At 58.3% G+C, this 115343-nt stretch carries 105 protein-coding genes (1 of these 105 running past the window's edge); 37 read left to right on the top strand and 68 right to left on the bottom strand.

Annotated elements, in window-relative coordinates; translation table 11 throughout:
• Together phoR and F2S13_RS15615 are read left to right on the top strand one after the other, a co-directional pair.
• Positions 1 to 667, top strand: partial view of a phosphate regulon sensor histidine kinase PhoR gene (gene phoR / locus F2S13_RS15620; RefSeq protein WP_246237909.1) — the 3' portion only. Its footprint begins 620 nt before the window's first position; only the last 667 of its 1287 coding nucleotides appear in the window; its start codon lies off the left edge, out of view; it ends in the stop codon at positions 665 to 667.
• 125 nt (positions 668 to 792) lie between these two features.
• Positions 793 to 2133 carry a hemolysin family protein gene (locus tag F2S13_RS15615; protein ID WP_166362321.1) on the top strand — a complete coding sequence of 447 codons (1341 nt, stop codon included), beginning with the start codon at positions 793 to 795 and terminating at the stop codon, positions 2131 to 2133.
• A gap of 174 nt (positions 2134 to 2307) precedes the next feature.
• On the opposite strand, the gene F2S13_RS15610 is transcribed toward F2S13_RS15615, so the two are convergent.
• The 7 genes from F2S13_RS15610 to F2S13_RS15580 all read right to left on the bottom strand — a co-directional run bounded on the left by F2S13_RS15610 (position 2308) and on the right by F2S13_RS15580 (position 11725).
• Positions 2308 to 3198, bottom strand: a complete 891-nt coding sequence (locus F2S13_RS15610; RefSeq protein ID WP_166362319.1) for a response regulator — start codon at positions 3196 to 3198, stop codon at positions 2308 to 2310.
• Between the two features lie 164 nt (positions 3199 to 3362).
• Positions 3363 to 4121: a phosphate signaling complex protein PhoU gene (gene phoU, locus F2S13_RS15605; RefSeq protein ID WP_166362316.1), complete on the bottom strand. Its 759-nt coding sequence runs from the start codon at positions 4119 to 4121 to the stop codon at positions 3363 to 3365.
• Positions 4122 to 4187: 66 nt separating this feature from the next.
• The gene (pstB, locus tag F2S13_RS15600; RefSeq protein ID WP_166362314.1) at positions 4188 to 5021 is read right to left on the bottom strand and encodes a phosphate ABC transporter ATP-binding protein PstB; all 834 of its coding nucleotides are present in this window, start codon (positions 5019 to 5021) and stop codon (positions 4188 to 4190) included.
• Positions 5022 to 5075: 54 nt separating this feature from the next.
• A complete protein-coding gene (gene pstA / locus F2S13_RS15595) occupies positions 5076 to 6746 on the bottom strand; it encodes a phosphate ABC transporter permease PstA (RefSeq protein WP_166362312.1) in 1671 nt (556 codons plus the stop codon).
• A gap of 15 nt (positions 6747 to 6761) precedes the next feature.
• Complete coding sequence (locus tag F2S13_RS15590) at positions 6762 to 8795, bottom strand: ABC transporter permease subunit (protein ID WP_178119020.1); 2034 nt, start codon at positions 8793 to 8795, stop codon at positions 6762 to 6764.
• Positions 8796 to 9271: 476 nt separating this feature from the next.
• Positions 9272 to 10273, bottom strand: a complete 1002-nt coding sequence (locus F2S13_RS15585; protein ID WP_166362308.1) for a phosphate ABC transporter substrate-binding protein PstS family protein — start codon at positions 10271 to 10273, stop codon at positions 9272 to 9274.
• Positions 10274 to 10435: 162 nt separating this feature from the next.
• The gene (locus tag F2S13_RS15580) at positions 10436 to 11725 is read right to left on the bottom strand and encodes an MFS transporter (RefSeq protein ID WP_166362306.1); all 1290 of its coding nucleotides are present in this window, start codon (positions 11723 to 11725) and stop codon (positions 10436 to 10438) included.
• Positions 11726 to 12105: 380 nt separating this feature from the next.
• Between F2S13_RS15580 and F2S13_RS15575 the strand changes: the two genes are divergently transcribed.
• Together F2S13_RS15575 and F2S13_RS15570 are read left to right on the top strand one after the other, a co-directional pair.
• Complete coding sequence (locus F2S13_RS15575) at positions 12106 to 12507, top strand: acyl-CoA thioesterase (RefSeq protein ID WP_166362304.1); 402 nt, start codon at positions 12106 to 12108, stop codon at positions 12505 to 12507.
• A 72-nt stretch (positions 12508 to 12579) separates the two neighbouring features.
• Positions 12580 to 13479, top strand: coding sequence for a D-hexose-6-phosphate mutarotase (locus F2S13_RS15570; protein WP_166362302.1), 900 nt, complete (start codon positions 12580 to 12582; stop codon positions 13477 to 13479).
• 99 nt (positions 13480 to 13578) lie between these two features.
• On the opposite strand, the gene F2S13_RS15565 is transcribed toward F2S13_RS15570, so the two are convergent.
• From F2S13_RS15565 to purE, 4 genes are all read right to left on the bottom strand, one after another.
• Complete coding sequence (locus F2S13_RS15565) at positions 13579 to 14112, bottom strand: DUF3299 domain-containing protein (RefSeq protein ID WP_166362369.1); 534 nt, start codon at positions 14110 to 14112, stop codon at positions 13579 to 13581.
• 85 nt (positions 14113 to 14197) lie between these two features.
• Positions 14198 to 14443 carry a GlsB/YeaQ/YmgE family stress response membrane protein gene (locus F2S13_RS15560; RefSeq protein ID WP_166362300.1) on the bottom strand — a complete coding sequence of 82 codons (246 nt, stop codon included), beginning with the start codon at positions 14441 to 14443 and terminating at the stop codon, positions 14198 to 14200.
• An 89-nt stretch (positions 14444 to 14532) separates the two neighbouring features.
• Positions 14533 to 15615, bottom strand: coding sequence for a 5-(carboxyamino)imidazole ribonucleotide synthase (locus tag F2S13_RS15555; RefSeq protein WP_166362298.1), 1083 nt, complete (start codon positions 15613 to 15615; stop codon positions 14533 to 14535).
• Positions 15616 to 15625: 10 nt separating this feature from the next.
• A complete protein-coding gene (gene purE, locus F2S13_RS15550) occupies positions 15626 to 16117 on the bottom strand; it encodes a 5-(carboxyamino)imidazole ribonucleotide mutase (protein WP_166362296.1) in 492 nt (163 codons plus the stop codon).
• 803 nt (positions 16118 to 16920) lie between these two features.
• Between purE and F2S13_RS15545 the strand changes: the two genes are divergently transcribed.
• From F2S13_RS15545 to F2S13_RS15535, 3 genes are all read left to right on the top strand, one after another.
• On the top strand, positions 16921 to 17895 hold the full coding sequence (locus tag F2S13_RS15545; RefSeq protein ID WP_166362294.1) for a TauD/TfdA family dioxygenase: 975 nt from the start codon (positions 16921 to 16923) through the stop codon (positions 17893 to 17895).
• Between the two features lie 12 nt (positions 17896 to 17907).
• A complete protein-coding gene (gene murI / locus F2S13_RS15540; protein WP_166362292.1) occupies positions 17908 to 18816 on the top strand; it encodes a glutamate racemase in 909 nt (302 codons plus the stop codon).
• 107 nt (positions 18817 to 18923) lie between these two features.
• Positions 18924 to 20153 (top strand): MFS transporter, encoded by a 1230-nt coding sequence (locus F2S13_RS15535; RefSeq protein WP_166362290.1) that lies wholly within the window; start codon positions 18924 to 18926, stop codon positions 20151 to 20153.
• 257 nt (positions 20154 to 20410) lie between these two features.
• Here the strand turns inward: F2S13_RS15535 and F2S13_RS15530 are convergent, their stop codons facing one another.
• Positions 20411 to 21322 (bottom strand): LysR substrate-binding domain-containing protein, encoded by a 912-nt coding sequence (locus F2S13_RS15530; RefSeq protein WP_166362288.1) that lies wholly within the window; start codon positions 21320 to 21322, stop codon positions 20411 to 20413.
• A 179-nt stretch (positions 21323 to 21501) separates the two neighbouring features.
• Between F2S13_RS15530 and aspA the strand changes: the two genes are divergently transcribed.
• The 5 genes from aspA (at position 21502) to F2S13_RS15505 (ending at position 27453) form a co-directional block, all read left to right on the top strand.
• Positions 21502 to 22926 (top strand): aspartate ammonia-lyase, encoded by a 1425-nt coding sequence (gene aspA / locus F2S13_RS15525; RefSeq protein WP_166362286.1) that lies wholly within the window; start codon positions 21502 to 21504, stop codon positions 22924 to 22926.
• Between the two features lie 158 nt (positions 22927 to 23084).
• Positions 23085 to 24086, top strand: a complete 1002-nt coding sequence (locus F2S13_RS15520; RefSeq protein ID WP_166362284.1) for an asparaginase — start codon at positions 23085 to 23087, stop codon at positions 24084 to 24086.
• A gap of 87 nt (positions 24087 to 24173) precedes the next feature.
• On the top strand, positions 24174 to 25166 hold the full coding sequence (locus F2S13_RS15515; protein ID WP_166362282.1) for an AraC family transcriptional regulator: 993 nt from the start codon (positions 24174 to 24176) through the stop codon (positions 25164 to 25166).
• 143 nt (positions 25167 to 25309) lie between these two features.
• Complete coding sequence (locus F2S13_RS15510; protein WP_166362280.1) at positions 25310 to 26356, top strand: histone deacetylase family protein; 1047 nt, start codon at positions 25310 to 25312, stop codon at positions 26354 to 26356.
• Positions 26353 to 27453, top strand: coding sequence for a polyamine ABC transporter substrate-binding protein (locus F2S13_RS15505; RefSeq protein WP_166362278.1), 1101 nt, complete (start codon positions 26353 to 26355; stop codon positions 27451 to 27453). Before F2S13_RS15510 ends, F2S13_RS15505 begins: the two co-directional genes overlap by 4 nt.
• Before the next feature lie 117 nt (positions 27454 to 27570).
• Here F2S13_RS15505 and pdxR read toward each other — a convergent pair whose 3' ends face one another.
• On the bottom strand, positions 27571 to 29121 hold the full coding sequence (gene pdxR / locus F2S13_RS15500; RefSeq protein ID WP_166362276.1) for a MocR-like pyridoxine biosynthesis transcription factor PdxR: 1551 nt from the start codon (positions 29119 to 29121) through the stop codon (positions 27571 to 27573).
• Between the two features lie 91 nt (positions 29122 to 29212).
• Here pdxR and F2S13_RS15495 point away from each other — a divergent pair, with 91 nt between their 5' ends.
• The 3 genes from F2S13_RS15495 to F2S13_RS15485 are packed head-to-tail and all read left to right on the top strand — an operon-like array spanning position 29213 to position 30996.
• Positions 29213 to 29842 carry an FMN-binding negative transcriptional regulator gene (locus F2S13_RS15495; protein ID WP_166362274.1) on the top strand — a complete coding sequence of 210 codons (630 nt, stop codon included), beginning with the start codon at positions 29213 to 29215 and terminating at the stop codon, positions 29840 to 29842.
• A 12-nt stretch (positions 29843 to 29854) separates the two neighbouring features.
• A complete protein-coding gene (locus F2S13_RS15490) occupies positions 29855 to 30301 on the top strand; it encodes a GNAT family N-acetyltransferase (RefSeq protein ID WP_166362272.1) in 447 nt (148 codons plus the stop codon).
• A gap of 17 nt (positions 30302 to 30318) precedes the next feature.
• On the top strand, positions 30319 to 30996 hold the full coding sequence (locus F2S13_RS15485; RefSeq protein WP_166362270.1) for a GNAT family N-acetyltransferase: 678 nt from the start codon (positions 30319 to 30321) through the stop codon (positions 30994 to 30996).
• Between the two features lie 89 nt (positions 30997 to 31085).
• Here the strand turns inward: F2S13_RS15485 and oadA are convergent, their stop codons facing one another.
• Together oadA and F2S13_RS15475 are read right to left on the bottom strand one after the other, a co-directional pair.
• The gene (gene oadA / locus F2S13_RS15480; RefSeq protein ID WP_166362268.1) at positions 31086 to 32894 is read right to left on the bottom strand and encodes a sodium-extruding oxaloacetate decarboxylase subunit alpha; all 1809 of its coding nucleotides are present in this window, start codon (positions 32892 to 32894) and stop codon (positions 31086 to 31088) included.
• An 11-nt stretch (positions 32895 to 32905) separates the two neighbouring features.
• Positions 32906 to 34321 carry an acetyl-CoA carboxylase biotin carboxylase subunit gene (locus tag F2S13_RS15475; protein WP_166362266.1) on the bottom strand — a complete coding sequence of 472 codons (1416 nt, stop codon included), beginning with the start codon at positions 34319 to 34321 and terminating at the stop codon, positions 32906 to 32908.
• Positions 34322 to 34507: 186 nt separating this feature from the next.
• Here F2S13_RS15475 and F2S13_RS15470 point away from each other — a divergent pair, with 186 nt between their 5' ends.
• Complete coding sequence (locus F2S13_RS15470) at positions 34508 to 35470, top strand: LysR family transcriptional regulator (RefSeq protein ID WP_166362264.1); 963 nt, start codon at positions 34508 to 34510, stop codon at positions 35468 to 35470.
• On the opposite strand, the gene F2S13_RS29435 is transcribed toward F2S13_RS15470, so the two are convergent.
• Positions 35412 to 35627 (bottom strand): PA3496 family putative envelope integrity protein, encoded by a 216-nt coding sequence (locus F2S13_RS29435; protein ID WP_246237904.1) that lies wholly within the window; start codon positions 35625 to 35627, stop codon positions 35412 to 35414. The genes F2S13_RS15470 and F2S13_RS29435 overlap by 59 nt on opposite strands.
• Positions 35628 to 35746: 119 nt before the next feature.
• Positions 35747 to 36613, bottom strand: a complete 867-nt coding sequence (gene hexR / locus F2S13_RS15465; protein WP_166362262.1) for a transcriptional regulator HexR — start codon at positions 36611 to 36613, stop codon at positions 35747 to 35749.
• 105 nt (positions 36614 to 36718) lie between these two features.
• Between hexR and zwf the strand changes: the two genes are divergently transcribed.
• Entirely contained in the window at positions 36719 to 38161 is a 1443-nt protein-coding gene (gene zwf, locus F2S13_RS15460; RefSeq protein WP_166362260.1) for a glucose-6-phosphate dehydrogenase, read from the top strand.
• A 10-nt stretch (positions 38162 to 38171) separates the two neighbouring features.
• On the opposite strand, the gene F2S13_RS15455 is transcribed toward zwf, so the two are convergent.
• Positions 38172 to 41024 (bottom strand): putative bifunctional diguanylate cyclase/phosphodiesterase, encoded by a 2853-nt coding sequence (locus F2S13_RS15455; RefSeq protein WP_166362258.1) that lies wholly within the window; start codon positions 41022 to 41024, stop codon positions 38172 to 38174.
• Between the two features lie 246 nt (positions 41025 to 41270).
• On the opposite strand from F2S13_RS15455, the gene uvrD reads away from it, so the two are divergent.
• From uvrD to F2S13_RS15435, 4 genes are all read left to right on the top strand, one after another.
• Positions 41271 to 43451 carry a DNA helicase II gene (uvrD, locus tag F2S13_RS15450; RefSeq protein ID WP_166362256.1) on the top strand — a complete coding sequence of 727 codons (2181 nt, stop codon included), beginning with the start codon at positions 41271 to 41273 and terminating at the stop codon, positions 43449 to 43451.
• A 28-nt stretch (positions 43452 to 43479) separates the two neighbouring features.
• The gene (locus tag F2S13_RS15445; RefSeq protein ID WP_166362254.1) at positions 43480 to 43920 is read left to right on the top strand and encodes an EamA family transporter; all 441 of its coding nucleotides are present in this window, start codon (positions 43480 to 43482) and stop codon (positions 43918 to 43920) included.
• Positions 43921 to 44097: 177 nt separating this feature from the next.
• A complete protein-coding gene (locus F2S13_RS15440; RefSeq protein WP_166362252.1) occupies positions 44098 to 44961 on the top strand; it encodes a Tim44 domain-containing protein in 864 nt (287 codons plus the stop codon).
• 118 nt (positions 44962 to 45079) lie between these two features.
• Complete coding sequence (locus F2S13_RS15435; RefSeq protein WP_166362250.1) at positions 45080 to 45487, top strand: SMI1/KNR4 family protein; 408 nt, start codon at positions 45080 to 45082, stop codon at positions 45485 to 45487.
• A gap of 12 nt (positions 45488 to 45499) precedes the next feature.
• Here F2S13_RS15435 and F2S13_RS15430 read toward each other — a convergent pair whose 3' ends face one another.
• Positions 45500 to 47257: a cation:proton antiporter domain-containing protein gene (locus F2S13_RS15430; protein ID WP_166362248.1), complete on the bottom strand. Its 1758-nt coding sequence runs from the start codon at positions 47255 to 47257 to the stop codon at positions 45500 to 45502.
• A 317-nt stretch (positions 47258 to 47574) separates the two neighbouring features.
• On the opposite strand from F2S13_RS15430, the gene F2S13_RS15425 reads away from it, so the two are divergent.
• Positions 47575 to 48060: an acyl-CoA thioesterase gene (locus tag F2S13_RS15425; RefSeq protein ID WP_166362246.1), complete on the top strand. Its 486-nt coding sequence runs from the start codon at positions 47575 to 47577 to the stop codon at positions 48058 to 48060.
• Here the strand turns inward: F2S13_RS15425 and pdxY are convergent.
• Positions 48057 to 48929, bottom strand: a complete 873-nt coding sequence (gene pdxY / locus F2S13_RS15420) for a pyridoxal kinase PdxY (RefSeq protein ID WP_166362244.1) — start codon at positions 48927 to 48929, stop codon at positions 48057 to 48059. The two genes, F2S13_RS15425 and pdxY, sit on opposite strands and share 4 nt — an antisense overlap.
• Before the next feature lie 115 nt (positions 48930 to 49044).
• Between pdxY and F2S13_RS15415 the strand changes: the two genes are divergently transcribed.
• Positions 49045 to 49437 (top strand): DUF3301 domain-containing protein, encoded by a 393-nt coding sequence (locus F2S13_RS15415; protein ID WP_166362242.1) that lies wholly within the window; start codon positions 49045 to 49047, stop codon positions 49435 to 49437.
• 18 nt (positions 49438 to 49455) lie between these two features.
• On the opposite strand, the gene F2S13_RS15410 is transcribed toward F2S13_RS15415, so the two are convergent.
• Positions 49456 to 50430, bottom strand: a complete 975-nt coding sequence (locus F2S13_RS15410; protein ID WP_166362240.1) for a CobW family GTP-binding protein — start codon at positions 50428 to 50430, stop codon at positions 49456 to 49458.
• A 67-nt stretch (positions 50431 to 50497) separates the two neighbouring features.
• Positions 50498 to 51706 (bottom strand): zinc metallochaperone GTPase ZigA, encoded by a 1209-nt coding sequence (gene zigA, locus F2S13_RS15405; protein ID WP_166362238.1) that lies wholly within the window; start codon positions 51704 to 51706, stop codon positions 50498 to 50500.
• Positions 51707 to 51811: 105 nt separating this feature from the next.
• On the opposite strand from zigA, the gene folE2 reads away from it, so the two are divergent.
• On the top strand, positions 51812 to 52699 hold the full coding sequence (gene folE2, locus F2S13_RS15400) for a GTP cyclohydrolase FolE2 (protein WP_166362236.1): 888 nt from the start codon (positions 51812 to 51814) through the stop codon (positions 52697 to 52699).
• Positions 52700 to 52779: 80 nt separating this feature from the next.
• Here the strand turns inward: folE2 and F2S13_RS15395 are convergent, their stop codons facing one another.
• Positions 52780 to 53310, bottom strand: a complete 531-nt coding sequence (locus F2S13_RS15395) for a DUF3617 domain-containing protein (protein WP_166362367.1) — start codon at positions 53308 to 53310, stop codon at positions 52780 to 52782.
• A gap of 144 nt (positions 53311 to 53454) precedes the next feature.
• Between F2S13_RS15395 and cls the strand changes: the two genes are divergently transcribed.
• Positions 53455 to 54894 carry a cardiolipin synthase gene (gene cls / locus F2S13_RS15390; protein WP_166362234.1) on the top strand — a complete coding sequence of 480 codons (1440 nt, stop codon included), beginning with the start codon at positions 53455 to 53457 and terminating at the stop codon, positions 54892 to 54894.
• Positions 54895 to 54914: 20 nt separating this feature from the next.
• Here cls and cfaB read toward each other — a convergent pair whose 3' ends face one another.
• The 5 genes from cfaB to F2S13_RS15365 all read right to left on the bottom strand — a co-directional run bounded on the left by cfaB (position 54915) and on the right by F2S13_RS15365 (position 58731).
• On the bottom strand, positions 54915 to 56099 hold the full coding sequence (gene cfaB / locus F2S13_RS15385; protein WP_166362232.1) for a C17 cyclopropane fatty acid synthase CfaB: 1185 nt from the start codon (positions 56097 to 56099) through the stop codon (positions 54915 to 54917).
• Positions 56100 to 56184: 85 nt separating this feature from the next.
• Positions 56185 to 56955: an HvfC/BufC N-terminal domain-containing protein gene (locus F2S13_RS15380; protein WP_166362230.1), complete on the bottom strand. Its 771-nt coding sequence runs from the start codon at positions 56953 to 56955 to the stop codon at positions 56185 to 56187.
• The gene (gene bufB / locus F2S13_RS15375) at positions 56952 to 57794 is read right to left on the bottom strand and encodes an MNIO family bufferin maturase (protein WP_166362228.1); all 843 of its coding nucleotides are present in this window, start codon (positions 57792 to 57794) and stop codon (positions 56952 to 56954) included. Before bufB ends, F2S13_RS15380 begins: the two co-directional genes overlap by 4 nt.
• Before the next feature lie 69 nt (positions 57795 to 57863).
• The gene (bufA2, locus tag F2S13_RS15370) at positions 57864 to 58121 is read right to left on the bottom strand and encodes a BufA2 family periplasmic bufferin-type metallophore (RefSeq protein ID WP_166362226.1); all 258 of its coding nucleotides are present in this window, start codon (positions 58119 to 58121) and stop codon (positions 57864 to 57866) included.
• 136 nt (positions 58122 to 58257) lie between these two features.
• Complete coding sequence (locus F2S13_RS15365) at positions 58258 to 58731, bottom strand: Lrp/AsnC ligand binding domain-containing protein (protein ID WP_166362365.1); 474 nt, start codon at positions 58729 to 58731, stop codon at positions 58258 to 58260.
• A 143-nt stretch (positions 58732 to 58874) separates the two neighbouring features.
• On the opposite strand from F2S13_RS15365, the gene F2S13_RS15360 reads away from it, so the two are divergent.
• Positions 58875 to 59501, top strand: coding sequence for a LysE family translocator (locus tag F2S13_RS15360; protein WP_166362224.1), 627 nt, complete (start codon positions 58875 to 58877; stop codon positions 59499 to 59501).
• A gap of 49 nt (positions 59502 to 59550) precedes the next feature.
• On the opposite strand, the gene F2S13_RS15355 is transcribed toward F2S13_RS15360, so the two are convergent.
• A complete protein-coding gene (locus F2S13_RS15355) occupies positions 59551 to 60075 on the bottom strand; it encodes a hypothetical protein (RefSeq protein WP_166362222.1) in 525 nt (174 codons plus the stop codon).
• Between the two features lie 14 nt (positions 60076 to 60089).
• Complete coding sequence (locus F2S13_RS15350) at positions 60090 to 62078, bottom strand: alkyl/aryl-sulfatase (RefSeq protein ID WP_166362220.1); 1989 nt, start codon at positions 62076 to 62078, stop codon at positions 60090 to 60092.
• A 167-nt stretch (positions 62079 to 62245) separates the two neighbouring features.
• Between F2S13_RS15350 and F2S13_RS15345 the strand changes: the two genes are divergently transcribed.
• Positions 62246 to 63250 carry an AraC family transcriptional regulator gene (locus F2S13_RS15345; protein WP_166362218.1) on the top strand — a complete coding sequence of 335 codons (1005 nt, stop codon included), beginning with the start codon at positions 62246 to 62248 and terminating at the stop codon, positions 63248 to 63250.
• A 141-nt stretch (positions 63251 to 63391) separates the two neighbouring features.
• On the opposite strand, the gene glmS is transcribed toward F2S13_RS15345, so the two are convergent.
• The 21 genes from glmS to rpmH form a co-directional block, all read right to left on the bottom strand.
• The gene (glmS, locus tag F2S13_RS15340; protein ID WP_166362216.1) at positions 63392 to 65227 is read right to left on the bottom strand and encodes a glutamine--fructose-6-phosphate transaminase (isomerizing); all 1836 of its coding nucleotides are present in this window, start codon (positions 65225 to 65227) and stop codon (positions 63392 to 63394) included.
• Positions 65228 to 65236: 9 nt separating this feature from the next.
• Entirely contained in the window at positions 65237 to 66004 is a 768-nt protein-coding gene (locus tag F2S13_RS15335) for a DeoR family transcriptional regulator (protein ID WP_166362214.1), read from the bottom strand.
• A gap of 217 nt (positions 66005 to 66221) precedes the next feature.
• Complete coding sequence (gene glmU, locus F2S13_RS15330; RefSeq protein ID WP_166362212.1) at positions 66222 to 67589, bottom strand: bifunctional UDP-N-acetylglucosamine diphosphorylase/glucosamine-1-phosphate N-acetyltransferase GlmU; 1368 nt, start codon at positions 67587 to 67589, stop codon at positions 66222 to 66224.
• 117 nt (positions 67590 to 67706) lie between these two features.
• On the bottom strand, positions 67707 to 68132 hold the full coding sequence (locus tag F2S13_RS15325) for a F0F1 ATP synthase subunit epsilon (protein WP_166362210.1): 426 nt from the start codon (positions 68130 to 68132) through the stop codon (positions 67707 to 67709).
• Positions 68133 to 68176: 44 nt separating this feature from the next.
• Complete coding sequence (atpD, locus tag F2S13_RS15320) at positions 68177 to 69553, bottom strand: F0F1 ATP synthase subunit beta (RefSeq protein ID WP_166362208.1); 1377 nt, start codon at positions 69551 to 69553, stop codon at positions 68177 to 68179.
• 27 nt (positions 69554 to 69580) lie between these two features.
• Positions 69581 to 70441, bottom strand: a complete 861-nt coding sequence (gene atpG, locus F2S13_RS15315; RefSeq protein ID WP_166362206.1) for a F0F1 ATP synthase subunit gamma — start codon at positions 70439 to 70441, stop codon at positions 69581 to 69583.
• Positions 70442 to 70491: 50 nt separating this feature from the next.
• Complete coding sequence (gene atpA, locus F2S13_RS15310; RefSeq protein WP_166362204.1) at positions 70492 to 72036, bottom strand: F0F1 ATP synthase subunit alpha; 1545 nt, start codon at positions 72034 to 72036, stop codon at positions 70492 to 70494.
• Between the two features lie 21 nt (positions 72037 to 72057).
• A complete protein-coding gene (locus F2S13_RS15305; RefSeq protein WP_166362202.1) occupies positions 72058 to 72594 on the bottom strand; it encodes a F0F1 ATP synthase subunit delta in 537 nt (178 codons plus the stop codon).
• Between the two features lie 12 nt (positions 72595 to 72606).
• Positions 72607 to 73077: a F0F1 ATP synthase subunit B gene (locus tag F2S13_RS15300; RefSeq protein WP_166362200.1), complete on the bottom strand. Its 471-nt coding sequence runs from the start codon at positions 73075 to 73077 to the stop codon at positions 72607 to 72609.
• A 57-nt stretch (positions 73078 to 73134) separates the two neighbouring features.
• Entirely contained in the window at positions 73135 to 73392 is a 258-nt protein-coding gene (gene atpE / locus F2S13_RS15295) for a F0F1 ATP synthase subunit C (RefSeq protein ID WP_166362198.1), read from the bottom strand.
• A 146-nt stretch (positions 73393 to 73538) separates the two neighbouring features.
• The gene (atpB, locus tag F2S13_RS15290) at positions 73539 to 74408 is read right to left on the bottom strand and encodes a F0F1 ATP synthase subunit A (RefSeq protein ID WP_166362196.1); all 870 of its coding nucleotides are present in this window, start codon (positions 74406 to 74408) and stop codon (positions 73539 to 73541) included.
• 16 nt (positions 74409 to 74424) lie between these two features.
• Positions 74425 to 74832, bottom strand: coding sequence for a F0F1 ATP synthase subunit I (locus tag F2S13_RS15285; protein ID WP_166362194.1), 408 nt, complete (start codon positions 74830 to 74832; stop codon positions 74425 to 74427).
• A gap of 148 nt (positions 74833 to 74980) precedes the next feature.
• On the bottom strand, positions 74981 to 75853 hold the full coding sequence (locus tag F2S13_RS15280) for a ParB/RepB/Spo0J family partition protein (protein ID WP_166362192.1): 873 nt from the start codon (positions 75851 to 75853) through the stop codon (positions 74981 to 74983).
• Positions 75854 to 75862: 9 nt separating this feature from the next.
• The gene (locus F2S13_RS15275; RefSeq protein WP_166362190.1) at positions 75863 to 76654 is read right to left on the bottom strand and encodes a ParA family protein; all 792 of its coding nucleotides are present in this window, start codon (positions 76652 to 76654) and stop codon (positions 75863 to 75865) included.
• An 18-nt stretch (positions 76655 to 76672) separates the two neighbouring features.
• On the bottom strand, positions 76673 to 77311 hold the full coding sequence (rsmG, locus tag F2S13_RS15270) for a 16S rRNA (guanine(527)-N(7))-methyltransferase RsmG (protein WP_178119019.1): 639 nt from the start codon (positions 77309 to 77311) through the stop codon (positions 76673 to 76675).
• A gap of 5 nt (positions 77312 to 77316) precedes the next feature.
• Complete coding sequence (gene mnmG / locus F2S13_RS15265) at positions 77317 to 79209, bottom strand: tRNA uridine-5-carboxymethylaminomethyl(34) synthesis enzyme MnmG (RefSeq protein WP_166362186.1); 1893 nt, start codon at positions 79207 to 79209, stop codon at positions 77317 to 77319.
• Between the two features lie 544 nt (positions 79210 to 79753).
• On the bottom strand, positions 79754 to 81124 hold the full coding sequence (gene mnmE / locus F2S13_RS15260) for a tRNA uridine-5-carboxymethylaminomethyl(34) synthesis GTPase MnmE (RefSeq protein ID WP_166362184.1): 1371 nt from the start codon (positions 81122 to 81124) through the stop codon (positions 79754 to 79756).
• A gap of 82 nt (positions 81125 to 81206) precedes the next feature.
• Complete coding sequence (gene yidC, locus F2S13_RS15255) at positions 81207 to 82889, bottom strand: membrane protein insertase YidC (RefSeq protein WP_166362182.1); 1683 nt, start codon at positions 82887 to 82889, stop codon at positions 81207 to 81209.
• Between the two features lie 2 nt (positions 82890 to 82891).
• Positions 82892 to 83137 (bottom strand): membrane protein insertion efficiency factor YidD, encoded by a 246-nt coding sequence (gene yidD, locus F2S13_RS15250; RefSeq protein ID WP_166362180.1) that lies wholly within the window; start codon positions 83135 to 83137, stop codon positions 82892 to 82894.
• The gene (rnpA, locus tag F2S13_RS15245) at positions 83130 to 83534 is read right to left on the bottom strand and encodes a ribonuclease P protein component (protein WP_166362363.1); all 405 of its coding nucleotides are present in this window, start codon (positions 83532 to 83534) and stop codon (positions 83130 to 83132) included. The genes yidD and rnpA overlap by 8 nt, the downstream gene beginning before the upstream one ends.
• A gap of 13 nt (positions 83535 to 83547) precedes the next feature.
• Entirely contained in the window at positions 83548 to 83682 is a 135-nt protein-coding gene (gene rpmH / locus F2S13_RS15240) for a 50S ribosomal protein L34 (RefSeq protein ID WP_003213577.1), read from the bottom strand.
• 581 nt (positions 83683 to 84263) lie between these two features.
• Here rpmH and dnaA point away from each other — a divergent pair.
• From dnaA to gyrB, 4 genes are read left to right on the top strand one after another with little or no spacing between them, the layout of a single operon-like run.
• Positions 84264 to 85775 (top strand): chromosomal replication initiator protein DnaA, encoded by a 1512-nt coding sequence (gene dnaA / locus F2S13_RS15235; RefSeq protein WP_166362178.1) that lies wholly within the window; start codon positions 84264 to 84266, stop codon positions 85773 to 85775.
• Between the two features lie 39 nt (positions 85776 to 85814).
• Positions 85815 to 86918 carry a DNA polymerase III subunit beta gene (gene dnaN / locus F2S13_RS15230; protein WP_166362176.1) on the top strand — a complete coding sequence of 368 codons (1104 nt, stop codon included), beginning with the start codon at positions 85815 to 85817 and terminating at the stop codon, positions 86916 to 86918.
• A gap of 18 nt (positions 86919 to 86936) precedes the next feature.
• Positions 86937 to 88040, top strand: coding sequence for a DNA replication/repair protein RecF (gene recF / locus F2S13_RS15225; protein ID WP_166362174.1), 1104 nt, complete (start codon positions 86937 to 86939; stop codon positions 88038 to 88040).
• Positions 88041 to 88044: 4 nt separating this feature from the next.
• Positions 88045 to 90462 (top strand): DNA topoisomerase (ATP-hydrolyzing) subunit B, encoded by a 2418-nt coding sequence (gene gyrB / locus F2S13_RS15220; protein WP_166362172.1) that lies wholly within the window; start codon positions 88045 to 88047, stop codon positions 90460 to 90462.
• Between the two features lie 73 nt (positions 90463 to 90535).
• Here the strand turns inward: gyrB and F2S13_RS15215 are convergent, their stop codons facing one another.
• The 7 genes from F2S13_RS15215 to F2S13_RS15185 form a co-directional block, all read right to left on the bottom strand.
• Positions 90536 to 91177 (bottom strand): acyl-homoserine-lactone synthase, encoded by a 642-nt coding sequence (locus F2S13_RS15215; protein ID WP_166362170.1) that lies wholly within the window; start codon positions 91175 to 91177, stop codon positions 90536 to 90538.
• A 160-nt stretch (positions 91178 to 91337) separates the two neighbouring features.
• Positions 91338 to 92432 (bottom strand): PAS domain-containing protein, encoded by a 1095-nt coding sequence (locus F2S13_RS15210; protein ID WP_166362168.1) that lies wholly within the window; start codon positions 92430 to 92432, stop codon positions 91338 to 91340.
• 96 nt (positions 92433 to 92528) lie between these two features.
• Positions 92529 to 93500, bottom strand: coding sequence for a PDR/VanB family oxidoreductase (locus tag F2S13_RS15205; protein WP_166362166.1), 972 nt, complete (start codon positions 93498 to 93500; stop codon positions 92529 to 92531).
• A 70-nt stretch (positions 93501 to 93570) separates the two neighbouring features.
• Entirely contained in the window at positions 93571 to 95019 is a 1449-nt protein-coding gene (locus tag F2S13_RS15200) for a succinate-semialdehyde dehydrogenase (RefSeq protein ID WP_166362164.1), read from the bottom strand.
• 64 nt (positions 95020 to 95083) lie between these two features.
• Positions 95084 to 96205, bottom strand: a complete 1122-nt coding sequence (locus tag F2S13_RS15195) for an aromatic ring-hydroxylating oxygenase subunit alpha (protein WP_166362162.1) — start codon at positions 96203 to 96205, stop codon at positions 95084 to 95086.
• 169 nt (positions 96206 to 96374) lie between these two features.
• Positions 96375 to 97997 carry a BCCT family transporter gene (locus F2S13_RS15190; RefSeq protein WP_166362160.1) on the bottom strand — a complete coding sequence of 541 codons (1623 nt, stop codon included), beginning with the start codon at positions 97995 to 97997 and terminating at the stop codon, positions 96375 to 96377.
• Positions 97998 to 98256: 259 nt separating this feature from the next.
• Positions 98257 to 99336: a tartrate dehydrogenase gene (locus F2S13_RS15185; RefSeq protein ID WP_166362159.1), complete on the bottom strand. Its 1080-nt coding sequence runs from the start codon at positions 99334 to 99336 to the stop codon at positions 98257 to 98259.
• Between the two features lie 101 nt (positions 99337 to 99437).
• On the opposite strand from F2S13_RS15185, the gene F2S13_RS15180 reads away from it, so the two are divergent.
• A complete protein-coding gene (locus F2S13_RS15180; RefSeq protein WP_166362158.1) occupies positions 99438 to 100340 on the top strand; it encodes a LysR substrate-binding domain-containing protein in 903 nt (300 codons plus the stop codon).
• A 49-nt stretch (positions 100341 to 100389) separates the two neighbouring features.
• Here the strand turns inward: F2S13_RS15180 and F2S13_RS15175 are convergent, their stop codons facing one another.
• The 5 genes from F2S13_RS15175 to glyQ all read right to left on the bottom strand — a co-directional run bounded on the left by F2S13_RS15175 (position 100390) and on the right by glyQ (position 106202).
• Positions 100390 to 101466 carry a hypothetical protein gene (locus tag F2S13_RS15175; RefSeq protein ID WP_166362157.1) on the bottom strand — a complete coding sequence of 359 codons (1077 nt, stop codon included), beginning with the start codon at positions 101464 to 101466 and terminating at the stop codon, positions 100390 to 100392.
• Between the two features lie 300 nt (positions 101467 to 101766).
• Positions 101767 to 102537, bottom strand: coding sequence for a lysophospholipid acyltransferase family protein (locus F2S13_RS15170; protein WP_166362156.1), 771 nt, complete (start codon positions 102535 to 102537; stop codon positions 101767 to 101769).
• A gap of 114 nt (positions 102538 to 102651) precedes the next feature.
• A complete protein-coding gene (gmhB, locus tag F2S13_RS15165) occupies positions 102652 to 103185 on the bottom strand; it encodes a D-glycero-beta-D-manno-heptose 1,7-bisphosphate 7-phosphatase (RefSeq protein WP_166362155.1) in 534 nt (177 codons plus the stop codon).
• A gap of 18 nt (positions 103186 to 103203) precedes the next feature.
• Positions 103204 to 105258, bottom strand: a complete 2055-nt coding sequence (glyS, locus tag F2S13_RS15160) for a glycine--tRNA ligase subunit beta (RefSeq protein WP_166362154.1) — start codon at positions 105256 to 105258, stop codon at positions 103204 to 103206.
• Positions 105255 to 106202 (bottom strand): glycine--tRNA ligase subunit alpha, encoded by a 948-nt coding sequence (gene glyQ, locus F2S13_RS15155; protein WP_166362153.1) that lies wholly within the window; start codon positions 106200 to 106202, stop codon positions 105255 to 105257. The genes glyS and glyQ overlap by 4 nt, the downstream gene beginning before the upstream one ends.
• Positions 106203 to 106282: 80 nt before the next feature.
• Between glyQ and F2S13_RS15150 the strand changes: the two genes are divergently transcribed.
• Positions 106283 to 106834 (top strand): DNA-3-methyladenine glycosylase I, encoded by a 552-nt coding sequence (locus F2S13_RS15150; RefSeq protein WP_166362152.1) that lies wholly within the window; start codon positions 106283 to 106285, stop codon positions 106832 to 106834.
• 37 nt (positions 106835 to 106871) lie between these two features.
• Positions 106872 to 107759 (top strand): lysophospholipid acyltransferase, encoded by an 888-nt coding sequence (locus tag F2S13_RS15145; protein ID WP_166362151.1) that lies wholly within the window; start codon positions 106872 to 106874, stop codon positions 107757 to 107759.
• A 139-nt stretch (positions 107760 to 107898) separates the two neighbouring features.
• On the opposite strand, the gene F2S13_RS15140 is transcribed toward F2S13_RS15145, so the two are convergent.
• Genes F2S13_RS15140 through def form a run of 5 tightly spaced genes read right to left on the bottom strand, consistent with a single transcriptional unit; the run spans position 107899 to position 112430 of the window.
• On the bottom strand, positions 107899 to 108219 hold the full coding sequence (locus tag F2S13_RS15140; RefSeq protein WP_166362150.1) for a tetratricopeptide repeat protein: 321 nt from the start codon (positions 108217 to 108219) through the stop codon (positions 107899 to 107901).
• A gap of 18 nt (positions 108220 to 108237) precedes the next feature.
• Positions 108238 to 109611, bottom strand: coding sequence for a Trk system potassium transporter TrkA (gene trkA, locus F2S13_RS15135; RefSeq protein WP_166362149.1), 1374 nt, complete (start codon positions 109609 to 109611; stop codon positions 108238 to 108240).
• A gap of 12 nt (positions 109612 to 109623) precedes the next feature.
• A complete protein-coding gene (gene rsmB / locus F2S13_RS15130; protein WP_166362148.1) occupies positions 109624 to 110937 on the bottom strand; it encodes a 16S rRNA (cytosine(967)-C(5))-methyltransferase RsmB in 1314 nt (437 codons plus the stop codon).
• Positions 110934 to 111866 (bottom strand): methionyl-tRNA formyltransferase, encoded by a 933-nt coding sequence (fmt, locus tag F2S13_RS15125; RefSeq protein ID WP_166362147.1) that lies wholly within the window; start codon positions 111864 to 111866, stop codon positions 110934 to 110936. Before fmt ends, rsmB begins: the two co-directional genes overlap by 4 nt.
• A gap of 57 nt (positions 111867 to 111923) precedes the next feature.
• A complete protein-coding gene (def, locus tag F2S13_RS15120; RefSeq protein ID WP_166362146.1) occupies positions 111924 to 112430 on the bottom strand; it encodes a peptide deformylase in 507 nt (168 codons plus the stop codon).
• A gap of 149 nt (positions 112431 to 112579) precedes the next feature.
• Between def and F2S13_RS15115 the strand changes: the two genes are divergently transcribed.
• The 3 genes from F2S13_RS15115 to tsaC all read left to right on the top strand — a co-directional run bounded on the left by F2S13_RS15115 (position 112580) and on the right by tsaC (position 115239).
• Positions 112580 to 113440, top strand: coding sequence for a peptidoglycan-binding protein (locus F2S13_RS15115; RefSeq protein ID WP_166362145.1), 861 nt, complete (start codon positions 112580 to 112582; stop codon positions 113438 to 113440).
• Between the two features lie 89 nt (positions 113441 to 113529).
• Positions 113530 to 114642, top strand: a complete 1113-nt coding sequence (gene dprA, locus F2S13_RS15110) for a DNA-processing protein DprA (protein WP_166362144.1) — start codon at positions 113530 to 113532, stop codon at positions 114640 to 114642.
• 39 nt (positions 114643 to 114681) lie between these two features.
• Positions 114682 to 115239 (top strand): L-threonylcarbamoyladenylate synthase type 1 TsaC, encoded by a 558-nt coding sequence (gene tsaC / locus F2S13_RS15105; protein WP_166362143.1) that lies wholly within the window; start codon positions 114682 to 114684, stop codon positions 115237 to 115239.
• Positions 115240 to 115343: the final 104 nt, after the last annotated feature.

Genomic DNA, 115343 nt, shown 5'->3' with positions numbered 1-115343 from the left:
GCCGCTGACAGTGATTGCCGGCTACCTGGAGACGCTACTCGACAACGTCGAAGAGGTAAACCCACGCTGGGTCCGGGCACTGCAGCAAATGCATCAGCAGGGAGGACGCATGCAGACCCTGCTCAACGATCTGCTGCTGCTGGCCAAGCTGGAGGCTACCGACTACCCGTCGGATAACCAGCCGGTGACCGTCGATGCCCTGTTGCAGTCGATCAAGAGCGACGCCCTGGCGCTGTCTGGACAACGCAATCAGCGCATCACCCTGGAAGCCGATGGCGACACCTGGCTCAAGGGCAGCGAAAGCGAACTGCGCAGTGCGTTTTCCAACCTTATCTTCAATGCCGTCAAATACACCCCGGCCGAAGGCCAGATTCGCATCCGCTGGTGGGCCGATGACCAGGGTGCCCACCTGAGCGTGCAGGATTCGGGTATCGGCATCGACCCCAAGCACCTGCCGCGCCTGACCGAGCGTTTCTACCGCGTCGACTCCAGCCGTGCGTCGAATACCGGCGGCACCGGCCTGGGCCTGGCCATCGTCAAACATGTGCTGCTGCGCCACCGTGCACACCTGGAAGTCAGCAGCGTGCTGGGCCATGGCAGCACGTTCACCTGCCATTTCGCACCGGTGCAAATCGTCACCCGCGAGGCCGCCAGCACGAGCAACTGAACTGCGCCTGTACCAAAGGCCACTAGGCAATTACCTGCACAGCCGCTACATTGGAGGACTTGTGCCTGCATTTCAGGCACCGCGACAACCCTTATTTCAGAAGACGGAACCCGTAAAACTCCATCATGGACCCTTCCCCTGGCTTTACCCTCGCTTCAGTATTCGCCGATTTCGGCATGATTCTTTTCGCTCTACTGCTGGTACTGCTCAACGGCTTCTTCGTAGCCGCCGAGTTCGCCATGGTCAAATTGCGCTCGACCCGGGTCGAGTCGATTGCCGAGCAGCACGGCTGGCGTGGGCAGATCCTGCGCACCGTGCACAGCCAGCTGGACGCCTACCTCTCGGCCTGCCAATTGGGTATTACCCTCGCCTCCCTGGGCCTGGGTTGGGTCGGTGAGCCTGCGTTCGCGCACTTGCTCGAACCCGTGCTCGAAGTCGTGGGCGTACAGTCCGCCGAGGTGGTCAAGGCTGTCTCGTTCTTCAGCGCCTTCTTCGTGATTTCCTACCTGCACATTGTCGTCGGCGAACTGGCGCCCAAATCCTGGGCTATCCGCAAGCCAGAGTTGCTGTCGTTGTGGACAGCCGTTCCGCTCTACCTGTTCTACTGGGTCATGTACCCGGCGATCTGGTTGCTCAACGCCAGCGCCAACGCCATCCTGCGAATTGCCGGCCAGGGTGAGCCCGGCCCACATCACGATCATCATTACAGCCGTGAAGAACTCAAGCTGATCCTGCACTCCAGCCGCGGCCAGGATCCGAGCGACCAGGGCATGCGCGTATTGGCGTCGGCCGTGGAGATGGGTGAACTGGAAGTGGTCGACTGGGCCAACTCGCGCGAAGACCTGGTGAGCCTGGACTTCAACGCGCCGCTCAAGGAAATCCTGGCGATGTTCCGCCGGCACAAGTTCAGCCGCTATCCGGTCTACGATGCCGAGCGTGGCGAATTCGTCGGCTTGTTGCACATCAAGGACCTGTTGCTGGAGCTGGCTGCCCTCGATCACCTGCCCGAATCCTTCAACCTGGCCGAACTGACCCGCCCGCTGGAGCGCGTCTCCAAGCACATGCCCCTGTCACGCCTGCTTGAGCAGTTCCGCAAGGGTGGTGCGCATTTCGCTCTGGTCGAAGAAGCCGACGGCAAGGTGATTGGCTACCTGACCATGGAAGACGTACTCGAAGTGCTGGTCGGCGACATTCAGGACGAACACCGCAAGGCTGAACGCGGCATTCTCGCCTACCAACCGGGCAAGCTTTTGGTACGTGGCGATACGCCGCTGTTCAAGGTCGAACGCTTGCTGGGCATCGACCTGGATCATATCGAGGCTGAAACCCTTGCAGGGCTGGTCTACGAGACCCTGAAACGGGTCCCGGAAGAGGAAGAAGTGCTGGAAGTCGAAGGCCTGCGCATCATCATCAAGAAGATGAAAGGGCCGAAGATTGTTCTGGCGAAGGTGTTGAAGCTGGACTGACACCCACCGTTATTCGGTTTGACACCTATCTCTGTAGCCGCTGCCGTAGGCTGCGCTCGCCTGCGCAGCAGGCGCATGATCTCAAGATCACAAGGGAGCCCCTATGGGGCTCCAGCGCAGCCTACGGCAGCGGCTACATGATCGCTCGAGATCAGTTCCGCGCTCACGGAGCCCTCAGGCCCCCGGAACGAAGTGCTTCTGCGCCGTACCACGGGCAATCAGCCGCGACAGGTAGTCGAGCTTCTGCGCATCCTGGTCGACAAATCGGAACGTCAACTGCAGCCAGTCGCTGTCAGGCTTTGGCTCGAAGGCGACAACGGCATGCAGATAACCGTTGAGGCGAGCGACTTCGGCGTTTTCGCCTTGCTCCAGATCCAGCACGGCACCTTCAAGCACCTGTGGCAGCACTTCATTGCGGCGCACCACCAGCAGTGCTTCCTTGAGGCTCAGCGCCTTGATCACGCATTGCTGGTTACCGCTGGACAGCCGCAACTGCCCTTGTCCGCGCCCACTCGGCGCCTGGGCTGCAGGCCTTGGCGCCTGGGCCAACAGTGGCTTGGCCGCCGCCGGTACGGGCGCTGCCGGCTTTACTACCTCGGCCTTGCCGCCCGTCAGGGCGCTCAATGAGTCGTTGGCGAATGCCGAAGCACGTGCAGGCGCACCGGTCATCAGCGCGTCGAGCTTACCGATCTTGTTCAGGGCTTTCTTGACCTTGGTCAGCAACTGTTCATTGGTGAACGGCTTGCCAATGAAATCGGAAACGCCGGCCTGAATCGCCTGAACCACGTTTTCCTTGTCGCCGCGGCTGGTGACCATGATGAAGGGCATCGCCTTGAGGTTATCCTGCTGCCGGCACCAGCTGAGCAGTTCCAGGCCTGACATTTCCGGCATTTCCCAGTCACACAGGACCAGATCGAATGCCTCGCGCGTCAGCAGGGTTTGCGCCTTGCGACCATTGACGGCGTCTTCGATGACCACACCGGGAAACGAGTTGCGCAGACATTTTTTTACCAGATCACGGATAAACGGGGCGTCATCCACAACCAGCACACTGACTTTACTCATCTACCGCTCCTGAAAATTCCCGGCAAGCATAGCGCTGACTGATGGCCATTTGCCAAATCTTGGGCCACGCCGGGACTTTTTATTCGTACGCGGGTGCCTTCAATACCAGTGCCGCAAACGAAAACGCCCGGCCAAGGGCCGGGCGTTTATAGTCTCGGGCAGTCTTATTTATCGTCCGTTTCCTGCAGAACATTAGCGCTATCAGCGGTTCCCTCGACTTCTTCTTTCATCCGCTTCAACCCCAGGTGGCGAACATCGGTGCCGCGCACCAGGTAAATCACCAACTCGGAGATATTGCGCGCATGGTCACCGATGCGTTCCAGCGAACGCAGTGCCCAGATCACGTTCAGCACGCGCGAAATCGAACGCGGGTCTTCCATCATGTAAGTGACCAGTTCGCGCAGGGCGGTCTTGTACTCACGATCGATGGTCTTGTCGTACTGGGCCACTGACAACGCTAGGTCGGCATCGAAACGGGCAAAGGCATCCAGGGCATCGCGGACCATGTTGCGCACCTGGTCGCCGATGTGGCGAACCTCGACGTAACCGCGCGGCGATTCGCCTTCTTCACACAACTGGATGGCGCGACGGGCAATCTTGGTCGATTCATCGCCAATGCGTTCCAGGTCGATCACCGACTTGGAAATGCTGATGATCAAGCGCAAGTCTGACGCCGCCGGCTGGCGCCGGGCCAGAATGCGCACGCATTCTTCGTCGATGTTGCGTTCCATCTGATTGATCTGGTCGTCCACTTCCCGAACTTGTTGAGCCAGGCCCGAATCGGCTTCGATCAACGCGGTTACTGCGTCGTTGACCTGCTTCTCGACCAGGCCCCCCATCGCCAGGAGGTGGCTGCGCACTTCCTCGAGTTCAGCGTTGAACTGCTGAGAGATGTGGTGGGTGAGGCCTTCTTTACTGATCATATTTGGAATCCTTGAAGCGTCCAGTGAAGTGCGGTCGACCGCAGCGTTGAGTCAATCGGCCAGCGACTAGCCATATCGTCCAGTGATGTAGTCTTCAGTCTGCTTCTTCGCCGGATTGGTGAACAGCGTGTCGGTATCACCAAATTCGATCAGCTTGCCCATGTACATGAATGCGGTGTAGTCGGAAACTCGCGCCGCCTGTTGCATGTTGTGTGTCACGATGACGATGGTGAACTTGGACTTCAGCTCGTAGATCAGCTCTTCGACCTTCAGCGTCGAGATCGGGTCCAGTGCCGAGCATGGTTCATCGAGCAGCAGTACTTCGGGTTCCACGGCGATGGTGCGGGCAATGACCAGACGTTGCTGCTGACCACCGGACAGGCCCAGGGCCGACTCGTGCAGGCGATCCTTGACCTCATCCCAGAGCGCCGCGCCCTTGAGCGCCCACTCCACGGCTTCATCGAGCACGCGCTTCTTGTTGATGCCTTGAATGCGCAACCCGTAGACCACGTTTTCGTAGATGGTCTTGGGGAACGGGTTGGGCTTCTGGAACACCATGCCGACGCGACGACGCAATTCGGCGACATCCTCGCCCTTGCGGTAGATGTTGTTGCCATACAAGTTGATGGCGCCTTCCACACGGCAACCGTCGACCAGATCGTTCATCCGGTTGAAGGTACGCAACAAGGTCGACTTGCCGCAGCCGGATGGGCCGATGAAGGCCGTCACACGCTGCTTGGGAATGTTCATGCTGACGTCGTACAGCGCCTGCTTCTCGCCGTAGAACAGGCTCAGGCCCGGTACTTCGATGGCCACGGTTTCCTGTGCCAGGGTCAGGCTCTGCTTGTCGCGACCCAGGGCAGACATGTTGATGCCGTGGGTATGGGATTCGTGCTGCATGGGATACTCCATACGCTAACTATTCGATTCAATAAACCGCAGTTCAAGCGGCAATCAGCTGTCCAGCGCCTTGTACTTCTCGCGCAAGTGGTTGCGGATCGCTACGGCCGACAGGTTGAGCAAGGCGATCACCAACACCAGCAGCAGCGCCGTGGCGTACACCAGCGGCCGCGCGGCTTCGACGTTCGGGCTCTGGAAGCCGACGTCATAAATATGGAAGCCCAGGTGCATGATCTTCTGGTCCAGGTGCAGGTAGGGATAGTTGCCATCTACCGGCAGCGACGGCGCCAGTTTGACCACGCCTACCAACATCAGCGGCGCCACCTCACCGGCAGCGCGAGCAACCGCCAGGATCATGCCGGTCATCATCGCCGGGCTGGCCATTGGCAGCACGATCTTCCACAGGGTTTCGGCCTTGGTCGCACCCAACGCCAGCGAACCTTCGCGCACGGTGCGCGGGATTCGCGCAAGACCTTCTTCGGTCGCGACGATGACTACAGGCACCGCCAGCAGCGCCAGGGTCAGGGATGCCCAGAGCAACCCGGGAGTACCGAAGGTTGGCGCCGGCAGTGCTTCAGGGAAGAACAGTCGGTCAAGCGAGCCGCCCAGTACATAGACGAAGAAGCCCAGGCCGAATACGCCGTAAACGATGGCCGGAACACCAGCCAGGTTGTTCACGGCAATCCGGATCAGGCGAGTGACCGGGCCCTGCCGCGCATACTCTCGCAGATAGACCGCTGCCAACACGCCGAACGGCGTAACGATCATGGCCATGATCAGGGTCATCATCACGGTGCCGAAGATCGCCGGGAAAATCCCGCCTTCGGTATTGGCTTCGCGTGGATCGTCGCTGAGGAACTCCCAGACCTTCTTGAAGTAGAAGTTGACCTTGGTCAGGCTGCTCATCGCGTTCGGCTGGTAAGCGTGCACCACCTTGCCGATGCCGATTTCGACTTCTTTGCCGTTGGCGTCACGGGCCGTCATGCTGTCACGGTTGAACTGCGCGTGCAGATCGCCGAGGCGTGCTTCCACATCCTTGTAACGGGCGTTCAGCTCCGCGCGCTCGGTTTCCATGTCGGCTTGCGCGGCGGCATCGAGCTTGCCTTCGAGTTCCAGCTTGCGGGCATGCAGACGCAGGCGTTCAAGGCCGGCGTTGATCGCACCGATCTCGGTTTTTTCCAGGGTTTTCAGCTGTGCGGCGAGCTTGTTGACTCGCTCGACACGCGCTTGCAATTCAGGCCAGGCCGCTGCGCCTTCGGCGACGACCTTGCCGTCTTCCTTGACGTTGACCAGGTAGCCGTAGAAGTTACCCCACTCGCGACGCTCGACAGCCATCAGCTCTGCGGGCGTGGTCTGGTCGGTCAGCCACTCACCGACGATCCATGTGAAGTCGTTGCCGTTCAGGTCCCGGTTGCCGACCTTGATCAGCTCGCGGGTCATGAACTCCGGGCCCTCGTCCGGCACAGGCAAGCCTGCACTTTTCAAGCGCTCACGGGGCACTTCTTCCTTCTGTACCACTTCGCCGACGACCACATGGTTGGCTTGGCCGGGAATGCCGTAGTTGGCCTGGACAATGTCAGCCGGCCAGAAGTGACCCAGGCCGCGCACGGCGATCACCGCCAATAGACCGATAGTCATGATGACGGCGATGGACACCGCACCACCACTGATCCAGACGCCGGGGGCGCCGCTCTTGAACCAGCCTTTCAGGGAGTTCTGTTTCACAGACTTCTACCTTTCTTAAAGCGACGAGTATTTCTTGCGCAGACGCTGACGGATCAGTTCTGCGAGGGTATTCATGACGAAGGTGAACAACAGCAGCACCAGCGCCGAAAGGAACAGCACGCGATAGTGGCTGCCGCCAACTTCAGACTCCGGCATTTCCACGGCGACGTTGGCCGCCAGGGTCCGCAGGCCTTCGAACAGGTTCATTTCCATGACCGGTGTGTTACCGGTGGCCATCAGCACGATCATGGTTTCACCCACGGCGCGGCCCATACCGATCATCAATGCCGAGAAAATCCCCGGGCTGGCGGTCAGAATCACCACCCGCGTCATGGTTTGCCACGCCGTGGCGCCCAGTGCCAGCGAACCCAGAGTCAGGCTGCGCGGCACGCTGAAGACGGCGTCTTCGGCGATCGAGTAGATGTTCGGGATCACCGCGAAGCCCATGGCCAGACCGACCACCAGGGCGTTGCGCTGGTCGTAGGTAATGCCCAGGTCGTGAGAGATCCACAGGCGCATGTCACCGCCGAAGAACCAGGTTTCCATGTACGGGCTCATGTACAGCGAGAGCCAGCCCACGAACAGGATCACCGGGATCAGGATCGCGCTCTCCCAGCCATCCGGCACCCGCAGGCGCAGCGACTCGGGCAGGCGGCTCCAGGCAAAACCAGCGACCAGGATGCCGATCGGCACCAGCATCAACAGGCTGAAGATGCCCGGCAGATGACCTTCGACGTAAGGCGCAAGAAACAGGCCGGCGAAGAAGCCGAGGATCACCGTCGGCATCGCTTCCATCAGCTCGATCACCGGCTTGACCTTGCGGCGCATGCCCGGCGCCATGAAGTAAGCGGTGTAGATAGCCGCGGCGACAGCCAGCGGTGCGGCCAGCAGCATGGCGTAGAACGCAGCCTTCAGCGTACCGAAGGTCAGCGGCGAAAGGCTCAGCTTGGGTTCGAAGTCGGTGTTGGCGGCGGTCGACTGCCAGACGTATTTAGGTTCGTCGTAGTTCTCGTACCAAACCTTGCTCCACAGCGCGCTCCAGGACACTTCCGGGTGCGGGTTATCGAGCAGCAACGGCTGAAGCTTGCCACCCGCCTCGACGATGATCCGGTTGGCCCGTGGCGACAGGCCGAAGATGCCCGAACCTTCGACCACAGGCTCGACCAGCAGGGTACGGTGAGCCGTGCTGTGGAACACGCCCAACTTACCCGATGCATCCAGTGCGACGAAGCCTTTGCGGCGCTCTTCAGCAGTGATTTCGACGATCGGCGTGGTGCCCATCTGGAAATTGCGGATAAGTTTCAGGCGCTGCTCGCCATCCGGGTCGCGAGCCATGAACCATTGCGCCAGGCCGCCTTTGGAGTCACCGAAAATCAGCGAGATGCCGCCCACCAGTTGAGCACTGGCAGTCACTTCGGCTTCGCCGTCTTCAAGCAGCTTGTAACGACCGTTGAGGCTCTTTTCGCGCAGGCTGAAGACATCGGCCTGGGCGCGACCGTTGACCACATACAGCCATTGCTGGCGCGGGTCGATGAAGATGGCTTTGACCGGCTCGGTCATTTGCGGCAAGTCGATGCGATTGGTCTCGCTGGTGACTTCACCGGTCATCATGTTTTCTTCGCGGCTCAACGACAGCACATGCAGTTGCGAACCGGTCGAACCGGCAACTACCAGGGCCGAGTCGGTGGCATTGAGACTGACATGCTCAAGCGCCCCACCCTGCTCGTTCAACACGATCGGCGTTTCGCCATAAGGATATTCAACGGCCGGGGTGATGGTTTTCTTACCGTCCGGATAGCTGACCTTGTAGGTATGGCGGAACACCAGTGCCTGGCCATTGGACAGGCCGACCGCCACCAGGGGATGCCCGGGCTGGTCTTTGCCAATGGACGATACGCTGACACCCGCCGGAATCGGCAGGTTGACGCGGCTCAGTTCAGCACCGTCCTCGATATTGAAGAACAGCGCCTGACCCTTGTCGGAAACGCGCATGCCGACCTGGTTCTGCTCTTCAAGGGAGAACATCAGGGGCTTGCCGGCGTCCTGCATCCAGGCAGGCGCAACAGCCTTCTCGGCCGTCAGGCTCGCGCCCTGGAACAAAGGCAAGACCACGTAGGCCAGGAAGAAGAAGATCAAGGTGATTGCGCCGAGGACGGCCAGGCCGCCGATCAGCACGTACCAGCGGGTCAGACGGTCCTTGAGCGCACGGATGCGACGCTTGCGTTGCAGGTCAGGCGTATTGAAGTCAATTCGCTTGGGGGGATTGGTAGTCATGTTGGAGTTGGCCAGATCATTCATGCGCTCACCCTAGCGATCCTGTATGACAGAAAGATGACAGTGCAGTGACGTAACAAATCCGCCGCCCGTAAAAACCGGCAGCGGATATAAAAATCTTATGCATGTATATGTGTAGGAGCCGGCTTGCCGGCGATTCAGACGACTCGATTCGTCAGTCTCACCGCGGTGATGCCTTCGCCGGCAAGCCGGCTCCCACAGAGTCAGGGCTCCTGCCCTGACTCAGGGTGTTACTTTTTTGCGACTTCAGCACCGCCTTCCTGCAGACCCAGGTCAGCCAGTGCTTTTGCAGCAACCTTGGCTGGCAGTGGGATGTAGCCGTCTTTCACAACCACTTCCTGACCCTGCTTGGACAGGACCAGTTTCACGAACTCGGCTTCCAGCGGGGCCAGAGGCTTGTTCGGGGCCTTGTTGACGTAGACGTAGAGGAAACGCGACAGCGGGTATTTGCCGTTCAGTGCGTTTTCTTCGGTGTCTTCGATGAAGTCAGTGCTGCCTTTCTTGGCCAGGGCCACAGTCTTCACGCTGGCAGTCTTGTAGCCGATGCCCGAGTAACCAACGCCGTTCAGCGAGCTGCTGATCGACTGCACGACCGAAGCCGAGCCTGGTTGTTCGTTGACGTTAGGCTTGTAGTCGCCTTTGCACAGGGCCTCTTCCTTGAAGTAGCCGTAGGTGCCGGATACCGAGTTACGACCGAACAGTTGCACTGGCTTGTTGGCCAGGTCGCCGGTCACGCCCAGGTCGCCCCAGGTTTTCACGTCGGCTTTGGCGCCGCACAGACGAGTCGAGGAGAAAATCGCGTCGACTTGTTCCATGGTCAGGTGCTGGATCGGGTTGTCCTTGTGCACGAAAATCGCCAGGGCATCCACGGCAACCGGAATAGCGGTCGGCTTGTAACCGTACTTCTGCTCGAAGGCAGCCAGTTCGGTGTCCTTCATCTTGCGGCTCATCGGGCCCAGGTTGGCGGTGCCTTCAGTCAGCGCGGGTGGCGCGGTGGCAGAGCCAGCGGCCTGAATCTGGATGTTTACGTTCGGGTATTCTTTTTTGTAGGACTCAGCCCACAGGGTCATCAGGTTAGCCAGAGTGTCGGAACCAACGCTGGACAGGTTGCCCGATACGCCGGTGGTCTTGGCGTAGCTCGGGATAGCAGGGTCGACAGCGGCAACCGCGTGGGCAGTTGCAACGCCAGCAGCGACAAAGGTCATTGCCGCCATCAAACGCTTCAGTTTCATGCCTTACTCCTAGCAGATAGGGTTGTAGTTGGATCGGGCCCAAGTATCTGCAGGCCGCATGACTACTCTATGAAAGGAATATGACAATTAGATGAAAGGCCATCACCGCGATTGCGATGATGGCCTGCAAGGTCTGACGAGAAGTGCCAGATTTAGAGGAGTTCAGCGCTTTTTGGCCAACAAGTACAGGCCCACCAGCAGACCAATGGTACAGATGCCAGCCACATAATAGGCCGGCCCCATCGGGCTGTATTTGAGCAACAGCGTCACCATCATGGGCGTCAGGCCGCCGAAGATGGCGTAGGCCAGGTTGTAGGAAAACGAAATCCCCGAGAAACGCACGACCGGCGGAAAGGCGCGCACCATCACATAAGGCACCGCGCCTGCCAGCCCGACAAACAGGCCCGTCAGGCTGTACATCGGGAACAACCAGTCCGGGTGCGCCTGCAGGTTGTGGTAGAACGCCCAGGAGCTGGCCAGCAGCAACAGGCTGCCACTGACAAATACCCGCCCCGCACCAAAGCGATCGGCCAGGATCCCGAAACCCACGCAACCCAGCGTGAGGAACACGATGGCAAGGCTATTGGCTTGCAAGGCTACGGTCGGGGTGAAGCCATAGACGGTCTGCAGCACAGTTGGTGTCATCAGGATGACCACGATGATTCCGGCTGACAGCAGCCAGGTCAGCAGCATCGACAGCACGATCGCACCGCGGTGATCGCGCAACACGGCCTGAAGCGGGATCTCTTCGGCCAGCGCCTTGCGTTGCTGCAGCTCGGCAAACACCGGCGTCTCGTGCAACCAGCGGCGCAGGTAAACCGCCAGCAAACCGAAGACACCTCCCAGCAGGAAAGGGATGCGCCAGGCATAGTCGGCCACTTCAGTAGGGGTATAGAGGCTGTTGATCAGCGTCGCAACCAGCGAGCCCAGCAGAATACCTGCCGTCAATCCGGCCGTAAGCGTGCCGCAGGCATAGCCGGTATTGCGCGCCGGTACGTGCTCGGAGACGAACACCCAGGCACCGGGCACCTCGCCACCGATGGCCGCGCCCTGGATCACGCGCATCAACAACAGCAGGATCGGCGCCCACAAGCCAATCTGCGCGTAAGTCGGCAGGCAGCCCATGATCAAGGTCGGCACGGCCATCATGAAGATACTGAGGGTAAACATCTTCTTTCGCCCCAGCAGGTCGCCAAAGTGCGCCATGACGATGCCGCCCAGCGGCCGCGCCAGGTAGCCCGCCGCGAAGATGCCGAACGTCTGCATCTGGCGCAGCCACTCGGGCATGTCGACCGGGAAAAACAGTTTGCCGACCACGGTGGCGAAAAAGACGAAGATGATGAAATCGTAGAATTCCAGCGCGCCACCCAAGGCAGACAGCGACAAGGTTTTGTAGTCGCTGCGGGTCAGCGGGCGCGACGGCTGCGCGATACTCGAGGGCACGGAGGTCATGAAAAGGCATCTCTTATAGGCAATTCATACCCGAACAGCGCTGGTTCGGGCCTGGCAGGAGTCCTGCAAGATAACAAATTGCGTGAAAAAGCACATAGATGACGCTTTGCATAGTCATAATTGGAACTGGACGGTCGTCGCTGAGCCTATGGCTCGATATACTGGGCCCCCATAGGTAGTGCCGCAGGAACAGGTTGCCACCCTGATAAGGGGGTGTTGTGCGAAAACGCAGCTAATTATCCTTAGCCGATTTCGCAGAGCTCCCCTTCTACGCCTCTGCAAGCGAAAGCAGCGTATTATGTTCGTGCTGAATCGTTTTTTTGAGGTGTTTATAAACTGCGCCAACAAACGAAGAAACATGGGTCAGAGGCACCCACGGCATGATTGAACTCGAACAAGAAGATCCTATTCCACAAGGCGATCTGGCCTTGCAGATCACGGCGTTACCCCGCGAAACCAACGGCTTCGGCGACATTTTTGGCGGCTGGCTGGTCGCACAGATGGATCTTGCCGGCACTGCCATGGCCAGCCGGGTCGCAGGTGGGCGGGTTGCCACGGTTGCTATCGACCGCATGGCTTTTCTGGTCCCTGTAGCCGTTGGTGCACAGCTATCCTTTTATACTCAGACCCTCGAAATCGGCCGCAGCTCGATCCGGATGATGGTTGAGGTGTGGAGCGATGATCCCTTGTCCAGCGAATGGCGCAAGGTCACTGAGGCAATCTTCGTGTTCGTCGCCATCGACGGCAGCGGACGCACCCGCTCGGTTCCACCTCGTCGTTGATGGACTGGCGCGGTAAACTCGATAGGGATTGGATGGTCAAAATCCACAATGATCCTGGAACGAGATACCCGTATGTCCACGCCCAAAGTCGAACTGGTCAAGCTTGATGAACTGAACTGCTGGCGCATCAGCAATGGTCGCGCCCAGTTGGTCGTGGCCCAGCAAGGCGCGCAGATCCTCAGCTATCAACGCGACGGCGAAAACCCACTGATCTGGGCAAACGACCAGGCACTGTTCAAACAAGGCAAATCCGTGCGCGCCGGCGTGCCGGTGTGCTGGCCCTGGTTCGGTAATCTGGCGCGCAATCCGCAAGCCGTTCAAGCCATGCGCCGCAGCGATGAGCCGGCACCCGCTCATGGTCTGGTGCGCGGGCGCGATTGGCAACTGCTGGAAATCGACAGCTCTGGTGATGACATCCGCGTGGACTTCAGCCTGCCAGAGGCCCAGGGCGACTTGCCTGGCTGGCCGCACAATGTCGAACTGAAGATGAGCATCGTGCTCGGCGAACAACTGCGGGTAAGTCTGACCAGTTTCAACCTTGGCAGCGATACCGTCAGCATCAGCCAGGCGCTACACAGCTATTTCGCTGTCAGCGATGTGCGCCAGGTGAGTGTCGAAGGTGTGGCCGGGCTGGGCTACATCGAAACCCTGGAAGACTGGCAGGAGCGTACCCAGCAAGGCGACCTGCGCTTTGCCGGCGAGACAGACCGCATCTACCTGCAAACGCCTGCGAAGTTGAGCATTGTCGACCGGGACTGGAAGCGCCGGATCGACCTGACCAGCAGCGGCTCGAACAGCGCGGTCATCTGGAACCCCTGGACCGAACGTGCCGCGCAGTTCAGCGATATGGCCGATGACGGCTGGCAAGGGATGCTTTGCATCGAGACGGCCAATGTCTGGGATGACATTATCGAGTTGCGGCCGGGGGCCAGTCATACACTTGGGTTGAGTATTTCAAGCTCAACCCTTTAGGCCTTCGGCCATCGCGGGCAAGCCCGCTCCCACAGGGGTCAGTGGCGCACGCGGACTCTGTGGGAGCTGGCTTGCCAGCGATGAGGCCCTGACGGTCCCCTACAGATCCGCATCCACCACGACACGAACATTGCTCGCATCCAGCGCATAAGCCGCATCGGCCAGGTCATTGGTGACCTTCTCGACCTTCAAGCTGCCCGTGACCCACAGCGGCGTGTAGATATCGTCCAGCTTCAGCCCATGGGGATAGCGCACCAACACCAGCTGATTGGGCGGTGGCGGTGGTACGTGGATGCAGGCGCCCGGATAAGGGACCAGAAAGAACAGCGTGCTGCGGCCCTTGGCATCGGTTTCCAGCGGCACCGGGTAGCCGCCCAGGCGAATGTTCTTGCCATTCATGCCGGGCACGGTCTTGGTCGAATACATCACTGCCGGCAGGCCCTTGCTCTGTTTGAGCCCGCCCTTTTCGGTGAAGGTGCCATTGGCTTCGGGCGAGCTGTGGTCGATTTCCGGCATTTGCTCGAGGGCTTTCTGGTCGGACTTTGGCATCAATTCCAGCCAATCGGTTTCCGGCAGTTGGGCGTTGGCCAGGCTGCTGCACAGCAACAGCGACATCAGGAAGAAGCGGCGCATGACATGCTCGACAAAAAGGAGGTGAATTTCGCCGCGCATTCTAGCCCTCTCCGCCTGCGCAGCAGAGAGGGCCCGAGACCAATTGTCAGTTTTTTCTGACCATTGAGTAAATTACCAGCAAGACCACGGCACCAACGAGCGCGCCGATGAAACCTGCGCCCTGCCCGGCTTGATAAATGCCCAGCGCCTGACCGCCGTAGGTTGCCGCCAGCGATCCGCCGATACCCAGCAATATGGTCATGATCCAACCCATTGGATCATCGCCAGGCTTCAGGAAGCGAGCCAGCAAGCCAACGATCAAACCGATGAAAATGGTGCCGATGATGCCCATGGGATTCCCTCTGAATGATTAGCCCTGCGCCAAAGCCTAGTCAGGGCTTTGGCATCCTGCCATTCAGAGGGTGACATCCGTCGCGTGAATCAGGCCTTGATCAGTGCTTCGACCTGTTTGACCTGCGCTTGCAGGGTCGCCATGTCGGCGCTGCGCACGGTGGCATGGCCTACTTTGCGGCCGACCTTGAACGCCTTGCCATAATGGTGCAGGTGGCAATCGTCGATGCTGATGACCTTGTCCACCGGCGGCACTTCACCAATGAAATTCAGCATGGCGCTTTCGCCGACTTTCGCCGTCGAACCTAGCGGCAAGCCGGCAACAGCACGCAGATGGTTCTCGAACTGACTGCACTCGGCGCCTTCGATGGTCCAGTGCCCGGAGTTGTGCACCCGTGGTGCAATCTCGTTGGCCTTCAAACCGCCATCCACTTCGAAGAACTCGAATGCCAGCACACCGACATAGTCGAGTTGCTTCAGCACGCGGCCAGCATAGTCTTCGGCCAGGGCCTGCAGCGGATGTTCGCTGCTGGCAACCGACAGGCGCAGGATGCCGCTCTCATGGGTGTTGTGCACCAATGGGTAGAAACGGGTCTCGCCATCACGGGCACGCACAGCGATCAGCGAAACTTCGCCGGTAAAGGATACGAAGCCTTCCAGCAGGCAGGGCACGCTACCGAGTTCAGCGAAGGTACCGACGACATCGGCTGCCGTACGCAGCACTTTCTGGCCTTTGCCGTCATAACCCAGGGTGCGGGTCTTGAGAACAGCCGGCAGACCGATACTGGCGACCGCAGCATCCAGGTCGGCTTGCGACTGGATGTCGGCAAATGCCGGGGTCGGGATACCCAGGTCCTTGAACATGCTCTTTTCGAACCAGCGATCGCGGGCGATACGCAGCGCTTCGGCGCTTGGGTAGACCGGTACGAACTGGGACAGGAACGCCACGGTTTCGGCAGGCACGCTTTCGAACTCGAAGGTCACCAGATCGACTTCATCGGCCAGCTGCCGCAAATGGTCCTGATCACCGTAGTCGGCGCGCAGGTGCTCGCCCAGCGAGGCGGCACAAGCGTCCGGCGCAGGATCGAGAAAAGCGAAGTTCATCCCCAGCGGAGTACCCGCCAGAGCCAACATGCGACCCAATTGGCCGCCACCGATTACACCGATCTTCATGCTTGAAACCTCAGGCCTGGCGCGGATCTGGATTTTCCAGGACGTTGTCTGTCTGCTCTGCGCGGAATTGCTTCAACACCGCGTGGAACTGCGGATGCTTGGCACCCAGGATGCTTGCCGACAGCAGCGCGGCGTTGATCGCGCCGGCCTTGCCGATCGCCAGTGTCGCCACGGGAATCCCGGCTGGCATCTGCACGATCGAGAGCAAAGAGTCCACGCCCGAGAGCATCGACGATTGCACCGGCACACCGAGCACTGGCAGGTGAGTCTTGGCCGCACACATGCCTGGCAGGTGCGCAGCGCCGCCAGCACCGGCGATGATCACTTCGATCCCGCGGCCTTCAGCTTCTTCGGCGTACTGGAACAGCAAGTCCGGCGTGCGGTGGGCAGAAACCACTTTGACTTCGTAAGGGATACCGAGCTTTTCCAGCATATCGGCGGTGTGGCTAAGGGTGGACCAATCGGACTTGGAGCCCATGATCACGCCAACCAATGCACTCATCGTCGTGCCTCTTCTCTTGGGCGCCCGCAGGCGCGTCAAAAAACAACAAGCCACGCAGGAAGACCGGCGTGGCTTGTTATGCGAATTATAGCCGGTCGGACCGGCCAAAGGCCGCGCAGTATACCGCAAACCCGTGGGTTTGATGCACCTTCCATCAGCGCCAAATACAGTGTTTTTACTGACTTTCTGGTCAATCGGCGGCGCCCCCTGTTGCGGGTCATTCGTGACTCAGGATTTAGTTATGGCCACCATCGCCCGCCCGCGCGCCCTATCGCGAGCAAGCTTTACTCACACAGGTGCATGGCACAATTTTGTATGAAGGCCATCCAGGCTTTTGATTGTTGGAGTACCGCAGATGTACCTGCGACAGGCCGCGCGGGCGGCCGATAGTGGCCATAAATAAATCTCACGCAAGGCACAACCATGGCAAACCTGCCATATCGCGGCCAGTTCACTGTGGCTTCTTGTAGGACCCTTCTGAAATATCCAACCAGCCTGAACTAGTACTTGTACCCGCTCCGAGGAACATCTTACCTTCCATTCACCGGTGTCGAAAAACGCACTGAGCATGATGGTCGCTCCGGCATATCGCGGCCCGACGCAACATGTACAAGAAACATGGCAAGCGCATTAAGAATGCGCCAAAGCCTGATTTTCGGCAGGCCACTGATTTTTTGAATTCCAAATGACTGGAGTATCAAAAATTCGGTGGTTACTTCAGACCTTCCCTAATGCTTGTGCTTGGATGGCGATGTGGTCGATAACGCTGACCGTATTATGTTGAAACATCACGGATGATGAAGATGACAACAGTAGTTAAGAAGCTTGTACCTTCTGCCCAAGAGAAACAGCAAATCCGCAGCCTGCTTGACGAAATCATGAAAGAGCCGGGCATGGGCAATCAGTACCTGTTCATGGAGAAAGCTGCACTGTATGCGCAGGAGCTGCCTCGCCGTATTCGTGAGGAGTTCTACCAGTTTAAACGCAGGGAAGAGTCTGCGGTCCTGTTGGTATCTGAAAACCCAGTTTTGCTCAATGGCGCTGGTCCGAGCCCATCCAAGCACATTGAAATCGATCCGGAGTACCGTTTGAATGACGCAAAAATTCTCCATGGGCTTTACGGGTCATTGCTTGGAGAGGGCATTGGTTTTACCTCCCAGCGTGAAGGGAGCATATATAATAATATTGTTCCATTGAAAGATTATAGTAAAATCCCCAATTCCAGCGGTGGCTCTAATCTGGATTTTGGTTTTCATGTAGAAGATGCATTCCATCCTGCACGCGCGGAATATCTCGGCCTGGTCTGCATGCGAAATGATGAATGTGCAGCAACCACTGTCTCTTGTATCGATGGGATCGAACTTACTCCAGAGGAAAAGCGAGCTCTGTTCGAGCTGCGATTCAAAATCTCTCATAACCCGATCCACAGTACATCAAATGTTGTGGAGGAGACGTCCCAAGCTATCCTGTTTGGGCATGAAGACATGCCGTACGTGAAGATCAATGCCGCTCGTATGAATCTTGATGAGTACCAAGGTGTAGAACGCCGAGCGCTGGAAAAGCTGCTACATCATTTCGAGCAAAATCGGGTGGCGATGATGCTCAAACCGACGGACTGCATTTTCGTGGACAACTACCGCTGTGTCCACGCGCGTGACTCGTTCGAGGCAAATTACGGAGAGGGCGCACGCTGGCTTGCCCGTGTAGTGTTCGCGAGCAATTTGCGTAAATCGCGGACTATGCGGGACTCGGTAGCCACTCGTGCAATCAACGCATAAGGTAGGTTGCCCATGGATGGCTCTGCATGCTCGAGTTTGGCCCTACCTCAATTTTGTCTAGGTGATGGATCGTCGCTAGACAGTGGTGTGTCGTTCGGTTCACGTCGTCCGGTGGTTATCTTTGAATCTGGTGTTGGCGGGTTGACGGTGGCAAAACACATCCTGAAGTTGATGCCGAATACAGACTTACTCTATGTCGCTGACAACCTTTGGTTTCCCTATGGGAGCAAACCAGGCTCTGCTATTGCGCGGCGTGTAAAACTATTGTTTGATGAACTACGGTTGTTAGTAAATCCCCAAGCAATAGTGGTGGCTTGTAACACAGCATCGGTCGCGATTAGCAACGCAGGCAGCGCTGCTGAAAAAGGAGATTGCATTCGTATTTCCCCTCCAGTGGTGGAGGCGGCTCATCTCTCACTCAGTAAAAAGATTGTGATCCTGGCAACATCCAGTACGCTCGAGAATTCGGCGATCAAGGACGCAATTGCCGCGGAGCGCCAGCACGCTGCTGTTTGGCCAATTGCCTCGCAGATAATGGTTGGGCTTGCTGAAATGAAACTGGCTGGAGGGCAGGTTGAGGTTTATAAACTCGCAGAGTTGGTAAGCAAGCACCTTTCCGATGAGGAGCGAAAGTCCGTCGATACAGTATTGCTAGGCTGCACTCACTTCCCTCATCTTGTAGAGGAGTTGCGACAGGTTTTTCCCGCAGCACTCAATTGGGTTGATCCTGCGTATCATGTAGCCTTGGAGCTGCAGGCTCGTATCGAGCATCAGACTAGTCATACAGAAAGGCCCGCTAGATTGGCTGCATTTACAAGTGTTGAGGGGGTACGTGAATATAGTCAGGTTTTTCTCGACAACGGATTCAATCAAACAAAATTAAGTTATAAACAGCATAGAGCGATGGTGATGATGGAATAAATAAGCGTTGCTAGCAAGGTGGCTGTGTGTATTGGCATTCAGCTGCATGAGGGCTGCATGATATTTTTCAACGCGAGCTTTTATGGTCTGGAATTGAGTACCTTATAATGACAAGTAGGGAAGCGAAAGCTGGCGGTGCTCAATATAAATGGGTTGTTCTTTTGGTGGCAACGTTGGCGCAGGCGTGTGCCTGTTTTTTTGTACAAGGCTTTGGATCAATAGCCTTGAACATCAAGCAGGGGATGTTATTGAGTGATTGGCAAATCGGCTTGTTGGTTTCTGCAGCACAGCTCGTTCCTTTAGCGGGATTGCTTGTGGCGGGTGAATTGCTTGATCGTTACAGCGAAAGATTTGTCGTAGGCATCGGCACATTAATTGTGGGTGCCAGTTTGTGTGCCGCTTCGGTTGCCAGTGACTACAGTATGTTGCTGATGTTATTTGTGATACTGGGGTTGGGGTATAGCACTGCTCAGCCAGGTGGTAGCAAATCCGTTTCGAGCTGGTTTGCAAACAAGCAGTTGGGATTCGCAATGGGGATTCGCCAAGCTGGTTTGCCTCTTGGCGGTGCAATAGCCACCTTGCTTTTGCCTTATATTGCGCAGCGTTTTTCTTTCCAGTTCGCGTTTCTCTGCAGTGGTTTAGTCGCGATCACCGGAGGGCTTTTGTTTATGCTTCTGTATAAATCGCCGCCGCTCAAAACGGTTCAGGCCAAAAAGGCGGTTAACTTGAAAGCAGCTGTCGTCGCAAGGCTTTCAATGGTGACGGAGCCCTCAATGATAAATATAATGATGTCGGGCGCAAGCCTAACGGCGTCGCAATATGGCGTGTCAGTGTTTTTAGTCCTCTACTTACATACCTCGTTGGGATTAAGTGCTTCCCTGGCAACGACGATGTTTTTCATTGTATTGGGCTTTGGTGTGATCGGTAGAATTGTCTTGGCGGCTTGGAGTGACAAGTGTCGGCACGGTCGGTTCTTCCCCGTGCTCACATGTTTGCTGGGAGCTGGAGTCGCGTTAGTTTTACTCCCAATGTTGCATACTTCAAATCCGTTAGTTTTAGCGTTATTTATGGCATTTACCGGTTTTTTTGCGTATGGATGGTATGGGCCTTGGGTTGCCTACGTAGCCGATTCTGCACCAGCAGACAGAAAGGGGTTTGCTCTCGGAATGGCAATGACGGCTAACCAGATTGGCGTGGTATTGGTGCCGCCAACCATTGGTTTGGCTAAGGATGTTCTTGGCACTTACTCGTATGGTTGGTATGGATTAGCACTTCTTTCTGTATGGGTTCTTTATAATACCCATAAGCGGGCAAACATAGGGGTGGTTACTACTTGATAACAGCTTTACAGGTAATGGATAGGGCTGCAGGATCGCTAATACTGATTTCGGTGTTCTGGGTCGATTGGCCACTCTGAAAAGTCGGCGGGAGCGGAGTTCGACCAGAAACACGCGACTACTTCAGCCCCTCCCCTATGACGCTGTACTTTATTCGCACAACCATCCCATTTAATGGGCCCGACCATAAAACACCCACATGCGAAAAACAACACTGTGCCTTGGAAGGAACACAGTGCGCTTTTTCAAAATGTTTATTATGCGCTTGCCTGCGCCGCGCCGCCTTCCAGCTTGCGCCACAGCAACCGCACGTTGGCCTTGCGCACCAGCGCGCAGCGATACAGGCGGATCTCCAGCGGTACATGCCATTGCGGGCCACCGCACACTACCAGTTCGCCGCGCTCCAGTTCGGCACGGGCGCTGAGTTGTGGCACCCAGGCGATCCCCAGTCCTTCGAGCGCCATGCTCTTGAGGCTGTCGGCCATGGCGGTTTCATAGACCGTGGTATAGCGCAGGTTGCGCTGGCGCAGCAACAGGTTCACCGAGCGCCCGAGAAAGGCCCCGGCACTGTAAGCCAGCAGCGGTACGCTGCCTTCGGCCTCCAGATCGTACATCGGTTTGCCATCGGCATCGGCGGCGCAGACCGGCAACATCTCCGTGTGCCCCAGGTGCAGCGAAGGAAAGATCTCCGAATCCATCTGCAAGGCGGCATCGGGGTCATAGAACGCCAGCATCAGGTCGCAGCCCCCTTCACGCAAGGCGTGCACGGCATCGCCGACGTTGGTGGCAACCAGCCGGGTAGCGATGTTCAGCCCCTCGTTACGCAATTGCGCGATCCAGCGAGGAAAAAAACCGAGCGCCAGCGAGTGGGCTGCCGCCACCTGCATGACCTCGCCCTGCCCGCCTTCAAGGTGGTGCAGGTGACGCAAGACTTCACCCAACTGCTCGACCACCGTGCGTGCCGTCACCAGGAACAACTGCCCGGCCGCCGTGAGCTCGATGGGCGTGCGCGAGCGGTTGACCAGCGTCAGGCCCAACGCGGCTTCGAGGCTGCGGATACGTCGACTGAATGCAGGCTGGGTAACGAAGCGGCGCTCGGCCGCCTGGGAAAAACTGCGAGTTGCAGCCAGCGCGCTGAAGTCTTCCAGCCACTTGCTTTCAAGGTTCATGAGGTCCTCCACAGACCTTTCAAACGGCTTCACACGTTCGAATCAAAATGGGCGTCACACCAACATTATGCCGTTTCTGCATAGGGCAGTGTGTAACAGCATTGGCCCCAATTTCTCCACAGGCCTAGCATTGGCAGTGTTCCGGCCCTGACCGGCTCCTTATTGAGAATATCTCTATCATGTCCTCCGCTGCATCATTGCGCATCGAAAAAGACCTGCTTGGCGCTCTCGAAGTTCCCGCTGAAGCGTACTACGGCATCCAGACCCTGCGAGCGGTGAATAACTTCCGTCTCTCGGGCGTTCCGATCTCGCACTACCCCAAGCTGGTCGTGGCCCTGGCCATGGTCAAGCAAGCCGCTGCCGACGCCAACCGCGAACTCGGCCACCTCAGCGCCGACAAGCATGCTGCCATCAGCGAAGCCTGTGCTCGCCTGATCCGCGGCGACTTCCATGAGCAATTCGTGGTCGACATGATTCAAGGCGGCGCTGGCACTTCGACCAATATGAATGCCAACGAAGTCATCGCCAACATCGCGCTGGAGGCCATGGGCCACAGCAAGGGCGAATACCAGTACCTGCACCCGAACAACGACGTGAACATGGCTCAGTCGACCAACGACGCCTACCCGACGGCGATTCGCCTGGGTCTGCTGCTCGGTCATGACGCCCTGCTCGCCAGCCTCGACAGCCTGATCCAGGCCTTCGCCGCCAAGGGTGAAGAGTTCAGCCACGTCTTGAAGATGGGCCGTACCCAGCTGCAAGACGCCGTGCCGATGACCCTCGGCCAGGAATTCCGTGCGTTCGCCACCACGCTGACCGAAGACCTTCAGCGCCTGCGCACTCTGGCTCCGGAAGTGCTGACCGAAGTGAACCTGGGCGGTACTGCCATCGGTACCGGCATCAACGCCGACCCTGGCTACCAGGCCCTGGCCGTATCGCGCCTGGCGACCATCAGCGGCCAGCCGCTGGTCCCGGCTGCCGACCTGATCGAAGCCACCTCCGACATGGGTGCGTTCGTACTGTTCTCGGGCATGCTCAAGCGTACCGCGGTCAAGCTGTCGAAGATCTGCAACGACTTGCGCCTGCTCTCCAGCGGCCCGCGTACCGGCATCAACGAAATCAACCTGCCAGCGCGTCAGCCAGGCAGCTCGATCATGCCAGGCAAGGTCAACCCGGTTATCCCGGAAGCGGTCAACCAGGTTGCCTTTGAAATCATCGGTAACGATCTGGCCCTGACCATCGCTGCCGAAGGTGGCCAGCTGCAGCTGAACGTGATGGAGCCGTTGATCGCCTACAAGATCTTCGACTCGATCGGCCTGCTGCAACGCGCCATGGACATGCTGCGCGAACACTGCATCGTCGGCATCACTGCCAACGAACAACGCTGCCGCGAACTGGTCGAACATTCCATCGGCCTGGTCACTGCACTGAACCCGTACATCGGCTACGAGAACGCCACCCGTATCGCCCGCGTTGCGCTGGAAAGCGGCCGCGGCGTACTGGAACTGGTGCGCGAGGAAGGCCTGCTCGACGACGTCATGCTCGCCGACATCCTGCGCCCGGAAAACATGATTGCTCCACGCTTGGTGCCTCTGAAGGCCTAAGCCGCAACACGCTCACCAGGTCGAGGGACTAGACACCTCTCACCTTTTGAGGGCTCGAAGCGAAGGCTTCGGGCCCTTTTTTTTGCTTTGTCCATGAGCCACGGCTTGGCGTACTGTTGACGTGTTCCGTACCGCCGTCGATCAAAGGAGAATGGGCAATGAACCCGGTCAAATCGCAAGCTGCCAAACACATCATGGTGCTCTATACCGGCGGCACCATCGGCATGCAAGCAAGCGCCAGCGGCCTGGCACCGGCCTCCGGACTTGGAGAACGGATGCGCGAGCAACTCGCCGGACAGCCTCAGCTGACCTTGCCCCAATGGCGCTTTCGCGAACTGCTGCCACTGATCGACAGCGCCAACATGACCCCGGTCTATTGGCAACAACTGCGCGAAGCTGTGATCGCAGCCGTCGATGAGGGTTGTGACGCCGTGTTGGTGCTGCATGGCACCGATACTTTGGCCTACAGCGCAGCAGCGATGAGCTTTCAGCTGCTGGGACTTGAGGCGCCAGTGGTCTTCACAGGGTCCATGTTGCCGGCCGGCGTACCGGACAGCGATGCCTGGGAAAACATCATCGGCTCATTGCAGGCGCTGGCGCGGGGCCTGGCCAGTGGCGTTCATCTGTTCTTCCACGGCGCAATACTGACGCCCACCCGTTGCGCCAAGATCCGCAGTTACGGCCGTAGTCCGTTTGCGATGCTCAATCGCAATGGCGGAGCTGAAATCGCAACCGATCTTCCAGCAGCGCTGGACTACCGCCAACCCAAGCAGCTGGCCAACGTTGCCGTACTGCCCCTGTTTCCGGGGTTCGGCGCGCAACCGCTGGAAGCGGTGATCGACAGTGGGATTCAGGCGCTGGTGCTCGAATGCTTCGGCAGCGGCACCGGGCCTTGCGACAATCCGGAGTTTCTCGCCGCATTGAAAAAGGCACAGGCACGCGGGATACCGGTGGTGGCAATCACTCAATGCCATGAAGGCGGGGTCTTTCTGGATACCTACGAAGCAAGTAGCCGTCTGCGTGAGGTTGGCGTGCTTTCGGGAGGTGGAATGACCCGCGAAGCGGCGTTCGGGAAGTTGCATGCCTTGATTGGGGCGGGATTGGCGCAAGAAGAGATTCGGCGTCTTGTGGCGTTGGATCTTTGTGGGGAGTTACGCTGATTTTGGAGGCCCTTTGGGCCTCATCGCTGGCAAAGCCCCGGCACACAAATTGCTGTCTCTCACCAGCCCCCAAGCTGGATACCGCGCATGCTCCACTCACACCTGACCACCCTCAACGCCGTCTCCCTGGTCCTCAATACCTTCAAGGCCGAAGGTCTCTCCAGCGAAGCACTACTGGCCGGCAGCGGCATCAACGAAGCCGACCTGGAACGGGCCGATCCGCGCATCACCACCAGCCAGGAAATGCAGGTCTGCGCCAACGCCGTAGCCCTGCGCCAGGAGATCGGCCTGGAGCTGGGGCGACGCCTGCATGTTTCCTCCTACGGCATGCTCGGTTACGCATTGCTCTCGAGTGCCACCTTAGGTGACGCTTTGCGCCTGGCCCTGCAGTACCCGGCGCTGCTGGGAACACTTTTCCATTTGCAGCTGATCGAGGATGGCGAACGGGTCTGGCTGAGCGCCAGCGATTACCGTGACCGACCAAACCTGGCGGTGTTCAATGGCGAACTCTGCCTGACCTCGATGAAAATCATCTGCGACGACATGCTCGGCCATCCCCTGCCATTGGTTGCTGCGCGCTTCGCCCACCCCGCACCGGACTATCACGCTCACTACGCCGAAACATTCGACTGCCCCGTGCAATTCGACGCGGCGGACCACGGGTTCGCCTTCGCCAAAACCTGGCTGGAACATCCCCTGCCGCTGGCAGACGAGGTGACGCATCGAGCGATGGCCGAACGTTGTCGACGGCAGAACACCGAGTTCAACGGCCGCCAGACATGGCTGGGGCGTATCCGCGAACTGTTGACCACTCAACTGGACGCAGCCCCCGGCCTTGACGGCCTGGCGCGACAAATGAATTGTTCGGCGCGGACGTTGCGTCGTCATTTGCATGAAATGGGTACCAGCTACCAGGAATTGCTCGACGAGCTACGCTTCGAGCGAGCCAAGCAATTGCTGGCGGAGAATAAGCTGCCGATCTATCGGATTGCCGAAACCCTGGGCTTTAGCGAAACCGCCAGCTTCCGCCATGCCTTTTTGCGCTGGAGCGGAGTGGCGCCCAGCCATTACCGCGCCTGACCAAAACATCACGCCACAAAAAGGGCGAAATGCGGACAATCAGCTTGGCCATAATGATCCCCTTTTGGCCGTTCCTGCCGTTCTCTCACGGGCCCTCACGCATCAACAATGAGCCGTGCTTGAGCCCTTGGAGAATAAGAAAAATGCTGACGATTTACTCGGACGATCACCACCTGCACCACGGCCGGTGCGAATTGATGGACGGGCAACTGATGCCCTGTTTCGAAATGCCCTCGCGCGCCGATCATGTCCTGCAGCGTGTCAAGGACCGCAATCTCGGCCCAGTGCAAGCACCCAGGGATTTTGGCCGGGCACCACTGCAACGTATCCACAGCGCCGACTACCTGGACTTCTTCCAGGGTGCCTGGGCACGCTGGAGCGAGCTCAATCGCGATGGCGATCTATTACCCTTCACCTGGCCAGCCCGCACCCTGCGCACACTGAAACCGAAAAGCCTGCTGGGCGAACTCGGCTATTACAGTTTCGATGGCGGCGCACCGATCACCGCCGGCACCTGGCAAGCTGCCTACAGCGCGGCACAAGTTGCGTTGACGGCTCAGGCTGTAATCCAGGCCGGTGCACACAGTGCTTTCGCTCTCTGCCGTCCACCGGGGCACCACGCCGCCGGCGACCTCATGGGTGGCTACTGCTACTTGAACAACGCAGCGATTGCAGCCCAGGCATTTCTCGACCAGGGCCATGCCAAGGTCGCGATCCTTGACGTGGACTATCACCACGGCAATGGCACCCAGTCGATTTTCTACGACCGCAGCGATGTTTTTTTCGCCTCGATCCATGGCCATCCGGAAGCGGAGTTCCCGTTCTTCCTCGGCTATGCCGATGAGCTGGGCGAAGGCGCCGGAGAAGGGTTCAATATCAACTACCCACTGGCCGCCGGCAGCGATTGGGACACCTGGAGCGCCGCACTGGACCAGGCGTGCGAGCGCATCGAAGCCTATGCGCCGGACGTGCTAGTGATCTCCCTGGGAGTCGACACCTTCAAGGACGATCCGATTTCCCAGTTCAAGCTCGACAGCCCTGACTACCTGCGCATGGGCCAACGTATCGCCAGGCTTGGCAAACCGACCTTGTTCGTGATGGAAGGCGGCTATGCGGTCGAAGAGATCGGCATCAATGCGGTGAACGTACTTGAAGGTTTCGAAAGCGCTCAACAGGAAGCTCATGCATGAACAGACTCAAACGTCTCCTCGCCCCTGTGTTGTGTACAGCCCTGCTCAGCGGCGCGGTCCAGGCTGAAGAACAACGTACCTTGCGCGTGTATAACTGGTTCGACTACATCACCCCGCAAACCCTCGTGGACTTCCAGAAAGACACCAATGTCAAACTGATCTACGACATCTTCGACACCAACGAAGCCCTCGAAGCCAAGCTGCTGACCGGCAACTCCGGTTATGACGTGGTCGTGCCTTCCAACGTCTTCCTGGCCAAACAGATCGAAGCCGGGGTATTCCAGCCAATCGACCGCAGCAAGATTCCAAACTGGTCGCATCTTGATCCGAAGCTGATGAAGCTGATCGAGGCCAACGACCCGGGCAACAAATATGGCGTGCCCTACATGTACGGCACGGTGCTGATCGGCTTCAACCCCGCCAAAGTCAAAGCGGTGCTGGGTGACAACGCACCGGTCGATAGCTGGGACCTGATCTTCAAGGAAGAGAACATCAGCAAACTCCAGCAGTGTGGCGTTGCCCTGCTCGACTCACCGTCCGAGATACTGCCCCTGGCCCTGAGCTACCTGGGCTTGCCGCCCAACAGCAAAGATGCTGGCGACTACAAGAAAGCCGAAGCGCTGATGATGAAAATTCGTCCGCACGTCACCTACTTCCACTCTTCCAAGTACATGGCTGACATTGCCAACGGCGATATCTGTGTTGCCGTCGGTTATTCCGGCAGCTTCTCCCAGGCGGCCAACCGCGCCAAGGAGGCGAAGAACGGCGTCGTGGTGGACATGCGCCTGCCCAAGGAAGGTGCGCCGATCTGGTTCGACATGCTGGCCATTCCAAAGGGTGCGGCCGATCAGGAAGACGCCCACGCGTTCATCAACTATCTGTTGCAGCCAAAAGTGATCGCACCGATCAGCGACTTTGTCGGCTACCCGAACCCCAACAAGGACGCGACCGACCTGGTCGACCCGGCGATCCGCAACAACCCGAATCTGTACCCGACCGAGGAGGCCATGGCCAAGCTCTACACCTTGCAGCCATTGCCTCGTGATGCCGAGCGGGCACGGACCCGGGCCTGGACCAAGATCAAGTCGGGAACCTGACGGCCTCATCGCGGGCAAGCCCGCTCCCACAGGGATTGATGGTGTTCACAAAATCGTGAATTCACACAGATCGACTGTGGGAGCTGGCTTGTCAGCGATCGACCGCGCAGCGGTCGCTTACCCCACCCAAGCCTTACGCAAACGCGCCGTGGCCGCAGCAATCTCCCCCTCTGCCACCGCCGCAAAACCCAAAACCAGACCCGCGCGCTTATCCACAGGCTCAGACGACTCCGGAAGCCAATAATCACTCAACGCATTCAGTTCCACGCCTGCTTTTTCGGCCAACTCAATCAACTCACACTCCCGCGCATAACTATCCACAGGCACCATCAAGTGCAGCCCTGCCGTCACCATGGGTAATGCACCACAACCCGGAATATCCACAGGCCACCCCGCCATCAAGGCATTGCGCCGGCTCAAGGCAGCCCGCCGCATCCTGCGGATATGCCGCTGAAAATGCCCGGCGGCCATGAACTCAGCCATTACCGCCTGAGTACCAATTTCCGAATGACGCACATCCAACGCCCGGCGTTGCGAGAAAGCCTGCACGAGTTGCCGGGGCAGTACCAGATAGCCAAGTCGCATGGCCGGAAACGCGATTTTGCCGAAGGTTCCCACATACAGCACCCGCCCCTGCCTGTCCAAGGCAGCCAAAGGTGCCAATGGCGCACCGCTGTACCGATACTCGCCATCGTAGTCGTCCTCGACGATCCAGCCCTGCGTGCGTTCAGCCCAGGACAGCAGTTCCAGCCGTCTGGCCAGGCTCATCGTCACGCCGGTGGGGTATTGGTGGGAGGGCGTGACATAAGCAAGGCGGCATTGCTCGATCTCGGCCAGCGCCGCGCAATCGAGACCCTCGTTGTCGATTGCTACACCCTGCACCCGTGCTCCGGCTATGGAGAAGGCGTGCCCAGCCGCGCGATAACCAGGGTTTTCCACAGCCACGCGATCCCCGGGCTCGATCAGCAACTGTGCACAAAGGCTAATTGCCTGTTGCGCGCCACTGGTGATCACAATTTGTTCAGCGGTGCAGGAAAGGCCCCGAGAGCCACGTAGATAAACTGCAATCAGCTCCCTGAGCCGAAGGTCGCCCGCCGGATCACCATACCCCAGCTGCTGCAAGTCAGGCTTTCGCCAGAAAGCCGCCTGCAGCTTGGCCCAGACATCGAAGGGGAACAAATCAAAAGCTGGCACACCCACCCGGAAAGCCCTTGGAGGACCACTTTTTGGAGGGGGTAAAAAATGGCTTTGAAGCCGTTCCATCGCCTCACTGTGGATAACTTTACTGGATGTAACACCAGTATCTTTTGGCGTTTTTGTGGATAAGGCTGTGGGTAAGCCTGTTGGTAACCCTGTGGATACTTTTGTGGATAGTTTTTCCGATGTTCGAGTTTTATCCACCAACTGCGCCACATAGGTTCCATCACCAACCCGCGCTTCGATGAAGCCTTCCGCGTACAACTGATCGTAGGCACGCACCACGCTGTTGCGTGAAATGGTCAGCATTGCAGCCAGATCCCGACTGGCCGGCAAACGAGTCCCTCCGCCAATTCGCCCATCGAGCATGCGCGATCGTAGCGCTTGATAGAGCTGGCGGCTCAAGCCCTGGCGACGATCCAATTGGATGCCGGCCGGGTCAAATTGCAGAGACGGAAGCCGATCAGACATAGGATTGGTCCTACTAAAATTACAGAGAATGGATCTTACAACGGTCCAATTGTCTGCCTAGGATACATCCAGTCATCCAGGAAAACGCGCCATGTACCTGCCATCAGCATTCAAAGACGTCGACTTGACCAGCCTCCAGCAGCAGATCCAGCAAACCCGACTGGCCGTCCTGGTCACTAATGGCGAGCAAGGGCTACAAGCCAGCCATCTGCCCTTGTTACTCAAACCCGAACAGGGCGCCAATGGCACCCTTTACGGCCACTTCGCCAAAGGCAACCCGCAATGGAAAGACCTGACCAATGGTGCCGAGGCGATGGTTATTTTTGCCGGAGCCGATGCCTACGTCAGCCCTGGCTTTTATCCGAGCAAGGCTGAGGATGGAAAAGTGGTGCCGACCTGGAACTACGTCGCAGTGCACGCTTACGGCCAGGCCGAAGTCTTCACCGATCCCGAGCGATTGCTCGAGCTGGTCAGCGCTCTGACCGATCGACATGAAAGCGGTCGGGCTCAGCCCTGGACAGTAGCCGACGCCCCGCCCGATTACATCGACGGCATGCTCAAGGCCATCGTCGGCTTTGCCCTGCCGATCGGTCGCCTGGAAGGCAAACGCAAGCTCAGTCAGAACCGCAACGCCGCCGACATTGCCGGGGTGCGCGAAGGCCTGGCCAGCAGCCCGGATTCTCAGGATCAACAACTCGCCCGCCTCATGGGCCAGGCATAAAGGAGCCAACCGATGTCAGCAATCGAAATCCGCAAGGTTACAGCGCAGGATCACGCCGCCTGGCTGCCCCTGTGGCAGGCGTATCAACGCTTCTACGAAACGCAAATTGCCGATGAGGTCACAGCGGTGACCTGGCAGCGCATGCTCGATCCGGCCGAACCGATCAACGCCGCATTGGCCTGGATCGACGGTCAGGCGGTGGGCATGGTGCATTGGATCTATCATCGTTCATGCTGGACTGTGGAAAACTCCTGCTACCTGCAGGACCTGATCGTCAGTGAATCGCAGCGTGGCACGGGTATCGGTCGCAAACTGATCGAGTTCGTTTATGCACAGGCACGTGCCGACGGCTGCATCAAAGTCCACTGGCTGACCCACGAGACCAATGCCACGGGCATCCGTCTGTATGAACGCATTGCCGAACGCCCGGGCTTTATCCAATTTCGCAAAGCCCTGTAAGGGACAAGGAACAGACCATGTCGACACGCACATTGCAGTGGCAACCGGCGAAACTTCCGCACCCTACCCTCCTGGTCGGGCGCTATGTCCGCCTGGAGAAGCTCGACCCAAGGCGCCATGGCGAAGACCTGTGGCAAGTCCTGGAGGGTCCGGATGCCGATCCGGTACTCTGGGACTACCTGCCCTATGGCCCCTTCAAGGACCGTGAAGGCTTCGATGACTGGCTCGACAGTAATGGCGCCAGCAGCGATCCGTTGTTCTATGCCGTGATCGACCTGCCCAGTGGCCAATGCCAAGGCCTGCTCAGCCTGATGTCGATCGTCCCGGCCCATGGTCGCATCGAAATCGGCCACATAGCTTTCGGCGCCGCCATGCAGCGCACGCCCAAGGGCACCGAAGCGGTCTATCTGTTGAGTAAGCTGGCCTTCGAACTGGGCAACCGGCGCCTGGAATGGAAGTGCAACAACGCCAACGCCCGCTCCAAGCGTGCGGCAGAGCGCTTTGGCTTCAGCTTTGAAGGGGTGTTTCGCAACCACATGGTGGTCAAAGGCTGTAATCGGGACACGGCTTGGTATTCCATTACCGATGAGGAGTGGCCGCTGGTTGGGGCGGCGTTCGAGCGGTGGTTGTCGGCGGAGAATCAGGCGGCTTCGGGGCAGGTTTTGACGTTGGAGCAGTGTCGGGCCAGCAAGTAGCCAAGATCTTCTTTGACCCTAAAAATCACCACAAAAAAAAAGGGGAGCACATGCTCCCCAGAGGTAAATCGTTGTAACCGGGGCCGATATCAGCCCTCGATTTCGATCAGGATCTCACCCGGATTCACACGGTCACCCTTGGCCACATGAATCGCAGTGACCTTGCCGGCAATCGGTGCCTGCACTTCGGTTTCCATCTTCATCGCTTCGGTGATCAGCACGGCCTGGCCGGCCTTGACCTCGTCGCCTTCCTTGACCAGCACATCGACGATGTTGCCAGGCATGGTGGTGCTGACATGGCCAGGTGCACTGGCTTGCTTGCGCTTGCCGATGCCGCCGCCGACGAATTCGTTCAGCGGCTCGAATACCACCTCTTCAGGCATGCCGTCGATGGACAGGTAGAAGTGACGCTTGCCTTCAGCCTTGACGCCAACACCGGTGATATCGACGCGGTAGGTTTCACCGTGCACATCGATGACAAACTCGGTCGGTACGCCTTCGCCGCCGGCGGAGCTGACGCTACCGGCTTCCGGAATCGGCAGCAGTGCCTCAGGTACCAGGGTGCCGGCTTCACGCTCTTCGAGGAACTTGCGCCCGATGTCCGGGAACATGGCGTAGGTCAGCACGTCTTCTTCGGACTTGGCCAGGTTGCCGATATCGCTGCGCAGCTTGGTCATTTCCGGCTTGAGCAGATCCGCCGGGCGCACGTCGATCACCTCTTCGCTGCCGATGGCCTGACGACGCAGGTTCTCGTTGACCACACCAGGCGCCTTGCCGTAACCGCCTTGCAGGTACAGCTTCACTTCGTTGGTGATGGTCTTGTAGCGCTCGCCGGCCAGCACGTTGAAGAAAGCCTGGGTACCGACGATTTGCGAGGTCGGGGTCACCAGCGGTGGGAAGCCGAGGTCTTCACGTACCCGCGGGATTTCCGCCAGTACTTCGCTCATGCGGCTCAGGGCACCCTGCTCTTTGAGCTGGTTGGCCAGGTTGGAAATCATCCCGCCTGGTACCTGGTTGACCTGCACACGGGTATCGACGGAGGTAAATTCGCTTTCGAACTGGTGGTACTTCTTGCGCACGGCGTAGAAGTACAGGCCGATCTCTTGCAATAGCTCCAGATCCAGGCCGGTATCGAACTCGCTGCCCTTGAGCGCTGCGACCATCGATTCGGTGCCAGGGTGGCTGGTGCCCCAGGCGAAGCTGGAGATGGCGGTGTCGATGTGGTCGGCACCGTTTTCCACGGCCTTGAGCTGGCACATCGCGGCCAGGCCGGCGGTGTCGTGGGAGTGGATGAACACCGGCAGCGATTGCTCGGCCTTCAGGGCCTTGACCAGTTCACCGGTGGCGTATGGGGTCAGCAGGCCGGCCATGTCCTTGATCGCGACCGAGTCGCAACCCATGGCTTCCATCTGCTTGGCCTGGGCCACGAATGCGTCGATGGTGTGCACCGGGCTGGTGGTGTAAGCGATGGTGCCCTGGGCGTGCTTGCCGGCGGCCTTGACGGCCTCGATGGCCACGCGCAGGTTACGCACGTCGTTCATGGCGTCGAAGATGCGGAATACGTCGATGCCGTTGACTGCAGCCTTGGCGACAAACGCCCTGACCACGTCATCGCTGTAGTGACGGTAGCCCAGCAGGTTCTGGCCGCGCAGGAGCATCTGCAAGCGGGTGTTAGGCAGAGCGGCGCGCAGTTTGCGCAGGCGCTCCCACGGGTCTTCCTTGAGGAAGCGCACGCAGGCGTCGAATGTCGCGCCGCCCCAGACTTCCAGCGACCAGTAGCCGACCTTGTCGAGCTTGTCGCAGATCGGCAGCATGTCTTCGGTGCGCATGCGGGTAGCCAGCAGGGACTGGTGGGCGTCGCGCAGGATTGTGTCAGTTACATGGATCTTCTTGGACATTGTCATATTCCTCACAGGCCTGCGTGGGCGGCGATGGCGGCGGCGATGGCCAGGGCCAGCTCTTCGGGTTTGCGCTTGATCGAGTAGTTGGTCAGTTCAGGGTGGCTTTCAACGAAGCTGGTGTTGAACTGGCCGCTACGGAATTCCGGATTACGCAGAATCTCCTGGTAATAGGCGGCAGTGGTCTTGACCCCTTGCACGCGCATGTCATCCAGGGCCCGCAAACCGCGGTCCATGGCCTCTTCCCAGGTCAACGCCCACACCACCAGCTTCAGGCACATGGAGTCGTAGTACGGCGGAATGGTGTAGCCGGTGTAGATCGCCGTATCGGTGCGCACGCCGGGGCCGCCGGGTGCGTAGTAACGGGTGATCTTGCCGAAGCTCGGCAGGAAGTTGTTTTTCGGGTCTTCGGCGTTGATCCGGAACTGCAGCGCAAAGCCGCGGTGCTGGATGTCTTCCTGCTTGACCGAGAGCGGCAGCCCGGACGCGATGCGGATCTGCTCGCGAACGATGTCGATACCGGTGATTTCCTCGGTGATGGTGTGTTCCACCTGCACCCGGGTGTTCATTTCCATGAAGTACACTTCGCCATCGGCGAGCAGGAACTCCACGGTACCGGCGTTCTCGTAGCCCACCGCCTTGGCCGCGCGAACCGACAGGTCGCCGATGTAGGCGCGCTGTTCAGGGGTCAACTGCGGGCTCGGGGCGATTTCGATCAGCTTCTGGTTACGACGCTGGATCGAGCAGTCACGCTCGAACAGGTGCACCACGTTGCCGAAGCTGTCGCCGAGAATCTGCGCTTCGATGTGTTTCGGGTTGACGATGCACTTTTCCAGGAACACTTCGGCCGAACCGAAGGCCTTGGTGGCCTCGGAAATCACCCGAGGGAATGCCTGTTCCAGTTCTTCGCGGCTGTTGCAGCGACGAATGCCACGACCGCCACCGCCGGAAGTGGCCTTGAGCATGACCGGATAACCGATGCGCTCACCTTCGCTCAAGGCTTCATGAATATCGGCAACGTTGCCTTCGGTACCGGGCGTGACCGGCACACCGGCCTTGATCATGCTGCGACGCGCTTCGGTCTTGTCGCCCATGCGGCGGATGACTTCAGCGGCAGGCCCGATAAACTTGATACCACGCTCCGCGCAGATATCGGCCAATTCGGCGTTTTCGGAAAGGAAGCCATAACCGGGATGCAGGGCATCACAACCGGTTTCCACCGCCAGGTTCACCAGCTTGCGTGGGTTCAGGTAACCCGCCAGCGGCTCGGCACCAATGCTGTGGGCTTCGTCGGCACGTTTGACATGCAGGGCATGCCGATCGGCGTCGGAATAGATCGCTACCGAGCGAATGCCCATCTCGGCGCAGGCACGCACGATACGTACAGCAATTTCACCACGGTTGGCGATCAGGATCTTTTTTATCACTGGAATTTCCTCGACCGATGAAACAAACGAACCGGTAAAGCCGGTCGGCGCGTGACCAAGCCCCGTTGGCCAGTCGCGTATTCAACTTAACGCCACCGCTCGATAAACAAAAATCAATAATTGTTAGGTCAGGCATTAGCAAAAGCTTATAGTCGTGTAACAAGCCTTTGCCAAACCGAGAAGAAAATGCGTAAGTCATTGATGCGTATGACGTTGCGTCAGTTGCAGATTTTCAACGAGGTCTGCGATTTGCGCTCGTACAGCCGAGCTGCCGACGAAATGGCGCTGACGCAACCCGCGGTAAGCCTGCAGATACGTCAGCTCGAGGAGCTGGTCGGCCAGCCACTTTTCGAATACGTCGGTAAGAAACTTTACCTGACCGAAGCCGCAGAGGCATTGCAACGGGCCAGCCGGGATATCTTCGGGCGCCTGGAAAGCTTCGACATGCAACTCTCCGACATGCAGGGGTCACTGCAGGGACAACTGAAGCTGGCAGTGGAGTCCAGCGCGAAATATTTCGTCCCGCACCTGTTTGCCGCATTCAAGAAGCAGCACCCGGAAGTGAACCTGACCTTGACCGTGGTCAATCGCGCCCAGACGATCCGGCGCCTGTCGGACAACCGCGACGATCTGATCATCATGTCCATGGTGCCCCAGGACATGGGCCTTGAATTCGTGCCCTTCCTGAACAACCCCATCGTTGCCGTAGCACCGCCCGACCATCCCCTGTGCAAGCTCGAAAGCCTGCGGTTGCAGGACCTGGAACCGCACACCCTGCTGATTCGCGAGCAAGGTTCGGGTACCCGCAAGGCCTGTGAGGAGTACTTCAAGGACAAGCGCGTGCACTTCACCCAGACACTGGAAGTGGCTTCGGCCGATGCCCAGCGTGAATGTGTGATTGCCGGCCTTGGCCTGGCCCTGCTGACACGTCACGCGATCAATCTGGAACTGGCCACCGGCATCTTGCGCGAGCTGCCGGTCGAGGAGCTTCCGCTCTATCGAAGCTGGTGCGTGGTACAGGCCAAAGCCAAGCGGCAATCACCAGTGGCCTTGGCCTTTCTTGCATTCATCCGCAGCGAACGTGCACAGATCAGCGCGCTTGTTGAGCGCTTCTCGGGGAACTTGCCGCCGATACCTGCCAAAGGTTGATGGATTGCAGATCGGGATAGTCAGCGATCTCCTGAAGCAGCTGGCGCTGCTCGGAGTAACTTTCGATCGCCCGGCGAAATTCCATGCGCCGTTGATCTTCCTGCTGCCGACGGGTCTTGCTGCTGGACTGTTGCGAGCCATCGAAATAACGAGCCATTGCTATCTCCCAGGTCGAGTGCGGGAGCTACAGGTTCCACCTGTGCAATGACGCTTTGGCGGCAGGCCCGTGACAAGTCGATGAAAGCTTTGCGGCAACTCCGTTACGGGCTGCCGGGCTCAATCGTCGATGGCTTTCACTGACTTGGGCGACAGACGCAGGCTGCGCAGACTGCGCTTGACGCTCTTGAGGTGGTTCACCAGGCTCGGCCCGCGGGCCATGGCCACACCCATGGCCAGCACATCGATCACCACCAGGTGAGCGATACGCGAGGTCAGCGGGGTATAGATCTCGGTGTCTTCATGCACGTCGATCGCCAGGTTGACGGTCGACAGCTCGGCGAGCGGCGTCTGGCTCGGGCACAGGGTAATCAGCGTCGCCCCGCTCTCGCGGACCAGGTTGGCGGTGATCAGCAAATCCTTGGAGCGTCCTGATTGAGAAATGCAGATCGCCACATCGCCAGGCTTGAGCGTCACCGCCGACATGGCCTGCATGTGCGGGTCTGAATAGGCCGCAGCCGTCAGCAGCAAGCGAAAGAACTTGTGCTGGGCATCGGCCGCTACCGCACCGGACGCACCAAAGCCGTAGAACTCGACGCGCTGGGCCTGGGCCATGGCGGTCACGGCACGCTGCAAGGCTTGTGGATCAAGATGCTCGCGCACCTCCATCAAGGTATGTAGCGTGGTGTCGAAAATCTTCAGGCTGTAGTCGGCAACCGAATCATCTTCGTGGATTGCAAACTGACCAAAACTGGCGCCTGCCGCCAGGCTTTGCGCAAGCTTGAGCTTCAGATCCTGGAACCCGGAACAGCCGATTGCACGGCAAAAACGCACGATGGTCGGCTCGCTGATCCCGACGCTATGGGCCAGGTCAGCCATGGAGCTATGCATTACAGCCGCCGGGTCAAGCAGCACGTGGTCGGCGACTTTCAGCTCCGACTTGCGTAACAAATGGCGCGACTGGGCGATGTGTTGCAACAGATTCAATGGACAGGACTCGGTTATGATCGGCAGATCGGGATGTAGCTTTCTTGTAGTTATACTACATGACCTGCGGCCCGCCCAGCTAAACGAACTCGGAGAGTTGCTGCGTTGACCATCCCTTGCGACATTCTGATCTTCGGCGGGACCGGAGACCTGGCCCTGCACAAGCTGCTTCCGGCGCTCTACCACCTGTATCGCGACGATCGCCTGCACCCTGCGGTGCGCATTATCGCCCTCGCCCGCAGCAATTTGCCGCGCAGCGATTTTCAATTGCTGGCCGAGCGTCGCTGCCGTGCCCAGGTCGCCAGGAACGACTTCGACGAAGACGTCTGGAAGCGATTCGCAGCGCGCCTGGACTACTTTCCGATGGACGCCTCGCAAAGCGCCGACTTCGGCCGGCTGGCCCGGTTCCTTGGCGAGCCCGGCGGGCTCATGCGTATCTACTACCTGGCTACCGCTCCGGAGCTTTTCGCGTCTATCGCGGCCCATATGCAAGTCGCCGGACTGGCAGATCACGAGTCCCGGATCGTGCTGGAAAAACCGATCGGTCACTCACTGGAATCGGCCAAGGCCATCAACACGGCCATAGGTTCGGTATTCCAGGAATCCCAGGTGTTTCGCATCGACCACTACCTTGGCAAGGAAACCGTGCAGAACCTGATGGCCCTGCGCTTTGCCAACGCCTTGTTCGAGCCCTTGTGGCGCGGGGGTCACGTCGATCACGTACAGATCAGCGTCTGCGAAACCCTGGGCGTTGAAAACCGTGGCGGTTACTACGACCGCGCCGGAGCAATGCGCGACATGGTGCAAAACCACTTGCTGCAACTGCTCTGCCTGGTGGCCATGGAAGCGCCGGCGCAGTTCGACGCCGAATCAGTGCGAGACGAGAAGGTAAAAATCCTCAAGGACCTCAAACCCATTACCGGCCAGGACGTCCAGGACATGACCGTGCGTGGTCAGTACACCGCGGGCAAGATTGGCGGCCAGGAAGTTCCAGCCTACTATTTCGAGAAAAATGTCGACAACGACAGCGATACGGAGACCTTCGTCGCGATTCAGGCGAAGATCAACAATTGGCGTTGGGCCGGTGTCCCGTTTTATTTGCGAACCGGTAAACGGCTGGCGAAAAAGTCATCGCAGATAGTCATCCAGTTCAAGCCCGTGCCACATCGCTTGTTTGAAGGCTGCCAGACCAACCAGTTGGTGATCCAGTTGCAGCCGGATGAACGCATCAGCCTGCAACTGATGACCAAGACACCGGGCAAAGGCATGCGCCTGGAGCCGGTCGAGCTGGACCTGAACCTGGCCCAGGCCTTCAACCGCACACGCCGCTGGGAAGCCTACGAGCGCCTGTTGCTGGACGTGCTCGAGGGTGACTCGACCTTGTTCATGCGTCGCGACGAAGTGGAAGCAGCCTGGGCCTGGGTCGACCCGATCCTCACCGGCTGGCAGGAATACTTCCAGAGCCCGCGCCCTTATCATGCCGGGTCGACCGGCCCCGAGCAGGCCCATACCCTGCTTGAGCATCAGGGCCGGGCATGGCTCGGTTGAAAGGGTTCAGTCAAAACTGATATACGCCTGCCAACAGTTCGGCCAATGCGTGCGCCTCCAATGGATGGCTGATGAGATAGCCTTGTACCTCATCGCATCTGTGCGCCTTGAGGAAGTTCAGTTGCTCGCGGGTCTCGACCCCTTCGGCGACGACCTTCAGTTCAAGGCTATGGGCCATCGCGATAATTGCCCGAGTGATCGCAGCATCTTCGCTGCCTTCAGCCAGGCCACGAATGAACGTTTGATCGATCTTGACGTAATCCACCGGGAATCGCTTGAGGTAGCTCAGCGATGAGTAACCGGTACCAAAGTCGTCAATTGCAAGTTTGACCCCCAGCCCACGGAGTTGCCGGAAGCTGGCAATGATGTGTTCGACATTGTCCAGCAGCTGGCTTTCTGTCAGCTCAAGTTCAAGCAACTCAGGCGCCAGGCCGCTGTCTTCGAGCACCTGGCGCACCAGGCTGACCAACTTGCCCTGACGCAATTGATGCACCGACAAGTTCACTGACACCCGTATCGGGTCAAGTCCCTGGCGCTGCCACTCGCAGGCCTGCCAGCACGCCTGGCGCAGAACAAACTCGCCAATGGGTCCAATCAAGCCGGTTTCTTCGGCCAGGCCGATAAATTCACCCGGTGGCACCAGGCCCCATTGCGGATGGCGCCAGCGCACCAGCGCCTCCACCGCTTCGAGCCGACCGGTGACCAGGCACAGCTTGGGCTGATAGAAAACTTCCAGCTGCCGCTCTTCGATGGCTTTGCGCAGATGGGTTTCCAGCTGCAACCGCTCCAGGGTGCTGGCTTGCAGACTCTGGGTATAAAACTGGAAGGTGTTGCCGCCAAGATGCTTGGCATGCTGCATTGCCATGTTCGCCTGACTGATCAGCGCATTGATGTCCCGGGCATTGTCAGGCAACAGACTGATGCCGATCGAGGCGCTGATTACCAGCTCATGATCGGCCACGCTCAACGGGGCGCACAATTTTTCGAGCAGGCGACTGGTGACGCGGGCCAGCCCCGACAGGCTGCCGAAGGCATCGAACAGCACGGCAAACTCATCACCGGAGAGCCTGGCGATGGTATCGGCCTCAGGCAAGGCACTGCTGATACGGCGAGCCAGTTGTTTGAGCAACTGGTCAGCGACCTCGTGGCCGAGACTTTCATTGAGCAATTTGAATCGGTCCAGATCGATGTGCAGCAAGGCCAGGCCACGCCCGCCCTGGCGTACGCGCAGATTGGCCTCCTGCAGGCGCTCCTTGAACAACGAGCGATTGGCCAGTCCGGTCAACTCGTCATAGTGGGTCAGGTAGCGCATACGCTCTTCGGATTCGCGCCGCGCCGAAAGATCGGCGAAGAAGCCGACAATATGGACGACATTCCCTCTGCTGTCGCGCACGACGCTCAATTGCAGCCACTGTGGGTAGAACTCGCCATTCTTGCGCGTTTCCACCAATTCGCCCTGCCATCTGCCCTGTTGTTCGAGCGCCTGATGGATCGCCTGATAATGACGACGCGCATCGCGACTGCACGGCAGTTCGACCACATTGCGTCCCAATACTTCCTCACGACTGAAGCCGGTGAGTTTGCTGAAGGCCTGATTGACCGCCAGCAAACGATAGTCGGGGTCGAAAATCACGATGCCTTCACTGGCGGCTTCAAACACGGTGGCTGCCAATACGAGCTGTTCTTCCTGAGCCTTTTCGACACTGATGTCGCGACGGGTGCCAAGTATTCGAATGACCTTGCCGCCAGGGCTGCGCTCGACCGCCCGCCCGCGATCCTCGATCCAGCGCCATTGACCATCACTGTGACGTACCCGGTATTCGCAGCAGTAGTCGTCCGTTCGTCCCTTGAGGTGCTCCACCAATGCTCGTTTGAGCACGGGCAAGTCTTCAGGGTGCAGGCGGGGCTTGAGATCGGCGAGCACGGCCTTGACCTGATCGGGCTCCAGGCCGAACAACTCCTTGAGTTGCGTATGGTGAACTTCGTCGGTTTGCAGGTTCCAGTCCCAAAGGCCGAGCTCGCTGGCCTCGAGCGCCAGGGCCAGGCGCTCTTCGCTTTTACTCAAGGCCTGGTTGGCCAGATCCAGCTCACGGCTGCGCTCGGCGACCCTTGTCTCGAGGCCGGACTTTGCTTCCAGCAGCTGCGCTTCAATCTCGCGACGTTGCTCGACTTCCCGCGCCAGCGCCTTGTTAAGCCGATCACTGTGACTCTGGGCCTGCTGCAAATGATCGATCAGTTGCTGATTCTGGAAGCGCCGCAGCAAGTTGTGCTCGATCAAGCGGTTGACCTGCCAGGCCACCACCAGCAAAGACCCCAGCAGAATCAGGCCGAGCCAGCCCCAGCCGCGCTGCAACTCATCACCGTTCCAGAACAGGTAGGAAATGGGTGGCAACAGGCACGGCAGGACAAAACTGAGAAATGCCGGCAGGCTGACCGCATAGGCGACACTGGCCGACAGGGTGGCAGCGCCCAGCAGGCCAAAGACCCAGGCCTGCTGAACAAAGTTATCCACAGGTACGAGGGCGATGGCGGCGCAGCCCAGCGTCAGACCGCTGAAAGCCGATCCCAGCAGAAACATTTGCCGCCAGCTCGCGTGGGCCTGGCGATCGGGAATGGCCGAATCGAACGCCGCGACCTGAATCACCCGCAAAGCGACCAGCGCCATCAACCAGACCAGCCAGATACTGACCAGCAGATAGTGCTCCGGACTCCAGAGTAACCAGGCGCAAACCAGGCCGTTAAGCAGCATGAACAGCGTCGGCAGCAACGACCCCTGATAAAGCAGGCGGGTGCGCTCGACGGCCAGTTGAGTGGCAAATTGCTTGCGGGTGCTGCGTTGAGCATCCACAGGGCTAGAAGTCATAGGCAATATTCTTGTAATGGTGAGCCTGAAACGTGCACGGAGCATACACAAGCATCCACGCAGACCAAACAACCCTGTGTCTTAAAATCAGGCCGATGAAAGGCCAACCAACACCTTTGCCAGACCGTCAGGCGAGGCGTGGCAACGCCTGCAGCCGATGACCGGTCAGTCGCCTTTAGCGACTTTTATGCGCTTCGATGCAAGCGGGGTTTGCCCCTCCCTCCCCTCGCACCCTAAAATGCCCGGATGCGCGATGACCTCTCCCTTCTGCTGAACTCCCTCAACGATGCCCAACGACAGGCCGTAGCGGCTCCTCGTGGCCGTCAGTTGGTCCTGGCCGGTGCTGGCTCCGGTAAAACCCGTGTGCTGGTGCACCGCATCGCCTGGTTGATCCAGGTCGAGCAGGCCTCACCCCATTCGATCCTGTCGGTGACCTTCACCAACAAGGCTGCCGCCGAAATGCGCCAGCGTATCGAGGCGATGGGTATCAACCCCGCCGGCATGTGGGTGGGCACCTTCCACGGCCTGGCGCACCGCTTGCTGCGGGCACACTGGCAAGAAGCCGGGCTGAACCAGAACTTCCAGATCCTCGACAGCGACGACCAGCAACGCCTGGTCAAGCGGGTCATCCGCGAGCTGGGCCTGGACGAGCAACGCTGGCCGGCCCGCCAGGCCCAGTGGTTCATCAACGGGCAGAAGGATGAGGGGCTGCGCCCGCAACACATCCAGGCCAGCGGCGACCTGTTCCTGGCGACCATGCGTTCGATCTACGAAGCCTACGAGGCAGCCTGCCAGCGTGCTGGCGTCATCGACTTTTCCGAATTGCTGTTGCGCGCCCTGGACCTGTGGCGTGATCACCCCGGCCTGCTCGAACACTACCAGCGCCGTTTCCGGCACTTGTTGGTCGACGAGTTCCAGGATACCAACGCCGTGCAGTACGCCTGGTTGCGCCTGTTGGCCCAAGGCGGCGAGAGCCTGATGGTGGTTGGCGATGACGACCAGTCGATCTACGGCTGGCGTGGCGCGAAAATCGAGAATATCCATCAATACAGCGCCGACTTCCCGGATGCCGAGATGATCCGCCTGGAGCAGAACTATCGCTCCACGGCCGGCATCCTCAAGGCAGCCAACGCCCTGATCGCCAACAACAGCGGTCGCCTGGGCAAGGAATTGTGGACCGACGATGGCGAAGGCGAACCGCTGAGCCTGTATGCCGCGTTCAACGAGCATGACGAAGCCCGTTATGTCGTCGAAACCATCGAAAGCGCCTTGAAAACCGGCCTGGCACGCAGCGAAATCGCCATCCTCTATCGCTCCAACGCCCAGTCTCGAGTGCTCGAGGAGGCGCTGCTGCGCGAACGCATCCCCTACCGGATCTATGGCGGCCAGCGCTTCTTCGAACGCGCCGAAATCAAGAATGCCATGGCCTACCTGCGGGTGCTCGAAGGGCGCGGCAACGATGCGGCGCTGGAACGGGTCATCAATGTGCCTCCACGTGGCATTGGCGAAAAAACCGTCGAAGCGATCCGTGAGCATGCGCGCCACGCCGAAGTCTCGATGTGGGAATCGATGCGCCTGCTGATCGCCAACAAAGGCCTGACCGGGCGAGCCGCCAATGCCCTGGGCGCCTTCATGGAGCTGATCGAAAACCTGGCGGCGAAAGTCATGGAAATGCCGCTGCACCTGATGACCCAGACGGTGATCGAGCAGTCCGGCCTGATTACCTATCACCAGGAAGAAAAAGGTGAAAAGGGCCAGGCCCGGGTAGAGAACCTCGAGGAACTGGTCAGCGCGGCGCGTAACTTTGAAACCGCCGAAGAAGACGCCGATCTCACGCCACTGGCTGCATTCCTCGGCCACGCCTCGCTGGAGGCTGGCGATGCCCAGGCCGACGAGCACGAAGACAGCGTGCAATTGATGACCCTGCACAGCGCCAAGGGCCTGGAATTCCCTTACGTGTTCCTGGTGGGTATGGAAGAAGGTCTGTTCCCGCACAAGATGAGCCTGGAAGAACCTGGCCGCCTCGAAGAAGAGCGCCGCCTGGCCTATGTCGGCATTACCCGGGCCATGCAACAACTGGTCATGACCTACGCTGAAACACGTCGCCTCTACGGTAGCGAAACCTACAACAAGGTTTCGCGTTTCGTCCGGGAGATTCCGAGTGGTCTGATCCAGGAAGTGCGTTTGTCCAACAGCGTCAGCCGCCCCTTCGGCTCCGGCCAGAAGCAGAACTCCAGCAGCCTGTTCGGCGGCGCGAACATTCCACAAACGGAGTTCAACCTCGGGCAACGCGTGCAACATTCGGTGTTCGGCGAAGGCGTGATCCTCAATTTCGAAGGTTCGGGTGCCCAGGCACGGGTGCAGGTGAACTTCTCCGAGGGCAGCAAGTGGTTGATGCTTGGTTATGCCAAGCTGGAAGCGATCTGACCCTGGCCACCTTACAAGGGCGCAAAGCATGGGCTCCGGCTTTTTCTCGTCATGGACGTTCTGGGCCCTGCTCTCGGCGGCTTTTGCCGCCTTGACCGCCATTTTCGCGAAGGTCGGTATCAGCGGCATCAACTCCGACTTCGCGACCCTGCTGCGTACGTTCGTCGTTTTAATCAGCCTGGCCTTGATTCTCTATGCAACGGGCCAATATCAATCATTAAGCTCGATCTCACCACGCAGCTATCTGTTCCTGATCCTGTCGGGCCTGGCCACCGGTGCGTCGTGGATCTGCTATTTCCGCGCCTTGCAGCTGGGCCAGGCGTCGCTGGTTGCGCCGGTGGACAAACTCAGCGTGGTGCTGGTGGCGGTATTGGGCGTGACCTTACTCGGCGAGAAGCTCGATATACGCCAATGGGCAGGCATCAGCTTGATCACGGCAGGCGTCGTGCTGTTGGCGTGGCGTCGCTAGCCAACGGCTGACTATCAAAACAGAAATTTCATACAAATTTTAATCAACACGACGACAACCCACGTTATATGGGCATGTCATCCATCCAGGCAAAAGCTGGAAACACTCTGTCGCTGGTCATGCTTCACACACCTGTGCAACATGACGCGCGTGCAATCCACAAATGGAAAATCCCTTATGCAACGTTTTCTTAGCATCGCCCTGGCGCTCTGCATCGGCTTGACGCTGAGCATCGACGCCCAGGCCAAACGCTTCGGTGGCGGCAAGAGCATCGGCTCGGCCCCGACCCACCAGACTCGTCAGGTAGCGCCAACCGCACCTGCCACGCCAGGCGCTGCTGCAGCCGTTCCTGGCCGCGCACCGGCTGCCGCCAGCGGTGCTTCGCGCTGGCTCGGCCCACTGGCCGGCATCGCCGCCGGTGGCCTGCTCGCTTCCATGTTCATGGGCGACGGCTTCCAGGGCATGCAGATCTTCGACATCCTGATCATGGCGGTCATTGCCTTCCTGGTGTTCCGTTTCATCGCCGCACGCCGTCGCAAGCAGCAGCCGCAAATGGCGCCTGCCGGCCACGCGCCATTCCAGCGTGAAGCGTTCGAGCAGCCAGCCCAGCCGTCGGTCTTCGGTGGTTCGGCAGCACCGGCTGCGGCAGCTCGCCCGGTCATCAATGCACCGGCCTGGTTCAACGAGCAGCGCTTCCTTGAAGCCGCCCGCAATCACTTCCAGTCGCTCCAGCAGCACTGGGATGCCAACGAAATGGACAAGATTGCCGAGTTCGTGACTCCGCAAATGCTGCAGTTCCTGAAACAGGAACGCGCCAGCCTCGGTGACGGCTTCCAGTCCACCTACATCGACGACCTGAACGTGCAGCTCGAAGGCGTGGATGATCGCGCCGACAAGACCATCGCCACCCTGACCTTCAACGGCGTGTCGAAAACCTCTCGCTTCGACCAGGGCGAGATCTTCAGCGAAAGCTGGAACATGGAGCGCGCCCCGGGCGACAACCAGCCTTGGCTGGTCGCAGGTATCCGCCAAAACGGCTGAGCCTGAGGCATTGCACAAAAAACCCCGGACATGTCCGGGGTTTTGCATTTTTACCATTGCACTAATATCCAGCTAATGTATAAACCGCACCGCGCCATCTGGTCAGAGGAAAAATGCCGTGGAAGAAGTCATCGAACAACTCCGTGAAGCCAACGAACCCGTTCCGGTCCCGCTGGAATTGCCGGACGAGGATCTACTGGTCGAGATCGAAGAGCAGTTGTTCATCAATATTCCTTTCGTCTTCAAGGAATTTTTGCTGACCGTCAGTGATGTGGTCTACGGCAGCCTTGAGCCTGTTACCGTCACCGACCCACAGTCGCATACTTACCTGCCAGACGTAGCTGCGACGGCCTGGGATATGGGCGTTCCGCGAGAGCTCATTCCTATCTGCCAGGATGGCGACGACTACTACTGCGTCGAAGAAGACGGCACGGTAGTGCTGTGGTCGGCCGAAGAGGAGCTGGTCACCGAAGAAAGCTGGGAGTCGGTCTGGCATTGGGCCCGGGACGTCTGGCTGGAAAGCTGAAACGCCCTCCAATCAGGCGCCGTCCTGGTGGTTGTCCAGGGTCTCCAGCAACGCGATCTGCATCCGCGTATGCACCCGGATAAACCAACGCCACAGTACGGCGGCGATGGCGGCGGCCACGAAGACCACCAACAGCAATAGCTCGTTGGTCGGCAGAATGCTGGCGGACAACGCCGCCAGCAGCAGAAAAATCACCAGCAGCGACAGCACTGGGATCACCTCGGCGATAATCCGTCGCACGCGTTGCGTGTGGCGACCAGCCATTTCTGGCTTGACCCCCAACTCCGCAAGCAACATCGACAGCGCCTTGAGCTTGCGATAAGCCGCGATCAAGAACGGCAGCGAAACAAGCAGGGCAGCGCCCCAGATCAAGGCTTTTTGCCAACCTGTGTCGGTCAACCAATCATCCAGGTAGCTGCCGATACGCTCGGCGAAATATCCCCCGCTGAAGAAGATCGCCATCACCAGCGCCAGATTGACACCCACTTGCAGCAGGATGCGCCTGATCATCGATGCCAGCAGCGCGCCCTCGCCTCGCGGCTGGATACTGCGCAGCCATTCACCATAGAGCCCGAAAACCCGGGCGATGCGTCTGGGCATGATGGCTGCCAGCTTCAGTGATAGCGGGTCGGCGCCCCGAATCAGATACGGCGTAAGCAATGTGGTGATCGCCGATACCGCCACCGCGACCGGGTAGAGAAAATCGCTGGTGACCTGCAGCGTCATGCCTAACGCTGCGATGATGAACGAAAACTCGCCAATCTGGGACAATCCCATTCCTACCCGCAATGACGTCCGGCCATCATTGCCCGCAATAAACGCGCCCAGCCCGCAAGACAACATCTTGCCCAGCACCACAGCCACAGTGATCACTACGATCGGCCAGGCATAGTCGAGCAGGATGCTCGGGTTGATCATCAAGCCAATGGCGACAAAGAAAATTGCGCTGAACATGTCGCGAATGGGTTCGATCAAGTGTTCAATTTTCAACAGCTGCCGAGACTCAGCCATGATTGCGCCGATCAGGAAAGCCCCCAGCACCATGCTGTATTCAAGCTTGACCACCAACAGGCAAAAACCGAAACACAGGCCCAGGACTGTAATCAGCAGCATTTCATTGCTCTCGAACTTCGCCACGTAGGCCAGCAGTCGTGGTACGAGCAAAATGCCGATGACCAGCGCCACGATCATGAACAGCGACAACTTGCCGACCGTGGAAAACACCTCGCCGGAACTGACCGAGCCGCTGACGGCGATGCCCGAAAGCAGGGCGATGATGCCGATGCCGAGTATGTCCTCGACAATCAGTACGCCGAAGATCAATTGCGCGAAGCGCTGGTTTTTCATCTTCAGGTCATTGAGTGCCTTGACGATGATCGTGGTCGAGGAGATTGCCAGGATTGCGCCGAGAAACAGTGAGTCCATGGTGTTCCAGTCAAACCAGCGACCAATCTCATAGCCAATCCAGATCATCAGGACGATTTCCAGAAAGGCGGCGATGAAGGCCGTGGCGCCGACCCTGAACAGTTTGCGCAGACTGAACTCCAGGCCAAGGCAGAACATCAGGAAGATCACTCCCAGTTCGGCCAGGGTCTTGATGGTCTCTTCGTCATGTATCAGCCCGAACGGCGGCGTATGAGGCCCAATAATGAAACCGGCAACGATATAGCCCAGCACCACTGGCTGCTTGAACCGGTGAAAGAGGATGGTCACGATACCGGCAATCAGCATGATCACCGCCAGATCCTGGATGAAACTGATGGCATGCACGGTACGGACTCCTTGTTCAGCGCAAAGGATCACCCGCAACGACATCAGAAATGACCGATTGAGTTGCAGGAATTTAGTGTTTTAAATGTAGGAAGCACCCACGCCGAGTCGCTGAATCAGGTTAACACCGCCCTCACCTGCAAAAATGCGATGCAATATGCAGAAACAGATAGGCCGGTTAGCCCCAGGAAATGGCGCGAATAGCGTGACGGCAAGGGATCAGCCAGCGTCCCGAACAAGATGGGATTTGTCATTGGGATAGAAGCGCCAGCATCAGGCGCCGCCCAAAATCACCGCAACCTTACCGTGAGCACACTATGGAACCTGGAAACGCCCAGTTGTCGATGACCGTCCTGATGACCCCGGACATGGCCAACTTTTCTGGCAATGTGCATGGCGGGACGCTGCTCAAGTACCTCGACGAAGTCGCCTATGCCTGCGCAAGCCGCTACGCGGGCCGGTACGTGGTCACCCTGTCGGTGGACCAGGTCATCTTTCGCGAGCCGATTCATGTCGGTGAACTGGTGACCTTCCTGGCATCGGTCAACTACACCGGCAATACCTCGATGGAGGTCGGCATCAAGGTCGTGACGGAAAACATCCGCGAGCGCTCGGTGCGGCATACCAATAGCTGTTTCTTTACCATGGTCGCCGTCGATGACGACCGCAAGTCAGCTGCGGTGCCGCCGCTGCAGCCGCAAACCAGCGAAGAAAAGCGCCGGTACATTCAGGGCAAGCAACGCCGGCAGATCCGCCAGGAGCTGGAAAAGCGTTATCAGGAACTCAAGACCGACGCACTCTAGGCAGACAAGCGTACCGCTTCGAACCGCAGCCGCGGATGAACGATCCGGTCCTGGGCCCGCACCAGCTCTAGTTCATAGCTGGCGCAGGCCTGGGTTTCTAGCAGCACCTCATGGACAGCCGCCGCAGTAAATTCGAATGCTGTCACCAGGTCATCGCCCAGCAGTACCCGCGCCAGGAACAGGCCGGAAGTCAGATCGCCCACTCCGACCGGTTGCCGTGGAAAGGCCAATAGTGGCCGACGCAGGTGCCAATTGCCCTCGGCCGTCACCAACAGCATTTCAAAGTGTTCGGCAGGCTTGCCGACGTAAGAAAGATGTTTGACCAGCACCGCCTTCGGCCCACGGGCCAGCAGCGCACGAGCCATGCCCACGCAATCTTCCAGCGACTGGGCCGCACGCCCTGAGAAACTGTCTAGCTCCAATTGATTGGGACACAGGTAGTCGGCAACGGCCACCGCTTCCTCGAGCAGGAAGTCACTGACTTCCGCCGGCACGATGCAGCCCTTTTCCGGGTGTCCCATCACCGGATCGCACAGGTAAACGGCCTTGGGGTTGGCGTCCTTGATCCGGCTCACGCCATCGAGGATTGCCCGGCCCTGGTCGGCGCTGCCCAGATAGCCGGAAAGCACGCCATCGCAATTGCCGAGCTCACCAATCGTCGCAATCCCTTCCACCAGCGCCGGAATCTGTTGCGGAGCCAACACTTCTCCCGCCCACTGGCCATACTGAGTGTGATTGGAAAACTGCACCGTGTTCAGCGGCCAGACATTGACCCCAACGCGCTGCATGGGAAATACCGCCGCACTGTTGCCGGCATGTCCGAAAACCACGTGAGACTGGATAGCGAGCAGGTGCGGTGTACGTTTCATGCGAGGTTCCTGAAGCTGATGGAATATTCAGGCACGCAGTATGGCGCCAAATGCAGCCTGTACGACAGACCGGCGAGGCAGTTAAGCTGATAGCAACTAGTCGGAGCAAACGTTGATGTTTACCCTCGGAAATCTGTTCGTCCTGATGCTGCTTGCAACTGGTGGCGCCTGGCTGTGGCACAACCATGGGATGCGTGAGAAGGCGCTCGAAAGGGTCAAGCAGCACTGCGCCAAACTCGATCTGGAACTGCTGGACGGCAATGTCGCGTTCAAGCGCTTTGCTTTTGTACGCGACGCCAACGGAAGACGTCGGTTCGCCCGTGTGTATAACTTCGAATTCACGGTTACCGGCGAACAGCGCCACCCCGGCTCCATCACCCAGTTCGGCGTCCATACCGTACAGATCGAACTTGCTCCCTACCCCTTCGAGATCAAGCCGCCTCAACAGACCGCCGAAATCATCGAAATGAATCAATGGCGTCAGGAACACAACCGCTGGCGGCATTGATTCACAACCCGCGCTAAGTTATCCACAGGGCTTTACTCGGCATGAGTCCATGCCGGCTTGCAGGCTATCGAGCTCCTGGGGTTCGGCAAAGATCAGTTCAAGGCGCGAATCCCGCCGCCACTCGCTGGGTTGCCAGCGCAAAGGTTGCCGATCCATAGCGTTGGCTGACTGCCAGCCTGAAGGGCTGTGGATAACTAATTTGGCTCGGCGCCAATTCAATCCACCCAGCCAGTGCTCAACCTGTTCCGACGCGAACTGCTGGCTCGGATGCCAGCGCCAGCCCACGCTCCAGCCTTCGTCGCGATCCTGGACTTGACTGATCGGCAGGGCAATGTCGGACCATACTGCCGGGATCCGTTCATTGCCTTGGGGTAAAGCCACGTTATCCACAGGAGCACCAGCCTTGATTTGACCACCTGGGATCAACGACAACGGCAGATTCGCCTGATCGGTCCAGTACAGCGCTACATCTGGCAGCTGCTTTGTTATCCACAAGCGCTTATCCACATCCAGCCCTTGCGATTTATTCAACAACAACAGTCCTGCCGCCGCCAATGCCTGTTGCTGGGCCTCCGGCAAAAGTTGTCCACAAGCCATTGCCTGTGCATCAAGCACCATGACTGCAGGTTGTACGGCAAGCACGTCTTGCCATGGAGGCTCGCGCAACTGCGCCATCAGTTGAAGTGGATGGCCGAGCCCGGAAGGCTCTATCCACAACCGATCAGGTCTGGCTTTACGCAATAATCGACCCAGCCCGATCTGGAATGGAGCACCGTTGACACAGCACAAGCAACCGCCCGCCACCTCGCCCAGTGCGATACCGTCATCAGCCGTGGTCAGCAGCGCAGCGTCGATACCCACCTGGCCGAACTCGTTGATCAGCACCGCCCAGCGCTCACCGACAGGTCGTTGCGCCATGAGCTGACGGATCAATGTGGTTTTGCCAGCACCCAGCGGGCCGGCAATGACGTGGGTGGGTATGTTCTGCAGCATGTTGGATGGCTTGAAGGATGGCGACAGACGATGTGGACAATATGCCCTATCGCCAGGGTATTCACTATCAGGTCGCCACCTCGTTGTGCCAGTCACCGAATGGATCTGGTAGCAACTCCCAACTTTCGGCCCCTGCGGCCATCTCGGCATCACTGAGCAAGCAGTCGTTCAAGTCGGCTTCAAGCCGGGCAAAATCGATATACTGGCCGATGAATACCAACTCCTGCCGGCAATCTCCACATTCAACCGACCAGTTTTTCAGAATAGCCGAGGTGCTCTCTTGATCCTCTGGCCACTGTTCGCGTGGAACAAAGCGCCACCAGCGTCCCGCAAAGCCATGGCGCAGCATGCCACCGGCCTGAGACCAACTGCCCGCTTCCTGATACTTGCTGGCCAGCCAGAAGTAGCCCTTGGAACGCAGCAGGTTGCCGTTATTCCAGGATGCATTGAGAAACTCAAAAAAACGCTCTGGATGAAAGGGTTTGCGCGCTTGAAACACCATCGATGCAATGCCGTACTCCTGGGTTTCCGGCAGATGCTCGCCGCGCAACTCCTGCAGCCAGCCCGGCGCCTGGGCCGCTCGCTCGAAATTGAACAGGCCTGTATTAAGGATGCGTTCAAGTGGCACCTGTCCCATGACCATGGGGATAATCTCGGCTTGTGCATTCAAGCGCTTGAGAATCGACATCAGCTCCTCGCGTTCATGTGTGCTGATCAGATCCACTTTGCTCAGCAAAATCACATCGGCGAACTCTAACTGTTCAATCAACAAGTCAGTGATCGAACGCTCATCCTCTTCACCCAGGGTCTCGCCACGCGAGGCCAGGCTTTGCGCTGCCTGGTAATCGCGCAGAAAGTTCAACCCATCAACGACGGTCACCATGGTATCGAGTCGCGCCTTGTCGGCCAGGCTGCGACCCTGCTCGTCACGAAACGTGAAAGTTTCGGCCACAGGTAGTGGTTCGGAAATGCCGGTCGATTCGATCAGCAAGTAATCGAAGCGGCCTTCCTGAGCCAATCGGCCAACTTCATCGAGCAAGTCCTCCCGCAGGGTGCAGCAGATGCAGCCGTTGCTCATTTCGATGAGCTTTTCCTGTGCGCGATTGAGACTGACAGTACGTTGTACTTCGCTACCGTCTATGTTGATTTCGCTCATGTCATTGACGATAACTGCGACACGCAATTTTTCACGGTTGCGCAGGACATAGTTGAGCAGTGTGCTTTTACCAGCCCCGAGAAATCCGGAGAGCACGGTGACGGGAAGGCGGTGGGGCATGACTGACTCCTCATTCGAGTTCGCAATGGTTCGGCTTGAAGCAATGTTATAGTATAACATTGCATATAAACCAGCTGCCGATTACGTTCCGAAGGGGAAAATCACATGAACGCGTCAATCCTTCCCGACATTGCCGCACAGGCCACATGCCAGCCCGTGTCACTCGGCTGGGTTGGCATGTATGGCATTGCCCTGCCCTTGATGTTCCACGCACAACGCATTCGCGCAAGCGCCGATGCCGGAGTGAGCCTGGATTGTGGAGAAACACGAGGCATACACATGTCCCGCCTGTATCTGGCCCTTGAAGCTTTTGAACACCAACCACTCACACCTGCATTGATTCGCCAGGTTTTGCAGGGTTTTCTCGACAGTCACGAGGACATTTCCACCTGCGCCTACCTCAATCTTCACTTCGAATTGATGATCCAGCGCCCGGCACTGATTAGCGCATTAGCCGGATGGAAGGCGTACCCAGTGACGCTGTCTGTCAAGCTTCATCAAAAAGTGTTCCACGTGGAACTAAACGTTGAGGTGAGTTACTCATCGACTTGCCCATGCTCTGCCGCCCTGGCACGACAGTTAATTCAGCAACAGTTCGTTCAGGATTTCGCCGACCGCCCGCTGAAGCATGAAGACCTATTGACCTGGCTCGGAAGCACAGGGGGTGTAGTTGCTACCCCCCATAGTCAACGTAGCTTTGCGAATCTGGATGTACGCTTGAACGAAGAGTGCGACACATTGCCAATCGAGGCATTGATCGATCGTGCTGAAGCAGCCCTCGGAACGGCGGTGCAAACAGCAGTCAAGCGCGAAGATGAACAAGCCTTTGCCTTGGCCAACGGCCAGAACCTGATGTTCTGTGAGGACGCCGCACGGCGGTTGAACCTGGCAATGAAAACGCTGCCGTGGTTGTCGGCTTTTAAACTACGCGTTACTCATGCAGAAAGCCTGCATGCTCATGACGCTGTCGCCTGCAGCAGCTGGAACTGGTAACGCAGTCGACAGCCCGGACGAGATGGAACCCATCACCATTGGTGCCGGGCTCCAATAAGAGTTCTTACAGTTTCTACCGATCAGACTCTTGGTTTCACGCTACCGCAGTTCTGCCCTTTCCAGACAGCGCGGGATTCCATGCTGCCTTGCTGCTGAGTACCGGTGGCATTGAACGTACCATTGACCTTGGTCAGGAACTCCTTGTCACTCAGGAATTGAGTTACACCGGAGCCCTGCGCTTTGGGGCAACTGAAGCGGAACTTCCAGACGTTGCCATTGCGTTCAGTGATCTGCTGCTTGCAGCCTGACTGCGGATCCTGCAAAGGAATATCGTCAGTTTTGACCTGTTCAGGCGTCAGGCACGTTTGAATGCCGTTGCCCCCAAGCGTGATGCCTTGCTTGGCCATACCCTGCTCCAACATTGCGCGTTGTTCGGGTGACATCAAGATATCCAGTTGCCCCTTCAGCACCTGCAGGTCTGGAAGTGGTTTGCCATCGACTTGCATATTGCTGGTGGTCAACTCCCATAACCCAGGCTGCAACATCTGCGCAGATGCCAAGGGTGATACCAGGCATACAAGCAACGCCAACGATGTAAGACGATTATTCATGCGATAACTCCAGATACCCAGCGCCACATTGATGATGGGGTTAGACGTTAAAACGGCTCCGGTGTTGCACGCGAAAATTAATTCGAGACAACCGGACAGGAACATGATTTGTTAAAGGCAGGAACACAAGGAATCAGGATAAGTATGGATTACCACAGCCCGTATTTTTTTGGCTATCTGATCGGATTTGTTCAACTACTCGGTGTGATAGCCGCCATCCATGCAGTGCTCACTGTGCGTACCGCACAAGGCGCGATCGCTTGGGCGCTGTCATTGCTGTTTATCCCCTTCCTGACGCTTATCCCCTATCTTGTTTTCGGCAGGCGCAGCTTCGATGCCTATATCAAGGCCCGCCGTGAGGCCAACCAGGAAATGCATGTAGCGATCGCCGATTTGAATTGGCGCCCCTGGGTCGAAGAGGCACTCGCAGCACGAAATTCCCAGTCCTACGCAGCATTGCGGGCCATGCCCAAATTGGGGCGAATGCCTTGCCTTGCCAACAATGACGTTCGATTGCTGATCAATGGCCAAGCGACATTCAATGCAATTTTCGAGGCCATCAGCCAGGCACGCAAAACGGTCCTCGTCCAGTTCTTCATTATTCATGACGACGAGATTGGCCGGCAGCTGCAGTCACTGCTTCTGAAGAAGGCTGCAGAAGGCGTCGAAATCTACGTGCTGTATGACCGCGTTGGCAGCCACGCCCTTCCCAAGCATTACAGCGAAACCCTGCGCGATGCTGGTGTCCATATCCGTGCCTTCAAGACGCGCCGTGGCTGGATCAATCGCTTTCAGGTCAATTTCCGCAACCACCGCAAGATCGTAGTGGTGGATGGTGTGAAGGGATTCATCGGCGGTCACAACGTCGGCGATGAGTACCTGGGGGGCAACGCCCGCCTGTCCCCATGGCGCGATACCCATGTGCAAATCAGTGGTCCGGTTACCGCCTGCCTGCAGGAGTCGTTTGCCGAGGACTGGTTCTGGGCATCCAGGAAGCTGCCGCCCTTGATGCTGCCTGATACCTATCCGGACAAGGGTGTACTTTGCCAGCTACTCGCCACAGGCCCTGCCGACCCTCAGGAGACCTGCTCGCTATTCTTCGTGGAAGCCATTAATGCCGCAAACGAACGGGTGTGGATAACCAGCCCATATTTCATTCCTGACGAAGCAGTGTCTGCCGCACTGCGTCTTGCTGTCATGCGGGGTGTGGACGTGCGCATTCTGCTGCCCTCACGGCCCGACCACAGGATCGTCTATGCCGCCTCCAGTCTATTTGCCTTCGAGGCAGTGCGGGCCGGTGTTCGCATGTTTCGCTACACCCCGGGCTTCCTGCACCAGAAAGTCGTGTTGATCGATCATGAGATCAGCGCCATCGGTAGCGCCAACCTCGACAATCGTTCGTTCCGGCTTAACTTTGAGATCATGTTATTGACGGTCGACGAGGCGTTTGCCAGCGAAGTCGAAGCGATGTTGATCGAAGACTTTTCACAAGCGCACGAGCTGACCAGGGAACACCGTCAGAACACTCATCGGCTGCAACAACTGGGCATGCGCATCGCCAGGCTGATTTCGCCAATCCTGTAGATGCGCGTCTGCCAACCGACTTATCGGTAAATGTCTTCGCGGGTCCAGGGCAAGCCGTGGCTACCGTCAGCAAAGGGTTTGACGGCAAGGATCTGATGCAAATTGATCCAGCCCCGGCTGAAGGCGTATGAACATCCGGCCAGATAGAGCCGCCAGATGCGCAAGGCTTGTTCCGGCACCAGTTTCGCAGCCTTGTCCAGGTTCCCTTCCAGACGATCGCTCCAGTGCCTCAAGGTTTTGGCGTAGTGCAATCGCAGGCTTTCCACATCGACGACTTCCAGCCCTGCCTCACTGATGCGCGCAGCCATCATCGACAAATGCGGCAACTCCCCATTAGGGAAGACATACCGCTCGATGAACTCGCCAGCCCCCCTACCGACCGGACGTCCGTCAATGTGTTTGGCAGTGATCCCATGATTCATCACCAAGCCGCCTTCGCGTACTGCCGCAAACAAGCGCTGGCAGTAAAGAAGTAGATTGGCATGACCTACGTGCTCGAACATACCGACGCTGACTACCTTGTCGAAGCGGCCATCCTGGGGCAGCTCACGGTAGTCGAGTAACTGCAGCTCGACCTGGTTCTCCAGGCCTTCGGCCTTGACCCGTTCACGGCCCAGCTTCAATTGCTCCTTGCTCAGGGTAATGCCGAAAACCCTGACACCGAACTCCCGCGCGGCATACCGCGCCAGCCCTCCCCAGCCACAACCAACGTCCAGCAGGTAATCACCGGCCTGCAACCGCAACTTGCGACACAGGTGCTCGAACTTCGATTGCTGTGCTTTGTCGAGCGACTCCTTCCCGGTTTTGAAATAGGCGCAGGAGTAGGCCATGTCCTTGTCCAGCCAAAGCTGGTAGAACTCATTCGAAAGATCGTAATGATAGGAAATCGCCTGGGCGTCAGCCTTCTTGTCGTGAACCGTGCGCGTGGGCAGGTATTCGTCTTCTTCATCCACCAACGCCGTGCTCAGCTCGTCGCAGAGTCGAATCACTTCGCTGATCGACCCCTCCAGCTCCAACCGTCCTTCAACGAAGGCGCTTCCCAGAAGATGAAGACTGGGGTGGGTAAACTGTGCGACCAATTGGGGGTCTTTCACCACAATGGTGACATTCGGGGTCGGCCCGAGATTAAGCTCGTGGCCGTCCCAGAGTCTCAGTCTGAGTGGTAGATGAAGTTTCTGCAGGGCGGGTGGAAGTTGCGCGAGCATGGGTAGTCCCCCTTCTTTCAGACGTCTCTAAAAAAAGGGTAGTCCATATGTCAGAACTTTCAGCCTATTAAATCCATAGCCTAATTCAGTCGAACTTACGCTCTAACAGGCTGTCCGTTACCCACTGTTTTAACCAGGTGGCCGCCTGCAGAGGCGCGTTATCAGCAAAGCTATTGGTTAACTGTAGGCAGAGTTCGGCAAAGGTCCACTTGTCATGAGTCATTCCACGCAATGCAGCTGCTTCGCCCGCATCCAGCGAGCGGTAATAACAGTTCAGTCCCACTCTCCAGACGAGCCACACGACTTCTCTTTCCAGCGCTTTGCTCTCGGGCAAGGAGTTTTGGTCTTTCGCCGCTCGCCATAACTCCAGGCTGTTGTAGCGACAATCGAGCCACTGCACGCTGGGGAGTAAGCTGACCTGTAACGAGGGCCACTCATGGGTCTGGAGACAGGCCATGTCCTGCAATGCAAGCGGCTCCTTGGGCTGCGCATCGAAGGCCAGTGTGAATGCCCATTCCAGGCGGACAAGTTCGGCCAGTGGCGTGTCATGCCCAACGTGAGATGCCAGATGTTCTCCCAGCCAGCGCAAGCTGTAATGCCGAGATGGACATCTTCGAAGATACTGCCCGGTGAGTTCGGCAAACTTTTCATCCCCCAGCCACTGCCGTGTAACCGGGAAATCAGCAGACAGCACTTCCTGTAGCCGTGCCCTGTAAGCGTTGTGATAGATCTTCATCCCGGTACCCACCGAGAGGCTGGGACCACCCACGAACGTATCTGCAAATCGCTCTGCGACACCCGGGTCGTCACCCAACAGGTAAGCCTCGAACGCCGCCTGCCAATCATTGAGCTTCATGACATTTCCCGCGATGCAAGCGCCTGATCGGCCAGCAGGCGAGCCTTGCCCAATTCCTGCAGCAGCTCATCGAGCGGTGGAAAATGATCATCTCGCTCAAGCAGAGTGGCCACCGGACCCAGATGTTCCAGCGTGCGCTGATAGAGCGCCCAGACCGGATCTCCTACGGGATGATCATGGGTATCGATGACATAGTCGCCATAGTCAGTGTGCCCGGCCAGATGCAACTGGCGGATGTTGTTCGCCGGCAGGCCGACGATAAACGTCCAGGGATCGAAGCCGTGGTTGCGTGCGCTCACATAAACGTTGTTGATATCCAGTAGCAGCTCGCAACCGGTATGCAGACTCAGTTGCGCGAGGAACTCCCATTCGGTGAACGCATCGTTGGCACTACGCACGTAACTGGAGACATTCTCCAGTACCAGAGGCCGTTGCAAAACATCCTGAACCTGCTCGACCCGTTCAGCGACATAAGCAAGGCTTTCTTCGGTAAAGGGCAGCGGTAAAAGGTCATGAAGCTGATGCGCGCTCCCTCTGCTCCAGCACAAATGGTCGGAAATCCATGCCGGTCTGACGCGCTCGGCGAGACGCGCCAACTGGGCCAGATAATCACGATCCAGCGCGTGCGGCCCCCCAATTGACAGCGATACACCATGCATGACCAATGGATATCGCTCTGCGAACGCATCCAGGTAGTAAAGGGCCTTTCCGCCTTGGACCATATAGTTTTCGGAAAGGATTTCGAACCAGTCTACTGCTGGCGACTGCTCGAGGATTTGTTCGTAGTAGGTGCTGCGCAAGCCCAACCCATAACCCGGACAGGAAGGTATCAAATGCATTTCGAACTCCTGATTCAAGGGACCGGAGCGACTGAGGACAGCCACCCCGGAAGTCATGCATCAGTCGTACTATTCGCCGACCTTGCCACCCGCTTTCATGCATGCTTCTGCCGTCATGGACTTGAAACCGTGCCCTTTGCAGGAACCCTGTCCCTTGCAGGCATTTTCAGCGGTCTTGCAATCATTCATGCCCTTGCATGAGTTGATGCCATAGCAATGCACATTGGCTGCACCATCGGCGGCAAACGCCGGCGTGACCACTCCCGCGAAAAGGCCTGCGGCAGCCAGGGCCAGGGCGGAGCCTGCAACAACAGATTTCATGCTCATATTCTTATCCTCGAATAATCAGTACGTCGGACAGGGTTTCCAGCCCGGACGCAGCACTAGATTGAGCACGAAGGCTGGCGTTACAGATCCATCGTGTATTTCGGTCATTTCTTTTTCGGAGTGGGCCGATGAAGGTTCAATCGGGCAAGTGATTGAGCGGCAACGGTGCCGTCGCCTTGACCGTCTGGATGGCGAAATTACTGCGAATGTCGCTGACACCCGGCAACTTCAACAGGGTGCCGGTGAGAAAGCGCTCGTAACCGCGCAGGTCCGGTACCACCACATGCAGCAAGAAATCAGATTCGCCTGACACCAGAAAGGCTGAAATCACCTCCGGCAAGGCCAGCACCGCTTGCCGGAAGGCTTCGGCTTCCTCTTCATGGTGCCGCTCGACCTTGACCCCGACGAATACCGTCAGGCCAAGACCCACCTCATCCGGGTCGAGCCGCGCCTGGTAGCCACGAATCACCCCCGCCTCTTCCAGGTTGCGCACACGTCGCAAACAGGGCGACGCCGACAGACCGATTTCGTCGGCCAGCTGCACGTTGGTCAATCGCCCATCGCGCTGCAAGGCAGCCAGAATGCGACGGTCATAAGCATCCAGTTTTATTTTTGGCATAGGTGCATGGCATGGTCGTGATGATTGGCAGATTCTGCCATTAGTGTCCGCATCATGGGCTGAATACGCAACCACCTGCCTCGGCCTTCGGGCATAAACTCTTCAACACCCTGAGGCGACTGGAGTCCGCGAAAATGGCAGAAATGGGTGTGTACCTCATTGCCCTGGCAGTGGTTTATCTACTTCCCGGCCCCGACATGATTCTGCTGTTGCAGACCGGTGCGCGTCAGGGGCGCAACCTGGCCCTGGCAACGGCCCTGGGTCTGGCGCTGGCCCGCTCCTGCCATGTGGCATTGGCCGCAGTAGGCTTGGCCGCTTTGTTCAAGATTGCTCCGTGGACATTCGATGCGGTGCGTCTGCTGGGCGCGACCTACCTGCTCTGGTTGGGCATAAAATTGCTCAAGCCCGGCATGTTCAACGGTATCGGCGGCTCACCTGAAGAGACTCGCCTGGCCTGGCGCGAGGCCATTCAACGCGGGTTGCTGACCAACCTTCTCAACCCCAAGGCCCTGCTGTTCTGTTCGGTCCTGCTGCCGCAGTTCATTGACCCTGAGCGAGCAGCAGTAGGTGCCCAGTTTACCTTGCTGGGTATCGTCCTGGTGGCGGTGGGATTGCTGTTCGATAGCTTGTATGCCGTTGGCGGAAGTTGGATTGGCCGCTGGTTGGAGCGCAGCCCGGGTGCGCAGAAGATCCAGCAATGGGTCTTCGGCGGCCTGCTGATCGGATTTGCCCTGCGCCTGGCATTTGTACAACGGATTTGACGCAGGGCATCAGAAACTGACCCGGACTGCATATGACTTCCTTGTTGCATCAAACTGGCGCGGCAGAAACGTCGATTGCAGATAAAATCCGGATCACGGCCTGGTGTTGTTCCTCGCTGCCGGATATGCGCAGCAATCCCGTCTTCAGGGCAGTGTCGAACGTCAACTGCCCTTTCAACAAGGCCATCAACACCCCTTCTCCGGTGACCACGGTAGGCACACCAGCCTGAGGCCCGGCGGTGTGCATCGTGAGTGCCGGTGGTGCCTGGGTATAGTCAAACGTGCTCCACAATCCTGGTTCGACCAACAGCAGGTTGAATGCCTGGCTGCTGTTGACAGGGCGCAGCACGGCGTCCAGCTTGCCCAGGGTCAGCTGCGCGCGGCGCAGGCCAAAGCCGCCCTGCAATGGCACATACCGCTGCAGCTGTTGCCGCTGGTAGGCATCGTGTATGGCAATGGCGACATCCAGCGAATAGGGGTGAGCCGCCTCCAGGTCCATGGGTTTGCCATCGTATGAACAGGCCAGGGCTGTGCCCGTCGACACGAGCGCCAACAACAGTGGGGCAAGGCGCAAGGAGGCGATCCTCATCATCGGGTGACCACATTGAACCAGAAGTTGAATTTGTCCATCAGGCCGAGAAGCTCGCCGAAAGCTTCCTTTCGCCCATCGAGTTTCAGGTTACCGGAGGCGATTGCCTGCTCCAGGGACACCTTGCCCAGTTGGATGTCATCCAGTGTGGCCTTGCTCATCGTCAAGTTGAGATCGGCCTGACTGTCCGCTTTGTGCTGGTGGTTGAGCACGGCGTTCTCCAGAGTCAGGGCGTAGCTCTTGTTCAAGTCGGTGAAGTTGAAGTTGAGCACCAGCCGTTTACCCGCGGCACGCTCACCGTTAAGGCGAATGGCCATGTAATCGAAGAGCATTTCCGGCGACATTGCCCGAATGATGTCAGGACTGGCCGCAACCGCTCCCCCGTCCGTAGGTGCGCCATTGCGCAACTCGTAGGCGCCTTGAAGATAAACCGAACGCCAGGGACCGGATTCTGCCTGATAGCCCATTTGCTCGAGACTGTCGGCCAGCAGGCTCTTCGCCTTGACGTTGTCCGGCTCTGCAAAGACCACTTGCTTCAAGGCTTCGGCCACCCAACGGTACTCACCCTTGTCGAAGTCAGCCTTGGCTTTTTCCAGTACGGCAGCGGAGCCCCCCATGTATTCGACGTACTTTTTCGCCGCAGGTACGGGCGGTAACTTGTCGAGGTTGACCGGGTTGGCGTCATACCAGCCCATGTAGCGCTGATAGACCGCCTTGGCGTTGTGCTTGACGGTGCCGTAGTAGCCGCGGTTGGGCCAGAATTGGTCGAGTTCCGGTGGCAGCTTGATGGCTTCGGCAATTTCCTCGCCCGTCATGCCCATGTTGAGCATGCGCACCGATTGGTCGTGGATGTATTTGTACAGATCTCGCTGCTTCTTGAAATAGTCGACAATGTCGGCCTGCCCCCACATGGGCCAGTGGTGGCTCTGGAACTTGACGTCGACCTTGTCGCCGAACATTTCGATACTGTCACCGATGTTTTTCGACCACAGCAGTGCGTCACGAACCTGGGCGCCACGCAGGGTATAGAGGTTGTGCTGGGTGTTGGTGGTGTTCTCGGCCATCCACAGCGCCTTGAGCTCCGGGAAGTAGGTGTTCATCTCGGTGGGAGCTTCTGTGCCCGGGGTCCACTGGAAGAGCATCTTCACGCCATCCACAGTCAGTTCTTCGCCTGTCTTGCCGATGAACTCGGTCGGCTGAATCAAACCCACGGTACCGTTCGAATTCGTCTGGCCGAGAGCGGCTGTCACACCGCCCGTGGCATTGCGCGGCAACAGCGCGCCGAACATGTATACCGCGCGACGTGCCATGGCATTGCCGGCGATGACGTTCTCGCTGACCGCGTCTTCCGAGAAGTTGACCGGGGCGATGATCCGCACTTTGCCGTTCTTCACGTCCTGCTCATCGATAACCCCGCGTACACCACCGAAGTGATCGATGTGGGAGTGGCTGTAAACCACGGCGACGACCGGTTTCTTGCCCAGATGCTCAGTGACCAGTTCGTAGGCCGCCTTGGCGGTTTCAGCCGAGATCAGCGGGTCGAACACGATCCAGCCGGTCTTGCCCTCAACGAAGGTGATGTTGGACAGGTCATAGCCACGCACCTGGTAGACCTTGTCGGTCACCTTGAACAATCCGTACTGGATGTTCAGCTGGGCCATACGCCACAAGCTGGGGTTGACCGAATCCGGTGCAGCCTTGTCGAGGCCGATAAAATTCTTGTAGGACTCCAGGTCCCATACCACCTTGCCGGTGGCGTCTTTTATGGTCAGCGAATCAGGACGCGCAATGAATCCCTTTTGCGCATTCTCGAAGTCTTTCACGTCTTTGAACGGCAGGGCCTGCAGCACTGCCTGGTTTGCTGCCCTGGTCGCTTCCGTGGCCGGCTTCGAGGGGGTCGGCTCAGCCTGGGCCGAGGCTGCCAGGAACAGCACATTGAGGGAGCTCAATAGTGCCAATCGCTTAAGGTGACTGGATACGAAGATCATTATTGTTGTTCTCTTTGCTTTTTTGATTGTGTGGAATCGATGTCGCCTTGATGGTCAGGAGGTCGGGCACAATCACCCGGCAGCACCGATTACCTGAGATGGGATTGTTGGGCGCAAGGGGCGGAAATTTATTGACCTGTCATGATCTTTATTTGATCTTTGACGACATGACTTCCTTGATCAGAACAACTTCCTTCAATGGCTTCCGTGAAGTAACCAGCCAATTGGGTGGACAAGCCGACCTCATGCTCGAGCGCTTCCGCATCCATCCAGACCTGCTGACGGAGGAGTCCGCGCGGGTGCCGTTGCGTTCGCTGGTAGAGTTGCTGGAGTATGCTGCGCGGGAGCTGGACTGCCCCGATTTCGGTTTGCGCATGGCCGAGTATCAGGACTTGCATATACTCGGTCCGATTGCGGCAATCGCCCGTACCTGCGCAACGGCTGGGGAAGCCATGGCGCAAGTCATTCGTTTTATCGGCTATCACAGCCCGGGTATTCACCTCGATCTCGACTTGAGCGAGGCCCAGGCCCCCCGCCTGTTGATAGAGATCCGTCTACAAGGGACGACTCCACGGCGCCAGATGGTGGAGCTGTCGATGGGCGTGGCACATAACGGTATGAAGCTGCTGTATGGCGACAACTTCGTAGCCCAGTCCGTTCAGCTGTGTGGCATGCATCCCCAAGCCCTGGCTTCTTATCGGCGATACTTCAAAACGGTCGTCTACACCGGCCAACCCTGCAATGCATTGGTACTACGCGACGAACAGCTCAATCAGCGTATCGAGCAACAGGCCCCCTATCTTCATCACGCGCTGGAGCAGTATTTCAACCAGTTCAACTTGCGAACGACATCGGATGTGGTCGATCAGGTCGAGCGACTGGTCTTGCGCATGATGCCTATACAACGCTGCCGATTGCCGTTGATTGCCGACCAGCTCGGGATGCACGTGCGTATGTTGCAGCGGCGGTTGGCCGAACAGGGACGAAGTTTCGACGAGATCGTCGAGACCATCCGCCGCGACCGCGCCGATCACTACCTGGCCGAGCGGCATATGCCGATGTCCCAGGTTGCCGGCCTGCTTGGCTACAGCGAACAGAGCGTGTTCAATCGCGCCTGTCGGCGCTGGTTTGCCATGTCCCCACGCGCCAGGCGGCGTCAATTGCTGGAGTGATGGATAAGGATGCAGCAGAGGGCTGGCCGATAACCTGAACAAATAGCACGGGCCAGAAAAAACAAACCCTCGTAAATACGAGGGTTTGCGGGGGTGTAAGCCTTACATGCGACAACAGCTTTCATCAGCTGGCGCTGACAATCACTCCACTGTCACCGATTTGGCCAGGTTACGCGGCTGATCGACGTCAGTGCCCTTCAATACCGCCACGTAGTACGACAATAGTTGCAACGGGATGGTGTAAAGGATCGGCGCCAGCGCATCGATGATGTGCGGCATCGCAATCACGTGGGTACCCGGACCATTGCTCAGACTGGCGTTTTCGTCAGCAAAAACGATCAGCTCGCCGCCACGGGCACGGACTTCCTGCAGGTTGGACTTGAGCTTCTCCAGCAACTCGTTGTTAGGCGCGACCGTGACCACCGGCATGTCGTTGTCGACCAGCGCCAGCGGGCCGTGCTTGAGCTCACCAGCCGGATAGGCTTCGGCGTGAATATAGGAGATTTCCTTGAGCTTCAGTGCACCTTCCATGGCTACCGGGAATTGCGCCCCGCGGCCGAGGAACAGGGTGTGGTGCTTGTCGGCAAACAATTCGGCGACTTTCTCGACCGTGGCATCCATGGACAGCGCTTCGCCCAGGCGAGTCGGCAGGCGACGCAACTCCTCCACCAGCTCGGCTTCCACACCGGCCGCCAAGGTGCCGCGCACCTGCCCCAGGGACAAGGTCAGCAGCATCAGGCCGACCAATTGGGTCGTGAATGCCTTGGTCGAGGCCACGCCGATTTCCGGACCGGCTTGCGTCAGCAGGGTGAGGTCCGATTCGCGGACCAACGAGCTGATGCCGACGTTGCAGATTGCCAGGCTGGCGAGAAAGCCCAGTTCCTTGGCGTTGCGCAAGGCTGCCAGGGTATCGGCGGTTTCGCCCGACTGAGAAATCGACACAAACAGTGTGTCTGGTTGAACCACGACCTTGCGGTAGCGGAACTCGCTAGCCACTTCGACCTGGCAAGGAATACCGGCCAGGCCTTCGAGCCAGTAACGTGCAACCATGCCGGCGTGATAGCTGGTGCCGCAGGCAACGATCTGCACATTGCGAACCTTGGCGAACAACTCGGCGGCCTGCGGGCCGAATGCCTGGACCAGCACGTGATTCTGAGCCAGCCGGCCTTCGAGGGTGCGCTGGACCACCTTGGGTTGCTCGTGGATTTCCTTGAGCATGAAGTGGCGAAACTCGCCCTTATCGGCGGCTTCGGCACCTTCGTGGTACTGGACGGTTTCGCGCACGACAGGCTTGCCGTTTACATCCCAGATATTCACTTCGTCCCGACGGATCTCAGCGATGTCGCCTTCTTCCAGGTACATGAAGCGGTCAGTGACCTGACGCAGGGCCAGTTGGTCGGAAGCCAGGAAGTTTTCGCCATGACCCAGACCGATCACCAGCGGGCTACCGCTGCGGGCTGCCAGCAGACGATCAGGTTGCGCGAGGCTGATGACGGCCAGGCCGTAGGCACCATGCAACTCCTTGACGGCCAGTTTCAGGGCCTGGGCCAGGTCAGGCTGGGTCTTGAGGGTATGATGCAGCAGGTGGACGATGACCTCGGTATCGGTCTCGGAACTGAACACATAGCCCAGCCCCTTCAGGCGCTCACGGAGCTCCTCGTGGTTCTCGATGATGCCGTTGTGCACGACCGCCACATCATTCCCTGAAAAGTGCGGGTGGGCGTTATGCTCGCTCGGGGCGCCATGGGTGGCCCAGCGGGTATGGGCAATGCCCAGCTGACCAGCAATCGGCTCGGCGGCAACGGCCGCTTCCAGTTCGCTGACCTTGCCGATACGGCGACGACGCTCCAGCATGCCAGCGTTGGTAACGATCGCCAGACCTGCGCTGTCGTATCCACGGTACTCAAGACGCTTGAGGCCTTCGATCAAAATGGCTGTGATATTGCGCTCAGCAACGGCACCGACGATCCCACACATAACGTTCTCCTAGCTGACAGCGGCACAAATCAGGGTTATACCGCGGGCTTCAATCTGTTCGCGAGCCTCAAGAGGCAGGCGATCATCAGTAATCAAGGTATTCACGCTGCTCCAGGGCAGCTCGACATTGGGTATCTTGCGACCGACCTTATCCGACTCGACCATCACGATCACTTCACGGGCCACCTCTGCCATTACACGGCTGAGACCCAGCAGTTCATTGAAAGTGGTGGTCCCGCGAATCAGATCAATTCCATCGGCACCGATGAACAATTGGTCGAAATCGTAGGAACGAAGTACCTGCTCAGCCACCTGGCCTTGAAATGATTCCGAATGAGGATCCCAGGTCCCTCCCGTCATCAACAGCACCGGCTCATGTTCGAGCTCGCTCAAGGCACGCGCTACATGCAGCGAGTTGGTCATCACGACCAGACCGGGTTGCTGACCCAGTTCGGGGATCATCGAGGCAGTGGTACTGCCACTGTCGATAATGATCCGAGCGTGCTCGCGGATTCGCGCGACAGCTGCACGCGCAATGGCTTGCTTGTAGCGGGATACCGGCTGCCCGTTATCGCTGATCAACTCTTGCGGCATGGTGATGGCACCACCATAACGACGCAGCAACAATCCGTTGGCTTCCAGCGCAGCAAGGTCCTTGCGGATGGTGACTTCAGAGGTTTCAAAACGCTTGGCCAATTCATCGACACTGACCTCCCCTTGCTCATTAAGCAACGCGAGGATGTTATGGCGTCGTTGAGGCGTGTTTCGTTTCGACATGAGGTCTTAAGTTTCGTTTCGAAAGATAACGAAGCTAATCAAAACCTATGAGCGCTATTCCGTCAAGTAGACGGCTGAAAAAACGATGTGTGGATAAATAGCAGCGTTTTATTAACATCCCCAGTTATCCACAAGAGCTGATAGGGAGCCCGAAAAAACGAAGGAGCTGACTTATGCACAATCAAGTCAGCTCCTGGGTAATTCGGTGGATAACTCGTCAGGATTTTTTGATTTTCTCTGGGCGTTTCCAGCCTTCTATGTTTTTCTGTCGTGCACGACCCACTGCCAACTGCCCGGCCGGTACTTCCTGGGTAATGGTCGAACCCGCGGCAGTAGTGGCCCCGGCGAGGATATCCACAGGTGCGACCAGCGAGTTGTTCGAACCAATAAAGACGTCTTCTCCCAGCACCGTCTTGAATTTGTTCGCGCCATCATAGTTGCAGGTGATGGTACCGGCACCAATATTGGTGCGCGCACCGATCTCGGCATCCCCCAGGTAAGTCAGATGCCCGGCCTTGGCGCCTTCACCCAAGTGTGCATTCTTGAGCTCGACGAAGTTACCCACATGGGCACGTGCTTCCAGCACGCTGCCTGGACGCAGGCGGGCGAATGGCCCGGCATCGCTGCCCTCGCCCATGATCGCACCTTCGATATGGCTGTTGGCCTTGATCACCACACCCTTGCGCAGGGTGCTGTCCTTGATGACACAGTTAGGACCGATGACAACGTCGTCCTCGATCTCTACCCGGCCTTCAAGCACCACGTTGATGTCGATCATCACGTCGCGACCGACAGTAACCTCACCTCGCACATCGAAACGCGCCGGATCACGCAGGGTCACGCCCAGGGCCATGAGACGACGGGCTTCGCGCAGCTGATAATGACGCTCCAGTTCCGCGAGCTGGCGGCGATCATTGGCCCCCTGCACTTCCATTGGATCCAGCGGATGCTCGGTAGCCACGACCAGACCATCAGCAACGGCCATGGCAATCACGTCGGTCAGGTAATACTCGCCTTGGGCGTTTTCGTTCGACAACCGCCCCAACCAATCTCCGAGCAGGTTGCCGGGCACGGCCAGAATACCGGTGTTGCCTTCGGTGATCGCCTTCTGGGCGTCGGTGGCATCCTTGTGCTCGACGATCGCGCAGACCTCGCCATAGCTATCACGCACGATGCGCCCGTAGCCTGTAGGGTCGGCCAGGTTGACCGTCAGCAGGCCCAGTTGCTTGGAGTTGACCTTTTCCAGCAGGCGCTTGAGGGTTGCCACTTCAATCAGGGGCACGTCGCCGTAGAGAATCAGCACGGTATCGGCGCTCAGTTCCGGCAATGCCTGGGCGACGGCATGGCCTGTGCCCAGTTGCTTGTCCTGCAGGACGAAATTCAAATCGTCGGCCGCCAGACGTTCGCGAACCGCATCGGCGCCATGTCCGATCACTACGTGTATACCTTGCGGAGCGAGCTGGCGAGCGCTGTGGATAACATGCCCGAGCATGGAATTGCCCGCGACCGGGTGCAAGACCTTGGGCAGTGCCGAACGCATGCGGGTGCCTTGGCCGGCGGCAAGAATAACGATATCAAGTGACATTGACTGGCTACCAATCCTGGGTGGTCAGCGGCTGCGACCAAAAATGGGGGGAATTTCAGAAAAGAAAAAGGGTAGCCGAGGCTACCCTTTAACTCAATCGCGAAGATGTTGAACGGCTTAGCCGCCAAACTTCTTGCGAATTTGCTGGACGGTGCGCAGCTGGGCTGCAGCCTCGGCCAGACGAGAGGCAGCAGCTCCGTAATCGAAATCTGCGCCTTTGTCATGCAGGGCCTTCTCGGCAGCCTTGACGGCTTCCTGAGCGGAGGCTTCATCCAGGTCGGCAGCACGTTGCACGGTGTCGGCAAGAACCTTGACCATGTTCGGCTGAACCTCGAGGTAACCACCGGAGATGTAGAACACCTCGGTTTCCCCACCCTGTTTGATCAGGCGGATCGGGCCTGGCTTGAGTTCAGTGATCAGCGGAGCGTGACCCAGAGCGATACCAAGATCACCCAGGCTGCCGTGCGCAACCACCATCTCGACCAGACCGGAGAAAATTTCTCCTTCCGCGCTGACGATATCGCAATGGACTGTCATAGCCATTTGCTTGCCTCAACCTGATTAGCGCCCCTTTCGGGGCGCCGGGATTACAGTTTTTTGGCTTTCTCGATCGCTTCTTCGATGCCGCCGACCATGTAGAACGCTTGTTCTGGCAGGTGGTCGTAGTCACCGTTGAGGATGCCTTTGAAGCCAGCAATGGTGTCTTTCAGGGAAACGTATTTGCCTGGAGAACCGGTGAAGACTTCTGCCACGAAGAACGGCTGGGACAGGAAACGCTGGATCTTACGAGCACGGGCAACCAGTTGCTTGTCGGTTTCGGACAGTTCGTCCATACCCAGGATCGCAATGATGTCCTTCAGCTCTTTGTAGCGCTGCAGTACGTACTGCACGCCACGAGCGGTCTCGTAGTGCTCGTTGCCGATGACCAGTGGGTCCAGCTGGCGCGAAGTCGAGTCCAGTGGATCGACCGCTGGGTAGATACCCAGGGAGGCGATGTCACGGGACAGTACGACGGTGGCGTCCAAGTGGGCGAAGGTGGTCGCTGGCGACGGGTCAGTCAGGTCGTCCGCAGGTACGTATACAGCCTGGATCGAGGTGATCGAACCTTCCTTGGTCGAAGTGATACGCTCTTGCAGAACGCCCATCTCTTCAGCCAGGGTCGGCTGGTAACCTACTGCAGAAGGCATACGGCCCAGCAGTGCGGATACTTCGGTACCGGCCAGGGTGTAACGGTAGATGTTGTCGACGAACAGCAGAACGTCGTTACCTTCGTCACGGAACTTCTCGGCCATGGTCAGACCGGTCAGCGCTACGCGCAGACGGTTTCCTGGTGGCTCGTTCATTTGGCCGTATACCAGGGCAACCTTGTCCAGTACGTTGGAATCCTTCATCTCGTGGTAGAAGTCGTTACCCTCACGAGTACGCTCACCCACACCAGCGAACACGGAATAACCGCTGTGCTCCATGGCGATGTTACGGATCAGTTCCATCATGTTTACGGTCTTGCCTACACCGGCACCACCGAACAGACCAACTTTACCACCCTTGGCGAACGGGCAAACCAGGTCGATAACCTTGATGCCGGTTTCCAGCAGGTCGTTGCCGCCTGCCTGGTCCGCGAACGAAGGCGCGAGTTGGTGAATACCCCGGCGCTCTTCGGTGTCGATCGGGCCAGCTTCGTCGATCGGGTTGCCCAGGACGTCCATGATCCGGCCCAGGGTCGCTTTACCGACTGGAACGGAGATAGCTGCGCCACTGTCGACAACGTCCAGACCGCGCTTCAAGCCTTCGGTCGAACCCATCGCAATGGTACGAACCACGCCGTCGCCCAGCTGCTGCTGAACTTCCAGGGTGGTTTCCGCGCCTTGTACTTTCAGCGCGTTATAGACACTCGGTACGCTGTCACGTGGAAATTCCACGTCGATGACGGCGCCGATGATTTGAACGATACGTCCGCTACTCATAGCTGGATCCTCTGAATATTTGAACCGTTAAACCGCGGCAGCGCCGCCGACGATTTCCGAGATCTCTTGGGTGATCGCAGCCTGACGCGCCTTGTTGTAGATCAATTGCAAACCTTTGATCAAATCACCGGCGTTGTCGGTAGCGTTCTTCATTGCGATCATCCGCGCGGCTTGTTCAGCTGCGTTGTTCTCGACCACCGCCTGGTAGACCTGCGACTCCACGTAACGCACCATCAGGCCGTCAAGCAGCTCTTTGGCGTCTGGTTCGTAGAGGTAGTCCCAGTGGTGCTTGAGCTCCTGATCCGGGGTTGCAACCAACGGAACCAATTGCTCGACCGTTGGGATTTGCGTCATGGTATTGATGAACTTGTTCGATACCACGGACAGGCGGTCAATACGGCCGTCCAGGTAGGCATCGAGCATCACCTTGACGCTGCCGATCAGATCATTGATCGACGGTTCTTCGCCCAGGTGGCTGATCGCAGCGACGACATTGCCGCCGAAGTTGCGGAAAAATGCCGCACCCTTGCTGCCGATCACGCACAGATCGATCTCTACACCGTTTTCGCGGTTTACCGACATGTCCTTGACCAAGGCCTTGAACAGGTTGGTGTTCAAGCCACCGCACAGACCACGGTCACTGCTCACGACGACATAACCGACGCGCTTCACTTCGCGGTCGATCATGAACGGGTGGCGGTATTCCGGGTTGGCGTTGGCCAGATGTCCAATCACCTGGCGGATACGCTCCGCGTAAGGACGGCTAGCAGCCATGCGCATTTGAGCCTTGCGCATCTTGCTGACCGCCACTTTTTCCATGGCGCTGGTAATTTTTTGCGTGCTTTTGATGCTCGCAATCTTACTGCGAATCTCTTTTGCGCCTGCCATGTAACACCTATCAGGTTAGCAAGCGGGGGCCGCAAAGCCCCCGCTGCGGCTTACCAGGTTTGGGTGGCCTTGAACTTCTCGATACCGGCTTTGATGCCAGCGTCGATTTCGTCGTTGAAGTCACCCTTCACGTTGATCTTCGCCATCAAATCGGCGTGATCACGGTTGAAGTAAGCAATCAGCGCTTGTTCGAAGCTGCCGATTTTCGGGATTTCAACGTCGGTCAGGAACCCACGCTCAGCGGCATACAGCGACAGCGACATGTCGGCGATCGACATTGGCGCGTATTGCTTCTGCTTCATCAGCTCGGTAACGCGCTGACCGTGTTCAAGTTGCTTACGGGTCGCTTCGTCCAGGTCAGAAGCGAACTGGGCGAATGCCGCCAGTTCACGGTACTGAGCCAGAGCGGTACGGATACCACCGGACAGCTTCTTGATGATCTTGGTCTGAGCGGCACCACCTACACGGGATACCGAAACACCGGCGTTCACTGCAGGGCGGATGCCCGAGTTGAACATGGCCGATTCCAGGAAGATCTGACCGTCGGTGATCGAAATCACGTTGGTCGGAACGAACGCGGAAACGTCGCCAGCCTGGGTTTCGATGATCGGCAGAGCGGTCAGGGAACCGGTTTTGCCAGTCACAGCACCGTTGGTGAACTTCTCTACGTACTCTTCGGAAACGCGCGATGCACGCTCCAGCAGACGGGAGTGGAGATAGAACACGTCACCTGGGTACGCTTCACGTCCTGGTGGACGACGCAGCAGCAGGGAGATCTGACGGTAGGCAACGGCCTGCTTGGACAGGTCATCGTAAACGATCAGAGCGTCTTCACCGCGGTCACGGAAGAATTCACCCATGGTGCAACCGGCGTATGGCGCCAGGAATTGCAGTGCGGCGGATTCCGAAGCACTGGCAACAACCACGATGGTGTTGGCCAGGGCGCCGTTTTCTTCCAGCTTGCGAACGATGTTGGCAACGGTGGAACGCTTCTGGCCGACGGCTACATAAACACAGAAAATACCGGAGTCTTTCTGGTTGATGATGGCGTCGATCGCCATGGCGGTCTTACCGATCTGACGGTCACCGATGATCAGCTCACGCTGGCCACGGCCGACCGGGATCATGGCGTCGACGGATTTGTAGCCAGTCTGTACAGGCTGGTCTACCGACTTACGCCAGATCACGCCCGGAGCAACTTTCTCGACCGCGTCGGTCTCGGTGTTGTTCAGCGGGCCTTTGCCGTCGATTGGGTTACCCAGTGCGTCGACAACGCGACCCAGCAGTTCCTTACCAACCGGAACTTCGAGGATGCGGCCGGTGCACTTGGCGCTCATGCCTTCAGCGAGGGAGTCGTACGCGCCCAGTACTACCGCACCAACGGAGTCTTGCTCCAGGTTGAGGGCCATACCGAACACGCCACCTGGAAACTCGATCATTTCGCCGTACATGACGTCGGCCAGACCGTGAATCCGCACGATACCGTCGGAAACGCTGACGACGGTACCCTCGTTGCGGGCTTGGGAGGTCACATCGAGTTTCTCGATGCGACCCTTGATGATTTCACTAATTTCGGAAGGATTGAGTTGCTGCATTGCTCTGCTGCCCCTTCAAACTCAAGATTTCAATGCTTCGGCAAGATTCGCGAGTTTGCCGCGAATCGAGCCATCGATAACCAGGTCGCCGGCGCGAATGATGACACCACCGATAAGGCTGGCATCCTCCGCAACTTGCAGGCGCACTTCCCGGTTGAGCCGTGCACTGAGAACCTTGGCGAGTTTGTCTTGCTGATCTTGGTTCAATGCAAAAGCACTGGTGACATCCACATCTACCGATTTCTCTTGCTCGGCCTTGTACAGGTCGAACTGAGCAGCGATCTCCGGCAACAGCAGGAGACGGTCGTTTTCGGCAACGACGTTGATGAAATTCTGTGCCTTGGCATCGAACTTGTCGCCACACACTTCAATAAAAGTGCTGGCCTTTTGTGCGCTCGTCAGTCGCGGGGCCTTGAGCACTTGCTGCATGGTGCCGTCTTGCGACACCGCAGCAGCCAGGCCGAGCATGGCTGACCAATTGGCCAGCTGCTGTTGGGCCCGGGCGTGCTCGAAGGCTGCCTTAGCGTAAGGTCGGGCCAACGTGGTCAGTTCTGCCATGATCGCCCTCGCTTAGATTTCAGCGGCCAGTTTATTAACCAGCTCCGCGTGCGCGTTTTGATCGATTGTGGCGCCGAGGATCTTCTCAGCACCATTGACTGCCAGGCTACCCAGTTGGGCGCGCAGCGCGTCTTTGACACCGTTCAGTTCCTGTTCGATCTCGGCCTGAGCCTGAGCCTTCACACGTTCAGCTTCGACGCGGGCCTGGTCACGGGCTTCCTCGACGATCTGAGCACCGCGCTTCTTGGCTTGCTCAATGATTTCGGCTGCCTGAGTCTTCGCTTCGCGCAGTTGTTGACTCACTTTGTCGTGGGCCAACTCCAGGTCGCGAGCCGCTCGGCTGGCAGCGTCCAATCCTTCCGCGATCTTCTTCTGACGTTCTTGCAAAGCCGCGATGACCGGAGGCCACACGAACTTCATGCAGAACAGCACAAAAATGAAGAACGCAACGGACTGGCCAATCAGGGTTGCATTAATGTTCACGCCAACACCTCGCTCGTTCTTTGTCCATCACACCAATCAACTCGACGATTCGAGTGATTAGCCAGCGACTTGACCAACGAAGGGGTTCGCAAAGGTGAAGAACAGGGCGATACCAACACCGATCATGGTTACGGCGTCGAGCAGACCGGCAACGATGAACATTTTAACCTGCAGCATTGGAACCATTTCTGGTTGACGCGCTGCGCCTTCCAGGAACTTACCGCCCAACAGGCCGAAACCAATTGCGGTACCCAGTGCGCCCAGGCCGATCAACAGTGCAACAGCGATAGCGGTTAGACCAACTACAGTTTCCATCTTTCCTCCCGACTTTTACGTCGTATTGGTTAGGTTTTTTAGATTAAAGCGGTAAAGCAAAATCGTTTTTTACATCAGCCCTTGCGGACTCTCGCTTGCCACCCTCCTGCGCAAGCAGGAGGGACACCAGACACGCCAGGCGAGTCTTAATGGTTATCTTCGTGTGCCATCGACAGGTAGACGATGGTCAGCACCATGAAGATGAACGCTTGCAGGGTGATGATCAGGATGTGGAACACAGCCCACGCCCATTGCAGCACCACACCCAGACCACTGAGCCAGAGCAGGCCGCTACCGAACATCACCGCGATCAGGATGAACACCAGCTCGCCAGCATACATGTTGCCGAACAGACGCAGTGCCAGCGAAATCGGCTTGGCGATCAGAGTTACGAATTCCAGGATGAAGTTCACCGGAATCAGCAGGATCTGAACGAAAATGTTCTTGCTGCCAAACGGATGCAGGGTCAGTTCACCGATGAAACCGCTCAGGCCCTTGACCTTGATGCTGTAGAAAATGATCAGCGCGAACACCGAGAAGGCCATGGCCAGCGTTGCGTTCACGTCGGTAGTCGACACGGCACGGAACGGGATGTGGTGGTCGCCGGAAATCATGATCGCCAGCTGAGGAATCCAGTCGACCGGAATCAGGTCGATGGCGTTCATCATGAATACCCAGACGAAAATGGTCAGTGCCAGCGGAGCGATGACCGCGCTACGACCGTGGAAGCTGTCCTTCACGCTGCCGTCGACGAACTCGACCAGAACTTCGACGAAGTTCTGCAGACCGCCAGGCTGGCCGGAAGTCGCCTTCTTGGCCGCCATGCGGAAAAGCAGTACGAAAATCAGACCCAGTGCGACGGACCAGCCGAGGGTATCGACGTGGAACGCCCAGAAGCCCATTGCCTTGGCTTCTGCTGCGGAGTGGGCAAAGCCCCATCCGCCGTCTGGTAATTGACCGAAGGTCAAGTTCTGCAAGTGGTGCTGGATATAGCCCGAAGCGGTTTCTGCTGCCATGTTTGCCTCAAACGCCCTAAGGTCTCGAAAGTCTTGTTTTCATTAGCAGGGGCGCGAACCAGCTGACCAGTTGGGTCAGCAGGAAGACGCCGAACACTGCTAACGGCGCCAATGGCTTCACACCTGCAAACGTCAGTGCAAACAGCACTGCCGTCAAAATCAATTTGCCCGCCTCGCCGGCATAAAAAGACCGGACGATGGCTTGGGCCGCTCTGGCTCCGGTAAACCGAAAAGCCTTGAAAGCGAAATACACGTTGGGCAGCCAGGCAATCAGCCCTCCACAGAGGCCTGAATATCCACTGACCGCCCCGCGCCACTGCCACAACACCAACGCTGCCAGCAGAACCACGATAAATTGAGCCAGCAGTACCGGAAAAACCGCCCAGCGATGGAAAGGCAAGCGGTTTGGCGTGCGGGTTTCCATCACAACTGCTCCTCGAAAGTCGACCCGCCAAACATCAATAACTTGGCATAATTTGTGCCGACAAAATGCGCGCAGAGTATAGGGGCGGTTTGGCCCCTATTCAACTGCCGGTAGTGATTAAAGATGAAGCGCTACAACAAGAATTGTTTCAGCGGATGTGAGCAAGAACACCTTGCAACTCGTCCAGCGAGTTGTAACGGATCACTAACTGCCCTTTGCCTTTCTGCCCGTGGCGGATCTGCACCGCGGAGCCCAGCCGCTCTGCCAGACGCTGCTCAAGCCGAGTGATGTCCGGATCCGGCTTGACCGGTTCGACAGGTTCCGGCTTGCCATTGAGCCACTGGCGAACCAGCGCTTCGGTCTGGCGAACGGTCAGGCCACGTGCGACAACGTGTCGCGCCCCTTCAACCTGTTGCTCATCCGGCAAACCAAGCAACGCACGGGCATGGCCCATTTCCAGGTCGCCGTGCGACAGCATGGTCTTGATCACTTCCGGCAACGAAATCAGTCGCAGCAGATTGGCCACGGTCACCCGGGACTTGCCCACGGCATCGGCGACTTGCTGCTGGGTCAACTGGAACTCCTGCTGCAGGCGCTGCAGGGCCACAGCCTCTTCGACCGGGTTGAGGTCCTCGCGCTGGATGTTCTCGATCAGCGCCATGGCAATGGCGGCTTCGTCGGGCACATCGCGGACCATGGCCGGGATCTTTTCCAGGCCGGCTTGCTGGCTGGCGCGCCAGCGACGTTCGCCGGCGATGATCTCGTAGCGATCGTTACCGATCGGCCGGACCACGATCGGCTGCATCACGCCCTGGTTCCTGATCGATTGCGCCAGTTCTTCGAGCGCCTGGGGATCCATGTCCCGGCGTGGCTGGTACTTGCCGCGCTGGATGACATCCAGCGGCAGGTGGTGCAATTCTTTCTGATCGACCTGGACAGCCTGCTCTTCGAGCGCGCTGATAGTCGGACCACTCAGCAGTGCATCCAAGCCACGTCCGAGACCTCGTTTCTTAACGGCCATGCGGATTCCTTAAGTTGCTGGAGCAGTGCGTGGTTGACGACGCTGGCGACGGACCATTTCACCGGCCAGGGCCAGATAAGCCAAAGCGCCGCGTGATTGCTTGTCATAGGCCAGCGCCGGCATGCCAAAGCTTGGCGCTTCGGCCAGGCGTATGTTGCGCGGGATCACCGTGTCGTAGAGCTGATCGCCGAAGTGTTCCTTGAGTTGCGCGGAAACGTCGTTGATCAGGCTCAGGCGCGGGTCATACATGGTCCGCAGCAAGCCTTCGATCTTCAGATTCGGATTGAGCAACTCGGCGATGCGCTTGATGTTATCCACAAGGTCGCTCAAGCCTTCCAGGGCAAAGTATTCACATTGCATCGGAATGATTACGCCATCGGAGGCGACCAGGGCGTTGAGTGTCAGCATCGAAAGCGACGGCGGGCAGTCGATCAGGATGTAATCGTAATTTTCCCGAATCGGCGCCAGTGCCGTGCGCAGCCGGCTCTCTTTCATCTGCATTTCCAGCAGAACGACTTCGGCGGCGGTCAGGTCGCGGTTGGCAGGCAGCAGTTGGTAGCCGCCATGCTCCGAGAAGTGCATGGCCTGTGCCAGGTCGCATTCACCGATCAACAGGTCATAGACCGAGTTTTCCAGGGCATGCTTATCCACACCGCTGCCCATGGTGGCGTTGCCCTGCGGATCGAGATCGATCAACAGTACGCGGCGCTTGGTCGCAACCAGCGATGCTGCGAGGTTGATACAGGTGGTGGTTTTACCCACACCACCCTTTTGGTTCGCTATTGCGAATACCTTAGCCATTCTTGCTTGTGTTCCCAATCATGCCGTGCGGCGCAGTATCAGCAGATGGCGCTGGCCTTGGCAACCCGGAACGGCCAAGGCGTTTGCGCTATCGAGGTGGAAGTCCGCCGGTAATGCTACCAGTTCGTCGGCCGGATGCAGCCCTTTCATCGCCAGCCAGCGGGTCTGGGTATCGCCCAGGTGCCGTGTCCAGTTGGTGAAGTCTTCCAGGCTGCTGAAGGCTCGGGAAACAATACCAGTGAATGGCTGCTCAGGTCGAAAAGCTTCGACCCGGCTGTGGATAACTTGCAGGTTGTCCAGCTTGAGCTCGAGCTTGACCTGAGTCTGGAAACGGGTTTTCTTGCCGTTACTGTCCAGCGTGGTGATCTGCTTTTCGGGAAACATGATCGCCAGGGGAATGCCTGGCATCCCCCCGCCGCTGCCGACATCCAGCCAGCTAGGGCTGTTTCCGATGTACGGCAGGATACTCAGGCTGTCGAGCAGGTGCCGCGAGACCATCTCATCCGGGTTACGCACCGCGGTCAGGTTGTAAGCCTTGTTCCATTTGATCAACAGCGCCAGATAGGCCAGCAGTTGATCGTGCTGATGTGCCGTCAGCTCCACGCCCATTTCCCGGGCGCCTGTGGACAACTCTTCGCTGTGCTGCTGGGTAACCATGGAACTCAAGCGCTTTGCTCCAACTCACGGCCTGCGCCGCGTTTTTTCAAATGAATCATCAACAGGGAAATCGCCGCGGGGGTAACGCCTGGAATACGGGAAGCCTGACCCAGGGTTTCGGGGCGAGTCTGCCCCAGCTTGCTTTGAATTTCCTTGGACAGACCGGAAATGGCAGCGTAGTCGATATCGTCCGGCAGCCTGGTGTTTTCACTGGCGCGCAATCGGGCGATTTCATCCTGCTGGCGGTCGATGTAGCCGGCGTACTTGGTCTTGATCTCGACCTGTTCGGCCACCTGGACATTGGCGCAGCCGCCGCCGGTAACCTCAACCAACCCTGCGTAGTCGATTTCCGGGCGCGACAGCAGGCTGAGCAGGTTGTATTCATGGCTCAGGGGCGTTCCGAACTTTTCGGCAATCGCCTGGCCTTGCTCCGTATTGGGGCGAACCCAGGTACTTTTCAGGCGTTGCTCTTCCAATTCGATGCCTTCGCGCTTGGCGCTGAACGCAGCCCAGCGTTCATCGTCGACCAGGCCCAGCTCGCGGCCTTTTTCGGTCAGACGCAGGTCGGCGTTGTCTTCGCGCAGGATCAACCGGTACTCGGCGCGTGATGTAAACATCCGGTACGGTTCCTGGGTCCCCAGGGTGATCAGGTCATCGACCAGTACGCCGATGTACGCCTCATCACGGCGCGGGCACCAGCTTTCACGCCCCTGTGCACGCAGTGCGGCGTTGGCTCCTGCCAGTAAACCCTGGGCGCCGGCTTCTTCGTAGCCGGTAGTACCGTTGATCTGTCCAGCGAAGAACAGGCCACCGATAACTTTGGTTTCCAGGCTGTACTTCAGGTCCCGCGGGTCGAAATAGTCGTACTCGATGGCATAACCGGGTCGAACGATGTGGGCATTTTCCATGCCGCGAATCGAACGGACGATCTGCAGCTGCACATCGAATGGCAACGATGTGGAAATGCCGTTCGGATACAGCTCGTGGGTGGTCAGACCTTCAGGCTCGATGAAGACCTGATGGCTTTCCTTGTCGGCAAAACGGTGAATCTTGTCTTCGATCGAAGGGCAATAGCGAGGGCCGACACCTTCGATGACACCCGAGTACATCGGCGAACGGTCGAGGTTCGACGCAATGATCTCGTGGGTACGGGCGTTGGTGTGAGTAATCCAGCAACTCACCTGCCGTGGGTGCTGTTCCTTGGACCCCATGAACGACATCACCGGAATCGGCGTATCGCCTGGCTGCTCGGTCATCACCGAGAAATCCACAGACCGACCGTCAATGCGTGGCGGGGTACCGGTTTTCAGGCGACCGACCCGCAATGGCAACTCACGCAGCCGATGTGCCAGTGCGATCGAGGGCGGGTCACCGGCGCGACCGCCGGAATAGTTCTGCAAACCGATGTGGATAAGTCCACCGAGGAAGGTGCCTGTGGTCAGGACGACGGAATCAGCGAAGAAACGCAGACCCATTTGTGTCACGACACCGCGAACCTGGTCTTGCTCGACGATCAGGTCGTCGCAGGCCTGTTGAAATATCCACAGGTTCGGCTGGTTTTCCAGGATCTCGCGCACCGCTGCCTTGTACAGAACCCGGTCCGCCTGGGCACGGGTTGCCCGTACAGCCGGGCCTTTGCGGTTGTTCAACACGCGAAACTGAATACCGCCTTTATCGGTTGCCGTCGCCATTGCGCCGCCCAGCGCATCGATCTCTTTGACCAGATGGCTCTTGCCTATGCCGCCAATGGCAGGGTTGCAACTCATTTGCCCGAGGGTTTCCACGTTATGTGTAAGCAGCAGGGTCTTTGCGCCCATGCGTGCTGACGCAAGCGCAGCCTCGGTTCCGGCATGGCCGCCGCCGATGACGATCACTTCAAAACGGGAAGGGAAATCCACCACGCACCTCGTGTGTGTTCTGTAGGGGTAAATGGGTTGGGTAATTGGGATAGCTGACAAGTATAGGGACTTCACCCCCTCTAAAGGAACCTTTTGCACAAAATTTAACCAGCTGTGGATAACGATGAGCAATAGAAATAAAGAGAGAAGAATTTATTAAAGCTTTGTTTTTATGTTTATTTCTAGTGGACACACTTTCTGTGGATAAGGTTCTGCAGCCCATATGATTCAATATGTACAGAGGTTCAAAAGTCTGTGGTCATGTGCCCATGAGCATTCTGGATAATCGGTTTAAACCTGTGGATGAAACAGGTGGTTATGCACAGGTCGGTTTATCGTCAGCTTTGAGGCCCAGTTATCAACTGAGCTGAGGCTTGGTTTTCCACAGGGCTTAATCCACAGATCGGGTGCTGTGGAAAAAACGCAGGCACGGCTACGCCACCGAGATGGCAGTGATTCATTCGGTGGGCAGGGGAATATGAGGGGGGAAAATACAAGCGATGAAGGTCCCGATGGGTATCGGGACCTGGTTGTGGATAAAAAACTACTTACCGATGCAGAAGCTCGAAAAGATCCGTCCCAGCAAGTCGTCGGAGCTGAACGCTCCGGTAATTTCACCAAGCGCCTGCTGAGCCTGACGCAGATCCTCGGCCAACAGTTCTCCAGCGCCGGCCAGCGTCAACTGAGCCCTGCCGTGTTCAAGGGAATCACTGGCATGCTTGAGTGCCTCCAAATGCCGCCTGCGGGCGCTGAAGCTGCTTTCTGCTGTCTGTTCATAACCCATGCAGGCCTTCAGGTGGTCACGCAACAAGTCCAATCCCAGGTCCGCGGACTTCGCGCTCAAGGAGATGGTGACATGGCCATCCCCACACTGTTCCATCGCGATGGGTTCGCCACTGAGGTCGGCTTTGTTTCGGATCAGGGTGACCTTGGCCGGATCCGGGCGTTGCTCCAGGAATTCCGGCCATAGCGCGAATGGATCATCGGCCTCGGGTGCTGTGGCATCGACCACCAACAACACTCTGTCGGCTTCGCCGATAGCCTTGAGTGCCCGCTCGACGCCAATCTTTTCCACATGGTCGGTGGTATCGCGCAGACCAGCGGTATCGACAACGTGCAGGGGCATTCCGTCGATGTGGATATGTTCTCGAAGAATATCCCGAGTGGTGCCCGCGATATCCGTCACGATGGCCGCCTCGCGTCCCGCCAGAACGTTCAACAGGCTCGACTTGCCAGCGTTCGGTCGACCGGCAATCACAACCGTCATGCCATCACGCAGCAAGGCGCCCTGCCCGGCCTCGCGAACGACTGTGGATAAATCATCACGCACCTGATCGAGCATACTCAGCACGTGACCATCGGCCAGGAAGTCGATTTCTTCTTCCGGGAAGTCGATTGCCGCTTCCACATAGATGCGCAGGTTGATCAGCTTTTCAGTGAGGTTATCCACACGCTGCGAAAACGCGCCCTGTAATGAGCGCAGTGCATTGCGCGCCGCTTGCGCGGAACTGGCTTCGATCAAATCGGCAATCGCCTCCGCCTGGGCCAGGTCGAGCTTGTCATTGAGGAAGGCACGCTCGCTGAATTCACCGGGCCTGGCCAGGCGGCAACCAAGCTGCAGACAGCGCTGCAGCAACATATCCAGGACCACAGGTCCGCCATGGCCTTGCAGTTCGAGTACATCTTCACCGGTAAACGAATTAGGCCCGGGGAAATACAACGCAATACCTTCATCGATGACCTGTTCGTCATCTGCTCGGAAAGGACCGTAGTGTGCATAACGTGGCGTCAATGTACGCCCGGTGATTGCGCTGGCGGCCTTGCTCGCCAGAGGCCCGGAGATGCGCACGATCCCGACGCCGCCGCGGCCCTGGGCCGTGGCGATCGCAGCGATGGTTTCACGGGGAGTATTCATGATCGAGGCCTCACGACAAAAACGGCAGATAGCAAAACGCCCCACGAGGGGGCGTTTATCCACAGGTTAGATGATCAACCTGTCAGGCGGCAGCTTTCTTGCTGGCCGCTTCGATGCTACGAGTGATGTACCACTGCTGTGCGATCGACAGGCAGTTGTTCACAACCCAGTACAGCACCAGACCTGCAGGGAACCACAGGAAGAAGAAGGTGAAGATGATCGGCATCAGCTTCATCACCTTGGCCTGCATCGGATCCGGCGGAGTCGGGTTCAGCTGCTGCTGAATGAACATGGTCGCGCCCATGATGATCGGCAGGATGAAGAACGGATCCTTGATCGACAGGTCGGTGATCCAGAACATCCATGGAGCCTGGCGCATTTCCACGCTTTCCAGCAATACCCAGTACAACGACAGGAAAACCGGCATCTGCACGAGGATTGGCAAGCAACCACCCAGCGGATTGATCTTCTCTTTCTTGTACAGCTCCATCATGGCCTGCGACATTTTCTGCCGGTCATCGCCATGTTGTTCCTTGAGTGCAGCCAGTTTCGGAGCAACGGCACGCATGCGCGCCATGGACTTGTAGCTGGCGGCGGACAACGGGAAGAACAGGCCTTTGATCAGCATCGTCAGGACAATGATCGACCAACCCCAGTTACCCAGCAGGCTGTGGATATGTTGCAGCAGCCAGAAAATCGGCTGGGCGATGAACCAGAGAATGCCGTAGTCGACGGTCAGTTCCAGACCTGGGGACAACTCTTTGAGCGCGGACTGGATTTTCGGACCGGCATACAGCTTGGCACTGGTTTCGGCCTTGGCACCGGCGGCAACATTCAGCGCAGGGCCCGTGAAACCGATGATGTAGTTGCCTTGGCTGTCTTTACGGGTCTGAACAACGTTGTTGTCAGCCTTGTTCGGAATCCAGGCAGTCACGAAATAGTGCTGCAGCCAGGCTACCCAACCACCGTCGACAGTTTCCTTCAGAGAACCCTTGTCCATGTCTTTCATCGACACTTTCTTGTAGGGCTCGGAACTTGTCCACAGGGCAGCACCCAGGTAGGTGGCTGTACCGGTAGCGGTGCTCGAGGAAGGATCGGCACTGGCATCGCGTTTCAATTGCGCGAACAGGTTACCGGTCCAGGCTTGAGGGCTCTGGTTATCGATCAGGTAGGTGACAACCAGGTCGTATTCACCGCGCTTGAAGGTGAAACGCTTGATGTAGTTGACGCCTGAATCGCTGAACTTGAGGTCAACGACCAGTTGATCCTGGCCATCAGCCAGTTGATAACTTTTTTGCTCCGTAGCGTACAGCGGGCGACCCGACGAACGGGCATCCGGACCGTTCACACCGGTCAAACCACTTTGCGCCAGATAAGTACGTTCGCCACCGTTATCGAACAGTTGGAACGGAATATCCGGATGGTCCTGGCGACGTGGGTATTTCGGCAGCATCAACTGCGCGATATCACCACCGTTTGGATCGATAGCCAGATCGAGTACGTCGGTTTTAACCCGAATCAGATCCTTGCTGATGGCCACCGGGGCCAGTGCAGGCGTACTGGAATCTGCGTTCGCGCTGGGTACATCGGCACTTGCGGATGCATTGTTACCAAGAGCGGTGTCCGGCAGGCCCGATGCGGTGCTGTTGGTTGCAACATTCTGAATCGGCAAGGCTGCTTGGCCGTAGTCCTGGTTCCATTTCAGAACCATGACGTAGGACACGATTGCCAGGGCGACGATCAGGATCGTGCGTTTAATATCCATGATTACTCGGCTATCGAAGAAGTACGGGGAGATGGGGCAGGCGGAACCGGGTCAAAGCCACCGGCATTCCACGGATGACAACGACCTAAACGACGAATGGTCAGCCAGCCACCGCGCAGAAAGCCATGATTTTCTATGGCTTCATACGCGTAGCAGGAGCAACTGGGATAGAAACGACAGTGACTGGCCATCAGTGGGCTGATGGCATAACGGTAAAACTGGATCGGAACGAGTGCCAGTTTACGCATCCTGACTGTCTACCCCTTCAGATTCGGCGTTAACCACTGGAGCAGGCCGACTACGTGCAAGGCGCTTCCAGAGCTTGCCAAAGTGCTGGTGCAATTCTGGGTTTTCTACGTCGCCCAAACCTTTGCGCGCGACGATCACGATATCCCACCCGACCAGCAGATCCTGGTGCAGGCGAAAGGAATCGCGCATCAAGCGTTTGAGGCGATTGCGCTGAACGGAAAGCTTAACGCTCTTTTTTCCGATCACTAACCCCAAGCGGGGGTGATCGAGACCGTTTTCGCGAGCAAGGAGCAGGAGGTTTTTCCCTGGGACCTTGCCGGTTGGGGAGTCAAAGACCGCTTTGAAGTGTCGGGCTGTCAGAAGACGCTTTTCCCGACTGAAGTCCTGACTCACCACCAGTGCCGGATTATCAAACTGCCAGACGTGCACGACCTTTGGCGCGGCGACGCGACAGGACGGCACGACCGTTTTTGGTAGCCATGCGGGCACGGAAACCGTGGGTACGGGCGCGTTTGATAGTGCTGGGTTGGAAAGTACGTTTCATGGCGTGTTACCTGGTTCGTCCACAACGGGCCGGAATGGCCCCCGTTTTAAGAGATCGGCGATTCTAGAGAAAGCAAGGCCGCAGGTCAATTTCCAACCAACGTTTCCTTGAATAAGAGATAAGCGGGGTCGGCCGAATTTTTCCAGGAGACCTTGGCCAATGGGTCACTCAGATATAAAAATAGAGAAGGGAATTATTTAAAGCTTTTCTGTAGAACTTATAGATCTTAGCTGGACCACCATCTGTGGATAAGTACCTCAAGGCCAGATTCTGTCTACTGTACAGAGAATGGTAACCTTGTCGGTAAACGGTGTTGCGCCTGTGCTGTGCCCTCGGAAAAGCTGTGTATGGAATTGGCAGTTATCCACAGCGAAGTTATCCACTGGTTCCAGCCCCCACTTGTGCATAGACCTCAACGGCAGTTATCCACAGAGCTTATTCACACCGCCGAAGGGTCATATTGGTCAATAAGCTGCTGATTTATCACCATCTCCACAGCATCGGCATGTGGATAAGTACGCGGCCGGCCGGTACAATGGGCTCTGTTTTTGCCTCACCGGCTTTCAACTCAGGGGATATCCGTGTCAGTGGAACTTTGGCAGCAGTGCGTGGAGCTTCTGCGCGATGAACTGCCTGCCCAGCAATTCAACACCTGGATCCGTCCGCTACAGGTCGAAGCCGAAGGCGACGAGTTGCGTGTGTATGCACCCAACCGCTTTGTTCTCGATTGGGTCAACGAGAAGTACCTGGGCCGTTTGCTCGAACTGTTGAGCGAACACGGCAACGGCATGGCGCCTGCGCTTTCCTTATTAATAGGCAGCAGACGAAGCTCCGCACCGCGTGCAGCGCCCAATGCTCCGTTGGCAGCTGCTGTAGCGGCCTCTCAGGCCCAGGCGGCGGCACCAGCGCCTGTACAGGCACCCGCTGCTGCTGCGGCGCCTGCGGTCGTGGCCGAACACAGCGAAGAAGAGCCTTCGCGCGACAGTTTCGATTCGATGGCTGGCGCCAGCTCGCAGCCTGCGCCGGTCCGTTCCGAACAACGGACTGTCCAGGTAGAAGGTGCGCTCAAGCACACCAGTTATCTCAACCGGACTTTCACCTTCGAAAACTTCGTTGAAGGTAAATCCAACCAGTTGGCCCGCGCTGCAGCCTGGCAGGTCGCTGACAACCCCAAGCACGGCTACAACCCGCTCTTCCTTTATGGTGGGGTCGGCCTGGGTAAGACGCACTTGATGCATGCGGTGGGTAACCACCTGCTCAAGAAAAATCCGAATGCCAAGGTTGTGTACCTGCATTCCGAGCGTTTCGTTGCCGACATGGTCAAAGCACTGCAACTGAACGCAATCAACGAGTTCAAGCGTTTCTACCGTTCGGTGGATGCGTTGCTGATCGATGACATTCAGTTCTTTGCGCGCAAGGAACGTTCTCAGGAAGAGTTTTTCCACACCTTCAACGCATTGCTCGAAGGCGGACAGCAGGTCATTCTTACCAGTGACCGCTACCCGAAGGAAATCGAAGGCCTGGAAGAGCGTCTGAAGTCGCGTTTCGGCTGGGGCCTTACGGTTGCTGTCGAACCTCCGGAACTTGAGACCCGCGTAGCGATTCTCATGAAGAAGGCCGACCAGGCCAAGGTCGAACTGCCGCACGACGCGGCGTTCTTCATCGCACAACGGATTCGCTCCAACGTCCGTGAACTGGAGGGCGCCCTCAAGCGGGTTATTGCGCACTCCCACTTCATGGGCCGCGACATCACTATCGAGCTGATTCGTGAGTCGTTGAAGGACTTGCTGGCGTTGCAGGACAAATTGGTCAGTGTGGATAACATTCAGCGTACAGTGGCTGAATACTACAAGATCAAGATTTCCGACTTGCTGTCCAAGCGTCGTTCACGTTCGGTCGCTCGCCCTCGGCAGGTAGCCATGGCGTTGTCCAAGGAACTGACCAACCACAGCTTGCCGGAAATCGGCGACGTGTTTGGTGGCCGTGACCATACGACAGTGCTGCATGCATGCCGCAAGATCAACGAACTCAAGGAATCCGACGCGGATATCCGCGAGGACTACAAGAACCTGCTGCGGACACTGACTACGTGATCAACGTCAGCGCAGCTTATTAAGGCAAGGGACTAGACCATGCATTTCACCATTCAACGCGAAGCCCTGTTGAAACCCCTGCAACTGGTCGCAGGCGTCGTTGAGCGCCGTCAGACCTTGCCGGTACTCTCCAACGTCTTGCTGGTTGTACAAGGTCAGCAACTCTCTCTGACCGGTACTGATCTGGAAGTTGAACTGGTCGGCCGTGTGCAGCTGGAAGAACCTGCTGAACCGGGCGAAATCACCGTTCCAGCGCGCAAGCTGATGGATATCTGCAAGAGCCTGCCAGGCGATGCGCTCATCGATGTGAAGGTCGATGAACAGAAGCTGGTGATCAAGGCCGGGCGTAGCCGTTTCACCCTGTCCACGTTGCCAGCCAACGACTTCCCGACAGTCGAGGAAGGCCCTGGCTCGCTGACCTGCAGCCTGGAACAAAGCAAATTGCGCCGCCTGATCGAGCGCACCAGTTTTGCCATGGCCCAGCAGGATGTACGTTATTACCTGAACGGTATGTTGCTGGAAGTATCCGCCGGTGTGATGCGCGCCGTCGCTACCGACGGTCACCGTCTGGCGATGTGTTCCATGCAGGCTGATATCGGCCAGACCGACAAGCACCAGGTCATCGTTCCACGCAAGGGCATCCTTGAGTTGGCGCGTTTGCTGACCGAGCCGGATGGCACTGTAAGCATCGTTTTGGGGCAACATCACATCCGCGCCACCACTGGTGAATTCACCTTCACTTCGAAACTGGTCGACGGCAAATTCCCGGACTACGAGCGTGTTCTGCCAAAGGGTGGTGACAAGCTGGTGGTCGGCGATCGCCAGGCGCTTCGCGAAGCGTTCAGCCGTACCGCCATTCTTTCCAATGAAAAGTATCGCGGGATCCGTCTGCAACTGGCAGCGGGCCAACTGAAAATCCAGGCCAACAACCCGGAGCAGGAGGAAGCTGAAGAGGAAGTGGGTGTTGAATACAACGGCGGTTCACTGGAGATCGGCTTCAACGTCAGTTATCTCCTGGACGTGTTGGGTGTAATGACCACCGAGCAAGTGCGCCTGATCCTCTCCGATTCGAACAGCAGCGCCCTGGTGCAGGAGTCCGATAACGACGATTCCGCCTACGTCGTTATGCCGATGCGCCTGTAACCTATCAGCAGACCCTAGATGTCTCTCAGTCGTGTCTCTGTCACCGCGGTGCGTAACCTGCACCCGGTGACATTCTCCCCCTCCCCGCGTATCAATATCCTTTACGGCGCCAACGGCAGCGGCAAGACCAGCGTGCTCGAGGCAATCCACTTGCTGGGCCTTGCCCGTTCGTTTCGCAGTACGCGATTGCTGCCGGTTATCCAGTATGAGCAACTTGCCTGTACGGTATTCGGACAAGTCGAACTCAGCGAAGGCGGCCACAGTAGCCTGGGGATATCTCGAGATCGCCAGGGAGACTTCACCATTCGTATCGACGGGCAGAATGCCCGCAGCGCAGCACAGTTGGCTGAAATACTGCCTCTGCAACTGATTAACCCGGACAGTTTCCGGCTCCTTGAAGGTGCGCCGAAGATTCGTCGGCAGTTCCTCGATTGGGGTGTGTTCCACGTGGAACCCCGGTTCATGTCCACCTGGCAGCGACTGCAGAAGGCCCTGCGGCAGCGGAACTCGTGGCTGCGGCATGGTACACTTGACGCTGCTTCACAAGCGGCTTGGGACCGGGAACTATGCCTGGCCAGTGCTGAATTGGATGAATACCGCCGCGCCTACATCAAAGCCTTGAAACCTGTCTTTGAGCAAACCCTGAGCGATCTGGTCGAACTCGAAGGGCTGACCCTGAGTTACTACCGTGGGTGGGATAAGGACCGAGAACTCAGTGAAGTACTCGCCTCTTCTCTTGCACGCGATCAGCAGATGGGCCACACCCAGGCTGGACCGCAGCGTGCAGATCTGCGTCTGAGACTAGGTGCACATAATGCTGCAGAGATTCTTTCTCGTGGCCAGCAAAAGCTGGTGGTTTGTGCACTGCGCATTGCTCAAGGGCATTTGGTCAGTCAGGCACGGCGTGGCCAATGTATTTATCTGGTGGATGACCTGCCGTCCGAGTTGGATGAGCAGCATCGCCGGGCGCTTTGCCGTTTGTTGGAAGACTTACACTGCCAGGTTTTTATCACCTGTGTAGATCACGAATTATTGAGGGAAGGCTGGCAGACGGAAACGCCAGTTGCTTTGTTCCACGTGGAACAGGGCCGTATCACCCAGACCCACGACCATCGGGAGTGAAGGCATGAGCGAAAATCAAACGTACGACTCCTCCAGCATTAAAGTGCTGAAAGGGCTGGATGCCGTACGCAAGCGTCCCGGTATGTACATTGGCGACACCGATGATGGTAGCGGTCTGCACCACATGGTGTTCGAGGTGGTCGATAACTCGATCGACGAGGCATTGGCCGGCCATTGCGATGACATCAGCGTCATCATCCATCCAGACGAATCCATCACCGTTCGCGACAACGGTCGCGGCATTCCGGTGGACGTGCATAAAGAAGAAGGCGTCTCCGCGGCCGAGGTCATCATGACCGTGCTGCACGCTGGCGGTAAGTTCGACGACAACTCCTACAAAGTATCCGGTGGTTTGCACGGTGTGGGTGTTTCGGTGGTTAACGCCCTGTCCGAAGTATTGGTGCTGACCGTTCGCCGTAGCGGCAAAATCTGGGAACAGACTTATGTCCACGGTGTTCCACAAGAGCCGATGAAAATCGTCGGCGAAAGTGAAACCACCGGTACTCAGATCCACTTCAAGCCGTCGGCCGAGACCTTCAAAAATATTCACTTCAGCTGGGACATCCTGGCCAAGCGTATTCGTGAACTCTCTTTCCTTAACTCGGGTGTTGGCATCGTCTTGAAGGATGAGCGCTCGGGCAAGGACGAGACCTTCAAATACGAAGGTGGTCTGCGTGCTTTCGTTGAATACCTGAATACCAACAAGACGCCGGTCAACGAAGTGTTCCACTTCAATGTGCAGCGTGACGATGGCGTGGGTGTTGAGATTGCCTTGCAGTGGAACGACAGCTTCAACGAGAACCTGTTGTGCTTCACCAACAACATTCCTCAGCGCGACGGCGGTACTCACCTGGTGGGCTTCCGTTCAGCCCTGACCCGTAACCTGAACAATTACATTGAGCAGGAAGGTCTGGCGAAGAAGAACAAGGTTGCCACCACCGGTGATGACGCCCGCGAAGGTCTGACTGCAATCATCTCGGTGAAAGTACCGGACCCCAAGTTCAGTTCCCAGACCAAAGACAAGCTGGTGTCTTCCGAAGTGAAGACTGCGGTCGAACAGGAAATGGGCAAGTACTTCTCCGACTTCCTGCTGGAAAACCCGAACGAAGCCAAGGCTGTCGTCGGCAAGATGATCGACGCGGCACGCGCTCGTGAAGCCGCGCGTAAAGCGCGTGAGATGACTCGCCGCAAAGGCGCGTTGGATATCGCCGGTCTTCCAGGCAAGTTGGCTGACTGCCAGGAAAAGGACCCTGCCCTTTCCGAACTGTACCTGGTGGAAGGTGACTCCGCGGGCGGCTCTGCCAAGCAGGGACGTAACCGCAAGACCCAGGCGATCCTGCCGCTCAAGGGCAAGATCCTCAACGTTGAGAAGGCGCGTTTCGACAAGATGATTTCCTCGCAAGAGGTCGGCACCTTGATCACCGCGCTGGGCTGCGGCATCGGTCGCGAAGAGTACAACATCGAGAAGCTGCGTTATCACAACATCATCATCATGACCGATGCTGACGTCGACGGTTCGCACATCCGTACTTTGCTGCTGACCTTCTTCTTCCGTCAGTTGCCCGAGCTGATCGAGCGCGGCTATATCTACATCGCACAACCGCCGCTGTACAAGGTCAAGAAAGGCAAGCAAGAGCAGTACATTAAAGACGACGACGCCATGGAAGAATACATGACCCAGTCGGCGCTCGAAGATGCCAGCCTGCACCTGAACGAATCGGCACCTGGCATTTCCGGCGAAGCCCTGGAGCGTCTGGTAAACGACTTCCGCATGGTGATGAAGACCCTCAAGCGTTTGTCGCGTCTGTATCCGCTGGAACTGACAGAGCACTTCATCTACCTGCCAGCGGTCAGCATGGAGCAGCTGTCCGATCATGCAGCCATGCAGGATTGGCTGGCGCAGTACGAAGTTCGCCTGCGCACCGTGGAAAAATCCGGTCTGGTCTACAAAGCCAGCCTGCGTGAAGACCGCGAACGTAATGTCTGGCTGCCAGAGGTAGAACTGATCTCCCATGGCCTGTCCAACTACGTCACGTTCAACCGCGACTTCTTTGGCAGCAATGACTACAAGACCGTCGTTACCCTGGGCGCCCAGTTGAGCACCTTGCTGGACGAAGGTGCTTACATCCAACGCGGTGAGCGCAAGAAGGCTGTCACCGAGTTCAAGGAAGCACTGGACTGGTTGATGACGGAAAGCACCAAGCGTCATACCATCCAGCGATACAAAGGTCTGGGTGAGATGAACCCGGATCAGTTGTGGGAAACCACGATGGACCCGAGCGTACGTCGCATGCTGAAGGTGACTATTGAAGATGCGATCGCAGCGGATCAGATCTTCAACACCTTGATGGGCGATGCGGTTGAGCCGCGTCGTGAGTTCATCGAGAGCAACGCCCTGGCGGTATCGAACCTGGACTTCTGATCAGGTTGTCGATTAACCGACAGAAAATAAACCAGCGCTTCAAGCGCTGGTTTTTTTTGCGTGTCTTCCCGTCCTATACCCCTGAACGCCAGTGTTGTTCTGGCACGCTCAATCGTGAGAGAACAACTGTGCGGACCGATTCTCTCTCCGAGCCAAACAGAGCGTTTTGAGTAGTGATGCCAAGATCGATTTCCAGGGCAACAGCGGTTTCCACACCGATTTCAACCGGAGGCCCGAATCGATTGATCTGCAACCCTGCGCGTCTGAGCATTCGCTCAATGGCCACGGTGGTGACCGTGACATAACTTCTTATCCGGTTTTGAACACCGAAGGCCACGATCGCCTTGATTGCTTCCAGCGAAAAATCCGAAAACTTCATCGAGCCTTTCTGCCTGGCATCGATAGCAAACCGGCTGAGTTCCCACACGTCATCAGCCTCCGGTGCATGGCGACCATTGAGCAGCATGGGAAAGGTGTCCTTGAGCATGTAAGGCCCAGTCGTTGGCAGTATCCGCCAGCATCCCTGAACGTCATCCTCACTGCCTTGAATCAGCATGTAGAAGGGGTTCAGAGCGTCGTAACCGTCGATTTCCATCTCGCCGATGAGCGGGATGTCCCAGCCTTTACGTGCTTTGAAAACATCGGCACGAAGCTTGTGCATGGCAAACAAGGTGGAGTTTTTGAAGCAGTCTCTTTTACCGATTTCGAAGTGCATGGCCGTTCCTCCGTTGATGAAGGCGACGAATTTAGGCCATGGGAAAAAGATAACTAGCTAGCAGTTCCGACAGCTGCACAGCGGCGAAAACGGGCAGTAGTATCGAAAGTTTTGTTCGCAATAGAGCCCGTTCAATCGCGCTGCGTCAACAACAGTCGCGTCAGCTGTGCTGTGCAGATGCCTCGAGCAGCCGCTCGAGTTCCTGTACCCGTGACTCCAGTGCCAGGCGGCTGGCGCGAGTTTCGGTCACGTCGTCGATCACGCTGATCAGATGCGCAGGTGTTGCATCCTGCGAGTTGCGCTGCAGGGAGGTTTTTACATTGGCCCAGATGAACTGGCCGTTCTTGCAGCGCAGGCGTTTTTCCAGTGCGTACATGCTGATTTCGCCTGCCAGCAACTGTTGCAGCTGCTTCAGATTGGCGCCCAGGTCGTCAGGATGGGTAATGTCCTGGAAGGTCAGCTCACGCAGTTCGTCTTCGCTGTAGCCGAGCAACTCGCAGAGCCTGTTGTTGACCCGTAGCCAGCGACCATCAAGGCCGATATAGGCCATGGCGTCGCAGGCGAGATCGAAGATCGCACGAAAGCGTTCCTCGCTTTCCCGCAACGCTTCTTCAGCAATCTTGCGTGCGGTGGTGTCCATACTGATACCGACCATCTTCACTGAACGGCCGGCGCTGTCGGGCAAGGGCGAAGCGCGCGAGGAAATCCAGCGCATCTCGCCATCGGGGCGCAAGATCCGGAAATCGAATTCGTAGGGTTTGCAATTGGCGATGCAGTCTTGATACATCGCCTTCAAGGCGGTCGCGTCCTCGTCAGGCAGGTGCGGCCAGAAATCTTCGTTGTTGCGAATCTGCCAGCCGTAGATCGCCTCGACGTTATCCGAGTAGATGACCTCATCGGTGATCAGGTTCCACTGCCAGGTGACGATGCCAGCGCTTTCCTGCGCCAGCTTCATGCGCGCTTCGCTCTCCATGATCTCAGCGGTGAACTTGCGTCGCACGTCGGTCATTGGCAGCTCGACTACCGCAGAGCCTTGCAGATCAAGCTGGGCCTGTTCGCCATAGCGCAGCCAGATCCAGTTGACCTTGAGAAAGTCGGCAAGCTTGCGCAGATTGTCGTAGTCGATCTCGCCGCCGCGCGTCCACTTGTGCACCGCTGTACGGGAAATGCCAAGGGCCGTACCCACCGCTTGCAACGTCAGCTTGTGGTGTTCGAGCAGTTCCTTCAGTCGAAAGGCGAAGCTGTTTTCAGTCATGGCATTCCCGTGATCGCTAGAGACGCGTGTGGCGACCACAGTATACACAGACGTCTCTATCGCTCCCCACTCACGGCGAATGGGCCTTGAGCAAACTCAGAGGTCGAGCACCAGGCGATCGCCTCGGGCGCGCGAGACACAAAGCATCATGGTTTGCTGGGCGGCCTTCTCGTCATCGCTCAGGTACTGGTCGAAGTGTTCGGCTTCACCTTCGAGAATGCGTGTCTCGCAGGTGCCACACACGCCTTCACGGCACAGGCATTCGATCTGGGCGGCATTGGCTTTTTCAATTGCCTGGAGAATGCTCACGCCCTCCTCTACTTTCAACTCCGTGCCCGACTTGGACAGCACCACGGTGAATGCACCGCCGGTGGCAGGCGCGGCAGCGAACTGTTCCCAGTGCACGCGTTGGTCGGCGATGCCCAACTGTTTGGCCGTGGAGATGACTGCATCGATCAACGGCTTGGGTCCGCACACATAAACATGCGCATCGCTTTGCAGGCCAGCGAGCAACGCTTTCAGATTGAGGGACTGGCCCAGGCTATCGATGTAGAACTGCGAACGTGGCGCGTGCACGCCGGTGCCGATCTCTTCCTGGAAGGCGCCATGTTCCGGGCTGCGGAAGGCGTAGTGAAGTTCGTAGTTGGCGCCGTCCTGATGCAGTTCATAAAGCTGCGCAAGGAAAGGCGTGATGCCGATACCACCGGCGATCAGTACGTGCTTGCCGGCACTCTGATCGATGGCGAACAGGTTGTTCGGGGTTGAGATCATCAGCTCGGTGCCGACCGCTACCTGCTCATGCATGAACGCCGAGCCGCCTTTGGACTGTTCTTCAAGGCGCACGCCGATCTGATAGCTGGCCGTGTCTTGCGGGTCGCTCATCAGGGAATAGGCGTTGCTGTGCTGACGCCCGTCGGCGTTCTTCATCTGCACGATGATATGGCTGCCGCCGGTAAAGCCTGGCAGCAACTCACCGTCCTGGCGCACCAGGGTAAAGCGCTTGATCAGGGGCGTTACCTGTTCGACCCCGGTCACACGGGCGGCAATCATTTCGTATTTGTTGGCCATCGCTAACCTCTGCTGCGGCAATGAGCGGCACGGGGTGCCGCTTGAGTTGGAACGCTGTGTGGGGCTCTTTTCAGACCGCCAGGCACAGGTATTTCAGTTGCAGGTAATCTTCGATGCCGTACTTCGACCCTTCGCGGCCTAGCCCGGACTGCTTGACCCCACCAAACGGGGCAACCTCGTTGGAGATCAACCCGGTGTTGATGCCGACCATCCCGTATTCCAGGTGTTCGGCGATGTTCCACACGTGGGCGATATCACGGCTGTAGAAGTAAGCAGCCAGACCGTAGAGGGTGTCGTTGGCCAAGCGTAGAACTTCGGCATCGGTGGAGAAACGCACCAATGGGGCGACCGGTCCGAAAATCTCCTCATCGAGCAAATGCGAACCCGGTTTAATGTCGCTCAGCACGGTAGGCTCGAAGAAGTTTTCGCCCAGTGCATGGACCTGACCACCGACCAGTACGCTGGCGCCTTTTGCAACCGCGTCATCAATCAGCGCACGGACCTTTTCCACCGCCTTGGCAGTGATCAGCGGGCCAACTTGGGTGCCGCTTTCGTGGCCATGGCCAACTCTCAGTTCGGCCACTCTGGCGGCGAACTTGCTGGCGAACTCCGCATACACCACATCATGCACATAGAAGCGGTTGACGCAGACGCAGGTCTGCCCGGCGTTGCGGTACTTGGCGGCAATCGCGCCCTCAACCGCGGCATCCACGTCGGCATCGGCGAAGACGATGAAGGGGGCGTTGCCGCCGAGTTCGAGCGAGACCTTCTTGATGGTCTCGGCGCACTGGCTCATCAGCAGTCGCCCGACCGGTGTGGAACCGGTGAAGCTGAGCTTGCGTACCAGCGGGTGGCCGGTGAGTTGAGCACCGATCGCCTTGGCGTCGCCGGTAACGATGCTCAGCACCCCGGCCGGAACGCCGGCGCGTTGTGCCAGTTCAGCCAGCGCCAGCGCCGAGAACGGTGTTTCGTTGGCCGGCTTGACCACGATGGTGCAGCCAGCCGCCAGGGCCGGAGCAACCTTGCGTGTAATCATTGCCGCCGGGAAATTCCACGGCGTGATTGCCGCACAGACGCCAATACCCTGTTTGATGACCAGCAGGCGTTTGTCCGATGAGGGCGAAGGAATCACGTCGCCGTAGACGCGCTTGCCTTCCTCGGCGAACCACTCGATGAAAGAGGCGGCATAACGGATTTCGCCCACGGCTTCATGCAAGGGCTTGCCCTGCTCCAGGGTCATCAAGTTCGCCAGGTCGTCTTCATGCTCGAGGATCAGTTCGTACCAGCGGCGCAGGATTTGCGCGCGCTCCTTTGCGGTACGTGCACGCCAGGCCGGTAATGCGGCATCGGCGGCTTCGATAGCACGGGCCGCTTCCGCGGTGGCCATCAAGGGCACGCTGCCAATGAGCCGGCCCTGGGCCGGGTCAGTCACCTCGACTGTGGCGAGACTGTCGGCATCACACCAGGCGCCCGCGATAAAGGCTTGCTGGCGGAATAGCTGGGGGTCTTTCAGTTGCACGCAGGAAACTCCTCTTGATCTGTTGGCAAGCCGCCGGCACGCGTTGCACCGGCGGCTGTCTTTCTCAGTTATCCAGGTGTGCCACAGCGATCAGGTTGTGGAAGTTGGCGATGCCGTGCTCGCTCATGCCGCTGCGTTGCTTGTCGACCATGATCCGGCCCTGGCCACGATACCCACGGGACTTCAAGCCTCGCTGCACGCTTTCCACCAGGCGCAGGTCTTCTGGACGGAACACGTCGCGGTACCACTCGATCAGCGACTGTTGTTCCGGAGTGATTTCCTTGTTGAGGAAGTAGATGTCGTAATGCTGCAGCGTGACCTCGGCACTGACCGGGAACTCATAGATCACGGTCATGAAGTTGCCACCGGGTGGCGCGTTGAACATGGTGCATGGCCATGCCCAGAAGCCGCTGAAGCTCGGGTTTTTCACCGACTCGTCGAACTTGAAGGATTTTTCCGACGGCTTGGCGTGGCCGAACTGCAGCGACCAGTTGCCATGCAGGGTATGCCAGTATTCATCGACGCTGACCGAATCGGCAAAGCCCGGGTGGGCTGGTGCGCAGTGGTAGCATTCCAGGTAGTTGTCGACGATCGACTTCCAGTTGGCCGGGGTATCGGTGACGAAACGTGCGGCCAGGTGCAGGTCATCGACTACCGGGCAGGCTTCGCGCAGGCGCGCCTCGAAGCCCGGCAGCTGAGTTTCGACCGGCTCGGCATCGGCATTCATGTTGATGAAGATGAAGCCGGCATACTCTTCGACGCGCAAGGACACCAGGCTTGAGTTTTCCTTGTCGAAGTTCATCACGTTGTCGCAGTTGCGCGCGTGAGCCAGCTCGCCGTCGAGCTTGAAGGTCCAGGCGTGATACGGGCAGGTGATCACGTTCTTGGCCTTGCCATCGCCGCTCAGCAGTTGATGGCCACGGTGCGGGCAGACGTTGTAGAACGCGCGCAGCACGCTGTCGCGGCCGCGGACGACGATGATGCTTTCGCCGATGACTTCACGGGTGATGTAGTCATTGTTGTTGGCGACTTCACTGCGGTGGCCGACACAGATCCAGCTGTTGGCGAAGATCTTTTCCTGCTCGAATTCGAAGACATTCGGGCTGGTGTAGTAGGAGGCCGGAATGGTGTAAGCCTCGTCAGCATTGGCGCAGAAGTCGGCGGGCAGTTTCTGTATGTCGTTCATCTGGTTTCTCTTCAGGCTTACGGAGGACGTTGCGAGCGTTAACGCCGTCCTCCGGGTTGTCTTAATCACTTCAGGTTTACGTGAAACCTATGGTTAACAGTGTAGGCAAAAAAATTTGGCCGGAGATTCCCGGCCTTGCGGCCGAGAATCTGTAGTCGTTCGAGCGGGCTTAGTTCAGCGCAGGCTCAAGCGATTTTGCTGCCGGGATTTCAGGACGCTCGTGCTGCGCTACGTAGTCCAGGTCCAGCGACCGTTGCACGGCTTCTTCCTCGATCAGGTACGCAGGCACATTGCCGTAATCCTGGAACATCCACTTGAGGAAGCCGTAGATCTTGGTCAGCAGGATCAACAGAAATGGAATCGCCGTGAGCACTACTGCGGTCTTCATGGTCGACAACGACGCCTTGGCGAACAACATGGCCAGCGGCACCAGGGTCAGTGCGACGCACCAGAACAGGCGGTGAGTCGGTGATGGATCCTGGCCTTCCTGCAGGTTGCGTGTGCTGGTGGCTGCAACTGCATAGGCCGCCGCATCCATGTGCGAGGCGCAGAACACCGCCATGATGAACAGATACACACCCAGGAAGACCTTGCCGAAGGGCAGTCCGCTCAACACCATCTCTACGGCTGTTTCACCGCCCTGCTCCGAGAGGATGCGCGGTACGTCGATGGCGCCGTTGAGGAACTGGTGCATGCTGTAGCTTTCCAGCGTGCCGAAGAAGAACCAGCAACCGAAGCTGCCACCCAGCAGCAGCGCAGCGATCACTTCCTTCATCTTGCGGCCCTTGGAGACGCGAGTGACGAACATCGCGACGCCCGGTGCGTAAGACACCCACCACAGCCAGTAGAATACGGTCCAGTTCCGGGTGAATTCGCCATTGCCCTGCGGATCGGTAAACAGGCTCATGTGCACGTAGTTCTGGATCATCAGGCCGATTGAGTTGGCCGTGTTATTGATGATGAACTGGGTCGGGCCTATCAGGAACACCACGCCAGCGAAGACCAGCGCGCCGATGCAGACCATCTTGCTCAGGCGCTGCATGCCACTGGAGATACCGATGTAGGAGCTGAGTGAGAACACCACTGCCACCACGCCAATCACGATCAGCTGGGTAGTGAAGTTGTCAGGCATGCCGGTCAGGCCAGCCAGGCCACGGGTCAGGGTCGAGGCTGTCAGTACCAGCGATACGGTCAGTGCGCCAAACATGGTCAGCAGGAAGATCAGGTCGACAGTACGACCAATCGGACCACTGGCCTTGAAACCGGTCACTGCTTCGATGATCGAGGCCAGGCTCAGGCCGCTCTTCTTGCGCACGTGGAAGTGATAGGCCATTGCCAGCGACGCCAGGGCGTACAGCGACCAGGCACTGATACCCCAGTGGAAGAACGAATAGCTGACACTGTAATCAAGTGCTTCACGGGTACCGGCGGCGATGTTCAGGCCAGGAGTCTGGTAGTAGTAAGCCCACTCCATTACCCCCCAGTAGAGCGTCGAAGAACCCATGCCGGCACAAATGAACATGAACACCCAGGTCGTGGTCGAGTATTCTGCCTTGCCGTTGCCCAGGCGAATGTTGCCGTACTTGCTGAATGCGATGTAGAGCACGATCAACGCACAACAGAAGACAAACAACTGCACTGCGGTACCGAAAGTGCGGGTTGCCATTTCAAACATCTGATTAGCCAGGGTCTCCGCCTGCTGGGGGAAGACTGCAAGGCCGATAACGGTTGCCAGCACGGCTATCAGGCTCATCGTTATCAAAAACACATCTTTTTTATTGTTGTGCGGCATTCTCATGTCCTGGGACGTTTGGATTTTTCTCCAGCTGTCAGCTCTTCAGGCCGAGCCTAGGCGGAGCACTGTTCCTTTCAGATTCTTGAAGCTCCATCGTTAACTAGTGGTTTACGTAAATCTTACGGTTAACAATACACGGATGAAATACTTTGTGGCAAGAGCTTGTCCGACAATCGGGCCTCGCTATGTCCTTGTTTTCGATCCCGTTTCATTCGAGATGCCGCCCTTTCGGGAAAAGGGCGGCGCAATCATTAATTCAAAGCGCGGCGGCGATCGCTGCGCCAACGTCTTGGGTGGACGCTTTCCCGCCGAGATCCGGCGTTTTCGGTCCTGTCGCAATGACTGTCTCGATGGCATGCAGAATGCCGTCGTGCGCCGCGGCATAGCGCTCGTCGCCATTACCGAGGAATTCCAGCATCAAGGCGCCCGACCAGATCATGGCGATCGGGTTGGCGATGTTCTTGCCATAGATGTCTGGCGCCGAACCGTGCACCGGCTCGAACAGGGAGGGGAAATTGCGTTCCGGGTTGAGGTTCGCCGAAGGCGCGATACCAATGGTGCCGGCACAGGCAGGGCCCAGGTCGGAGAGGATATCGCCGAACAGGTTGGACGCCACCACCACATCGAACCGATCCGGTTGCAATACAAAGCGGGCGCAAAGAATGTCGATGTGCTGCTTGTCCCAGCTGACTTCAGGGTAGTGCTCGGCCATTGCTGCCGTGCGCTCGTCCCAGTACGGCATGCTGATGGAGATGCCGTTGGATTTGGTCGCCGAGGTAACGTGCTTGCGTGGGCGGTTCTTCGCGACTTCGAAGGCGTACTTGAGAATCCGATCGACACCCCGGCGGGTGAACACCGATTCCTGCAGCACAAATTCGTTTTCGGTGCCTTCGAACATCCTCCCACCCACCGAAGAGTACTCGCCTTCGGTATTTTCACGGATCACCACGAAATCGATGTCACCAGGCTCGCGGCCGGCCAATGGGCAAGGGACACCGGGGAACAGCCGCACCGGGCGAATGTTCACGTACTGATCGAAGTCGCGGCGGAACTTCAGCAGCGAGCCCCACAGGGAAATATGATCGGGTACCTTGTCCGGCCAGCCGACTGCGCCGAAGTAGATGGCATCGAAGCCCTTCAATTGCTCGAACCAATCGTCCGGCATCATTTGCCCGTGCTGGGCGTAATAGTCGCAGCTGGCCCATTCGACGGTTTCAATAGCCAGGTCCAGGTTCCATTTTTTCGCGGCAGCTTCGACGACGCGCAGGCCTTCGGGCAGTACTTCGTTACCAATACCGTCACCGGCAATTGCGGCGATTTTGAATGTTTTGCTCATGGTGGCTGACTCTTTCAGGGAGAGTGAGGGGTCGCCGCCCATGGTATAAGGGCGAAACACAAACATAATTACGCGATCTATTGATAGATAAGACACGAATCGTGAATAGTCTGCCGAACCTTGAAGACCTCCGCGTCTTTGTCCTGGTTGCCCGCCGCTCCAGCTTCGCGGCAGCGGCCATCGAGCTGGGGGCCTCCCCTGCCTTCGTCAGCAAGCGTATTGCGCTGCTGGAACAGAACCTGGGCGTACGCTTGCTGCATCGCACCACCCGACGAGTGGCGGCGACCGAAGATGGTGAGCGCGTCTACCGTTGGGCGCTGCACATCTTTGATGCAGTGGATCAGATGGCCGACGAGGTCTCCTCGCTGCACCAGGAACCCCGCGGCCAGTTGCACATCGTCAGCAGTTTCGGTCTCGGGCGCCGGCATGTGGCGCCAGCGCTTTCAGAGCTGTCGGTGCGCTATCCGGCGCTGGATATTCGCTTCGACGTATTCGATCGACTGGTGGATCTGATCGACGAAGGTTTCGATCTTGATATCCGCATCGGCGATAACATCGCACCGAACCTGATCGCCAAGTTGCTGGCAGAAAACTCTCGTATTCTCTGCGCTGCCCCCGAGTATCTCGCGCGACAGGGTGAACCACGCAGCCTGGCGGAGCTTGCCGGCCATGAGTGCCTGGTGATCAAGGAGCGTGATCACCCCTTTGGGCTCTGGCGCTTGCAAGGCCCCGACGGTGAAGAAAGCGTCAAGGTTACCGGTGCGCTGTCGGCGAACCATGGCGAGGTGGTCCATCAATGGGGCATCGATGGCCGTGGAATCCTGCTTCGGTCTCATTGGGACGTACGTGACAGCCTTGAGAGCGGCAAGCTGGTGCATATTCTTCGCGATTATCGCCAGCAGGCCAATATCTGGGCCGTGTATGCGGCGCCGCTGGCCACTTCGGCAAAAATCCGCGTAACGGTGGAGTTTTTCCGCCAGTACTTCAGTGCGCATCGAAAATAGTGAGTACGCCTGAGGCCGCGCCCGGGTTGAACCGGGCGCGGCAGAGTCATCAGTTGTCTTCTTCGAGCACTTTGAGACCGGTTTTGAATGGCCAGACTCCGCTCAGTTCAAGACGGCGCTTCCCATTGATCCATTGGCCCAGCGGCGTATCCCATTTTTTCTTGTAAAAGGTGCCGTCCGTCAGGTCGACAAATTTTACTTCGATCTCAATGTTGGTTGCCGTCAGGGGGATGGCAGCAAACGTTTGGCTTTGTCCGCCAATGACTTTGCCTTTTATTTCCTCCGGACCGCTGGGCGTGTCGTATCGCAGGGCCAGTTTGGCGGTGTAGGTCGAACCTATTTTGCTGTTCACTTCCAGCTCGAACGAACCCAGCGTATTGACCCAATTAGGGATGATGAGATCGCCTTCAAAGGAACTGAAGGTGTAGGCAACGGGGATTGGGGCTGTAGCGGCAGTATTGGCTGTAGCTGGCCAGATGTGTTTGTCCAGGCTCTTCTCTTCCGAAGTACTGGTGAACGAACCAGAAATGGAGGCTTCAGGCGCAATGCTGCCGAGCATTGTATTCAGCGCTTTGGCATTACCGGTCATGCTGAAGGAGGAACTCTTGTCCTTGGAGCCGACATTCATGCCGCTGGTGGCATAGATAACACTGGTAATGACCCCGAAACCTTGGGCAATTCGGCCTTTGTTTGCCAACCCCACCTGGCTGGCCTGCTCTGCCAGCCATTTGAGTTCCTTGTTCAATTGAGTGAGATCGCTGATGCGCACTTCCTTGCAGACGGCAAATTCGGACGCCATGGAGCCGCTGTCGCCGAACGTCCACTGAATTTTCGAATCGGCTTTCAATTCAATGCCGGTTTGAGGGTCTTTGAAAGATGCAGATACTTCGGGTTTCAACTCGGTTTTTTTGACCTTCGAGGAGCGCATCTCCCAGGTCTGGCTCCCGGCTACCTCGACCAGTTTGACCCCTGGCAGCTGATCGCGCACGAGCCGGAAATCTCCGGTTTTCGGGTCTACGATACCGACGGCACCTGCCTGGATGTGGCTGTTCAGGCCCCAGTTGCCCCAGCAGGTCGGGCGGGTTTCGCGGACCAATGCAGTGAATTGCTTGTTCCAATTGATCATGTTTTTTCCTTCCTTAGTGAAGAGTGACTGATTGGCTTCATGCCAGAGCCAAACCTAACGTACGGAAGCCGCTGTGGGGCAAACGGAATATCTCTTCGTGTTTCAGGCGCAGCTGTTCAATTTCCAGCCTCTGCACAGGCATAAAAAAACCGGCTCTAAGGCCGGTTCTCGATAGCATTGGAAAAACTTATGCACGAATTTCACGATTCAGTCATACAAAAAAATAAGCTTTTAAATTAATGACTTACGTGATTTTTTGGAAAGAAATCCAAATACTGTGCACAAGTTATCCACAGGGGTTCAAACAACGATCTGTTCCTCGACTGCAGGCGCTTGCGGCAATGAACCCATCTCCCTCTGGGTCTGTTCGTTCCAGGCTGCGACCCGGTCATTGAGTTCGGCAATCGCGCGTGGCCCCGACCCTTGGGCGTACATCGGCTCACCGATGACGACCTCGATAGTGCCGGCCCGCTTGGCCCAGCCTTGTTTTGGCCAGTATTTGCCCGCGTTGTGCGCAATCGGGAGCACGGGCAAATTGGCATTCACCGCCAAGGCAGTACCCCCCCGCGAGAATTTGCCGATAGTGCCGTAAGGCACGCGGGTACCCTCGGGAAAAATCAGCACCCAAGTGCCGTCCTTGAGCAACTGGTCACCTTTGGCTGCGACATGCTTGAGTGCGGCCTTGGGGTTGTCCCTGTCGATCGCGATGGGCCGGAGCATGGCCATGGCCCAACCGAAGAAGGGTACATACAGCAGCTCGCGCTTGAGTACCTGGCTCAACGGCTGGAAGTAAGCCGAGAGGAAGAATGTCTCCCAGGTGCTCTGGTGGTTCGACAGAATCACGCAAGGTTGCTCGGGCACGTTTTGCGCGCCGGTGACATTGACTCGAATATCGAGAAACACGCGTGCCAGCAACAGCACGAAACTGCACCAATACACGTTGATGAAGCGATACCGGGCGGGAAAAGGCAGAAACGGCGCGACAAAAAAGCTCAGGGTGCACCACAGCAACGAGCTGGTGCCCATTAGCAGGTAAAAAAGAAAGGTTCTGATCGCCTGCAGGGTCGACATAGCGGCATTTACCGTTGCGGGCTCGCCCGCCTGTATTGAGCACGCTTCTGATAACGACAGGGGTCAGGCTGAAAGGATCAGCCTGATGAGCTCGGTCAGGTATTCAGAGGCGCGCTAATTGTGGATAAGTTCTCTGGCTACAGCTGCCAGATCCTCAAAAATCAGGGTCCCCGCTGGCAATGTTTTACTCAGCGTCTTCAGGCCTTTTCCGGTTTTCACCAGAACAGGCTGTAAATCGACGGCCAGTGCGGCATCCAGGTCACCCATACTATCGCCGACAAACCAGCGTTGGGCTAGATCGACGCCGTAATGAGCGGCAATCTGCTGCAACATGCCAGGCTTTGGCTTGCGGCATGAGCACCCATCGTCCGGGCCGTGGGGACAGTAAACGATCAAACCGACTTCGCCACCCTGCTCCGCTACCAGCTCCCGCAAGCGGGCATGCATGGCGTCCAGCGTGGCGACATCGTAGTAACCGCGAGCGATGCCGGACTGGTTGGTAGCGACCGCCACCGTCCAGCCGGCCTTGCTCAACTGCGCAATGGCCTCGATCGAGCCAGGGATCGGGATCCACTCCTCCACCGATTTGATATAGGCGTCGGAGTCCTGGTTGATGACCCCGTCCCGGTCGAGTATCAGCAGTTTCAAGCGTGCATCCTTCACCAATCAGCCCAGCAGCGAGATATCGGCAACGCCGAGGAACAGGCCGCGCAGACGCGCCAACAGGGCGTAACGGTTGCCACGTACCTTGGCGTCATCGGCGTTGACCATGACGGCTTCGAAGAAGGCGTCGACCGGCTCGCGCAATGCCGCCAGGCGCGCCAGAGACTCGCTGTACTGGCGGGCAGCTGCCATCGGCTGGACGGCCTGGTCGGCTTGCTGGATCGCCGAATACAGCGAGAACTCGTTGGCGTTGTCGAAGTACTTTGGCTCCACAGTGGTCGGAACGACGCCGTCGACCTTGCTCAGCAAGTTCGAAACGCGCTTGTTCACTGCAGCCAGCGCAGCCGCTTCGGGCAATTGGCGGAAAGCTTGTACCGCTTGCACGCGTTGGTCGAAGTCCAGCGCCGAACCCGGTTGCAGGGCACGAACCGATAGGTAGGTGGCCATGTCGATGCCTTCGTCTTCGTAGCGAGCGCGCAGGCGATCGAAGATGAACTCCAGCACTTGCTCGGCCAGGCCAGCGGCCTTGATCTTGGCGCCGAACTGCTTCACGGCGTATGCCACGGCATCGTTCAGGTCCAGATCCAGCTTCTTCTCGATCAGGATCCGCAGTACGCCCAGCGCTGCGCGACGCAGTGCATAGGGGTCCTTGCTGCCGGTCGGTAGCATGCCGATACCGAAGATCCCGACCAGGGTGTCCAGCTTGTCGGCAATGGCGACGGCTGCGCCGGTCAGGGTGGTCGGCAACTCGGCACCGGCACCGCGTGGCATGTACTGCTCGTTCAGGGCCAGGGCAACGTCTTCTGGCTCGCCGTCGTTGAGCGCGTAGTAGTAACCGGCAACGCCTTGCATTTCCGGGAACTCGCCGACCATCTCGGTGGCCAGGTCGCATTTGGACAGCAGGCCAGCGCGGGCAGCGCGCTCGGCGTCGCCGCCAATGCGGCCGGCGATATGGGCAGCCAGTTTGGAAACCCGCTCGGCCTTGTCGAAGACGCTGCCCAGCTGGGCCTGGAAGACCACGTTCTGCAGACGCAGGTTGAAGCTTTCCAGGCTCTGCTTCTTGTCTTGCTTGAAGAAGAATTCGGCATCGGTCAGGCGTGGACGAACGACTTTCTCGTTACCCTGGACGATCTGCTTCGGATCGCGACTTTCGACGTTGGCCACGGTGATGAAGCGCGGCAACAGCTTGCCGTCCACATCGAGCAGGCAGAAATACTTCTGGTTGTCCTGCATGGTGGTGATCAAGGCTTCCTGCGGTACTTCCAGGAAACGCTCTTCGAACGAGCACACCAGCGGCACTGGCCATTCGACCAGGGCAGTCACTTCGTCGAGCAGGCTCGGCGGCACGATCGCGGTGCCTTCCTGCTGCATGGCCAGTTCAGCGGTGCGCTTGCTGATCAGCTCGCGGCGCTCGTTGAAGTCGGCGAGGACGTAAGCCTTACGCAGGTCTTCGAGGTAACTGGCCGGCGCGTTGATGCGCACGTTTTCCGGGTGGTGGAAGCGGTGACCGCGCGAATCGCGACCGGCTTTCTGAGCCAGGATCGTGCAGTCGATGACTTGCTCGCCCAGCAACATCACCAGCCATTGGGTCGGCCGTACGAATTCTTCCTTGTGCGCGCCCCAGCGCATGCGCTTGGGAATTGGCAGGTCATTGAGGGAGTCTTCGACGATGGTCGGCAGCAGGCTTGCGGTCGGCTTGCCGACGATACGCTGGCTGAAACGCAGCTTCGGCCCGCTCTGGTCGATCTCGCTGAGCTCGACGCCGCACTTCTTGGCAAAGCCCAGGGCAGCCTGGGTCGGATTGCCTTCGGCGTCGAAAGCGGCCTGCAGCGGCGGGCCGTCGAGGTTGATGCTGCGGTCGGGCTGCTGAATGTCCAGCTCGCTGATCAACACGGCCAGGCGGCGCGGCGCGGCGTAGACCTGCTTGGCGGTGTAGTTCAGACCGGCGGCCTGCAGACCTTTCTCGATACCGGCCAGAAAGGCTTCGGCCAGGGTATTGAGGGCTTTGGGTGGCAGTTCTTCGGTGCCCAGTTCAACCAGAAAATCTTGAGCACTCATTGTGCAGCCTCCAGCTTAGCCAACACTTCATCACGCAGTTCAGGGGACGCCATCGGGAAGCCCAGCTTGGCGCGGGCCTGTAGATAACTTTGCGCAACCGCACGGGCCAGGGTCCGTACGCGCAGGATATAACGCTGACGCTCGGTCACCGAGATGGCCCGGCGGGCATCGAGCAGGTTGAAGGTGTGCGAGGCCTTGAGGACCATTTCATAGGTCGGCAGCGGCAATTCGAGTTCGATCAGGCGATTGGCTTCGCTTTCATAGAAATCGAACAGTTCGAACAGTTTCTCGACGTTGGCGTGCTCGAAGTTGTAGGTCGACTGCTCCACTTCGTTCTGGTGGAACACATCGCCATAGGTCACTTTGCCGAACGGGCCATCGGTCCAGACCAGGTCATAGACCGAGTCGACACCTTGCAGGTACATCGCCAGGCGCTCCAGACCGTAGGTGATCTCGCCGGTCACCGGATAGCACTCGATGCCACCTGCCTGCTGGAAGTAGGTGAACTGGGTGACTTCCATGCCGTTGAGCCAGACTTCCCAGCCCAGACCCCAGGCGCCGAGGGTCGGCGATTCCCAGTTGTCTTCGACGAAACGGATGTCGTGGACCAGCGGATCGAGGCCGACGTGCTTCAGCGAGCCGAGGTAGAGCTCCTGGAAGTTGTCGGGGTTAGGCTTGAGCACGACCTGGAACTGATAGTAGTGCTGCAGGCGGTTCGGGTTTTCGCCGTAGCGGCCGTCAGTCGGGCGACGACTGGGCTGCACATAAGCGGCGTTCCAGGTTTCCGGGCCAATGGCGCGCAGGAACGTGGCGGTATGGAAAGTACCGGCGCCTACTTCCATATCGTAGGGCTGAAGTACCACACAACCTTGCTCGGCCCAGTATTGCTGCAGGGCGAGGATCAAGTCTTGGAAGGTACGCACGGCTGGCGTAGGCTGGCTCACGAAATTCACCTGTTTCTTGGGCTGCGATATAAAGGGCGGGAGTATAACCCGATTCAGCCCAGCCTCTACCCTGGAGCCTTATGCCTCGCTGCTTTTGGTGTACCGAAGATCCGCTTTATCAGGATTACCACGATCAGGAATGGGGCGTGCCGCTGCGCGATCCGGCCCAATTGTTCGAATTGCTCCTGCTCGAAGGCTGTCAGGCCGGGCTTTCCTGGATAACGGTGCTGAAAAAACGCGAACGTTATCGCCAGGTGATGTTCGGTTTCGATGCCAGGCGCCTGGCTGAAATGACCGATGCCGAAATCGAAGAGCGCATGCTCGACCCCGGAATCATCCGTAATCGCCTCAAGCTCAATGCCGCGCGGCGCAATGCCAAGGCCTGGCTGGCGCTGGATAACCCGGTAGAGTTCCTCTGGTCGTTCGTCGGCGGCCAACCCAAGGTCAATCATTTCAGCCAGCGCAGCGACGTGCCGGCCGTTACCGATGAAGCCAGGGCCATGAGCAAGGCCCTGCAAAAAGCCGGCTTTACCTTCGTCGGGCCGACGATCTGTTATGCCTTCATGCAGGCGTCGGGAATGGTCATGGACCACACCACCGATTGCGATCGCTACGCCAGTCTGTCGCGCTGACGGTACAATAGCCGGCTAGCAAACATAGGAGTGGCCTGTGGATAAGTTCAAAGGCGCTGTGATGGTCGGGGCATTGCGCTTGTTTGCCCTGCTGCCGTGGCGTGCCGTACAGCGTGTTGGCGCAGGGATCGGCTGGTTGATGTGGAAACTGCCCAACAGCTCGCGTGAAGTGGTCAGGATCAACCTGGCCAAGTGTTTTCCGGAGATGGACGCCGCTGCCCGCGAACGTCTGGTCGGGCAGACCATGAAGGATATCGGCAAGGCCCTGACCGAGAGCGCCTGCGCCTGGATCTGGCCCGCCCAGCGTTCGCTGGACCTGGTTCGCGAAGTTGAGGGCCTGGAAGTCCTCCAGCAGGCGCTGGCGTCCGGCAAGGGTGTGGTGGGTATCACCAGCCACCTCGGCAACTGGGAAGTGCTCAACCACTTCTATTGCAACCAGTGCAATCCGATCATTTTCTATCGCCCGCCCAAGCTCAAGGCGGTCGATGACTTGCTGCGCGAACAGCGTGTGCAATTGGGCAACCGGGTCGCGGCGTCTACCAAGGAAGGCATTCTCAGCATCATCAAGGAAGTGCGCAAAGGCGGTCAGGTCGGTATTCCCGCCGACCCTGAGCCGGCTGAATCGGCCGGGATTTTCGTGCCGTTCTTCGCCACGCAGGCGCTGACCAGCAAGTTCGTGCCGAACATGCTGGCTGGCGGCAAGGCCGTGGGTGTGTTTCTGCATGCCCTGCGCCTGCCCGATGGCTCCGGTTTCAAAGTGATTCTGGAAGCTGCACCCGAGGCGATGTACAGCACCGATACCGAGACGGCGGTGGCGGCGATGAGCCAGGTGATCGAGAAGTATGTGCGGGCGTATCCGACCCAGTACATGTGGAGCATGAAGCGGTTCAAGAAGCGGCCGGCTGGAGAGGCGCGCTGGTATTGACATCATTCGAATGACAGTCCTGTAGCCGCTGCCGCAGGCTGCGCTGGAGTCCCGCAGGGGCTCCCGGCGATTTCAAGATCGTGCGCCTGCGTTGCAGGCGAGCGCAGCCTTCGGCAGCGGCTACAGCGATAGGCGCAACTCAGTTTCCTGTCTGATGCCGCTCCAACTTCTTCAAAAAAACCAACATCTCCTTCTCCGCCTGCTTGTCCCCATGCCCCCGCGCCGCCTCCAGGCCCCGCTCCCAGGCCTGGCGAGCAGCATCCGGGTCGCCATGGGCCAGATGCGCCTTGCCCAGCAACTTCCACGCCGCCGAGTACTTCGGATCGAGTTCGACGCAGCGTTGCAGGTGCTCGATCGCCTTGACGCTGTCGCCTTCGTCCAGCCAGGCCTTGCCGAGGCCGAAGCGCAGCAACGAGTTATCCACACCCTTGGCCAACATCTTTTCCAGCGACTCGATCATGTCGGCCTCCTGATGTGATTAGAAGAAGCTCAACCCCACATGGAACAGCTTCTCGACGTCGCGAATGTATTTTTTATCCACAACGAAAAGAATTACATGGTCGCCCGCCGCGATCACTGTGTCGTCATGGGCGATCAACACCTCTTCGTCGCGAATGATCGCGCCGATGGTGGTGCCTGGCGGCAAGGCAATGTTTTCGATGGCCCTGCCGATGACCTTGCTCGACCTGGAGTCGCCATGGGCAATGGCCTCGATGGCCTCGGCTGCGCCACGGCGCAGCGAGTGCACACTGACAATATCGCCACGACGAACGTGCGCCAGCAGTGTGCCGATGGTTGCCAGCTGCGGGCTGATGGCGATGTCGATTTCACCGCCCTGGACCAGGTCGACATAGGCCGGGTTGTTGATGATGGTCATCACCTTGCGTGCGCCCAGGCGCTTGGCCAGCAGCGACGACATGATGTTGGCTTCATCGTCGTTGGTCAGCGCCAGGAAGATATCCGCTTCGGCGATGTTTTCTTCGAGCATCAGGTCCCGGTCCGACGCGCTGCCCTGCAGCACTACCGTGCTGTCGAGGGTGTCGGACAGATAGCGGCAACGTGCCGGGCTCATTTCGATGATCTTGACCTGGTAGCGGCTTTCGATGGCCTCGGCCAGGCGTTCACCGATCTGCCCGCCCCCGGCGATCACAATCCGCTTGTTGCTTTCATCCAGGCGGCGCAGCTCGCCCATTACGGCGCGGATGTTGGCCTTGGCAGCGATGAAGAAGACCTCGTCATCAGCTTCGATAGTCGTATCGCCCTTGGGCAGTATCGGCCGGTCACGACGGAAGATCGCCGCCACGCGGGTATCGACATTGGGCATGTGCTGGCGAATCTGCCGTAGCTCCTGACCAACCAGCGGGCCGCCATAGTAGGCCTTGACCGCCACCAGCTGCGCCTTGCCTTCGGCAAAGTCGATCACCTGCAGGGCACCGGGGTGCTCGATCAGGCGCTTGATGTAGTTGGTCACCACTTGTTCCGGGCTGATCAGCACATCCACCGGAATGGCATCGTTGTTGAACAGGCTTTCGCGAGTCAGATAAGCCGACTCGCGAACCCGGGCAATCTTGGTCGGGGTGTGGAACAGCGTGTGAGCCACCTGGCAGGCGACCATATTGGTCTCGTCGCTGTTGGTCACCGCGATCAGCATGTCAGCGTCGTCGGCGCCGGCCTGGCGCAATACCGTGGGGAAGGAACCGCGGCCCTGCACAGTGCGGATGTCCAGCCGGTCGCCCAGGTCACGCAGGCGATCGCCATCGGTATCGACCACAGTAATGTCATTGGCCTCGCTGGCCAGGTGTTCTGCCAGCGTCCCGCCCACCTGTCCCGCGCCGAGGATGATGATCTTCATCCACTACTCCCTTCAGTGTCCGCTTGCGGCGGCAATCTTGATCAGCTTGGCATAATAAAAGCCATCGTGGCCGCCTTCCTGCGCCAGCAACTGGCGACCGTGGGGCTGCTTGATGCCGGCCTGGCTGGCGATGTCGAGCTCGCGGGCGCCAGGGGTGCGGGCCAGGAAGGCTTCTATCACCTCGGTGTTCTCCGTTGGCAGGGTCGAACAGGTGGCGTACAGCAGGATGCCGCCGACTTCCAGCGTTGGCCACAAGGCATCGAGCAGTTCGCCCTGCAAGGTGGCGAGCGCCTGGATATCATCCGCCTGGCGGGTCAGCTTGATGTCCGGGTGGCGTCGGATCACGCCAGTGGCAGAGCAGGGCGCATCCAGAAGGATTCGCGCGAAGCCCTTGCCGTCCCACCAGGCCGCCGTATCGCGGGCATCGGCAGCGATCAGTTGGGCATCGAGACCCAGTCGATCGAGGTTTTCCTGCACACGCACAAGGCGCTTGGCCTCAAGGTCGACGGCGACGACGCCGCCCAGCCGAGGCTCGGCCTCCAGCAGGTGGCAGGTCTTGCCGCCTGGCGCGCAGCAGGCATCGAGCACCCGTTGGCCCGGTGCCAGCTCCAACAGGTCGGCAGCCAGCTGTGCCGCTTCGTCCTGAACGCTGATCCAGCCTTCGTTGAAGCCGGGCAACTGACGCACGTCGCAGGCCTCGGCGAGCAGGATACCGTCGCGACTATAGGAGCAGGGCTGTGCTGTGACGCCCGTCTTGTGCAGCAGCTCCAGATAGGCGTCACGGCTGTGGTGACGGCGATTGACGCGCAGAATCATGGGGGGATGGGCATTGTTGGCCGCGCAGATCGCCTCCCATTGTTCGGGCCAGAAGGCTTTCAAGGACTTCTGCAACCAGCGCGGGTGAGCGGTGCGCACTACCGGATCGCGCTCGAGCTCGGCCAGCAGATCCGTGCTTTCGCGTTGGGCTCGGCGCAACACGGCGTTGAGCAGCGCCTTGGCCCAGGGTTTCTTCAATTTGTCGGCACAGCCGACGGTTTCACCGATGGCGGCATGGGCCGGTACACGGGTGTAGAGCAGTTGATAGAGCCCAACCAGCAGCAGCGCCTCGACATCGGCATCCGCACTTTTGAAGGGCTTTTGCAGCAGGCGTTCGGCCAGTGCCGACAGGCGCGGCTGCCAGCGGGCGGTACCAAAGGCCAGATCCTGGGTCAGACCGCGATCGCGAGCATCGACTTTATCCAGTTGCCCGGGCAATGAACTGTTCAGCGAAGCCTTGCCGGAAAGGACGGCGGCCAAGGCACGGGCAGCGGCGAGACGAGGGTTCATTGGCCAAGCACCGTGCCGACGGCAAACTTCTCACGACGGCTGTTGAACAGATCGCTGAAGCCTAGCGGTTTGCCACCTGGCAGTTGCAGGCGGGTCAGGCACAGGGCCTGTTGTCCACAGGCAACGATCAGCCCTTCCTTGCTGGCAGCGAGGATTTCGCCAGGCGTGCCCTGCCCTTCGGCCAGGGTCGCGCTCAGCACCTTGAGCGCTTCCCCATTGAGGGTGCTGTGGCAGATCGGCCATGGGTTGAAAGCGCGTACCAGACGTTCCAGCTCAACGGCCGGACGCGTCCAATCGATTCGGGCTTCATCCTTGTTCAATTTGTGAGCATAGGTTGCCAGATCATCGCTCTGCACTTCGCCGGCCAGGGTTCCTGCCGCGAGGCCGGCGATGGCTTCGATCACGGCAGGCGGGCCGAGCTCTGCCAAGCGGTCATGCAGACTGCCACCCGTGTCCTGTGCACTGATCGGCGTGCTGACCTTGAGCAGCATAGGCCCGGTATCCAGGCCTGCCTCCATGCGCATCACGGTCACGCCGCTTTCGGCGTCTCCCGCCTCGACGGCGCGCTGGATCGGCGCAGCGCCGCGCCAGCGTGGCAGCAAGGATGCGTGGCTGTTGATGCAGCCCAGGCGCGGAATATCCAGCACCACCTGCGGCAGGATCAGACCGTAGGCAACGACCACCATCAGATCCGGTTGCAGTGCCGCCAGCTCGGCCTGGGCCTCGGGGGCACGCAGGGTCGGCGGCTGCAGCACGGTGATGCCGTGTTGTTGCGCCAGTTGCTTGACCGGGCTGGGCATCAGCTTTTGGCCACGACCGGCAGGGCGGTCCGGTTGGGTGTAGACCGCGACAACCTCATAGGGGCTGTCGAGCAGGGCTTTGAGGTGTTCGGCGGCAAACTCGGGGGTGCCCGCGAAGACGATGCGCATGGAGTTCTCGCTTAAAAAGAAAAAGGCTTGCCAGAGCAAGCCTTCGGGATGAGGCGATCAAGCGTGCTGGCGATGCTGCTTTTCCAGCTTCTTCTTGATCCGGTCACGCTTGAGCGTAGACAGGTAGTCGACGAACAGCTTGCCATTGAGGTGGTCACATTCGTGCTGGATGCAAACGGCCAGCAAGCCTTCGGCGATCAGCTCGAAGGCTTGGCCATCACGGTCCAGCGCCTTGATCTTGACCTGCTGAGGGCGGTCGACGTTTTCATAGAAGCCCGGGACCGACAGGCAGCCTTCCTGGTACTGACCCATTTCGTCGGTCAGCGCTTCGAATTCCGGGTTGATGAACACCCGCGGCTCGCTGCGGTCTTCACTGAGGTCCATGACGACGATACGTTTGTGCACGTTGACCTGGGTCGCAGCCAGCCCGATGCCGGGCGCTTCGTACATGGTTTCAAACATGTCGTCGATCAACTGGCGAACTTCGTCATCGACCACAGCCACGGGCTTGGCGATGGTCCGCAGACGCGAGTCTGGAAATTCGAGGATGTTCAAAATGGCCATATGCGTATTTGCTGCACTGTGAGGTAGAGTCAAAAAGAGCTGCCGCGAGCACCCCAGGTGGCGGCGAGCCTGCAAAACGTACTCCCAGGGAAAGAGCCAACAGGCTTCGGGCGTTTTACGTGAATACACATAATAAAGGGATTCACTGCATGAGGAAATCACTACTCGCCCTGCTCTTGCTGACCGGCGCAGGACTGGCGCAGGCAGACGCAGGGGTCAGGGAGAGTTATCCACAGATCCACGCGGCGGTTCAGGACAACGACATCGGTACCCTGAAATTGTCGCCCCGTATTCGCAGCACGCCGCTGGCCGAAGCTGTCGACGGTATTGCGTTGAAGACAATCAACAGTTTCCTGCTGAACAATCGCATCATCGACCAGCCCGACGGGCTTCAGGCAGCACCCTATATCATCGCTGGTGACAACGAACGTGTGCTCAGCGGCATGGGTGATCGAATTTTTGCCCGCGGTAGATTCGCGCCCGGTGAATCGAGCTACGGGGTATTTCGCCAGGGTAAATCCTATACCGACCCGGACAGTCATGAATTTCTGGGCATCAACGCCGATGATATCGGCAGTGTCGAGCTGATTGCCGAGCAAGGCGGCATCGCGACATTGGAGCTCAAGCGCTCGGCCGAGGAAGTTCGACCGGGTGATCGCCTGCTGCGCAGCGAAGAACGGGCATTGGATTCTACTTTCACGCCCAGCGCTCCGACCGCAGAGATCAACGGTGTGATCCTGGATGTGCCACGAGGTGTTACACAGGTCGCTCAATATGACGTGGTCACTTTGAACAAGGGCAAACGCGATGGAGTCAGCGTGGGCAACCTCCTGGCGGTCTATCGGTCCGGGGAAATCGTGCGTGACCGGATCACGGGTGAGCAGATAAAGATCCCGGATGAGCGTTCCGGCCTGCTGATGGTGTTCCGCACCTATGAAAAGCTCAGCTATGGTTTAGTACTCAATGCCAGTCAGTCCCTGGCAGTGATGGACAAGGTGCGGAATCCTTAGCTCGGCAATCAAGTTATCAAAGCTTTATCAACAGAGTTATCCACAGCTTGTTCAGCTGCTGTCCAGGGCTTCGGATCAAGGATGATCTTATGCCGTTGTTTGAAACACCTGAGCTTTCCCCCTCTGAACTGGAGGCGCGTTTACGCCTTCACCTGATTCCTGAACTCGGCCCGAGCCGTTTTCATCAACTGATCGAGGCGTTTGGCAATGCCTCGTCGGCGCTCAGTGCGCCGGCCAGTGCCTGGCGGGCTCTTGGCCTGCCAGCGGCCTGCGCCAACGCGCGTCGCAGTGCTGACGTTCGTGATGGCGCACGAGCTGCAATGGCTTGGCTTGAGCATTGCGACCAGCATTTATTGATGTGGGACGCACCCTGCTACCCTGCTTTGCTTGCAGAACTGTCCGACGCTCCACCCTTACTATTCGTCGCGGGCAACCCGACCATTCTGGAAAAACCACAGCTGGCTATCGTCGGTAGCCGTCGTGCATCGCGACCGGGACTTGATACGGCAGCTGCTTTTTCCCGCAGCCTGGCGCAGGCCGGCTTTGTCATTACCAGCGGCCTGGCTCTGGGGGTCGACGGCGCTGCTCACCAGGCCGCCCTGGATGTTGGCGGGGAGACGATTGGGGTGCTGGGCACCGGCCTGCAAAAATTTTATCCACAGCGTCATCGCTCCCTGGCAGCGGCGATGGTTGCGCAGGGCAGCGCAGTCATTTCCGAGTTTCCATTGGACGCCGGCCCGCAACCCTTCAACTTTCCTCGACGCAATCGCATCATCAGTGGCCTCTCGCTGGGCGTGCTGGTGGTGGAGGCGAGCCTGGCCAGTGGTTCGCTGATCACCGCGCGGCTGGCCGCCGAGCAAGGCCGCGAGGTGTATGCCATTCCAGGCTCAATCCATCACCCCGGCGCCAAGGGTTGCCATCAGTTGATCCGCGATGGTGCATTGCTGGTCGAAAGCATCGATCAGATTCTCGAAACCCTGCGCGGCTGGCAGGCATTGCCGGTTGCCTCGAACAGCACGCCGTCGACAGCGCCCACCCCTCACCCATTGCTGGATTTGCTGTTCGCTGCTCCACAAACCAGCGAAGCATTGGCGGCGGCAAGTAACCGACCGCTTCCCGAAGTGCTGGCCACCCTGACCGAGCTGGAGCTGGACGGCGCTGTCGTCAATGAGGCTGGGCGTTGGTTTGCGCGAGTATGCTAAGTACACTGCTGGTTAAATTTGTACGCAGAGGCAAAAGCAATGGTGAGCAGTTGGCGTGTGCAACAAGCCGCGCGCGAAATTCGAGCGGGTGCGGTCATTGCCTACCCAACCGAGGCGGTCTGGGGTCTGGGCTGCGATCCCTGGAACGAAGAGGCGGTGGACCGCCTGTTGGCTATCAAGTCGCGCTCTGTGAGCAAGGGCCTGATTCTGATCGCCGATAACATTCGCCAGTTCGATTTCCTCTTCGAAGACTTCCCGGATGCCTGGATGGACCGCATGGCCGCCACTTGGCCGGGCCCTAACACATGGTTGGTTCCGCACCAGGGGATGTTGCCCGAGTGGATCACCGGGGTTCACGACACCGTTGCGCTTCGCGTCAGCGATCATCCGGTGGTGCGCGACCTGTGTGCTCTGGTTGGCCCACTGGTATCGACTTCGGCCAACCCGGCGGGGCGTCCTGCTGCGCGCAGTCGTTTGCGTGTGGAGCAGTATTTTCGGGGGCAGGTGGATCTGGTGCTGGGCGGGGCGTTGGGTGGGCGGCGCAATCCCAGTGTGATTCGTGATCTGGTGACAGGGGACGTTGTGCGGCCGGCTTGAGGGCCTCATCGCTGGCAAGCCAGCTCCCACAGTGGCCGATGTTGCACGTACCCTGTGGGAGCGGGCTTGCCCGCGATAGGCCGCAACGCGGCCCGCCTGCGTGG

Origin of the sequence: Pseudomonas akapageensis, from assembly GCF_011355085.1 — a bacterium.
GTDB classification, from domain to species: Bacteria; Pseudomonadota; Gammaproteobacteria; order Pseudomonadales; family Pseudomonadaceae; genus Aquipseudomonas; species Aquipseudomonas akapageensis.
Note: the sequence above shows the minus strand (reverse complement) of the source record. Positions and strands in the feature narration are given on the sequence as shown.

Bases quoted from the DNA above. Each gene is read 5' to 3' on its own strand.
- F2S13_RS15360 (WP_166362224.1), top strand. From the start codon at position 58,875: ATGGCAGAAATGGGTGTGTACCTCATTGCCCTGGCAGTGGTTTATCTA.
- dnaN (WP_166362176.1), top strand. From the start codon at position 85,815: ATGCATTTCACCATTCAACGCGAAGCCCTGTTGAAACCCCTGCAACTG.
- atpB (WP_166362196.1), bottom strand. From the start codon at position 74,408: ATGGCAGCAGAAACCGCTTCGGGCTATATCCAGCACCACTTGCAGAAC.
- F2S13_RS15585 (WP_166362308.1), bottom strand. From the start codon at position 10,273: ATGAAACTGAAGCGTTTGATGGCGGCAATGACCTTTGTCGCTGCTGGC.
- bufA2 (WP_166362226.1), bottom strand. From the start codon at position 58,121: ATGAGCATGAAATCTGTTGTTGCAGGCTCCGCCCTGGCCCTGGCTGCC.
- F2S13_RS15470 (WP_166362264.1), top strand. From the start codon at position 34,508: ATGCGTAAGTCATTGATGCGTATGACGTTGCGTCAGTTGCAGATTTTC.
- F2S13_RS15490 (WP_166362272.1), top strand. From the start codon at position 29,855: ATGTCAGCAATCGAAATCCGCAAGGTTACAGCGCAGGATCACGCCGCC.
- yidD (WP_166362180.1), bottom strand. From the start codon at position 83,137: ATGCGTAAACTGGCACTCGTTCCGATCCAGTTTTACCGTTATGCCATC.
- aspA (WP_166362286.1), top strand. From the start codon at position 21,502: ATGTCCTCCGCTGCATCATTGCGCATCGAAAAAGACCTGCTTGGCGCT.
- atpA (WP_166362204.1), bottom strand. From the start codon at position 72,036: ATGCAGCAACTCAATCCTTCCGAAATTAGTGAAATCATCAAGGGTCGC.
- F2S13_RS15520 (WP_166362284.1), top strand. From the start codon at position 23,085: ATGAACCCGGTCAAATCGCAAGCTGCCAAACACATCATGGTGCTCTAT.
- F2S13_RS15280 (WP_166362192.1), bottom strand. From the start codon at position 75,853: ATGGCCGTTAAGAAACGAGGTCTCGGACGTGGCTTGGATGCACTGCTG.
- F2S13_RS15425 (WP_166362246.1), top strand. From the start codon at position 47,575: ATGGAACCTGGAAACGCCCAGTTGTCGATGACCGTCCTGATGACCCCG.
- F2S13_RS15510 (WP_166362280.1), top strand. From the start codon at position 25,310: ATGCTGACGATTTACTCGGACGATCACCACCTGCACCACGGCCGGTGC.
- F2S13_RS15350 (WP_166362220.1), bottom strand. From the start codon at position 62,078: ATGATCTTCGTATCCAGTCACCTTAAGCGATTGGCACTATTGAGCTCC.
- F2S13_RS15505 (WP_166362278.1), top strand. From the start codon at position 26,353: ATGAACAGACTCAAACGTCTCCTCGCCCCTGTGTTGTGTACAGCCCTG.
- F2S13_RS15215 (WP_166362170.1), bottom strand. From the start codon at position 91,177: ATGCACTTCGAAATCGGTAAAAGAGACTGCTTCAAAAACTCCACCTTG.
- F2S13_RS15345 (WP_166362218.1), top strand. From the start codon at position 62,246: ATGACTTCCTTGATCAGAACAACTTCCTTCAATGGCTTCCGTGAAGTA.
- F2S13_RS15195 (WP_166362162.1), bottom strand. From the start codon at position 96,205: ATGAACGACATACAGAAACTGCCCGCCGACTTCTGCGCCAATGCTGAC.
- pstB (WP_166362314.1), bottom strand. From the start codon at position 5,021: ATGCAGCACGAATCCCATACCCACGGCATCAACATGTCTGCCCTGGGT.
- F2S13_RS15170 (WP_166362156.1), bottom strand. From the start codon at position 102,537: ATGTCGACCCTGCAGGCGATCAGAACCTTTCTTTTTTACCTGCTAATG.
- F2S13_RS15150 (WP_166362152.1), top strand. From the start codon at position 106,283: ATGCCTCGCTGCTTTTGGTGTACCGAAGATCCGCTTTATCAGGATTAC.
- F2S13_RS15185 (WP_166362159.1), bottom strand. From the start codon at position 99,336: ATGAGCAAAACATTCAAAATCGCCGCAATTGCCGGTGACGGTATTGGT.
- rpmH (WP_003213577.1), bottom strand. From the start codon at position 83,682: ATGAAACGTACTTTCCAACCCAGCACTATCAAACGCGCCCGTACCCAC.
- murI (WP_166362292.1), top strand. From the start codon at position 17,908: ATGGATGGCTCTGCATGCTCGAGTTTGGCCCTACCTCAATTTTGTCTA.
- gyrB (WP_166362172.1), top strand. From the start codon at position 88,045: ATGAGCGAAAATCAAACGTACGACTCCTCCAGCATTAAAGTGCTGAAA.
- phoU (WP_166362316.1), bottom strand. From the start codon at position 4,121: ATGATCAGTAAAGAAGGCCTCACCCACCACATCTCTCAGCAGTTCAAC.
- oadA (WP_166362268.1), bottom strand. From the start codon at position 32,894: ATGTCCAAGAAGATCCATGTAACTGACACAATCCTGCGCGACGCCCAC.
- F2S13_RS15440 (WP_166362252.1), top strand. From the start codon at position 44,098: ATGCAACGTTTTCTTAGCATCGCCCTGGCGCTCTGCATCGGCTTGACG.
- F2S13_RS15305 (WP_166362202.1), bottom strand. From the start codon at position 72,594: ATGGCAGAACTGACCACGTTGGCCCGACCTTACGCTAAGGCAGCCTTC.
- F2S13_RS29435 (WP_246237904.1), bottom strand. From the start codon at position 35,627: ATGGCTCGTTATTTCGATGGCTCGCAACAGTCCAGCAGCAAGACCCGT.
- recF (WP_166362174.1), top strand. From the start codon at position 86,937: ATGTCTCTCAGTCGTGTCTCTGTCACCGCGGTGCGTAACCTGCACCCG.
- F2S13_RS15570 (WP_166362302.1), top strand. From the start codon at position 12,580: ATGTCCACGCCCAAAGTCGAACTGGTCAAGCTTGATGAACTGAACTGC.
- def (WP_166362146.1), bottom strand. From the start codon at position 112,430: ATGGCCATTTTGAACATCCTCGAATTTCCAGACTCGCGTCTGCGGACC.
- F2S13_RS15535 (WP_166362290.1), top strand. From the start codon at position 18,924: ATGACAAGTAGGGAAGCGAAAGCTGGCGGTGCTCAATATAAATGGGTT.
- F2S13_RS15590 (WP_178119020.1), bottom strand. From the start codon at position 8,795: ATGCAGGACGCCGGCAAGCCCCTGATGTTCTCCCTTGAAGAGCAGAAC.
- atpD (WP_166362208.1), bottom strand. From the start codon at position 69,553: ATGAGTAGCGGACGTATCGTTCAAATCATCGGCGCCGTCATCGACGTG.
- F2S13_RS15190 (WP_166362160.1), bottom strand. From the start codon at position 97,997: ATGCCGCACAACAATAAAAAAGATGTGTTTTTGATAACGATGAGCCTG.
- rsmB (WP_166362148.1), bottom strand. From the start codon at position 110,937: ATGAACCCTCGTCTCGCCGCTGCCCGTGCCTTGGCCGCCGTCCTTTCC.
- purE (WP_166362296.1), bottom strand. From the start codon at position 16,117: ATGAGTGCATTGGTTGGCGTGATCATGGGCTCCAAGTCCGATTGGTCC.
- F2S13_RS15530 (WP_166362288.1), bottom strand. From the start codon at position 21,322: ATGAACCTTGAAAGCAAGTGGCTGGAAGACTTCAGCGCGCTGGCTGCA.
- F2S13_RS15380 (WP_166362230.1), bottom strand. From the start codon at position 56,955: ATGAAGCTCAATGATTGGCAGGCGGCGTTCGAGGCTTACCTGTTGGGT.
- rsmG (WP_178119019.1), bottom strand. From the start codon at position 77,311: ATGGTTACCCAGCAGCACAGCGAAGAGTTGTCCACAGGCGCCCGGGAA.
- mnmE (WP_166362184.1), bottom strand. From the start codon at position 81,124: ATGAATACTCCCCGTGAAACCATCGCTGCGATCGCCACGGCCCAGGGC.
- yidC (WP_166362182.1), bottom strand. From the start codon at position 82,889: ATGGATATTAAACGCACGATCCTGATCGTCGCCCTGGCAATCGTGTCC.
- dprA (WP_166362144.1), top strand. From the start codon at position 113,530: ATGCCGTTGTTTGAAACACCTGAGCTTTCCCCCTCTGAACTGGAGGCG.
- F2S13_RS15545 (WP_166362294.1), top strand. From the start codon at position 16,921: ATGACAACAGTAGTTAAGAAGCTTGTACCTTCTGCCCAAGAGAAACAG.
- tsaC (WP_166362143.1), top strand. From the start codon at position 114,682: ATGGTGAGCAGTTGGCGTGTGCAACAAGCCGCGCGCGAAATTCGAGCG.
- F2S13_RS15205 (WP_166362166.1), bottom strand. From the start codon at position 93,500: ATGGCCAACAAATACGAAATGATTGCCGCCCGTGTGACCGGGGTCGAA.
- F2S13_RS15395 (WP_166362367.1), bottom strand. From the start codon at position 53,310: ATGAATAATCGTCTTACATCGTTGGCGTTGCTTGTATGCCTGGTATCA.
- cls (WP_166362234.1), top strand. From the start codon at position 53,455: ATGGATTACCACAGCCCGTATTTTTTTGGCTATCTGATCGGATTTGTT.
- F2S13_RS15410 (WP_166362240.1), bottom strand. From the start codon at position 50,430: ATGCTGCAGAACATACCCACCCACGTCATTGCCGGCCCGCTGGGTGCT.
- uvrD (WP_166362256.1), top strand. From the start codon at position 41,271: ATGCGCGATGACCTCTCCCTTCTGCTGAACTCCCTCAACGATGCCCAA.
- atpG (WP_166362206.1), bottom strand. From the start codon at position 70,441: ATGGCAGGCGCAAAAGAGATTCGCAGTAAGATTGCGAGCATCAAAAGC.
- F2S13_RS15495 (WP_166362274.1), top strand. From the start codon at position 29,213: ATGTACCTGCCATCAGCATTCAAAGACGTCGACTTGACCAGCCTCCAG.
- F2S13_RS15565 (WP_166362369.1), bottom strand. From the start codon at position 14,112: ATGCGCCGCTTCTTCCTGATGTCGCTGTTGCTGTGCAGCAGCCTGGCC.
- F2S13_RS15115 (WP_166362145.1), top strand. From the start codon at position 112,580: ATGAGGAAATCACTACTCGCCCTGCTCTTGCTGACCGGCGCAGGACTG.
- fmt (WP_166362147.1), bottom strand. From the start codon at position 111,866: ATGCGCATCGTCTTCGCGGGCACCCCCGAGTTTGCCGCCGAACACCTC.
- F2S13_RS15140 (WP_166362150.1), bottom strand. From the start codon at position 108,219: ATGATCGAGTCGCTGGAAAAGATGTTGGCCAAGGGTGTGGATAACTCG.
- bufB (WP_166362228.1), bottom strand. From the start codon at position 57,794: ATGCATTTGATACCTTCCTGTCCGGGTTATGGGTTGGGCTTGCGCAGC.
- glyS (WP_166362154.1), bottom strand. From the start codon at position 105,258: ATGAGTGCTCAAGATTTTCTGGTTGAACTGGGCACCGAAGAACTGCCA.
- F2S13_RS15415 (WP_166362242.1), top strand. From the start codon at position 49,045: ATGTTTACCCTCGGAAATCTGTTCGTCCTGATGCTGCTTGCAACTGGT.
- pdxR (WP_166362276.1), bottom strand. From the start codon at position 29,121: ATGTCTGATCGGCTTCCGTCTCTGCAATTTGACCCGGCCGGCATCCAA.
- trkA (WP_166362149.1), bottom strand. From the start codon at position 109,611: ATGAAGATCATCATCCTCGGCGCGGGACAGGTGGGCGGGACGCTGGCA.
- cfaB (WP_166362232.1), bottom strand. From the start codon at position 56,099: ATGCTCGCGCAACTTCCACCCGCCCTGCAGAAACTTCATCTACCACTC.
- F2S13_RS15610 (WP_166362319.1), bottom strand. From the start codon at position 3,198: ATGAGTAAAGTCAGTGTGCTGGTTGTGGATGACGCCCCGTTTATCCGT.
- F2S13_RS15175 (WP_166362157.1), bottom strand. From the start codon at position 101,466: ATGATCAATTGGAACAAGCAATTCACTGCATTGGTCCGCGAAACCCGC.
- F2S13_RS15445 (WP_166362254.1), top strand. From the start codon at position 43,480: ATGGGCTCCGGCTTTTTCTCGTCATGGACGTTCTGGGCCCTGCTCTCG.
- F2S13_RS15455 (WP_166362258.1), bottom strand. From the start codon at position 41,024: ATGACTTCTAGCCCTGTGGATGCTCAACGCAGCACCCGCAAGCAATTT.
- F2S13_RS15485 (WP_166362270.1), top strand. From the start codon at position 30,319: ATGTCGACACGCACATTGCAGTGGCAACCGGCGAAACTTCCGCACCCT.
- F2S13_RS15285 (WP_166362194.1), bottom strand. From the start codon at position 74,832: ATGGAAACCCGCACGCCAAACCGCTTGCCTTTCCATCGCTGGGCGGTT.
- F2S13_RS15615 (WP_166362321.1), top strand. From the start codon at position 793: ATGGACCCTTCCCCTGGCTTTACCCTCGCTTCAGTATTCGCCGATTTC.
- F2S13_RS15275 (WP_166362190.1), bottom strand. From the start codon at position 76,654: ATGGCTAAGGTATTCGCAATAGCGAACCAAAAGGGTGGTGTGGGTAAA.
- F2S13_RS15335 (WP_166362214.1), bottom strand. From the start codon at position 66,004: ATGTCGAAACGAAACACGCCTCAACGACGCCATAACATCCTCGCGTTG.
- F2S13_RS15515 (WP_166362282.1), top strand. From the start codon at position 24,174: ATGCTCCACTCACACCTGACCACCCTCAACGCCGTCTCCCTGGTCCTC.
- F2S13_RS15575 (WP_166362304.1), top strand. From the start codon at position 12,106: ATGATTGAACTCGAACAAGAAGATCCTATTCCACAAGGCGATCTGGCC.
- folE2 (WP_166362236.1), top strand. From the start codon at position 51,812: ATGAACGCGTCAATCCTTCCCGACATTGCCGCACAGGCCACATGCCAG.
- zigA (WP_166362238.1), bottom strand. From the start codon at position 51,706: ATGCCCCACCGCCTTCCCGTCACCGTGCTCTCCGGATTTCTCGGGGCT.
- F2S13_RS15555 (WP_166362298.1), bottom strand. From the start codon at position 15,615: ATGAAGATCGGTGTAATCGGTGGCGGCCAATTGGGTCGCATGTTGGCT.
- atpE (WP_166362198.1), bottom strand. From the start codon at position 73,392: ATGGAAACTGTAGTTGGTCTAACCGCTATCGCTGTTGCACTGTTGATC.
- F2S13_RS15560 (WP_166362300.1), bottom strand. From the start codon at position 14,443: ATGGGCATCATCGGCACCATTTTCATCGGTTTGATCGTTGGCTTGCTG.
- F2S13_RS15580 (WP_166362306.1), bottom strand. From the start codon at position 11,725: ATGACCTCCGTGCCCTCGAGTATCGCGCAGCCGTCGCGCCCGCTGACC.
- glmS (WP_166362216.1), bottom strand. From the start codon at position 65,227: ATGTGTGGGATCGTCGGTGCCGTTGCTGAGCGCAATATCACAGCCATT.
- pdxY (WP_166362244.1), bottom strand. From the start codon at position 48,929: ATGAAACGTACACCGCACCTGCTCGCTATCCAGTCTCACGTGGTTTTC.
- F2S13_RS15325 (WP_166362210.1), bottom strand. From the start codon at position 68,132: ATGGCTATGACAGTCCATTGCGATATCGTCAGCGCGGAAGGAGAAATT.
- F2S13_RS15210 (WP_166362168.1), bottom strand. From the start codon at position 92,432: ATGACTGAAAACAGCTTCGCCTTTCGACTGAAGGAACTGCTCGAACAC.
- glmU (WP_166362212.1), bottom strand. From the start codon at position 67,589: ATGTCACTTGATATCGTTATTCTTGCCGCCGGCCAAGGCACCCGCATG.